We start from the raw sequence: 115,343 nt of genomic DNA on the forward strand, positions 1-115,343 counted from the left end.
ATTAAAGAACGTTAGCGCAACACATCGTGTTGGCTGAGGCTGCGTATATTACACCGCGCTCAATTTAAGTCAACAATTATTTTAAAATTAATTTTCAAAACCCTTGCCACACTTAACTTAAAGCATACTTCCTTATCTTTTTAAGATTGAGACAAGATTTCAGCATTAAGACTACGATTTACCTAACTTAAAAAACACTGTTTAGCTAATTTTTAAATTAGTTTTCTTTATATACCGCTTACCTACACGTTATACACAGGTTGTAAATAACTTACTAACCATCGGTATTCCCTGTCGATGGAGCAGCATTATAGGGATAAGCTTAGAGATAGCAATAACAAACTTGAGAATTCAAACTGAATGACAATAAAAACAACGATAAACCTCAAAAACAACACTTTTCGTACAAAACGATACGTTTTCTTCGGTTTAAAAACAAAAAAAGGCATATGAGGTAACTCATATGCCTTATCGTTATTTAATAAGATTAGTCTTTTATTGAAACAATAAAAGATGGATTCAGTAATTGCTCGCGATGATAGTTTAATGGTTGCCCTTCTAAATCGAGTACTATTGCCCCAGCACTCTCAGCAACACACTGGCCAGCAGCTGTATCCCACATCATTGTCGGTCCCAAACGCGGGTAACGTTGTGCTCGACCTTCAGCGACTAAACAGAACTTTAATGATGAACCGACTTCCGTCATCTTGTGCTCACCGATTTGTTCTAAGTAGTGATCTAACTCAGGGGAAGGATGAGAGCGACTACCAACAATCGTTGGTACTGTTGCTGCTCGTACACGAATAGGCTCACGACCAGCTTTGGTTTCTAACCACGCCTTTTCACCATCACCTAACCATGCTTTTTCCAATGCAGGCGCATACACCACACCTAAAACAGGACGCCCTTCTTTTATTAAAGCAATGTTAACCGTGAACTCGCCATTTTTGCGAATAAACTCTTTAGTGCCATCTAATGGATCCACTAACCAAAATGTGTCCCAATTTTGTCGTTGTTGCCAATCTGTATGTGCGGACTCTTCTGAAAGAATAGGGATCTCTGGTGTTAGCTGTTGTAGTTTGGTAACGATAAGTTCATTAGCGGCAAGATCGGCATCTGTGACAGGACTGCTATCTGATTTTTGCGTGATCTGAACTTGACCATGGTAACGAGCCATAATGGCAGCACCCGCTTCTAACGCGATGCTATATATTTCGTCGAGTAACATTGCCAATCCCTTTCTCCTTCATTTATTAGCTGATGATCTGTTGTGACTTTAAATGTTCAACACATTGTGCCACCAGCTTATCTATTGCATTACTACCTGCCGCTAAATGGAGCTCAGGCGATAACGGCGGTTGGTATTCAGAATCAATACCTGTAAATTGTTTGATTTCACCTGCTCGCGCTTTTTTATACAAGCCTTTCGGATCACGTTTTTCACACTCAGCAAGAGGAGTATCAACAAATACTTCAATAAACTCACCTTCAGGTAGTAAATCTCTCACTAACTGACGCTCTTCTCGATGTGGTGAAATAAAAGCACTAAGTACGATTAACCCGGCATCAGCCATTAATGTCGCGACTTCACCAATACGTCGAATATTTTCACGGCGATCTTCCGCTGAAAAACCAAGATCACGACATAAACCATGTCGAACATTGTCACCATCAAGTAAATAGGTGTGGTACCCCATTTCAGCCAGCTTATTTTCTAATGCGCCAGCTAATGTTGATTTTCCTGCACCGCTTAGGCCTGTAAACCACAACACACTCGCTTTCTGATTCTTTTGTGTTGCACGTAATTCTTTGGTTACGGTATGACGATGCCAAACAATATTCTCGTTATCATCATGCGCTTGTGGCGTGATTGTCATAACACACTCCGTTGTCTATTTATTAAAAAGGGAATAACAGTGGGATCAGGGTTAATACAACGATTGAATACACTATCGATATTGGTAATCCAATCCGAACATAATCTCTCAGCTTATAGTTACCTACGCTATAGACTAATAAGTTAGTTTGATAACCATAGGGTGAGATAAAGCTCGCACTAGCGCCAAACAGTACAGCCATAATAAAAGGCATAGGATCAACGTTATAAGCTAATGCTAGGCTATAACCGATAGGAAAAGACAAAGCCGCAGCAGCATTATTCGTCACTAACTCTGTTAACACGAGTGTCAGTAAGTAAACCGCAATTAATGCCCCATAAATCCCCCAACCATTAAATGCCTCAATCAGAGCTTCACCCATTCGCTCAGATAACCCTGTTGTGATCATCAATTTAGCCAAGGTTAAAGCCGAGCCGACAATCACAACGATATCGATAGGAAAACGTCGACGTAATTCTGCAAATGAGATAATGCCTACTGCTACCATAACGAAAAGATAAATGGCTAACCCTTTAATGATCGGTAATACATCCAATAAAGCGAGACCAATAACAGTCAGAAATCCCATCAGTACAGCTGCACTTTTGGTGTTATCTAAGCGAGCACTTGAATCAAGACCATTCACCAAGACAAATTCACGATCTAAGGTGGCTTTCTTTTGTTGGAATTTTTTACCCGGTACGATAACTAATGTATCACCAGCATGCAGTTCGATATTGCCGAGTCCACCAGCAAGACGTTCATGACCACGACGTATCGCCACAACTACAGCATCAAAATTTTCTCTAAAACGGGTGCTTTTTAAGGTTTTTCCACGAATTCCTGCCGAGTGGCTGATGATGACTTCCATCATCGATTGGCCATTTAGGTGATGCTGACCAAAAAGGTTTAAACCTGGAATTTCTTGGAGTGTGGTTACACTTTCGACATCACCACAAAATAATAAGGTATCGCCTGCCTGCAACTTAGTATCAGGACATACAGGTGCAATGGTTTGACCGTCGCGGATCAATTCAGCTAAAAATAAACGGCGTAGGGCACGCAAACCATTTTCGGCAACGGTTTTTCCTACTAACGGGGATTTAGCTTCTACACGCGCTTCAAGGAAATAAGGCAATTGATCATCGGCATGATCATCATAACTGGGTAATAGGTGACTAAGTGGGATTAGAATAGCTAAACCAACAACCAATACCGCTAAGCCAATCATACTTGGTGCGAAAAAGCCTAAACTAGGCAGACCCGCATCTTCAACGAAACTATTTATGATTAAGTTCGTCGATGTTCCTATTAACGTTAACGTTCCGCCTAAAATAGCGGTATACGACAACGGTAATAATAATTTAGATGGTGCGTGGCGCTGGTTACGCTTAATCGCACCGATTAATGACACGACAACCGCAGTATTATTCGTAAAAGATGATAATAATGCGGTTGATAAGCCGAGTTTTGTAACCACAGCCGTTTGACCACCCTGTGATATTTGACGCCCAACCCAACTAATCAACCGTGTTTTTTCTAACGCAATGGAAACAAGGATCAACAACACTAATGTCAGTAATGACGAATTAGTGAAATTGCCAGCCAATGTTGGTAAATCGATCATTCCCGACTGATAACCAATAAATGCCGCACCTGCAAATAAGTAAGGCGGTTTTATTTTGGTTGCCAGTAAGCAGAGAATAATCACCACCAACATAGCTAAGACAATCGCTTGCTCCCATCCCATAGAATTACCCTAGCAACTTGCTAAGATCTTTAGCATCCCAGTGTGGGAAGTGCTTGCGGATCAGGGCATTTAATTCAACTTCAAATGCTGAGTATTGCGCAGTATTTTGTTTAGCATCTAATGCTTCACGTACCATACCCGCACCAACCGTCACATTCGTTAAGCGATCAATAATGATAAAGCCGCCAGTATCTTTACATGCTTGATAGCTATCAACAGCAATCGCTTCATTTAAGCTCACTTCACATAAGCCAATACCATTAAGCGGTAAAACATCAGTTTCAAACGTTTCAAGGTTATTAATATCAACTTGGTGACGAATAGCATCAACACTACCGACCGTTTTCTTACCCGCTACTTTAATATCGTACTGGCGACCTGTTTCTAACGCTGATTCACCCATCCAAACAATATCAGCAAGTAAATTATTACTCAGTGGCACTGTTTCATCAGCAGCAACTAACGTATCACCACGGCTAATATCAATTTCATCGGCCAAGGTTACTGTTACTGCTAAGCCTGGTGTTGCAACCTCTAAATCACCATCAAATGTTACGATGCGATCAACGGTCGAGGTTTTACCCGATGGTAACGCACGTACTTTTTGCCCCACTCGTAATTCACCTGAGGCTAATGTGCCAGCGAAACCACGAAAATCAAGGTTTGGACGATTCACATATTGCACAGGGAAACGTAGCTCTGTCGACGCCTGACCTTGAGTAAGATCCACTTTTTCAAGCAAGGTCAGTAATGAATCACCGTCATACCAAGGCGTTTGATCGCTAAGGCCAACAACGTTATCCCCTTCTAATGCTGATAACGGCACTAAGCTAATGTTGATATCACTGTTCAGTTTTTTCGAGAACGCTAAATATTCTTCACGGATTGACTCAAAACGCGCTTGGTCAAACCCCACTAAGTCCATTTTGTTAATCGCAACAATAAAGTGACGAATACCCAATAGACTTGCAATGTAAGAGTGACGACGAGTTTGATCCAATACGCCTTTACGCGCATCAATCAAGATCACCGCGACATCACAGGTCGATGCTCCTGTAGCCATGTTACGGGTGTACTGCTCATGTCCTGGGGTATCAGCAATGATGAACTTACGCGCTTTGGTTGAGAAATAACGGTAAGCAACATCAATCGTGATACCTTGCTCACGCTCAGCCTGCAATCCATCAACCAATAACGCTAGGTCAGGCTTATCGCCTGTTGTACCGACTTTTTGACTGTCGGTATGAATTGCCGCTAATTGATCTTCATAAATTTGGTGAGAATCATGCAGTAGTCGACCAATTAAAGTACTTTTACCGTCATCTACTGAGCCACAGGTTAAAAATCGCAGTAGAGATTTATTATGGTGTTGGTCAAGATAAGCTTCGATACCGAGCTCAGCGACCTGTTGTTCAATCACGCTATTCATTATTCTCTCCTTAGAAGTAACCTTGGCGTTTTTTCAATTCCATTGAACCTGACTGATCATGGTCAATCGCTCGACCTTGACGTTCACTCGATGTTGCCACCAGCATTTCTTCAATAATGCCCGGTAGTGTATCGGCTGTAGATTCAATCGCTCCCGTTAGTGGGTAACAACCTAAGGTTCTAAAGCGCACACTCTTTTGTTCGATTTTCTCACCCGGTTGAAGCTCCATACGCTCATCATCAACCATGATCAACATGCCGTCACGATCAACCACAGGGCGTACTTCAGATAGGTACAGTGGAACAATCTCGATACCTTCTAAATAGATGTACTGCCAGATATCAAGCTCAGTCCAGTTTGAAAGTGGGAAAACACGAATACTCTCGCCCTTGTTGATTTGACCGTTGTAAGTCTTCCATAACTCAGGACGCTGATTTTTCGGATCCCAGGTGTGGTTCTTGTCACGGAATGAATAGACACGCTCTTTTGCACGTGATTTTTCTTCATCACGACGTGCGCCACCAAAAGCGGCATCAAAACCATACTTGTCCAGTGCCTGCTTTAGACCCTGAGTTTTCATAATATCGGTGTGCTTTGACGAACCGTGCGTGAATGGGCCAACGCCCATTGCGAGACCTTCAGGGTTCTTATGTACCAATAAATCAAAGCCGTACTTTTCTGCGGTGCGATCACGGAAATCGATCATCTCGCGGAATTTCCAATCGGTATCAACGTGCAGCAATGGGAACGGGATCTTCCCCGGATAAAATGCTTTACGTGCTAGGTGTAACATTACCGATGAATCTTTACCGATAGAGTACATCATTACCGGATTATCAAACTCAGCCGCTACTTCACGGATAATGTGGATACTTTCCGCTTCTAACTGCTTGAGGTGGGTTAAACGTTTCGGGTCCATCTCTCTCTCCATACTATGCCAGCTTAACTACCGCATCTTGCTGCTGTAGCGACTGTTCCTGTTTTGTGAACCAATCTAATTTCGTCGATAGATTAACTACCTCTCCTACTACTATCAGCGATGGAGAAGCAGCATGTTTTGCTAATTCAGCCAGCTCGCTTAGCTGACCTTTTAAAACTTTTTGGGTTTTCTGGGTACCGCGCTCAATAATGGCGATAGGGGTATCAGCACCACGACCGTGCTCTAACAACTGTTGCTGAATATGAGTCGATTTCATCAAGCCCATGTAAATCACTAAGGTTTGTTTTCCACGTGCGAGTGTTGACCAATCCAAAGTATCGCCATCAGGCTTTAGATGCCCCGTAACAAACATGGCGGTTTGGGCGTAATCACGGTGAGTTAATGGAATGCCCGCATAGGCTGTAGCACCAGCTGCTGCTGTAATACCCGGTACTACTTGGAATGGAATATCAGCATCAAATAACACTTCAAGCTCTTCACCACCACGACCAAACACAAATGGGTCGCCACCTTTTAATCGCACCACTCGCTTGCCTTGCTGGGCGTAGTGAACAATTAATCGATTCGTTTCTTCTTGAGGGACACTATGAAAACCGGCTTTTTTACCCACGCATACTAATTCGGCATCACGGCGGACTAAATCCATCACTTCATCAGACACCAAGTAGTCATACAGCACGACATCAGCTTGCTGCATCAGTTGTAATGCACGAAGAGTCAATAACCCTGCATCACCTGGACCTGCGCCAATTAATGCAACTTGTCCTTGCGGTGGTGCTTGTTGGGTTAATGCCACCAGCTCTTGCTCAGCCTCTTGCTCTCGCCCCGATGCCACTAAGTCACCAAAACGTCCGTTAAAGGCTTGCTCCCAGAAATAACGACGAGCAGAAAAAGAAGAGACGGTTTGTGATAAACGCTGACGGAAGTTACCCGCAATCGTTGCCATCCGTCCTAAGTGTTGTGGTAATAAGGCTTCAAGCTTTTCACGTAATAAACGGGCGAGTACCGGCGCCTTACCTGACGACGAGATCGCGACAATGATGGGTGAACGATCAACAATAGAGGGAATAATAAAACTGCAGCGCTGAGTATCATCAACGACATTGACTAATACTTGGCGTTGATTGGCCGATTGATAGACCAGAGCATTAATCGCTTTACGCTCTGTCGCGGCAATGGCTAAGAAAATACCATCAAGATCTGATGGTGAAAAATGTTCTCCGACCAATTTGATCTGTTGAGAAGCTAATGCAGCAGTAAAGTCAGCATTTAAACGTGGTGCAATAACACGAACATCTGCGCCTGCTTTTAATAGCATACGGGTTTTACGCCACGCGCTATCACCACCACCGACAACCAGACATGGTCGACGTTTTAAATCTGCAAAAATTGGCAAGTAATCCATCATTAGCCCTCTTTTTTATCCCTAGATGCACTATAGAGGGGGCTTGATATTACTTGAAATTCTAAAATTTCATTTTTTATTCCAAAAAGTTTAGCTACAACATGCTGACAACACTTAATTACGAGATATAGCGACTTACACTGTAGATGATGCGTTCTATAGTGATAAATCTCATGATTAAAGCGAACGATAGCGAACAACACAGCAACTAAAAGCTTATGTTATGCCTTTTATGTCTAGGTTATGACGAATCACTCTTCTATTTATACGAGAAATAACAGCGTAATTTTCGATCTCGCTAACAATTGGTCAAAAAAAACGAGACCAAGAGCACAATAGTGCGACATAGATAACAGCCTTTCTCAGTACATTTGATACCTTACGCCTGCTTTCTTTGCCTACCCGTTTGGAGATATTCATGAAGTTATCAGCTAAGCCTTTATCAATCGCGATATTAGGTGGTTTACTTACGCTTGCAGGTCCTGCAACAGCAGACACCATCAAACTACGTATTTTAGAAACCACGGATATCCATACTAATGTAATGGATTACGATTACTACAAAGATGCGCCAACCGAGAAAACAGGCTTAGTCCGTACTGCAACATTAGTAGAAAAGGCACGTGGCGAAGTCACCAATAGTGTCTTAGTTGATAACGGTGATTTACTGCAAGGTAGCCCAATGGGTGACTACATGGCAGCAAAAGGGATCAAGCATGGTGAAGTTCACCCTGTTTATAAAGTCATGAACCAACTTGATTACGATGTTGGTAATATTGGTAACCACGAATTCAACTATGGCTTAGATTTCCTTGATACCAGCATTGAAGGTGCTGACTTCCCTTATATCAATGCAAACGTCTACGACTTAAAAACAGGTAAGAACTTATTCTCTCCTTATCTGATCAAGGAATACACATTTAAAGATAACAACGGTAATGACCAACAAGTGAAGATTGGTTATATCGGTTTTGTTCCGCCACAAATCATGGTGTGGGATAAGAAGAACCTAGAGGGTAAGGTAGAAGCCAAAGATATTAAGCAAACTGCTGAGAAATTCATTCCACAAATGAAAGCAGAAGGCGCTGATATTATTGTCGCTATCCCACACTCAGGCGTTTCAACCGATCCACATAAAGTGGGTGCTGAAAACTCGGTATACTATTTAACGCAAGTTGAAGGTATTGACGCGATTGCTTTCGGTCACTCACACTCGGTTTTCCCAAGCAAAGAGTTTGCAAACCTACCAGGTGCTGATATCGAAAAAGGTACTATTAATGGTATTCCTGCAGTAATGCCGGGACGCTGGGGCGATCATGTTGGCATCATGGATTTAGTATTAGATAAAGAGGGTAACAGCTGGAAAGTCACCTCAGCTCAAACTGAAGCTCGCCCTATTTTTGATAAAGCAACGCAAAAACCAATTGTTGATGCTGATCCTAAATTAGTAGCGGCGGTTAAAGTTGATCACAACGCTACCCGTGATTTCGTTAATCAGCCAATTGGTAAAGCAAGTGACGTTATGTACAGCTACTTAGCACTGGTACAAGACGATCCAACCGTACAAATCGTAAACCTTGCACAAAAAGATTATGTTGAACGCTTTATTCAAGGTGATCCCGATCTCGATGGTATTCCAGTACTTTCAGCCGCTGCACCATTTAAAGCTGGCGGTCGTGGTAACGATGCAACTAACTTTACTGAAGTTGAATCAGGTCAACTGACTTTCCGTAACGCGGCTGACTTATACTTGTACCCAAATACCCTTGTGGCAATGAAAGTAACAGGTAAAGAAGTGAAAGAGTGGCTGGAATGTTCTGCTGGCCAATTTAATCAAATTGATGTTAACAGCGACAAGCCACAAGGCTTGATCAACTGGGATGGTTTCCGTACTTATAACTTTGATGTTATTGATGGCGTCACTTACAACATCGATATTTCACAACCAGCGAAATACGACGGTGAATGTAAAGTTATTAACCCAACGGCAAGTCGTATTAAAGATCTTAGCTTTAACGGCAAAGCTGTAAAAGACGATCAGAAATTCATCATCGCAACCAATAACTACCGTGCTTACAGTGGTAAATTTGCCGGTACTGGTGAGAAGTTTGTTGCCTTTGCTGCACCCGATGAAAACCGTACCGTTCTTTCTGACTACATTAGCCATGTAAGTAAAGAAAAAGGGCAAGTTGTACCAAGTGCGGATAACAACTGGCACTTCACGCCACTGAAAAGTGATAAGAAGTTAGATATTCGCTTTGAAACAGCCAATAGTGAAAAAGCGGCGAAGTTCATTAAAGACAAAGGTCAGTACCCAATGACCCAAGTTGAAACAACGCCAACTGGCTTTGCGATTTACCAATTGGATTTACAACACGCGAAATAATCGTCGCAATAAAGTAAGCTAGATACCGCAGCTGGTCTGCGGTATTTTTTTATGATTAAAAAGAGAGTCGTCATGAAGCCTTCCGCACAACTTTCTCAACTCGCCGAATTTCTTCAACAATTTGGCGCCGAGCAAACTACGATTGATGAAGCATTAAGCCAAGCACAAGTATTAGCATTACCCACTCGACATATATTGCTTCATCAAGGGCAACAAGCAGAGCAGTTCTACTTTTTACTCAATGGACTCTGCCATGCTTGCTATCTCACTGAAAGTGGGAAGCAATTCAGTAAAGAGTTCTATTGGGATCAAGATACTTTGATTGGCTTTGAAGCTTTAATCACTCAATCACCTTCACCTTTTCTCTTAGAAACCTTGTCCGCTAGCGAGCTCATTGCCCTACCGATTGAGCTAATTGAAACATGGCGCTCACAAGGGTTAGCGCTATATCAACACTTATTAGAACGTCAGTTAGTATTTAAAGAAAACAAAGAGCGCTTCATGTTGATGTATAGCCCAGAAGAGAGATATCAGCTATTCACTCAAAGCTTTGTAGATCTCAACGTTAAACTCACGGATTATCAAATTGCGTCATACCTTGGGATAACCCCGATCAGCCTCAGCCGAATAAAAAAAAGACAAAACGAACCACAATAATGAAACGATATTAACAATGGTTAATGAGGCAGTGAAAAACGCTGGTTACTATGAGGGTGACTTTAACTATCACAGAAAAAGAGACCACGTGATGATTACTTGGCAATGCCTTTCTTTTGCACAACTGACGACCCACCAGCTTTACGATGCACTAAAGCTACGCGCTGATATTTTTGTGGTAGAGCAAGACTGCGTTTACCCTGATCTTGACGATAACGATCGTGCTGATGATGTTTACCATTTATTAGGCTATCAAGATGGCAAACTGATCGCCTACCTTCGCCTGCTCAGTGCAGGGCTCACCTATGATAATGTCAGTATTGGTCGAGTTGTTACGGCACAAGAAACACGAGGAAGCGGTATAGGTCATCAACTGCTCAAACAAGGACTCGAAAACGCCGCTCGTATTTGGCCCGATGCGACCATCGAGATTGGAGCGCAAGAGCACTTGATCGGCTTTTACTCGCAATACGGTTTTAAACAAACCTCTGATATGTATCTTGAAGACGGCATTCCACATGTTGATATGGTGCTAACACAAGGCGATAACTAATGAAGCAAACTGCTGTGTCATTGGGGATCCTATTACTGATATTCGGTAATTTATCCGCTTCTCTGTCTGATGTCGCAGTTAAATTACTCAATGGCGAAGTCCATCCCTTGCAATACATGTTTCTTCGCCAAGTAATAAGCTTAATTATTATTTTGCCTTTTTGGTTGTCCCAGCCCAAACCGCAACGTGAAGTCGGTAGTTGGAAGATCAATACTATCCGTGCGTATTTAGTATTAGCAGGGAGCTCAATGTTGTTAGTGGCGCTGACATATTTGCCCCTCGCGACGGCCAATGCCTTATTTTATGCCGCCCCCTTATTGATGATCCCACTTTCAATAGTGCTATTAGGTGAATACCCCACAAAAGGGAAAGTTGTTGCGACAGCGATTGGGTTTATCGGAATTTTAATTGTTTTACGCCCAACCCAATTTCACTGGGCTGCGATTGCCGCACTGGGTACTGCAACCACATTGGCACTCTACAATGTATTAGTACGTAAACTGCCACAATCACAAACGGTATCATCAACGCTCTTTTGGACCAGTTTATTGTCACTACCTGTAGCGACCCCTTTGGCATGGTACTTCTGGCAACCAATCTCACTTGAAAACCTTGGGCTTATTGCTGCAAGTGCGCTATTTACCTTAGGCTATCAAGGATGTGTGGTATTGGCATATCGCCAAAGTGAAACCCATAAAATTGGGTTAGCAGAATATTCAGGGCTTATTTTTGTCGCCCTCTTTGGTTGGATTTGGTTTAACGAAAGTTTAGATTCCTTAACGCTTATCGGTATTTTATTGATCGTTCTACCTATGATGCCAAGACCTAAACGCAAAAAATTCACCACTCAGATCGACATACAGTGATGAAATAGTAACGTCTGCGGTAACTCATAAAAAGAAAAAACAAAAAAGCCCACTTAGGTTATAAGTGGGCTTTTTCATATTTATTTCATCAACGGTTATTTACGATAATAACTACCATTACTGCTACGGTAATAAGCTGCTGAAATACCATTACCTTCAATCTTCAAACCATCTATTTGGCCATTGCTGTTTACACGATATTTTAGCGTTTGACCGGCCTGTACATTACTGATCGGCTTACCCGCACCTTCAATATTGGCAATTTTGTATAAATCCGATAACGGTAACGAGCGATCTCTAAACACGTTCGCTAAGGTTTCACCGGCCGGAACTTTATAACTAACCCATTGCCCTGTATCGCTTGGTGCAACCTTAGTCGTGTTTGCTGTCGTTGTTGTATTAGTTGTATTCGTTGTAATCGCTTTATCAGTCGCTTTGGTTACCACCGCCGCTTCTTTTGACAGATCAACGGTGTACGCCTTACCGCCATCTAACGGATAAATTTTCTGAATCATCGGTTTCTTTTCAGGTGCCGGACCAGTATCTTCCGTTCCCCCAACCGCTTTCATCTTACTGTCTTCACGAATATCTGCCGTATCTAAAACAATATCTGTACGCTTACTAACAACAGTATTTGATGATGTCGTTCCAGTTTGTCCTACAGATTGAGTCGTGCTCGTAGAACCGCCAAGGTTAAGAGAGATACTACGACGAACACCACTATCAGCGCTTTGTTCTTGTTCTAATTGATTCGTTGACGGCAACATTAATACAGCAACAAAAATAGGTACAAGGATCATCAGTGCCCAGCGGTGAAAACGTGGAAAATGTGTCCATGTATGACCAATTCCAGCTTTGATCTGACGACATTTGTCAAAGAACCCTGACAAACTAAAATTGACTGATGATCGTTTTGACGCATGTTTTGTTCTCGAACGGCGATTGGCCTGTCCCATATACAGCACTCCAGAGCTTCATATGTCACGCAATTTGCGAATAATGATTACAAATATTTACCCATGAGTTTACCCATGAGGGGCGAAACTGTTATCCTGCTTGCTTTAATTCATTCTACATTAAGAGATGACGATAATGTCTGACGTTAAACTAGATACAGTTGAGACTAAAGCAAGTTACGGTATTGGTCTACAAATGGGCCAACAACTAGCACAAAGCGGTCTTGAAGGCCTAAACGTAGCAGCAATTGCGAAAGGTATCGCAGCTTCTCTTGCTGGCGAAATGCCAGAAATCGAAGTTGATGAAATCAACAATGCACTACGTGAACTTCACACTGCAGCAGACGCTGCACGTCAAGAGCAAGCTAAACTAGCTGCTGCTGAAGGCGAAGCATTCCTAGCTGAAAACGCAAAGCGTGCAGAAGTTACAGTAACTGATTCTGGTCTTCAATACGAAGTACTAGTTGAAGGTAACGGCGAAATCCCAACTTCTGACAAGCAAGTACGTGTTCATTACCACGGTATGCTAACAGACGGCACTGTTTTTGACAGCTCTGTTTCTCGCGGTCAACCTGCTGAATTCCCTGTAACTGGCGTTATCGCTGGTTGGGTTGAAGCACTACAAATGATGCCTGTAGGTTCTAAGTGGAAACTATCTATTCCACAAAACCTAGCATACGGTGAGCGCGGCGCAGGTGCTGCAATTCCTCCATATGCAGCACTAGTATTTGAAGTTGAGCTACTAGATATCCTATAAGATATTGCTCTCTTCTTAAAAACGGCGCTCCGGCGCCGTTTTTTTATGGTCAAAATATACGCTCTATTCTCTCAAACTAATAAATCTTGCTAGTCAAATCATCAGCTATCGTGTTTTATCAATAAAATGTATTACAAAAATAAATATCTACACTAGGATAGATAATAGTTAAATTAAGGAGAACCCCATGGAAAAGCGTCATATCTTAACTACACTTACCGCCGTTGCTTTATTATCATCAAGTGCAATGAGCCATGCATTCAGCCTATCTGATGTCGCGAGTGCTTTTGGGGGAGAAAAGAGTGATCAAGTTGCTACACAGATTGCAGAAAACCCATTAACCAAAGCACTCGTATCTGATCTTGGTGTAAAGCCAGAGCAAGCAGCAGGCGGTGCAGGTGCATTACTGGCAATGGCAACCAGTGAGCTAACAGGCCCACAAGGTAAAGAGTTAACTCAATTAATTCCTGGCGCAGAAAAGCTAACTGACTCATTACCACTCGGTTTAGGCCAGCTATTAGGCAGTAAAGAAAATATCGATAAAGTCTTTTCTTTATTAGGTATGAAACCTGAAATGGTTAACCAATTCGTACCTGTTGTTACGCAATTTTTAGGTGAACAAGGCGCAAGTAATGAACTTCTTGGCGCACTTTCTAACATTTGGTCACCAGCCGCACCTGTTGCCGCAAAATAATTTGTTACTGCTCAAAGCATCGACAAAATAAAAGGGCGAGATCATCGATCTCGCCCTTTTCTATTATACTAGTTCTGATTTGCTATAGATTAAATTCCTGAACCATCCGCTTCTGTGTCGCTGTCTTCGTGTAAACCACACTCACGTTTTAGACCAAAGAATCGCGTTTCTTCTTCTTTCATCCCCGGTTGCCACTTAACTGTTGTATGGACATCACCGACAGAAAGATAGTCTTGCGCTTTTAATGGGTGATAAGGCAAATCATGCTGTTGTAAATACAGATCGATTTGCTCATTACTCCAATCAATTAATGGCAGGAACTTAAAGCGCCCATTTTGGATCGCTAATACTGGTAATGTTGCACGCGAGCTTGATTGTTCTCGACGGAGCCCAGAAAACCATGTTTTCACTTGTAGTTCATCTAATGCTCGGCGCATTGGCTCAACTTTATTAAGCAAATTATATTGCTTAATACCATCAACCCCTTGTAACCACAGTTGACCATAACGTGCTTCTTGCCATGCGGCGCTTTGTTTTGCGCTGTAAACATGAAGATTAAGATCTAATCGTTTGGTTAAGCTATCAATAAACTGATACGTTTCAGGAAATAAATACCCCGTATCGGTTAACACCACAGGAATATCTGGTTTTACTGTTGTGACTAAATGCAACATCACAGCAGATTGAATACCAAAACTTGATGCTAATGCAAACCCACCTTCAAGGTTGTCGATAGCCCAGCTTACTCGCTGCTCTGCCGTCATATCCTCCAGCTCGGCATTGATTTCAGCCAGCTGAATAATTTGACTCACTTTAGGCAGCTCAAGTAACTCAGCCAGTTGAAATTTAGCCATAAAAATCTCTCTTTGATACTTTTACTTCATCAATAATGCCTGCGCGAATAGTGAAATCACCAAAGTCTTCACTCTCTTGACGCTCTGTAGACCAACGACCCACTAAGCTATCAATTTCATCCATGATCTGCGCAACAGTAATATTTTCACGGTACATCTTAGGTACACGTGTTCCGTTACGGTTACCGCCTAAATGTAAGTTATAACGACCCGGCGCTTTACCTACGAGGCCAATTTCCGCCAACATCGCACGACCACAGCCATTTGGACACCCCGTGACACGAAGAATGATGTTTTCATCATCGTCTAAGCCGTGCTTTTCTAAAATACCTTCAACATCGGTAACAAATTCAGGTAAGAAACGCTCTGCTTCCGCCATCGCTAATGGACAGGTTGGCAATGAAACACAAGCCATTGAATTTTTACGCTGCTCGCTAACACCATCATCAATCAAACCATGATCGCGCGCGATCTTTTCGATCTTGTCTTTGTCTTTTGCTAACACACCCGCAACAATTAAGTTTTGGTTAGCCGTCATACGGAAATCACCGCCATGTACCTTAGCAATTTCAGCAACACCGGTTTTTAATGGCTTATTCGGATAATCCAATAAACGTCCATTTTCAATAAATAGTGCTAGGTGATGCTTGCCGTCGATACCTTCAACCCAACCAATGCGATCACCACGATCGGTAAACTCATAAGGTCGGCTGTCTTCAAATTGAATACCCGCGCGTTTTTCAACTTCCGCTTTAAATACATCACTACCTACACGATCTAACGTGTACTTGGTTTTTGCATTCTTACGGTTTGAACGGTTACCCCAATCACGCTGTGTCGTTACAACTGCTGCTGCAACATCTAACGTTTTCTCTAGTGGAATAAAGCCAAAGTCATCGGCACGACGAGGATAGGTGGAGTGATCGCCGTGAGTCATTGCTAAACCGCCGCCCACTAATACGTTGAAGCCTACTAACTTGCCGTTATCTGCAATCGCGATAAAGTTAAGATCATTGGCATGCACATCCACATCATTTTGAGGTGGTATCACAACCGTGGTTTTAAATTTACGCGGTAGGTAATTGCTACCTAAAATTGGCTCTTCATCAGTCGTTTCTACCTTTTCACCATCTAACCAAATTTCCGCATAGGCACGGGTTTTAGGTAGCAAGTGCTCACTGATCTTTTTCGCCCACTCATATGCTTCTTGGTGAAGCTCTGATTCTACTGGGTTGGTCGTACATAGAACGTTTCGGTTAACATCACCCGCTGTAGCAATTGAATCAATACCAATACTATTTAGCGTTTGGTGCATCAACTTGATATTAGGTTTTAGTACACCGTGAAACTGGAACGTCTGACGAGTGGTTAAACGAATACTGCCATAAGAAGTATGCTCATCGGCAAACTTATCAATTTCCAGCCACTGTTTAGGGGTAATAATACCGCCAGGCATACGTGCACGTAGCATCACGTTATGTAGTGGTTCGAGTTTTTGCTTTGCGCGCTCAGCACGGATATCACGATCATCTTGCTGGTACATACCGTGGAAACGGATCAACTGGAAGTTATCTGCAGTAAAACCACCGGTCATACGATCGCCAAGATCCTGCTCAATAGTTCCGCGAAGAAAATTACTCTCGCGCTTTAGACGTTCGTTATCTGATAATTTTTGATCTGTCATTAGTACACATCCCTTTGATAGCGCTTATCCTTACGCAGATCGTTAAGATACTGCTCAGCCTGCTCGCGCGTTTTATTCCCTTGTTGCTCAATCACTGTGATCAGCGCTTGATGAACATCTTTTGCCATTTGGTTAGCATCACCACACACATAAACATGCGCGCCGTCTTGCAGCCACTGCCATACTTGTGCAGCTTGTTCTAAGATGCGGTGCTGAACGTAAACTTTCTCAGCTTGGTCGCGGCTAAATGCCACATCAATCTGATTAACAACCCCATCTTTTAAGTATTTTTGCCACTCAACTTGGTATAAGAAATCTTCTGTGAAGGTACGGTCACCAAAGAATAACCAGTTCTTACCTTGTGCTTCACGGTTATCACGCTCTTGAACAAAGGCACGGAATGGTGCAATACCAGTACCCGGCCCCACCATGATCACAGGGGTATTATCATCAGCTGGTAACTTAAAGTTATTGTTAGTTTCAACAAAGACTTTAACTTCAGCGCCTTCTTCTAAACGCTGAGCTAAGAAGCTTGATGCGCCACCTTGACGTTGTTCTTCACCTTGCGCGTATTCAACCACCCCAACGGTTAAGTGAACTTCTTCACCCACTTCTTCTTGGCTTGAAGCAATAGAATATAAACGTGGTGTTAAACGACGAAGTAGACCGATTAATTGCTCTGCAGTTAATGCTGTTTTCTTTTCAGCTAAGACATCAATAATTTGTGTTTTCGCAGAATACTCACGTAGCTTTTCACGATCTGCCACCAGCTTTTCAAGCTTTTTACTACCTGATAACTCAGCGTATTTGGTCACAAACTGTGGATTTGATGCAGTAATTTCATATTTGCTAATCAACGCATCACGTAGACTTAATGCAGCACCATCAACATCAACAGAGGTGTCCGCGTCTAAGCTAAGCTTCGCTAAAATGGCATCCACTAACTGTGGGTCATTTTCAAACCACACACCGAGAGCATCACCCGCTTGATACGTTAAGCCTGAATCTTCTAAATCGATTTCAATATGGCGAACATCTTTACCTGAATCACGGCCAGTGATTTTTTGACTTACCAATAAACTCGCGGTGTAAGGGTTCTGTTTATTGTATGCAGAAACAGCCGCAGGCTTTTGACCAACAGGAAGTTGAACAACTTCAGCTTCACCCGTTGATAAAGTTTCTTTGGTTTTAGCTAATGCTTGTGCACGCCATTCAGCAGCTGGTGCTTCATAATCAACGTCACAATCTAAACGTTCAAGCATTGGCTGCGCGCCAAGTTTAGCTAAGTAGTTATCAAAGTCTTTCGCGGTTTGACAGAAGAACTCATAGCTTGAATCACCTAAACCAATCACGGCATAGTTAAGATCTGCCAGTTTAGGGGCTTTCTTAGATTGTAAAAATTCATGTAATTCAATAGCATCATCAGGTGCTTCACCTTCGCCATGGGTTGATGCCACGATAATCACGTGGGTTTCCTTAGCGAGGTTTTTACCTTTATAGTCGCCAGCAGAAAACACCTGAACAGCAATATCAGCCGCTTGTGCTTCTTCTTTTAACGCTTCAGCAACACCTTTGGCATTACCGGTTTGCGAGGCATAAATGATGGTGAGTTTACCGGCTGGTTTTGCGGCAGCCAGTACATTATTTTGGACTGCAGGATCTGCAGCTGATTGAGACTGGGTTTGGCTTAATCCCCAAAAGTAGCCACTGATCCACGCAAGCTGTTGTGGCGATGATTCTGCCGCTGCTTGCTTCAGTTGATCTATTTGCTGATCATTAAGTGGACTGGCTAAAGCCGATAATTCCTTCACTAACATGACACGACGATCCCTATTCATTGCGTACTGTTAGATTAGCCATTTCATGTAATAACAAGAAAGAATAGATAAGAATGTTTTATAACCTTTTTAAAGGTTAAGAAGAAAAGTGAATGCGAAATAATCGTTATTTTGCCGTCAAACAATAAGGATTATCTCGCCTTTATTGGCAGGTAATATGATCGGTTTTAGTATTCATCAGCTATTCTAACTTGATGAAATCCTACTTCAAAAGCTTGTTGAGTTGCGCTATCAATATCACTATAGCAACGTTCACTGCCAGCCCCGTCAGTTAAAGGGACTAAGCCGCCTCGACGGTGACGAAATTCAACAATATAACCATCACCAATTGAAGGCTCAACCACAGCCTCAACCAATTCTTGGCTAACATAAAGGTGTTGTAGCTCAGTCAGTGTCATAACCTTACTCCCTATCCTTTGTCACTTTTATTAGCTCAGCATAAAAGATGGAATGTATACACTTAAAAATGGTACAAAAACCTACAAACAGCCAATAAAAAAACCACGACATTGTCGTGGTTTTTATTAATTCGTTAGCTTAAGAAGACTTAGAAGTCGACTTCAACACCTGCGAACCAACCATTTAGATCAACATCGCCAGCATTCTTCGCTTTATCGAAATCGTAATCCATCATGCGATAACCACCACGGATATTTAGATCTGCCGCCACTAAACCGATTGTGTATTTCACACCAGCTTGACCGTCAAATAAACGAGTACCATCATATTTACCCGCGTTTGCTTGAGCAAATACTGTTAATGGTGTTGCTGGAATACCGATTTCCGCATTACCGTAAATAGTTGGCTGCCAATCGCTGAAGCTATCATCGTTTTGAATTTTAACGCCACCGAACTTAGTCATTGTTAAACCAAGATCTAAAGACACTAAATCGTTATCTAGAATTTCGTAGTACGCTGTAAAATCACTTTGTTCAAATGCAACATTATCTGCATCGATATTGTTGTAACGAACCATAAAGTTAGGAACTAAAGGAATAAAGTGTTCAAAAGATGCGTAGTAAGATGCTGATGTATCATCACTTTTATGGCCATCAACTTTCGCATTTGCAAACCATGCATCTGCGCCTACTTTAACACCTAAAAGGGTATCTGCCTGTGCTGGAATAGCAGCAGTCATTGCCACTGCCGCTGCTACTGAAAGCATTACTTTTTTCATGTCGAGTCTCCGCTCTTCATCATTAATAATTTTAAACGGCAAAACTATACCAGAAACCCTAAAAAAACACTGCTCTTATCTATTTTGATGGTGTTTTTTCACTAAATTTGCCAGAAATAACCTACTATTATTTTTATCGATAATGTTTCATTTAAATATATTCTTCAGTGGATTAATAACGACGTGTTCGAGATAGACGATCTTTATATTCTTGTACTTTTTTATTATCTCTCACCAACCAAATCGCAATAGCAATTAACACGATCCATGGTAATAACTTAATCACTAAACCCAACATGCCAACCACAGCCATGATCGCAAAACCAGCCGCAACGGCTATCATCATGCCAATAATACTCACACCCGTAAAAACTAACACGAATGCAAACGTCAGCAAAAATAGAAACTCAAACATAACCCTCTCCTTAACCAAGTATTACCTTTCAACGATAAGCTTTTCTGTCAAGTTCACAACATAAACCGACAAAGCATGTTGAAAGCGATCCTATTCAATATCGTTATTAGATGTAATTGCACAAATCACGCCAAGTGATATAAAAACTAATCACTTAATTTTCAATTAGATACAAAAAAGGCTAATCCATACGGATTAGCCTTTTCTCTCTGTATTAGCCAAATTCACTTATTTATCGTGAATCTCGCCAACAACAATTTAGTAATTAAACATCTAAATGCGCAGGAATTTTATCTAACGCCTGCTGAACGACTTCAATACCAGCACCCGGTTTATGAGCATTCTCACTGATATGTCGACGCCACTGACGTGCACCCGGCATACTTTGGAATAAACCCAGCATATGGCGTGTAATATGTCCCAAGTAAGAACCGTTAGCGAGTTGCTTTTCAATGTATGGATACATAGCTTCAACCACTTCACGACGCTTCATCACAGGGCGTTCACTACCAAATAAACGTTGATCCACTTCCGCCATTAAGTATGGGCTTTGGTACGCTTCGCGACCGACCATCACACCATCCATATGTTTCAGGTGTTCTTCCATTTCTTCAAACGTTTTAATACCACCATTGATTGCCATGGTTAAGTGCGCAAAATCTTGCTTTAGTTGGTAAACACGCGGGTAGTCTAGTGGCGGAATTTCACGGTTCTCTTTCGGACTTAAACCACTTAGCCATGCTTTACGAGCATGGATAGTAAAGTTATCACAACCGCCTTTCTCAGATACCACGTGGATAAAATCTTTTAAAAACTCGTAAGAATCTTGATCATCAATACCAATACGGGTTTTTACCGTCACAGGAATATCAACGACATCGCGCATCGCAGTGACACACTGCGCTACCAACTCGGCTTCACCCATTAGACAAGCACCAAACATACCGTTTTGTACGCGATCAGATGGGCAACCCACGTTTAGGTTAATTTCATCGTAGCCACGCTCTTGCGCTAACTTAGCACAACGCGCCAAATCAATTGGGTTTGAACCACCCAGTTGAAGCGCCAGTGGATGCTCTTCTTCGTTATACGCTAAGAAATCACCTTTACCGTGAATAATCGCGCCTGTTGTAACCATTTCGGTATACAACAATGCTTCTTTACTCATTAAACGGTGAAAGTAACGACAATGACGATCAGTCCAATCCAGCATCGGTGCGACAGAAAAACGCTGCATTGGAAAATCGCCTGTAACACTTTGAGTTGACAAGTTATTTTTCATTGTCTCGTCTACAACATTTGTCATATAAATACCCTATTTGGATTGCTTTACATTTAAATTCAGAATCTTACTCCCCTCATTACGTAGTATCTAAAAGATACGATCGCTAAATGCTTAACTGATGTAGCTTGAGGGATATTCTGAAGAAAACGGATTCTACATTAAAACGTAGTTAAGCCAAAGCAGAAGCAATAAAGTGAAAGCGAGAACTTACTTACACCATTGTCATATACCTTTATTTCAAAGCATTCTAAAAAGAGAAGCTCAGTGCTTTTTAATAAATATTATGTAAAACCCTTCTTTTTCTTGTCCACACAGCACTATCAATAATCTATTTTAACTATATCGACAAAAAAGACTGTACAAAAAGTAAACACCTGTTATTATCCATCTCGCTCTGTTGTTTAGAGAGTTATTAAATGCGGCACCAAGTCACAGTTAAACCTTCAGCTACATCAACGTTTTCGTTTTGTACTTCAGTGTTTCCCTTGTTTTGGCAGTATCATTAATAATTTAACCACTTAGCACATCGCATTTTAGCGGTTAATTAATCACATTTATAAGGGGCATCACATGTCTAACAAAACTACTGGTTTAGTAAAATGGTTTAACGAAGAGAAAGGTTTTGGTTTCATTACTCAAGACAACGGCGGTGCTGACGTATTCGTTCACTTCCGTGCTATCGCTTCTGAAGGTTTCAAAACTCTTGCTGAAGGCCAAAAAGTGTCTTTTGAAGTAGAGCAAGGCCAAAAAGGTCTTCAAGCTGCAAACGTTGTAGCTATCTAATTTATCCTTACGGATAAATAAAAAAATGCTGGCTAAGGCCGGCATTTTTTATACCTGTAATTTACCCTCTCTCATTATCGCCCCCCCTGCCACACCCTAACTTCTGCTGTATCTCTGAATAACTACGCCCAAGTTTTACTATCTTGATGCAGAGATTCATTCACATGGCGCCCACGGTACTTACCTTTCGCTTTTCCTTTCCCTTCTTTTCTTACCTTTATCTTGCACCCGTTACCATTACTACCAAATGGTAATAATCTTTTGTGCTTTTATTGTATTGTTGTTTTTTGTGTAATTATTAATAATACATCCATCGAAACGCACAACGCGTTCACAAACATAAAGACACAAGGTTTTATTACTCATGAAAACAGTTATTAAAGCAACTATCGCAGCCGCTATCATCGCTATGTCTTACAACGCTTCAGCTAAAGATGGTGCGTTCACAGGTAATGTTCAATTTCAAAAAGCAGCGGCAAGCACTATGAATGCAGGCCACTACCAAAAACAAGGTACTGCAGAGCGTTCACACTCAGGTGTGGTATTCACACAATCAGCATCACAACTTACTTTTGCTGAAAAGCTACTGTCTGCTGCTGATAAATAAGCCGCAGATATCGGCAAGTAACATCCCATTTTAATTATTACGTTTACGTAATAGTGGTTAACTTTTCATTTTATTGTTTATTTCCGGTAAGTGAGCTGTTGTTAGCATCAACACCAACAACAACCATAAAGATTTGGCGCCGATAACACTCACTTTGCTATTCACACTCTGTAAAAAATTCCGGCTTATGGCACATGCGGTAAGCCAACATAAATTACTTAATATTATCGGAGCTTTATTATGAGCAATGTCTTCTACATGCCACCTGTAACACTAATGGGTCCTAATGCTATTCAATCTTTAGGTGCTGAACTTGCGTCAAAAGAGCTGAAAAAAGCCCTTATCGTGACAGACAGTGTATTAGTTGAAGTGGGTTTAGTGAGCAAACTAACTGACGAGCTTACTGCGCACGGCCTTGATTACACTATTTACGATGGTGTGCAACCTAACCCAACTGAGAAAAATATTGAAGATGGCCTAGCGCTACTTGCAAGCAGCCATTCTGATTTTGTGATTTCATTCGGTGGTGGTTCATCACACGATACTGCTAAAGGTATTGCACTTGTGGCTGCGAACGGTGGTCACATTCGTGATTACTCAAAAGGTGTACACCTTTCTAAAAAGCCACAACTTCCATTGGTAACCGTGAACACAACAGCAGGTACTGCTTCAGAAATGACAGTGTTTGCAATCATCACTAACCAGGAAGATGAAACCAAATATCCTGTGGTTGATAAGCACTTCACGCCAATTATTGCAGTAAACGATTCAGAGCTAATGGTCGCAATGCCTAAGTTCCTAACTGCTGCAACCGGTATGGATGCATTAACACACGCTGTTGAAGCGTATGTTTCAACAGCTGCAACACCCATCACTGATGCATCTGCCATTAAAGCGATTGAGCTGATTGTAAACAACCTAGAAACCGCAGTGAATGACGGCCAAAACCGCGAAGCACGTGATGCAATGCAATACGGCGAGTACCTTGCTGGGATGGCATTCTCAAATGCTTCTCTAGGTTACGTTCACTCAATGGCACACCAATTAGGTGGTGTTTACGATCTGGCTCACGGCCTATGTAACGCTATTCTATTGGCAGAAGTTTCACGCTTTAACGCCAAACAAGTACCAGAGCGTTTTGTTGATATTGCCAAAGCAATGGGTATCGACACAACAGCAATGACCCAAGAGCAAGCAGTAAATGCAGCCCTTGAAGCGATTGATGCACTCTCTGAAAAAGTAGGTACTAAACAACGCCTAGCTGATTTGGGTGTAACTGAAGATAAGCTAGCATTCATGGCGCAAAACGCCCTAAACGATGCATGTTCTTTAACTAACCCACGCAAAGCGAGCCTAGAAGAAATCGTAGCGATCTTCAAAGCACGCATGTAATTAGCAACAGCTATAAAAAGGCTGGGAGATCCCAGCCTTTTTTATAACGAATAACGACATTAACGAAAAAGCTAACCGCTGAATAACGCTGGCTTTTTGTTAACTCATCTATTTCGAGGGTAAAGAAATGACAGAAAATATTATCGTTGAGATCAGTAATCACAGAAGTTCGCCAAAGAAAGTCTCTGTAAAAGCGTATTGCAATGACAATCAGAAATTACCGAGTGCGGTGATCATTTCATTAGAACAATATGAATCTGCCGGATTAACTCAATCTTTGACGCAGCTTCTTAATAAGAGCAAAAGCCAAAATATTATGGATAAGTGCAAAGCCTTACTTAGCTACATTGCCGATGGTGCAACCATTCGAATGAATTGCTATAGCAGATAAAAAGACCGCCTTGATGAGCGGTCTTTCCGTGTATTCCCGAACAACACACCAACCCTAACCCTCTTTCACTACCCTCGCTATTGTCGCCCTACTACACCCTAACTTCTCTTATTCTCTAAGTAACGACATCAAAATCCAGCGCGAACTCAATTAAATCCAAAGTAACAGATATTTCAGTAGTAATGATTATTGCTTGTATTGGGGTTAGCCATATCACAGGAAGCGGCAGTTTTAGCCCATTCTTTTTCGATTGGGGTGGCTATTACGATGAAGGATTAATTGATGCTGCCGAGTGGAAAGCCAACCGCTTTAAACTGATTTAAGTTACTTAACTTATGCATTTTACATAACTTACGTAAAAAGTATTTAAGATAATGAAAAGTAACGGTTTACCTTACTTTAATTAAGCATTCATATCGCAATGGCAGTACCAAGCTTTAACAGCCTTTTTACCAGCAACGCCACAGCAGCTACGCAACAATTCGCATCGATGAACAAGATGGTAAACCTGATTTTAACAACTGCTTAGCGACAATAGGTTTACGTTCGAGAAAGAAAGCGGCAAAGCCCTAACGATGAAAATGAGTTGGATGGGTCGACTCTATGAATGTGGTGTTGATGGTGAATGGTATGGCTGAGGTGTGTAGTTAAAGTAAAACTAGAAGATTAAGCACCACAAAAAACCGTAACCTATTGATAGCCTGGAAAATTGATCATAATGTTCTGTTCTCATTTCTGCGACAGGACTGTACCAATGTATCAATTCAATCAATTCGATCACACGGACATAGACAATTTAGATACAGTGCTCAAACAGCTCCAAGTACATGGATGTAACATTGCATTAATTAAAGCGTTGCCAAAAAATGCTAATGATAAAAATCAAATTTATATACATTCTGATGCAAGTTTACTGAACTCTATTTTTGCTTTGAACTTTAGAGATAGAGAAGCTAGTACCAGTCAAACTAAAAGAGCCTCTACCCCCGGTAAGAATATTCCTGAAGCTGTATTTGAATCCTTTTCGTGGTTAGATAACAAAGGGCAAACAGCGAAGACTAAAGCTTGTAAAGCGATTGTATATTCACAATATCCCGAAGCCAGATTGTCAGGTTTTTTAACTGTTGACGGGAAAATGCCGCGTTCACTATCAATTGATTACACAAAAAGTAATGAATTACTGCCCCGTTATTTAATAGTCGGAGCTACGAAGACAGGTGAAGCCATTGCAATGATTGCTGTTTCCCCTAAAAAAGCCTTCGTAGAACAATTTAAAAATCTTGATAATTACCATGGTTCTTCTGTATGTAAAGCGATCATTATTGAACAAGAAACGGGGACAGAAAAACTAAAACTTATTCTTAAAAACAAAATATCAAACAAAGTATTACTTGGTTGTCGCTTTAATAAAGAAGGGAATACTATTCCTTTTACTGGTACACAAGTACATGGTTACACACTCGAACATGCTTGCGGAATAAAGCCTAATGCCGATAAACATGGTGATATTTTTGGTATTGAGTTGAAATCTTTTACACGAAAGAAACTTACCCTATTCACGCCAGAACCTGATGGTGGTCTTTACAAAGATGACTTCAATCTTTTTATGACAACTTATGGTTATGAAAAAGACGGGGCATACCGATTAACAGGCTTACACCGTGCATACAAAGAAAATACAAAAACACAATTAACACTAAAAATCATTTGCAAACATGCCATTAAAACCAAAGATCCGATTACAGGTAAGAAGAAAATAGAATATCAGGCCGACGACTATAATCCTGAAATAGCAATAACTAAGCAAATGATGGATATGGCCGTAGTACTCGTCGATAGACAAGATAAAATAGCAGCAAGTTGGTCTTTAGAACGTTTACTTAACTGCTGGGGCGCCAAACATAATGAAGTTGTTTATGTACCTGCAGAGAAGATTTCTAATGACGACCAAGCAACACTAGATGATGGTTACAAATGGAAAGTGAAGTTTTCCAATAAGGTCTTATGGTGTAATAAGACTAATGCAGAGAATCTGTTCCAGGCCATTCATAAAGGGATTATTTACTTAGATCCGGCACCTAAGTATTGCCCCGATAACCCGAAAGAAAACAAACGACGCTCACAATGGCGAATCAATGACATTTACAAAGCAGCTTGCGATTTATATGAGGAAACTGCAATAGTTCAATTATAAAAACAAAAAAGGGAGTTTTGTGTGATAGAATCAAGCACAAAACACCCATCAAGAAGAAGTCATGCGATACAACGAAATACTTAAAGGTGATCTAGAAGATGAGAAGCGCCTACATAGAAATTTAGAAGAAACAAATAAGCTATTAAAACTTCTTATTGAAATTTACGACCAAAAAAACCTAGCTATTAAATTTCAACAACTTGGTGGCAATTATAGTGATATATCACGTGAAAAATTAAGTAAATGGAAAGCTAACCCTAACGCTGGTTTTATTATTTTTCATGAAAAAGCGCTAGAAGATTTAAAAGAAAAACTCTTACCCCAAAAGCCCCCCCATTGGGATACGCCAAGTTTTACGTACATCGATCTCTTTGCTGGCATTGGCGGCTTACGCAAAGGCTTTGAAGATGTCGGTGGAAAATGCGTATTTACCTGTGAATGGGATATGGCCGCACGTAGAACTTATCTAGCTAATCACTATGTTGATGAGCACGAGCTGCCGTATTTTCTAGATGATATAAATGATAATCCAGAGAAGAATACTTCTTATATGGATGTCACTCAAATTACGCAGAGTGGAAATACAGAAGCGACAGAAGAAGACAGACAAGCAAGCATCTTAAAGCATATACCGCATCACGATTTACTTCTTGCAGGCTTTCCTTGCCAGCCATTTTCGCTCGCAGGCGTATCTAAAAAAAATTCATTAGGCCGAGCGCATGGGTTTGAGTGTGACACACAAGGCACCTTGTTCTTCGATGTAGAACAAATTCTAATAACAAGGCAGCCTAAATACTTTGTACTTGAAAATGTTAAGAATTTAAAAAGCCATGATAAAGGGAATACCTTTGCAACAATTATCAGGGCGCTTGATAATGCAGGATATTGGGTTGCTGATATATCGAATGTTGATTCAGATATTGAAGAAGCGATAAAACAAGTACGTAAACGTAAGCCTGAACCAACAATCATTGATGGCGCTCATTTTACACCGCAACACCGTGAACGTATTGTATTAGTTGGTATACGTAAAGATTTAACTCAAGTAAGACCTGAGCTAAAGCAGCTTTCTCTTAACAATATAGAGAAGCCAAAAAATCGTTACACTGTGGATAATATACTTTGCAAACTCAACAAAGCAGAGAAAGAGAAATACACTCTGACACCAAACCTTTGGAACTATTTATACCACTACGCACTAAAGCATCAAACCAAAGGTAATGGTTTTGGATTTGGGTTGGTTGATCCACAAAACCCAAAAGCAATAACACGTACACTTTCAGCACGTTATTACAAAGATGGATCTGAAATATTAATTAACCAAGATGGACTCGAGCCTGAATACTTGATTGATAACAGACCCAACGGTATTAGAAAGAACCTTGAACGAGAGGAAGTAGCAAAAAGCTTCGCTGAGCGCTTCAAAAGTAATAATCCAAACACATCAGAAAAAGAATACAAACTTGCACTTAAAGAGGGTGAAAAGAAATATGATGAGCTGCACGGGCGTTATGCACCTGAGTTTGATTCATTATATAAGACACCACGACGACTTACTCCGCGAGAATGTGCAAGATTAATGGGATTTGAAAAGCCAGAGTTTGATCGAAATGAAACAGATACTGATTTTAGGATTGTTTGCGCAGATACAGCTGCGTACAAACAATTTGGTAACTCAGTTGTTGTACCTGTCTTTCGTTCAGTCGCAGCCTTATTAAAAAGTAAAATGTAATCCAATTACCTGAGTTTATATAAAAAGGCCGCGAACAAAGCGGCCTTTAACATAAACCATTAAAGTTAATCTTTTGATTTTAAATCATATAATTGACTTAGCCACCCTCGCGATTGTCGCCCTGCTACACCCTAACTTTCGCTTTCGCAATGCCTTGTGCTTGGCGTTTATGTCGAGTTTCATAATCATCACAGGCCATGGCTGCACCTAAGTCCAACATAAATTCGGTTAAGGCTAAGGTAATGCTGTTTTGCTCCCCTGAACTGAACACCGCATGCGTCATAGGCTGATCTGCCACCACAATCACCAACCCTTTTTCCATGATTCGGGCTTTTAAGGTTTTCTTTATTAGTTAGAGTATGGTATTTGTTTGTTTTCTCGTAAATTTGATTAAATATTATGCTGATTTTTGCTTTTTTCGTTATATCACTCTACGTCGGTTCGATTGTTTTTATTCGTATCCGAAATAAAGATCGTTTGGGTTTTAAACGCCAGATGTCTGACTTTTCGACCTTTATGGTACCAATGAATATTCCTATCTACTTGCTATCCAAAGTTCCATTGACCCCTTTTTTCGAAAGAAAACATTTTCCTGAACTTGATATTTTGCAAGACAATTGGGAAGTGATCAAAGAGGAAGCATTGGCTCTGTATGAAAGTGGCCATATAGCAATTAAAAATGATCTACCCGCCAGTAGTTTTTACAAAGATAATCGATGGACCAGTTTCTATTTGAAAGTATACGATTGTGACATTCCATCCGCTCGAAAACTCGCACCAAAAACGATGGAGCTTATTGAGCAAGTGCCAGGTATGAACCTCGCGTTATTTGCTTGTTTGAATCCAGGTAAGCGTATAGGTAAACACCACGACCCATTTGCTTTGAGTTTGCGTTATTCTCTTGGATTAAGTACACCTAACTCAGAAGATTGCGCCATTTCAGTTGATGGGCAATGGCACACTTGGAGGGACGGTGAGTCGATTATTTTCGACGAAACTTATGCTCATCATACTCATAACGATAGCGATAAACCTCGAATCATACTGATGTCTGATATTGATCGTCCTTTAAGAAGTAAGTTGATCCAAAAAATGTATTACTACTTTGCTAAAACGTTTAACAGCTTGTTTTTTGTCGACAATATAGATTCAACCAAGACAGGGCTTGGTAACAAAATAACCCCTATTCATAAAAGTTATCGCACAAACATGAAAAAATTTAAAAATTGGAACAAGCCACTTTACGTAACATTCAAGTTTTGTGCTTTGGGGGGAGTTTTATTTATTTTCTATCATACTTTCTAGACGATAAAAGTGTGGTGATAGAATAAGCTTACAGATGAAATCTTTTGTATTCACAAACTCGGTGATTATGTTCATTTTTCTGTTTTCAATTACAAGAAAATAAGCACCAAAAGTATATTTAAGTTATCTCTTTACCAAATAGCAAAAGGGCGTTGAAGTTACCTTCAACGCCCTTTTTTTAATTCTTTAAACACTTATTTGATTTGCGCTTTGTACATAGAAGCGAAAACTGGAGTGTATAGGCTAACAATTTTGTTAATGATACGTGACATTATGAATTCCTTAATAAAGCAAGTTTTATATAATCTACAACCTTGCCTAAACACAGTATTTATAAGGCATTGGTCGCGTTTCGATGGGGGGCATTATAGGAGTTTAATCGGCTTTTAAAAGTGAGAAATAATATTATTTTTGATTAGTTTTTCTAATGCAAAAGTTACATAAAAAAACCAGTAATAACCATTCATTAAAACCGAATAAATCCTCATTAATTGTTCTTGTTTATGGGTGGTTGAGTAACGTCGGCAGAGAACAGAATAATGTCGCCAACTTTAGCAACGCATTTGTTGCCGATATCTACGGCTTATTTATCAGCAGCAGACAGTAGCTTTCCAGCAAAGGTAAGTTGTGATGATGATTGTGTAAATACCACACCTGAGTGTGAGCGCTCTGCGGTACCTTGTTTTTGGTAATGCGCGGCATTTATATTGCTAGCGGCTGCTTTTTGAAATTGAACATTACCTGTAAACGCACCATCTTTAGCTGAAGCGTTATAAGACATAGCGATGATAGCGGCTGCGATAGTTGCTTTAATAACTGTTTTCATGAGTAATAAAACCTTGTGTCTTTATGTTTATAAACGCCTGTGCGTTTCGATGGGTGTATTATCAATAGTTACACCAAAAACAACAATACAATAAAACCACAAAAGATTATTACCAAGTGGTAACTATATAAGAGAGAATCTAATCAGCCCTCCACCTTTCGGCTTAACCCCCCACTATTCCTTGAAGCGTATAAACGATGATTAAAACCTAAAAGGAATGTTTCGAGTCACCGCAAGCATCAATGAAAAAATCAGTACTAACTTATTCTTATTGCTATTATTACGTGATCCTCTACACGAAACACTACAGCTTATTACAGCTTAATTGCTAAGTTACGATATGTTTCAAATAGGCTGTGATAAAATAAAACGGTTATTGTAGTTTTTTGAGGTTTTATGGCGGATCAAGCCCAATTATTAACAAAGGCGCAGCGACTCTGTGAAGAGCGAGGCGTTCGACTTACGCCACAGCGCTTAAAAGTGTTGGCGTTGATTATTGAGCACCATAGCTCAATCAGCGCTTATGAGTTATTGGATCAACTCAAAATTTCAGAACCGCAAGCAAAGCCGCCAACGATTTACCGAGCTTTAGATTTTCTCCTAGCACAAGGTTTTGTTCACAAAGTGGAGTCCACAAATAGCTATATTGCTTGCTGTGTACTAGGACATGCCGATCATTGTTCGCAGTTATTAATTTGTGATGAATGTGGCTGTGTTGAAGAATGCCATGATGATGAGTTAGCCAAACTACTTCGTCAAAAATCAGAAAAACTTGGTTTTAAGATTAATCATCATGTTGTTGAAAGCCATGGTATTTGTGAAAAATGCCAAGGCAATAAACCTATTATTTAACCTACAACGAAAAGTCTTACAATTATGCGCGCAGAATTTATAAACCCTTTTCTTGCATCTCTGATTAATGTGCTCAACACCATGGCATCCATGCCAATGACACCACAAAAGCCAAGACTAAAGAAAGATGAAATTGCGCGTGGTGATGTATCTGGCTTAATAGGTATGATTGGCCCAAAAACCAAAGGGTCGATGTCAATCACGTTTGAGCAAGATTTGGCTCTTGAAATCATGCAACGAATGCTCGGTGAACGTCCAGCAGGCATTAATGAAGATGTTACTGATATGGTAGGTGAAATTACTAATATGGTAACAGGTGGTGCAAAACGTGCGTTGGCTGAAAATGGCTATGACTTTGATATGGCAACACCTGCGGTTGTTTCAGGTAAAGGCCATACCATTACCCATAAATGTGATAATGCAATCATCTTAATGCCATTTGATTCTGACTATGGCAAAGCCTATATCGAAATTTGTTTCGATTGATATCGTCTTTTTCAATGAAACTATAGCGTTAATTACACGATAAATTCTTTGCTTAACTTAACGCTATCTAGTTATTTATTAAGTCTTTTATTAATAAACCCATTCTTAAATAAAAGACTACTCTCCGCTCTTTTTTCGATCTAGACTAGTTTGTGTCATACGCATCATGTTACTTATAACTGCGAGATGACTGTATATTATTTGTCTAAAAGGGAAAGACGTACATGAGTAAACTGACTGGAACCGTAAAATGGTTCAACGATGACAAAGGCTTTGGTTTCATTTCTGGAACGGATGGCAAAGATGTGTTTGTACACTTCAGTGCTATTCAAGCTCAAGGGCGCCGCACCTTACGTGAAGGCCAAAGTGTTGAGTTTATCGTGACGGATGGTCAGAAAGGCCCACAAGCTAGCGAAGTTATTGCACTGTAATAACCATCACTGAAAAGATAAAAAAACGCCGCTATTTAGCGGCGTTTTTATTATACAAACATATAACTTAGTACATTAGCCTAAGATTATGCTCGCCATTGTTTAAATGCATTGATCAAACCATTAGTCGAACTATCGTGGCTTGATACTTCTTCTTTATTGTTTAGCTCTGGCAGGATTTGATTAGCCAGTTGCTTACCAAGCTCTACGCCCCACTGATCGAAGCTAAAGATATTCCAAATAACACCTTGAGTGAAAATCTTGTGCTCATAAAGCGCAATCAATGCACCTAGTGTATAAGGCGTAATTTCTTTCACTAAGATTGAGTTCGTTGGGCGGTTGCCTTCGAATACTTTAAATTCTGCTAGTTCATTCACTTCTTCTTGTGATTTACCCGCAGCAAAGAATTCTGCTTCAACTTTCTCACGGCTCTTACCAAATGCTAGTGCTTCAGTTTGCGCGAAGAAGTTCGCCATTAATTTTGGATGGTGATCGCCTAATGGGTTATGGCTAATCGCAGGAGCAATGAAATCACATGGGATCAATTTCGTGCCTTGGTGGATCAACTGGTAGAAAGCATGTTGACCATTGGTACCAGGTTCACCCCAAATAATTGGGCCTGTTTGGTAATCCACTGGGTTACCGCCACGATCAACGTATTTACCGTTTGATTCCATGTTACCTTGCTGGAAGTACGCTGCAAAACGATGCATGTACTGATCATAAGGAAGAATCGCTTCTGTTTCTGCACCGTGGAAATTGTTGTACCAGATACCGATAAGCGCAAGGATAACCGGTAGCTTTTGCTCTAATGGTGCTTCTGCAAAGTGTTTGTCCATTGCATGACCGCCATCAAGTAGCGCAACAAAGTTATCAAAACCTACTGACAAGCAGATTGATAGACCGATTGCAGACCATAGTGAATAACGGCCGCCAACCCAGTCCCAGAACTCGAACATGTTGTCAGTATCAATACCAAACTCAGCAACGGCTTCACCGTTTGTTGAAAGCGCAGCAAAGTGTTTCGCTACATGTGCTTTATCTTCTGCTTTTGCTAAGAACCAGTCACGTGCAGATAGCGCATTAGTCATGGTTTCTTGAGTCGTGAAGGTTTTTGATGCGATCAAGAACAATGTTGTTTCAGGGTTAAGATCTTTTAGCGTTTCAGCAATGTGTGTGCCATCAACGTTAGAAACAAAGTGCATGTTTAGGCGCGTTTTATAAGCACCTAGCGCTTCAGACACCATGTAAGGGCCAAGATCTGAGCCACCGATACCGATGTTCACGATATCGGTAATTTCTTTACCTGTGTAACCTTTCCATTCACCGCTGATGATGCGATCAGAGAAAGACTTCATCTTCTCAAGTACAGCATTCACAGCAGGCATCACATCTTCGCCATCAACCATAATTGGTGTGTTACTACGGTTACGTAGTGCTACGTGAAGTACTGCACGATCTTCTGTACGGTTAATTTTTTCACCACTGAACATATCTGCAATAGCAGCATCTAGCTCTGTCTCTTTTGCAAGAGCAAACAGCTTAGTTAGTGTTTCTTCAGTGATAAGGTTTTTAGAGTAATCAAGTAGGATATCTGAGCCAAATTGCGCAGAAAACTTAGAGAAGCGAGCGCTATCATTAGCAAATAAGTCGCTTAATTGGAAATCTTGAGCTTGTTCAAAGTGTGCGGTTAGATCTTGCCACGCTTGAGTTTGCGTTGGGTTGATGTTCTTCAACATAAAAATATCCTAATTTTGTTATGTTTATCTTTCGCACCCATACACTGTTTGCGAAAGATCCCCGATTTTGCTCATTAGCCTATGATGGCAGGCTTATTTATAATTTTGATCACTTGTGATGATGCCGCGAAAAGAAAAAGATCGTCATTGCGGTAAATCACGAAAACTTGGAATGCATCATACCTGTATTTCGCATCAATGTAATAATGCGAATAACTAATCAAACTAAAAGGTTAAACCTATAGGTAAATAGCCATGTGGTATCAAAAAACAATTAATCTTACTCCTCAAAAGCGCGGTTTTCACCTTATCACTGAGGAAATAGAGCAACATTTACATGAGATCCGACCTTTAAGCGTTGGATTAGTCCATTGTTTTCTCCAACACACCTCGGCAAGCTTAACCATTAATGAAAATGCCGATCCTACGGTACGTCATGATATGGAGAAACATTTTAATCATTTTGTACCAGAACGTGCGCCATATTATCGACATACCTATGAAGGAGATGATGATATGCCAGCACATATTAAAAGTTCATTGTTAGGTAATAGTATCTCGATCCCTATTTCACAAGGACGTTTAGCATTGGGTATATGGCAAGGTATTTATTTAGGTGAGCACCGTGATCATGGCGGCTCTCGCCAAGTCGTGATCACTATTCAAGGCGAATAGCATATTGAAGATACAAAAAAGCACTTACCTCTAACAATGACGGTTAAGTGCTTTATATTTAATACTAGAACGGCTGGTTAACCATCACTCTAAAGGTGCTTTCCTCACTGCCCCACGCCATTTCGGTTCGGACAACAACACCTTCGACTTGAAAACGTACTGCGCCACCAGCGCTCCATTTCATGTCTGAATGCAACTCAGAGAGATTGTAACTATCCGCAACACGACCAACATCAGCAAATGCTACCCACTGCCACCAAGGCACGTTGTACCAATTAAAGACAGGCCATTCACTCAGAGGTTGCCATTCTGGCATCACGCGATATTCTGCACTGTAGCTGATTGCTGATCGCCCAACATATCGCCCCGTTTGAAAACTCCGTAAGCGATATAAGCCCCCCAGTTTGACTCCTGCATATTCAGGTGGACGATGATAACCATCTTTTGAGTCCGTTGTATTCCAACTTGGGGTATCAGCGGTATACACATTAAACGCCAAGACTTGCTGATCAAATAAGTTATCCAGCTTACCTAAATTCAAATACCAACTTTGGTTTATTTCCCATTTCCACCAGCTTGTTTGCTCTGAGGTATCAGGCGCATATGTCAGTTTAAATTGACTTTTACTGCCTTGGGTTGGATTCGCAGTATTGTTTTGGTTGTTCCATTCAAACCGAGTTTCTAGCCCCCACACACTGTCATTATGTGAAAAATCTGAAGAAGGGATCGGTGTGTTTTTAGCAAACTGACGAGATTGATAGAACGGGCGAAAATCTATTGATGATACGCCGCTTTCCCATGGCGTATGACCTGTTAATTGACGGTTAGGATAAAGTGCAGATTGAATAGGATCATGCTTACCTTGTCCAATCGGCAAAATATAACGCGCACTTAATTGATGCCTTGACTCTTGCGCATCAGCAATGATCCTATCATCGAGGTGGGAATCATTTTGGGTCGCCTTTCCTACATAGTAATTAAAATCTTTATAATCACCACTGTAAAGCTCTGCTCCAAATAGCCAACGGCTGTCGGCAGATAACGCGTAATTATAAGCCCCCAGATACGTCATCCATGTGCCTTTATCTGTCACCAGCCCAGCGACTAATAGTGAAGCTTGTGGTTGCCCTGCTTTTTTGACAACACCTGCGGCACCAATAGACAATCCCATGCTATCGGTAGAAAACATAAAAGGTACTGCAGCAATATCTGAATCGGTATTTTGTACCGCTTCAGAACCATCAATATCAAGTAATTCATTTTCAGCATGAATATCGGCTGAAACCAACAAAGCCGCAGCATACGCCACGGCTTTTAATTTTCTTTCTTCCATTAAAGCTTATCGTCCAATGTTTAATGCATCACGTATATGCCATCGCAACCCGTGGTGTTAATTTAGTGACCAATTCATACGCAATCGTGCCAATGTGCTCAGCCACAATCTCAGAAGGTAATCCTTCGCCCCATAATGTTGCAGTATCGCCGACTTTATCCTGTGCATCTGGCCCTAAATCCACCGTTAGCATGTCCATCGAAACACGCCCTGCCATCGGCACAATACGACCATTAACAAGCACTGGTGTGCCGTTGGGGGCAGTACGTGGATAACCATCGCCATATCCAATCGCAATCACACCGACTTTGGTATCTCGCTCACTCGTCCAAATACCACCGTAACCGACTTGCTCACCTTTTTTGACATCACGTACAGCAATCAGGCTAGAGGTTAATGTCATCACAGGCTTTAAATCATAAGCAGAAGCAAAACGTTCAGACTCATTAAATGGTGAAACACCATACATAATGATCCCCGGGCGAATCCATTCTAGCTGGCTATCAGGCCACGCTAAAATACCCGCAGAGGCGGCTAATGAACGCTCACCTTGATAATCTTGAGTTAAATCCAAAAAGGTATCTAGCTGCTTTAACGTAATATCAGAGCTTAAATCATCAGCATTACCAAAGTGACTAATAAAACGTAATGGCTTTGCGACATTCTCACAGGCATTTAAACGTGCCATAAAATCCGTCAGATCTTCTGGACGTACACCTAAGCGGTGCATACCGGTATCAATTTTCACCCAAACTTGCACAGGGTTATCAAGCTCAGTCTGTTCTAATGCTTCCAATTGCTCAATCGAGTGAACCACAGTATGAATATTATTGGTCACTAATACTGGAAGATCGCTCGGTGCATAAAACCCTTCTAATAATAAAATAGGTTTTACGATCCCACCTGCACGTAAAATTAATGCTTCTTCAATACGAGCAACACCATACGCGTCAACATTCGTAAGCGTTTGAGCAACACGAAGTAAGCCATGCCCATAAGCGTTGGCTTTTACGACCGCCAAAACTTTACTATTTGGTGCGTGTTGACGGATCAACCCCAAATTGTGGGCTAATGCTTCAGTATCTATATGTGCGGTTGCAGCTTTCATCCAAAATCCTAAATAATATTCTTACGCTTACTCTTCATCGTAGGCAGGACCTGCATAATTATCAAAGCGAGAGAACTGGCCTTGGAAGGTTAAACGGACGGTACCGATAGGACCATTACGTTGCTTACCTAAGATGATTTCAGCGATCCCTTTAAGGGCACTATCTTCGTGATAAACCTCATCACGATAAATAAACATAATTAAATCGGCATCCTGCTCGATCGCACCGGATTCACGTAAATCTGAGTTAACAGGGCGTTTATCGGCACGTTGCTCCAACGATCGGTTAAGCTGCGACAAGGCAACAACCGGGACGTTTAATTCTTTTGCCAGCGCTTTTAACGAGCGGGAAATCTCAGCGATCTCTAATGTACGGTTATCTTGCAGACCCGGCACTCGCATTAATTGCAAGTAGTCAATCATGATCATGCTAATACCGCCGTTATCGCGGGCGATACGACGGGCACGTGAACGGACTTCCGTTGGTGTTAAGCCAGAACTATCATCAATGAACATATTCTTCTTTTCCATCAGAATACCCATTGTTGATGAAATACGTGCCCAGTCTTCATCATCGAGTTGACCGGTACGAATTTTAGTTTGGTCAACACGCGAAAGTGACGCCAACATACGCATCATGATCTGTTCGGCTGGCATCTCTAACGAGAAAATAAGTACAGGTTTTTCCTGCTCCATTGCTGCGTTTTCACATAAGTTCATCGCAAAGGTAGTTTTACCCATCGATGGACGTGCCGCAACAATGATTAAGTCAGATCCTTGAAGGCCAGCGGTTTTTTTATTGAGATCGGTAAAGCCTGTCGATACACCGGTCACACCATCTTGTGGTGATTGGTATAGAATCTCGATACGTTCTAAGGTCTTTTCTAAGATCGTATCAACGCTTTGTGGACCTTCTTTATCGTTGGTACGTTGCTCTGCAATCGCAAAGACTTTACTTTCAGCCATATCCAGTAAGTCTTCACTGGTACGGCCCTGTGGATCATAACCGGCATCGGCAATTTCATTTGCCACACCAATCATGTCACGAATAAGTGCACGCTCGCGGACAATATCAGCATACGCTAAGATATTTGCCGCTGACGGTGTATTTTTTGCCAGTTCAGCTAAGTAAGCAAAACCGCCTACATCATCAAGTGTGCTTGATTGCTCAAGGTTTTCAGACAGGGTGATCAAATCTAGCGGCTGACCCGCTTCTAATAGTGCCGCTGTCGCCTGAAAAATAATCCGGTGTGGACGACTGTAGAAATCATTGGCAACGACTTTTTCAGCCACCATGTCCCACTTTTCGTTATCCAGCATCAAACCACCAAGAACAGATTGCTCAGCCTCTAAAGAGTGAGGCGGCATCTTAATGGCGTCCATTTGATTATCTTTTGGTTTTTTCGGTTTACTATTATCTGCCATAGAAATTGCGTATTAGCCAAGAACAAGAATGAAGCATAGTAGTATACCCCATACATTCGGTTCTGAGCAGTCATAAACTTACGACTCGCATCAAACCTGATAGTTATTTAATTATGCGCCTTTTTAAATTATCTGACAGTCAAGGTTAAGGATTCCTAACCAAAAGCTGACAAATTTGAGTTAGAATGCGGACGCATAATACTTATCATCAATAACACTCAATTTACGACACCTGCCGTGGGAGGACCTTTGGCAAGATACCTACTGACATTATTGCTGCTTGCCAATACTGCAGCCCATGCTGCTGACGTTCAAGATATCGAAGAAGATGTCTCGCCATCTCACTTTACCAGTGAGGTGGGACTTGGGTTTACAGCACTTGCTGGTAATTCAGATTCACAGACGCTAAACGCTAATTATGATCTGCAATATATCAAAGGTCGTTATAAAACTAACGCAGATACGAGCCTACTAATGGCGAAGAAAAATGGCGAAGAAGATAAACGTAAGATGTCAGCCAATTTGAAAACACAAATGCTGATCCGTGATGGCTATTACTTATATGGTAGCGGCAGCTATATTGATGATCGCTATGGTCCATATTATGTTGATTCACTCGCTTCTGCTGGTATCGGTTATCGTCTCTTTAGCTATGAAACGTTTCAAGCCTTGGTCGATATTGGTCCTGGTTTTCGTCACCAAGATCCAAACCTAGATGAAATTGATGGTGATATAGTCAAACCAGAAGTAGTGAATGAAGCTGTTTTACAAAGCTCATTAACCATGACATGGAAACCGCTTAAAACACTTTCTGTGGAAAATAAAACCAATATTGTGGCTGGTAATAGTAACACTACGATCCAAAATGATTTATCACTGACCAACTCGATCACCGATAATATCGCATTGAGTATTGGCTTTAACTATACCTATTACACCTGGGTGCCTAACAATATGAAAAACTTCGATTCTAGTACTATTGTTAGCCTGATTTACAGTATGAAGTAAAGCTAAGGATTGACGCTAACGGTTTTCCTTCTCAAATTTCAGACATAAAAAAACCAGCCCGAAGGCTGGTTTTTTCTATTAAAGCTAAAAGCGATTACTCTGCAGCAACAACGTTTAGTTTAACAGTTGCGAATACATCTGAATTTAGCTGAACGCTAACTTCGAATTCGCCAGTAGTACGTAGTGCACCTTCAGGTAGACGTACTTCGCTCTTAACAAGTGCAACGCCAGCAGCAGTTACTGCATCAGCGATGTCACGAGTACCGATAGAACCGAATAGTTTACCTTCGTCACCAGCTTTAGAAGCAATTACTACTGCTTCTAGTGCGTTTAATGCTTCAGCACGAGCTTGAGCAGCAGCTTGTTGCTCAGCAACTTTAGCTTCTAGCTCTGCACGACGTGCTTCGAACATTTCAACGTTAGCTTTAGTTGCCATTACTGCCTTAGCTTGTGGGATAAGGAAGTTACGAGCGTAGCCAGCTTTAACGTTAACTTGGTCGCCAAGGCTACCTAGGTTAGCGATTTTATCAAGTAGAATAACTTGCATTATCTTGTCCTCTATAAAAGTCTAAAAACTACTACCGATTACTGATGCTTGTCAGTGTACGGTAGAAGTGCTAGGTAACGAGAACGCTTGATAGCGCGAGCTAGCTGACGCTGGTATTTAGCGCGAGTACCAGTGATACGGCTAGGTACGATTTTACCAGCTTCAGTGATGTAGTTTTTTAGAGTTGCTACGTCTTTGTAGTCAATCTCTTGTACGCCTTCTGCAGTGAAACGGCAGAATTTACGACGACGGAAGAAACGAGCCATGGGCTATCTCCTGATCTAAATTATGTCAATGTGATCGGCGTGCAATACTAATTTACCAATGCCGTTACGGCCGGTTTGATAAGAGATAAACCCTCCTACCTTAACATTGCTTCCGATAACTAAATCTTGAGTGAGTACTTGTTGACCTTTGCCACTGACTACCACGTTAATATAACAATATACTTGGCGTGGTAGGCCTGCTTCCTGTTGAATCGAACGATGCTCAAGCACAAAGTGACAATGAGGTATGCCCGCAGGAGACTGGCTTCGTTTGGGTTGTTTAGCAATAGTGCCAACTAACTCCAGACGATTGGTCATTTATACAAATTACTCAGCAGCTGCTTCGCCTTCAGATTGTGCAGTTTCTGCACGATCTTCACGCTTAGTGAAACGCTCTTCTTTAGCCTTCATCATTGGAGATGGCTCAGTAACAGCGTTCTTAGTACGCATGATCATGTTACGGATCACTGCGTCGTTGAAGCGGAAGTTTGACTCAAGCTCGTCAACTACAGACTGCTCAGCTTCAACGTTCATTAGAACGTAGTGTGCTTTGTGCAGTTTGTTGATTGGGTAAGCCATTTGACGACGACCCCAATCTTCTAGACGGTGAATCTGACCACCAGAATCTTTGATAGCAGCAGTGTAACGCTCGATCATGCCAGCAACTTGCTCGCTTTGATCAGGGTGCACCATGAATACGATTTCGTAATGACGCATAGGTTGCTCCTTACGGATTATTCAGCTTCCCTTGTCGGCTCGGTTATCCTGGGGAAGCAAGGAACTAAAAAAAGAACCGAGAATTTGGACGATGGATAGTACAGAGAATGATCAATTGAAGCAAGAAAATTCTGTGCTCTACGCCAAGGTTTTTCCTGCCCACTGGCAAGTTATCTTGACTCTTTGTCTATCCCAATAAAAACACCCTTATCCAGTTAAACCGAATAAGGGTGTGGGATTACTGACACCAGGCTAAATGTGCAACATTCTTTACTGTTGTCAGTAACATATTAGCTACGTTGACGTACCGCTTCAAACAAACAGATACCTGTTGCTACTGATACGTTTAAGCTTGATACCGAACCTGCCATTGGAATTTTGATCAAATCATCACAGGTTTCACGGGTTAAACGACGCATACCTTCGCCTTCTGCACCCATCACAATCGCTAATGGACCAGTCAGCTTACTTTGGTAAATATCATGCGTTGCTTCACCAGCCGTACCTACAATCCATACACCTTTATCTTGCAGTGCACGCATAGTACGCGCCAAGTTAGTCACACGTACTAATGGCATGATTTCAGCCGCGCCACAGGCAACTTTACTTGCCGTTGCATTCAGTTGTGCAGAACGATCTTTCGGAACGATAACAGCAACCGCACCCGCAGCATCCGCATTACGTAGACATGCGCCTAAGTTATGCGGATCTGTCACACCATCTAAAATTAATAATAATGGATTTTCTTTACCCACCAATAAATCATCGAGATCGTTCTCATTGTATTGCTTACCCGGACGAACACGCGCAACGATACCTTGGTGAGAAGCACCTTTTACTTTGTCATCAAGTGCTTTACGCCCTGCTTCTTGGATCGTGATACCCAGTGACTGCAGCTCTGTTACTAGCGGCAGTAAGCGATCATCTTCTCGTCCTTTCAGTACAAAGACTTCAATAAAACGAACTGGATCAGATGCCAGCACTGCTTTCACGGCATGGATGCCAAAAATCATATCATTACTCATGGTTTAACTCTTCTTTGCTGCGCGTTCGGCTTTTCCCGCACGTTGCTTTTTCTTTTTGCGAGATTTCGGTTTCTTTTTAATCTCAGCTTTCGGTTTTTCATCCGTTGGCTTACGGCGTTTCTTTGGCTTCGGTTTATTCTTCTCGTCCGCCAGTGGAATTGCGCCTTCTTTTAGCTTTTTACGTACCGAAGAACGTTCGCGTTTTGATTCACTACGCTCTTCTTGTTTTGCCACGCCATCTTCTGATTTGTACACTTTCAGGCTTTGACGACGTAGACCATCGGCTTTACGTAAACGCTGTTTTTTCTCATGACTCTTAGCCGTTTTACCTGCGCCACGTTGCTTGCGCTCAGAGCCAACAATATCAAAGTCAATCTGACGATCGTTTAAGTTAATCGATGCTACTTTCACTTTCACGGTATCGCCTAAACGGTATACCACACCAGAGCTATCACCTACCAAACGTTGACCTACTGGATCAAATTGGTAGTAGTCATTAGCTAGGTTTGAAATATGAACTAAGCCATCAATGTTCAATTCGTTTAAGCGAACAAAGAAGCCAAAACCTGTCACATTGGCAATCACACCGTCGAACTCATCGCCTAAGTGATCTTGCATGTATTCACATTTAAGCCAATCAGAGACATCACGCGTTGCGTCATCAGCACGGCGTTCAGTCATTGAACATTGCTCACCTAATGCATCAATTTCATCAAATGAGTAATGGAAACCACCCGTTGGTGTTGTATTACCACTGTTACCAGCTTGCTTTGCAACTAAATATTTAATCGCGCGGTGCAGCGTTAAATCAGGGTAACGACGAATTGGCGAGGTAAAGTGCGCATATTCAGTTAATGCCAAGCCGAAGTGACCAATATTGTCACCTTGGTATACCGCCTGCTTCATTGAGCGTAGCAGCATGGTTTGGATTAACTCGCGATCTTTTCGAGTTTGAATCGCATTGGCCAGCTCTGCATAATCTTTTGGCGTTGGCTCTAACCCACCGCCAAGATGTAAGCTTAGCTCACCTAAGAAATCACGGAAGCCCTGAAGGCGCTCTTCACCTGGGGTATCGTGAACTCGGTATAGTGCTGGCTCTTTCGCACTTTCAACAAAACGTGCAGAAGCAATGTTAGCTAAAATCATACATTCTTCGATGATCTTATGCGCTTCATTACGCACAGCCGGCACAATACGGTCAATCTTACGATCCACATTGAAAATAAATTGGGTTTCAACCGTTTCAAATTCAATCGCACCACGTTCTTCACGTGCTGCTTTCAGCACTTTGAACATGCTGTAAAGCTCTTCTAAATGCGGAACAAGTGGTTCATAACGCTGACGAAGTTCTTCATCGCCTTCAAGCATTTTACTGACTTTGGTGTAAGTCAAACGAGCGTGAGAATTCATTACCGCTTCGTAATGCTTGTAACCTGTTAACTCACCCGTATCAGAAATGGTCATTTCACACACCATACACAAGCGATCTACTTGCGGGTTTAGTGAACATAAACCATTCGAGAGTACTTCCGGCAACATTGGGATCACTTGTGCAGGGAAGTAAACCGAGTTACCACGCTTAACAGCTTCGTTATCGAGTGCTGATTTATGACGAACGTAATAACTCACATCGGCAATCGCAACCCATAAACGCCAGCCACCTGATGTGGTACGCTCACAGTGAACCGCATCATCAAAGTCACGAGCATCTTCGCCATCAATGGTTACCAGCGGTAATTGACGTAAATCAACGCGGCCTTTTTTCGCTTCTTCCGGCACTTCTTCTGTCAAATGTTGAATTTCTTTATCAACTTCTGACGGCCATACATGCGGAATATCATGGGTGCGTAACGCAATATCAATTTCCATACCCGGCGCCATATTTTCGCCCAGTACTTCTACAATACGGCCAACAGCATTGTGTTGACGCGTCGCTCGTTGGTTAATTTCGACAACAACTACATTCCCCATACGTGCGCCTTGGCGAACGTCTTGTGGGATAATGATATCTTGAGCAATGCGAGAATCGTCTGGCACCACATAGCCCATGCCATCTTCAAGGAAAAAGCGACCAACAATCTGAGCTGTGCTTTCTTTTAACACACGAACAACACGTGCTTCTTTACGACCACGCTTATCTTCACCGCCCGCTTGCGCCAAAATGTAATCACCGTGGATCACACCACGCATTTGGTGATGCGGTAATAACAAATCATTGTCTTTACCCAACGAACCTTCAGGGCGTAAGAAACCAAAGCCGTCACGGTGACCCATAACGTAACCTTTGATCAAATCTAAACGCTCAGGCAATGCATAACATTGACGACGGGTGAAAATTAACTGGCCATCACGCTCCATCGCACGTAAACGACGGCGTAAGCCTTCATAGTGATCATCGCCTTCTAGCTTTAGCTCAGCAAATAACTGGTCACGACTCACCGGGGTACTAAAACCACGAATCACTTCAAGTAAGTGTTCACGGCTTGGGATCGGGTTTTCATAATTAGATGCTTCGCGATCGCGAAAAGGGTCGACCGGTAAATCGGTAGTACCTTTAGACATTATATTTTTCCTGTAGGCCAACCTATACCTGAGGTATATCTGGCTTTTAGGTGATCAGACGGGAGCAGCGCTATAAAGACTGCTGCTCCACTAAATTTTGGGAGGAATATGCTAATTAAACGTATAACCAAATGATGTTTTATAACTTGTTAGGGTTGCTTAATAAATTTAGCAACGGCGCATTATCTTCAACTAAGGTTAACAAGGTATATTTATCTAGCTCAGCCAAAAATGCTTCTCTTGCATCAGCAAGCACACCTTTTAATCGGCAAGCTGGCGTTATATGGCAAAAATCAAGGCTACAATTAACAATCTGTAACGGTTCTATTGCACGTACGACATCGCCAACAATAATAGATTCAGCTGACTTACCTAAACGAATGCCACCATTTTTTCCGCGCACCGTTTCGATATAGCCTAATTGACCTAATTTATTGATTATTTTAACCATATGGTTACGTGACACATTGTATATTTCTGTCACTTTCGTAATACTTGTTAGCTCACCTTCTGGTAGCGACGCAAGATATATCAGAGCTCGTAAGCCGTAATCGGTAAAACTAGTTAACTGCACAATGGCTCCTCCTGTTGTTATTTTAATCTTCTTATTGACTAAAAGATACAGATCAGATACAACTTATAACATACATTATAAATACATGTTTTAGGAAGTGCTCATGCTTAGTCAAAAAACGATCGATATTGTTAAAACAACAGCTCCTGTCATTGCAGAAGCAGGCCCTATGGTTACCCAACATTTCTATCAGCGTATGTTTAGCCACAACCCTGAGTTAAAAGATGTTTTTAACATGAGCCACCAAAAAAATGGGGCAAACAACGGACCTTCTAGCCAACAAGAAGCGTTATTTAATGCCATTTGTGCTTATGCCAATAATATCGAAAATCTTGCTGTGCTTTTACCAGCAGTAGAAAAGATTGCTCACAAACATACCAGTTTTATGATCACCGCAGAGCAATACAATATTGTTGGCTCTCACCTTATCGCAACCATTGATGAATTATTAGCGCCAGGACAAGATGTATTAGACGCTTGGGCTGAAGCTTATGGATTGCTGGCGAATATTTTCATCAATCGTGAAGAAGAAATCTATCAAGAAAATGCAAATAAAGTTGGTGGATGGCGTGGCACTCGTGAGTTTGTCGTAACCAACAAACAACAAGATAGCGAATTTATCACGAGCTTTACCTTTAAGCCTACTGATGGCGGTAAGGTCGCAAGCTATAAACCTGGGCAATATCTGGGGATCTACCTTAATGCTGACGAATTAGAGAACCAAGAAATCCGTCAATATAGCTTATCTTCAGCGCCACAAGATGATCAGTACCGTATTTCAGTAAAACGTGAATCTCACGGTAAAGTTTCAAACTACTTACATAACAATATCAATATTGGCGATAAAGTAATGCTTGCAGCTCCTGCTGGTGACTTCTTCTTAGATGTTGAAGCAAACACACCTGTAACATTACTTTCCGCAGGTGTGGGTTTAACGCCAACGCTTTCAATGCTTGAATCACTGACTGAACACCAAGCACCTGTTAACTGGCTACATGCCACAGAAAATGGCGCACATCATGCCTACAAAAAACAGGTAAAAGCACTCGCGCAGCAACACAATCACATTCAAGATATCACTTGGTATAACGCTCCGCTTGATAGCGATCTTCCTGCCGAAGATTATGACTACCAAGGCTTAATGGATCTCAGCACAATAGCAGCACAGCTAACAGATGAAAACATGCACTTTTACTTCTGTGGCCCTGTTGCCTTCATGCAATATATCGCTAAACAGCTATTAGCATTAGGTGTATCTGAAGATCGTATTCACTACGAATGTTTCGGCCCACACAAAGTCCTATAACTTAACGTAGCTAATACAACAAAGCACAGCGAAATGCTGTGCTTTTTTAATCTGTTTACTGGGTTATTTGGGACAAGTTACCATAAACTTGAACGTTGTTTTGCCCGAGCAATAATATTTTCTGGCATACGTAATTCTAATTTTCGACGTAACGTACTCAGTTGGTTATATAGCGATTTATTCGCCGTCGTAGTTTGATACAGCCAGCGATAAGCATCTTCGTAATCAAGTGGACTACCGTGATCTGACACTAATAGTTCAGCTAACTGAAGACGCGCTTTAATATTACCTAGCGCCGCAGCTTCTCGTAAATACGGGATCGCACGCTCTTTATCTTGTTGCAATAACACTCCGTTCGCATAATAACGCCCTAATTGTTCCAGCGCTACCGGTGATCCTTGCTGCGCAGCCGCTCGCATATAATACAAACCTTGCTCGACATCTTTGTCTACACACACGCCCCAAGCCAACATATCACCATATAAAAACTGATAAGAAGGTGACTCTACTCGTTCAGCACGGGCTTTAATATCTTGTACAAGCTGGCAATCGTCAGCTTTTATTTTTTTTAGATGCTGATTCGTTTCAAAAAGCTGTATCAGTTCATCATCGCTATAAATGGGAACAGCATCTCCCACATTATCCAATGCGTAAGCGGAAGATATAAATAACTGGCTCATCAATAATAAGATCGGAAGCTTCATCATCATTGGATCTCAAACTAGGGATAGTCTTTTATCGACATTAACTCTAAAGACTTTAGCGAACTTTCTCTGACTGAGTGATGATTTGCTTTTAGATGTGTTTATAGATCGAGAATATGGCTGGATTCACTTTATCAAAATATAAAAAAACCAGCCCGAAAGCTGGTTTTTAAATCAATTCGCATCAGCGATAATTATTCACCGTATGGGTGAACTTTGATGATTGTCTCGTTACGGTCAGGGCCAGTAGAGATAATATCAATTGGAACACCAGTTAGCTCTTCGATACGTGCGATGTAATCTAATGCTGCTTGTGGAAGCGCATCTAGTGACTTAGCACCAAATGTAGTTTCGCTCCAACCCGGCATTGTTTCATAAACAAGCTCTAGATCTTCGTACTCGTCAGCAGCCATTGGTGAAACTTCTAAGATTTCACCGCTCTTAGTTTTGTACGCAGTACAGATTTTTAGCTCTTTTAAGCCATCTAGTACGTCTAATTTAGTTAGACAGAAGCCAGAGATAGAGTTGATTTGTACCGCACGACGCATAGCAACGGCATCGAACCAACCTGTACGGCGTAGACGACCTGTTGTCGCACCAAACTCGTGGCCAACATCACCTAAGTGCTTACCTACTGGATCTTGCTTGTCTAGACCATCGTATAGCTCTGTAGGGAAAGGACCTGCACCAACACGCGTACAGTAAGCTTTCGCAATACCAAGAATGTAACCTAGGTGACGAGGACCAAAGCCAGAACCTGCAGCAACACCACCAGCTGTCGTGTTAGAAGAGGTTACGTATGGGTAAGTACCGTGATCGATATCTAATAGCGTACCTTGCGCGCCTTCGAACATGATCTTGTCGCCACGTAGACGAGCGTCATCAAGCTCTTTAGTTACGTCGATAACCATAGACGTTAGGATATCAGCTTGAGAAAGTACTTTTTCTAGCACTTCTTCGTAGTTTACAGGCTCAGCGTTGTAGTAATGCTCAAGCTGGAAGTTGTGGTAAGCCATCACTTCTTTAAGCTTTTCAGCAAATGCTTCTTTATTGAAAAGATCGCCAACGCGTAGACCGCGACGTGCAACTTTATCTTCGTAAGCAGGACCGATACCACGACCAGTCGTACCAATTGCTTTTTTACCACGAGCAGCTTCACGCGCTTGGTCAAGAGCAATGTGGTAAGGAAGAATTAACGGACAAGCTTCTGACAGGAATAAACGCTCACGAACAGGAATGCCACGTGCTTCTAGTGGACCCATTTCATTCATTAACGCATCAGGAGAAAGCACCACACCGTTACCGATGATGCATTTAACATTGTCACGTAGGATACCTGATGGGATCAGGTGAAGAACTGTTTTCTCACCGTCAATAACTAGGGTGTGACCTGCATTGTGACCGCCTTGGTAGCGAACCACATATTTTGCATCTTCGGTCAGTAGGTCAACGATTTTACCTTTACCTTCGTCACCCCATTGGGTGCCAAGAACGACTACATTATTTGCCATCTTTCTTCATCTATCAGTAGTTAAAAAGGGATTCTAGCACCTTAACATTCAGCTTGCAGTCATTTTTTAGCCGTGTAGACCATTTCTGCAAGCTAATTGTCACGATTGTGTGCTTATGTATTTTACATCTGTCTATACATCATATACGCAATAACCGCACCGGCAACAACCAAACAGCCACCAATACGACGCAAATTATTATCATTTTGTTGGCTTAACTGGTTAACCATCTCTCGCCATCCGCGAGGCGCAAGTAATGGCCCTAAGCCTTCAACCACTAATACTAAGCCTAGTGCCATCCAAATTGAATGTGACATTTTTCTTTTCCCCATAAAAAAAGACAAGGCCGAGGCCTTGTCTTTACGATAACAGATGTCTGTTGTGATTGGTTTAGTTTGCTTTAAGTTCTGAATGATTCATGTACTTAAAGAATTCATTGTTAGGATCAACAACCAATACATCATTTTTAGAGTTGAAGCTCTTCTCGTAAGCTTTAAGCGAACGCCAGAAGCTGTAGAACTCTGGGTTTTGGCTATAAGCTTTTGAGTAAATCTCTGCCGCTTTTGCATCCGCGTCACCACGAATAACCTGTGCTTTACGTTTTGCTTCAGACAGAACAGTAGCTACTTCAAGCTCAGAACGTGCACGTAACTCTTCAGCACGTTGACGACCTTGAGAACGGTAACTACGCGCCACTGATTCTCGCTCTGCACGCATACGACGGTAGATAGACTCACTGATTTCATCTGGTAGGTTAATTTTCTTAATTCGGAAATCAACCACTTCAATACCCAAATCTTTCGCACTTTCACGCGTTTCTTCAAGTACATCAGCCATGATTTGATCACGTTGACCTTCAACTTGCTTCACCGGAACCACACCTTCAATTACCGCTAAAGCTGCTTTTGCTGCTTTAGTCTGTGCAATATCAGACGCTGTGGCTGGTGTTGAAATGCTATCTTCTCCAGAGACGATCTGCTTAATTTCTTTCGAACCGATTTCAGCACGTAGGCTATCGACTACTTTACGCTTTAATAGCGCTTCTGCAGTTGATGTATTACCACCACCTGTTGCTAAGTAGTACTTACCAAAATCTTTGATACGCCATTTCACATAGGTATCAATGATTACGTCTTTCTTCTCAGCCGTTAAGAAACGATCAGCCTGATCATCCATAGTTTGAATACGTGCATCTAAATCATGAACACGGTCAAACACTGGTACTTTAAAATGTAGGCCGGGCTCATAAATACGGGCAATTTCAGTATTGTTATCTTTTAAGATACGACCGAAACGCACCACGATACCACGCTCACCTTCTTTTACGACAAACACTGACATCAATAATAGAGCAATAAAAATCACTACTACTGGGATCATTAACTTACGCATAATTAATATCTCCCTTGACGGCCAGTATCAGCACGAGGAGCAGGTGCAACTGGAGTTGGAGTTTCTACTTTTTCTAATTCAATACCGCTTAAACGATCTGAATTATCGGTTTTCTTATCAGCTTGATTTGACTGAGACATCAGCTTATCAAGTGGTAAGTACATCATATTATTACTGCCACCTGATTTAGTATCAATTAACACTTTGCTGGTGTTACTGTACACCTTCTCCATGGTATCTAGATACAAACGCTCACGTGTCACTTCTTTCGCCGCTAGGTATTGTGGCAACAATTTATCAAACTGTGCTACATCACCCAATGCGCCATTAACAACACGCTCAGAGTAACCTTCTGCTTCATTCTTCAGACGCTCAGCACGACCCGTTGCTTTCGGCAAAATGTCATTACTGTAAGCTTCTGCTTCACGAACGTAACGCTCTTCATCTTCTCGCGCTGCGATTGCATCATCAAATGCATCTTTCACCGCTTCAGGTGGACGAGCTGACTGGAAGTTCACATCAACAACACGGATACCCATGTCGTATTTAGCAATAATTTTATCAATTGCCGCTTGAGTATTCGCACGAATAGCCTGACGACCTGTCGTTAATGCCTGATCCATGGTTGAATCACCAATTACAGCACGAAGTGCAGAATCAGTTGCCTGACGCAAACTGTCATCAGCATTCGTTACGCTAAATAGGTACTTCTCAGCGTTATCAACACGGTACTGAACATCCATTTCAACTTTCAGGACGTTTTCATCTTTCGTTAACATCAAGCCAGATGCACGGAGAGAACGGATCGCTTGAATGTTGACAGGAATAACTTCATCAATAAACGTTGGTTTCCAGTTCAGACCAGGTTTTACAACTTGATCGAACTTACCAAAACGTAGCACAACACCTTGCTCTGCTTCGCCAATGGTGTAAAAACCAGAAAAACCCCAAACTGCCGCAGCTAATACGGCAACAGCCCCCAAGCCAACAGCGCTCCCGCTGCCACTCGGCCCTTTTTTATTTCCAAACACACCGCCAACTTTACGACTTAGTTTTGAAAAAACCTCATCGAGATCTGGTGGTCCTTGTTCACGTCCACCGCGATTATTATTACCCCAAGGGTCTTTATCATCACGGCCGCCGTTGTTTCCAGGCTCATTCCACGCCATTATAGAACTCCATCAATATGATATGACGACAGTTTTTATTACTCTAGTAATCCATTAAGCAACGATAAAGTCATCTAACGAAGTACTTTCTCTTTTTTGTAATCGAGACCATTCCGCCAAAGGCAAACGAATATCAATCATCAAATAACCGTCTGATTCGTATTCTTCTTGTAAAATACATCCCAGCTGATAAAACTTGCTACGGATACGCCCAATCATTTCAGGGGGTACACGTAAGGTATGCGCTACCATCGTACCGGAGAGGCGTTCAGTTAGAGCTTGGAATAACAAGTCAATGCCTTGCCCTTCCATCGCTGAAACCCAAACGCGACGAGGAACTCCCTCTTCATCTCGTTCAATGCGAGGTTCTGCATGCTCTAAATTATCAATTTTATTCATGATAATTAAAGTAGGCACTTCACCCGCATCAATTTCTTCTAGTACTGTTTCAACAGCTTCAACGTTTTCACGGAAGCGATCATCACTTGCATCAACCACATGAAGTAAAAGATCAGCTTCTTGTGTTTCTTTAAGGGTAGCTTTAAATGCTGCCACTAGATCGTGGGGAAGATGTCGAATAAATCCAACGGTATCAGCTAAAATAGCGGTACCTACATCAGCCACTGCAATTTTACGTAGTGTAGGGTCTAGAGTTGCAAACAGTTGATCGGCGGCGTAAACCCCCGCATCGGTGATCCGATTAAAGAGTGTGGATTTACCAGCATTGGTATATCCCACTAATGAGATCGTTGGAATTTCTGCACGATTACGCGCGCGTCTTCCTTGATCACGCTGTTTAGCCACTTTATCTAAACGACGTAGAATTGTTTTAATTCGATCGCGCAATAAACGTCTATCTGTTTCAAGCTGCGTTTCACCAGGTCCACGCAGACCGATCCCCCCTTTCTGTCGCTCAAGGTGAGTCCAACCACGAATCAATCGGGTTGAGATATGACGTAACTGTGCAAGCTCGACTTGCAACTTACCTTCATGGGTACGTGCGCGTTGAGCAAATATATCTAAGATCAAACCTGTTCTGTCGAGTACACGACACTGACAAATTTGCTCCAAGTTACGCTCTTGAGCGGGAGACAAGGAGTGGTTAAAGATAACGATATCAGCTTCCGCTGTTCTTACCGCGTCGGCAATTTCTTGTGCCTTACCTTCTCCAACGTAATATTTAGGGTGCGGAGTCTTACGGCTGCCTGTGACAACATGCAGTGTATTTACGCCCGCTGAGGAGACCAGCATTTCAAATTCGCTAAGATCTTCCCATTCCCCATCTTGCGTGAAGTTAATATGAACAAGAATCGCCTGTTCACCGGCTTCATAACGGTCAAACAAGCCACTAACTCCTTAATGGAAGAATAAATTATTCTTCAGTTTTTTCTGGACGTTCAGTACCTGCTGGACGATCACCTGCGTGGTGATGGTTCACTGGACGAGCAGGAACTACCGTTGAAATAGCATGCTTATATACCATTTGGTTTACAGTGTTTTTTAATAGGATCACAAATTGGTCAAAAGACTCAATTTGTCCCTGTAGTTTGATACCGTTTACCAAGTAAATTGAGACCGGAATTCGTTCACGACGCAGCGCATTTAAAAACGGGTCTTGCAGAGATTGCCCCTTAGCCATTATTTCTTTTCCTTATTTGTTTGTAGTTGTATTAGCAACGAACAAAAACTAAAAATACGCAAAGCAGTTCAGAGTATACACGTTAATCAAACATCACATCTAACTGAGTTTGTGACTGTTTGTAACGCGGAATCCACATCACTACTATCCAACCAGGTCAAATCTTTCCAACCGCGAAGCCAGGTGATTTGACGCTTTGCCAATTGACGGGTAGCACAGATACCACGGAAAACCGCTTCATCTAAGTCATAATTCCCGTCCAAATATTCCCACATCTGACGATAACCAACGCAACGAATAGAAGGAAGCTCAAGGTGAAGATCACCACGCTCGTGCAACGCACGTACTTCCTGCTCAAAACCTGCCTCGATCATTTTATTGAACCTAAGCTCAATTCGTTGATGCAGTACAGCCCTATCCATGGGAGTTATTGCAAATTGATGAACCTTGTAAGGTAAAGATTCACCTTGAGTTTTTGTTAACTCAGTTAAAGTTTTACCCGAAATTCGGAAAACTTCCAATGCACGAGATAATCGCTGTGGATCATTGGGATGAATTCTTGCCCCAGCTACGGGATCAATCCTTACTAATTCATCATGCAATGCTTGCCACCCATGTTCAGCAGCATCTCGTTCAATCCCTGCGCGAACCTCAAGATCTGCAGCAGGTAAAGGCGATAAACCTTCCAATAAAGCCTTGTAGTACAACATAGTACCACCAACTAATAAAGGAATTCGCCCTGCTGCAACTATATCAGCCATTTCTTTCAGTGCATCAGCACGAAAGTCTGCAGCCGAATAACTTTGCGCTGGATCACGAATATCGATCAAACGATGCGGTGCTAATGCAAGTTCATGCGCATCAGGCTTTGCTGTACCGATATCCATTCCCTTATAAATAAGGGCAGAATCAACACTAATCAACTCAACAGGCAGTTGCTCTCGTAAACGAATTGCAAGATCGGTTTTACCCGAAGCTGTTGGTCCCATTAAAAAAATGGCTTGAGGTTGTGGCTTAGTTATCATTATTTAAATGCTTCTATTGCTGCTTGCATATCTACCGGACGAAGTAAGTGGCTTTCATGATCTGCCAAGTTCTCTCCCCATAGCTGCTCTAATTCAGAGACTAGCTGAATGGCTTGCGACAAGCTATAACTTGCCACTGTACCAACACATTGTTCAGCTAACCAATATAATAATTTATCCCACCCTTGTGCTTCTGGATCATCACAAGCAGTAAGTAGGTAGGTTAACAAATTCGGGATTAACTGTTGTAAGTTTTGTTGTCTTAATGGCATACATACTGACATGATTATTATGCCATTTCTCCCTTTCGCTTTCAGTTGAATCCCTAATTGTTTAAGTAACATCGCATGTTGTTCAGCACAGGCAATTAAATCGCTCTCTACAGGTACCGATAGTGGAATCAAAAGCGGTTGAGGTTTTAACCCTTCCGTTTGTGCTAAACGCAATTGTCCAACATAGCGCAATAACTCTGCATGATCTAAATTCAGTAAGGCAATATTGGTCTCTTGCTGCATCAATAAGTAACGCTCAGCCACCAAGCATAATGCTTTACCAAGCCCCATAGCTTTACCCGCTATCGCATGTTGTTTAACAACTGCCGTTGAAGGCATTGCTTGCCACTCTCTACGCGGCTCTGCAACACGCTCTATGGGTTGTTCTGCTAAAACATGTTCTGTCGGCGATTCCGTTTGTAACAGCTTTTGGTATGCCTTGATCTCAGCCGCCGTCGGCCCTTCCGGTTTAGGAGAACGTGAGGCGCCAGATGAAGCATCAGAAGTTCTCGTGGTATTTATTTTTTGATCACTGCCTTGTCGCTCACGAGGACTACGATCATAATGATGCTGATCTCTATTATTTGTGCTTGGTGAAGCAGAATAAGAAGATGGTTTACTATGCTCAGACGCTTCACTTACCGCATATTCAGCTGATACTGCTGAGTCACGCATATCAGTATCAATGGGTGAATCTGCTAAATATGACGATGTCGACGCAGACTTATTCCATTCCGATGACGGTGATTTATGAGGATACTCTGGTGTCGCATCTATCGCTTGAGCAACCCTTTGCGTCACAGCGTTTGTTGGTTCAATCACCACACCATCTTCATCGACTTCGATACTGTGAGCACTCGCTCGTATCGGTGATTGATACTGATGCAGCTCTTCTTCTAATGCCCCTTGCTGCAATGCACTTTGTAAGGCTTGGTAGATAAAATCATGTACCAACCGTGCTTGATGAAAACGTACTTCATGTTTTGCTGGGTGAACATTCACATCAACTTGGTGAGGATCAACATCAATATACAGTACGTAAGCTGCATACTGATCGGATCGTAAACTCGACTCATAAGCTTGACGGATCGCATGATTGATCAGCTTATCTTTCATCATCCGTCCATTGACATAACAATACTGAATATCATTTTGTGCACGAGCGCCTTTAGAGCTACATACCCAACCAGATAATTTCAAATCCCCGTGCGCTAATTCAACCACCAATGCATGTTGTAAAAAGCCTGAACCACATGCAGTTGCTAGTCGACGCTCTTTTTGAATCGGCGTTTGTGCCGTTCGGTATTGTCGAATGATCTTACCGTTATGACGCAAAGTAATAGCAACATCAAAGCGGCTTAACGCAATACGTTTGATCAACTCATCAATATGATTAAATTCTGTTTTTTCTGTCCGTAAGAACTTACGACGCGCAGGTGTATTAAAGAAAAGATCAAGCACTTCTAGCGTTGTACCTACCGGATGAGCTGCAGGTTTTAACTGGACGTCCATATCTCGCCCTTCAGCATACGCTGACCACGCTTCTTCTTGCGCTTGGGTGCGGGAGGTTAACGTTAAACGAGAGACGGAACTAATACTGGCAAGCGCTTCACCACGAAAGCCAAGACTGACTATCGCTTCAAGATCATCCAGAGTAGTAATTTTAGAGGTCGCATGACGGCTAAGGGCGAGAGCAAGCTCATCTTTAGGGATCCCTTTTCCATTATCACGAATACGAATGAGCCGGCTGCCACCTTTTTCGATATCAATATCGATTCGAGTAGCACCGGCATCAAGACTATTTTCAACAAGCTCTTTGACTACAGAAGCTGGGCGTTCAACAACTTCACCCGCTGCAATCTGGTTAGCCAGCCGAGCGGGTAAAATCTGAATCGGCATAATTAACTTCTTGGTATGATTAGCGTCTGTCCTACAGCTAGTTTATCAGAACGTAGCTTATTCGTAGCACGAATACTTGCAACTGACACACCATATTTATCAGCAATCTTACTCAAAAACTCGCCTCGCTTTACTTTATGTTGAACATATTTCGGCGCAGGAACGGCAATTTTTAATTTTTGCCCAAGCATCACATTGTCTGATTTTAGGTGGTTAAGTTGACGGATGCTGCTCATGGTAACACCATATTTTGCTGCAATCTTACCTAAATATTCACCACGGACGACTTTATGTACAATCACCTTGGTTGAGGTAACAGGTTTCACTGTAGCACGGCTCGATGTCGTACTCACCGCTTTCGTTGGCGTCGAAGCTGACGCCGTCTTAATGTTACCTGGAATGATCAACACTTGACCGATATTCACTGAGTCTGATTTCAGATTATTCGCTGCTTTGATTGATGCCATCGACACGCCATACTTCTGAGCAATACCGCTTAATGACTGACCCGATGTCACTTTATGCTTACTTCCACGTCCTTTCAAACGAGAGGCAAATAAAGTGCCTTCAGGTGGATTTGCTTCAAAATACTCCAACACCCCTTTGTAAACCGCATTCGCTAATTGGTTTTGGTGTGATGTCGTATTAAGCAATCTCTCTTCTGTTGGGTTGGTAATAAAACCAGTTTCAACCAGTAGCGATGGAATATCAGGTGATTTCAATACAGCTAAACTTGCGTATTGAGGGGCCGTTTTATGCAAACGTGCCACTTTACGTAACTCATGCAATACACGAGTGGCAACATCGTAGCCTTCTTTTTGCGAGTAACTAAATTGAAGGTCTAATACCGCTCGACCAAGATATTTATCATTGGTATTACTTGATAAAACATCACCACCGCCTAATAGCTCAGATTGTTTCTCACTTTGCTCCAACCAACGACCTATTTCAGTATTCGCACGGCGTGTGTTTAACACCCATACAGAAGCACCACGCGGTTGCGGTTTTGTAAAGCCATCAGCATGGATAGAAACTAAAAGAAGGGCTTTATTCTTACGCGCAATTTCTGAACGCTTACCCAATGGAACAAAGTAGTCACCACGGCGAGTTAATACTGCACGCATACCCGTTGTTGCATTGATCTTAGCTGCCAGTTTTTTCGCAACCGCTAGTGTGACATTTTTTTCATATTTACGCGTAGGACCAATAGAGCCAGGATCATCACCACCGTGACCTGCATCCACCGCTACCACGATATCAGCGGTACCAGATGGCATTTTCGCTAAATTATTTGCCGTCGCTTTTTCTTCTGCTTGCTCTTCTTTAGCACCCACTGTTTTAGACGTTCCATTTGGCAAGTCTAGAACTAAACGGTAACCATAACTGCCCGTTGGTGATAAAGAGAATATTGTTGGCGTTACACCACGCTTAACTTCAAAAACCAGTCGTGTTGTACCTTTAGCAGGCGCTGTACTGGTGCGAACTTTGGTTAAAATATCACTTTTCTGAACCGCAATAGGAAGTTTAGTTTTGATCTTAGTATCTTTAAGATCAACCACTAAACGAGAAGGTCCTGCTAATGAGAAGTGAGAATAGTCTGCTTTACTTTGCAGATCTAATACTACGCGAGTTTCATCTGGCGCAGGCCAGATTCTCACTCCTTTGAGTTCATTTGCCCAAGAGGCAGCAGAACTCACCAATCCGGCTCCTACTATCAGGAGCTTTAAATACGTCCGTAACGCCATCCTAATTAACTCAACTCCAAATGATTGATCAATGTTGCACCATATTCCGTATTGGCGCGGATCAATACTTTTCTCTGCTCACCGTGATAACACATTTCTAATTCAAGATCGGGTTGAGGTAATAACCCATCACCTTTCTCTGGCCATTCCACTAAGCAAATAGCATCCTGGGTGAAATAATCACGAATACCCATAAATTCTAATTCTTCAGGATCTGCAAGGCGATAGAGATCGAAATGATATACTTGCCAAGGAGCAAGATCATAAGGTTCAACTAAGGTATAAGTCGGACTCTTAACATTCCCTTGATGGCCTAGCGCACGAATAAAACCACGACTAAACGTTGTTTTTCCGGCTCCCAGATCGCCGTGAAGATAAATCGTTGTTTGTTGCGTGCAGGCTTTAGCTAATTTAAGGCCCAAATCTACTGTTGCCTGCTCATCAGCAAGGAAGGTTTCAAATGTTTGCATGTTTTTATCTTGGATTGACTAATTGACGAATAAACGGAAAGAGATCTGATGCCAGCATACCACGCTCTCCACTTTGCGCACACAAATCTGCGGCTCGGCTATGGATCCAAACTCCCGCATAGGCCGCTTCAATTAACGCTAAGCCTTGGCCGAGTAAAGCACCAATAATACCTGATAATACGTCCCCCATCCCTCCCGTTGCCATTCCAGGATTGCCGCAAGTACAAATCCATAATGTCTTACCATCATAAATTAAACTGCCAGCCCCTTTTAAAACAACAACACCGCCATAGTTTTGCTGTAAGCGCTGAATCGCGGCAAACCGATCTGCTTCAATCTCATCAATAGAGACATTCAACAATCGCGCCGCTTCGCCGGGATGTGGTGTAATGATTCGATTATCTCGGTAGTCAGGTGCTTTTGCCAGTAAATTAAGGCCATCAGCATCAATGACACAAGGTTTATCAATATGATGACACTGCGCAAAGAGAGATTGCCCCCAATCACTGGTTCCAAGCCCAGGCCCTAATACAACCACATCTGACCAAGCAAGCTTATCAACAAGTATGTTTGAAGAGTCCTGCCAACCAATGGCCATTATCTCAGGTCTCATCATCACAATTGACAGTGCATTGTCAGGTCGTGTTATCACCGACGTTAAGCCAGCACCTGCACGGGCACAGGCTTCTGACGATAATCGAATGGCTCCCGCCATTCCCAGATCACCACCAATACAAAGCACTCGCCCAAAACACCCTTTATGAGCAACACGTGAGCGTGGAAAAAGTAATGACTGTACCTGCGCTTCTGTAATGTGTAACGCTGATGGTTTCATAATTTGCGCAAATTGCAGATCAAATCCTAAGGCTGAAAAATAACGTTCTCCACAATATTCTGCTGCTTGCCCTGTTGTCAGCCCTTGTTTAAAACCAATAAAAGAGAGCGTTTGTGAGGCCTTAATAACAGCACCAAAGGTTGCACCAGTATCTGCACATAGTCCTGAAGGCACATCCACTGCAATCACAGGCGTCTTTTGATCATTTATCCAACGAATGCGTTCAGCTATTTCTGTGCGAACTTCACCTTTAACCCCAATCCCTAATAACGCATCAATAATTAACTCATAACTTGTGGTTGGCGTATCAATGATCGTTTTACCATTACATTGCAACCAGTGAGAACGAGCGCATCGGGCATCTATAGGTAAATGTTCAACATTCGGTGATTCCCACACAGTAACATCAATACCCTGATCATGTGCTAAACGAGCCACTACATAGCCATCACCACCATTATTACCTTTACCGCAGCACACTAACAGTTTTTTGCATTGAGGATACCGCAGATCCATAAGATCAAACGTTGCTTTTCCAGCACGTTCCATTAAGTGATAAAGCGTGAGACTATTTTGCTGCTCTGTGAGTAATTGTTCACCTTGCCTTATTTGTTCCGAGGTATAGAGAAATAAGGGGATATCATGAGTGATCATAGGTAAAGGCCCTCAATAAACGTGCAACAACTATAACTAATCAAAATGCACAGTGTTAATTTTATGCGTTTATAATCGCAACGTCAGAGGCCATTATCGCAGCCTATTCTTAGCAATCCACATTCTCACCGCTATGATCAAAACAAGAATATGCTAGAATGCGCCCCCTTTCATTTAGTGCAATATAAAAGAGTTCGGTTATGACTATCGATTATCATCAACTTGCTGAGCAGATCAAAACTTGGGGACAAGAGCTGGGCTTTCAACAAGTGGGTATCACTGATATTGATTTGTCACAACACGAAGCTGAATTGCAACGCTGGCTTGATGCTGGCTATCACGGTGATATGGACTGGATGGCACGTCATGGCATGATGCGTGCGCGCCCTGCTGAACTACTACCTGGCACTATCCGCGTGATCAGCGTAAGAATGAATTACCTTCCGCCTCACGCAGAATTTGCCCAAACACTTAAGCAACCTCAAAAAGCATTTATTAGTCGCTATTCACTCGGTCGTGATTATCACAAACTGATCCGTAATCGGCTTAAACAGTTAGGGCAACGTATTGAGCAAGTCGTCGGGCAGTTTGGCTGCCGACCTTTTGTTGACTCAGCGCCTATCCTAGAGCGTCCTTTGGCACAAAAAGCAGGGCTTGGTTGGACAGGCAAACATTCACTTATCTTAAATGAACAAGCAGGCTCTTGGTTCTTTTTAGGTGAACTATTAGTTGATATTCCACTACCAATTGATAAACCAAGCAGTGATCAATGTGGTAAATGTGTCGCGTGTATAACGAGCTGTCCAACAGGTGCTATTGTTGAGGAAGGAATCGTGGATGCGCGTCGTTGTATTTCATACTTAACGATTGAATTTGATGGTGTGATCCCAGAGCAATACCGCAGTGCTATTGGTAACCGTATCTATGGTTGTGATGACTGCCAATTAGTCTGCCCAATAAACAGACATGGACAATTAACAGAAGAACATGATTACCACTGTCGTGACAGCTTATACCAACAAGATTTGCTGACTCTTTATGCTTGGGATGAAACGACATTCTTAAAAAATACGGAAGGCTCAGCTATTCGCCGGATAGGCCACATTCAATGGCTCAGAAATATCACAATTGCTCTGGGTAATGCTTCTTATCAAATAGAAATTGTTGAAGCACTTCAGCAACGTCAAGGGATCTCTGAATTACTTGATACACATATCGATTGGGCGCTATCGCAACAACAACAAAGAAAAGATCAACTCGCTCTCGAAATTTTACCCACTAAAACAAAACGTTTAGTACGGATTATTGAGAAAGGCTTACCTCGAGATGCATAAGTCACTCGGGGGATATGTGGAAAACTTTTTAAAGATAGGTTTTTTCTTGGGGATAGGTAAAGATTAAACACAGGAGGTGGATAACATAATCAAGATAGTTATCCCGAAGAAGAGCATGACAAAAAAACTGTTGAAAAACAGGTGTAAATTCCAACATTTATATTATAAAACATAAAGTTAAACAAAATAAAAACACCTGTGGATAACGATAATTAAACACCATTCAAATAAAATTTCAAAGTTACTCACATAGCATCAGCACATCTAATCAACCAACTTACCCACAGTACATGTAGTGTGGATAACTCTGTTAATTTCATTGTGATCTAACGGTGAAATACTATTATAAAAATAATGTGTTAGCGCTATCTGCAATGTTATTCGCTCAGATGGCACAGCTTTATGCACTACTGTTGCAATAGATAAACATTACTAAGAAAAGAGCGTACGCGTTAGTTATATCGCGCCAATACAGCAGTATTGATGTTACAACATGAATCCCCTGTATTGCTGAGACAGCAAAAACAACCCTTAAAGGTTGCTTTATACAAAGTGAGTTCTGTTGTCGAAGCCGATCGCTTCTAAGTGGGCTTCGTAGCTAAGCTAGAAACACTTGAAGCAGTACACTGATGATATCGGTAATCGAATACCTCAGGAATACTACATTAGGACTATTACTTCACAGCAATAGTTCATCGATAAGTTCGATGATAACTCTGTTTATCTACAATGAAATAAACAATCAAATTGGAGCGACACACGAGGTTCGAACTCGTGACCTCAACCTTGGCAAGGTTGCGCTCTACCAGCTGAGCTAGTGTCGCATAGCTAGGTCTTTCACCTAACGTTCATCACTTTCGCCATGAACTATCAAATTGGAGCGACACACGAGGTTCGAACTCGTGACCTCAACCTTGGCAAGGTTGCGCTCTACCAGCTGAGCTAGTGTCGCATAGCTAGGTCTTTCACCTAACATTCACCGCTTTCGCCATGAACTATCAAATTGGAGCGACACACGAGGTTCGAACTCGTGACCTCAACCTTGGCAAGGTTGCGCTCTACCAGCTGAGCTAGTGTCGCATAGCTAGGTCTTTCACCTAACGTTCACCGCTTTCGCCATGAACTATCAAATTGGAGCGACACACGAGGTTCGAACTCGTGACCTCAACCTTGGCAAGGTTGCGCTCTACCAGCTGAGCTAGTGTCGCATCACATCTCTTAAAAGAGATTGGTTGCGGGGGCCGGATTTGAACCAACGACCTTCGGGTTATGAGCCCGACGAGCTACCAAGCTGCTCCACCCCGCGTCCGATTTTGCACCTATTTTAAGTTGGGTGACAACTATTTTTATTCACCGCCGTAGCCATGAATATCAATTTGGAGCGACACACGAGGTTCGAACTCGTGACCTCAACCTTGGCAAGGTTGCGCTCTACCAGCTGAGCTAGTGTCGCATCACATCTCTTAAAAGAGATTGGTTGCGGGGGCCGGATTTGAACCAACGACCTTCGGGTTATGAGCCCGACGAGCTACCAAGCTGCTCCACCCCGCGTCCGATTTTGCACCTATTTTAAGTTGGGTGACAACTATTTTTATTCACCGCCGTAGCCATGAATATCAATTTGGAGCGACACACGAGGTTCGAACTCGTGACCTCAACCTTGGCAAGGTTGCGCTCTACCAGCTGAGCTAGTGTCGCATCACATCTCTTTAAAAGAGATTGGTTGCGGGGGCCGGATTTGAACCAACGACCTTCGGGTTATGAGCCCGACGAGCTACCAAGCTGCTCCACCCCGCGTCCGATTTTGCACCTATTTTAAGTTGGGTGACAACTATTTTTATTCACCGCCGTAGCCATGAATATCAATTTGGAGCGACACACGAGGTTCGAACTCGTGACCTCAACCTTGGCAAGGTTGCGCTCTACCAGCTGAGCTAGTGTCGCATCACATCTCTTAAAAGAGATTGGTTGCGGGGGCCGGATTTGAACCAACGACCTTCGGGTTATGAGCCCGACGAGCTACCAAGCTGCTCCACCCCGCGTCCGATTTTGCACCTATTTTAAGTTGGGTGACAACTATTTTTATTCACCGCCGTAGCCATGAATATCAATTTGGAGCGACACACGAGGTTCGAACTCGTGACCTCAACCTTGGCAAGGTTGCGCTCTACCAGCTGAGCTAGTGTCGCATCACATCTCTTTAAAAGAGATTGGTTGCGGGGGCCGGATTTGAACCAACGACCTTCGGGTTATGAGCCCGACGAGCTACCAAGCTGCTCCACCCCGCGTCCGATTTTTCACCTGTTTTAAGTTGGGTGACAACTATTTTTATTCACCGCCGTAGCCATGAATATCAATTTGGAGCGACACACGAGGTTCGAACTCGTGACCTCAACCTTGGCAAGGTTGCGCTCTACCAGCTGAGCTAGTGTCGCATCACATCTCTTAAAAGAGATTGGTTGCGGGGGCCGGATTTGAACCAACGACCTTCGGGTTATGAGCCCGACGAGCTACCAAGCTGCTCCACCCCGCGTCCGATTTTTCACCTGTTTTAAGTTGGGTGACAACTATTTTTATTCACCGCCGTAGCCATGAATATCAATTTGGAGCGACACACGAGGTTCGAACTCGTGACCTCAACCTTGGCAAGGTTGCGCTCTACCAGCTGAGCTAGTGTCGCATCACATCTCTTAAAGAGATTGGTTGCGGGGGCCGGATTTGAACCAACGACCTTCGGGTTATGAGCCCGACGAGCTACCAAGCTGCTCCACCCCGCGTCCGATTTTGCACCTATTTTAAGTTGGGTGACAACTATTTTTATTCACCGCCGTAGCCATGAATATCACTTCTCTACCAAGTAAAAAAGTGGAGCGACACACGAGGTTCGAACTCGTGACCTCAACCTTGGCAAGGTTGCGCTCTACCAGCTGAGCTAGTGTCGCATTACATCTCTTTAAAAGAGATTGGTTGCGGGGGCCGGATTTGAACCAACGACCTTCGGGTTATGAGCCCGACGAGCTACCAAGCTGCTCCACCCCGCGTCCGATTTTTATCGAAAGGAAACAAACACGTTATCTCCTTTCGAGGCTGCGCATTATACGACTAAAATTGACTGATGCAAGGCTTCTGCAAAAAAAAACGAAGAAAGTTTTTTAAGTGCCGATTTAACCATCAAATTGTAAATATATTCTCTCGATAGTAGCGTAATTCATCAATTGAGTCGCGAATATCATCGAGTGCTAAGTGACTACCTTTTTTATTAAGCCCATCTAATAATTCAGGTTTCCATCGACGCGTTAATTCTTTTAGGGTACTGACATCTAAATAACGGTAATGGAAGTATTGCTCAAGATCAGGCATGTGCTTGTATAAGAAACGACGATCCTGACCAATACTGTTACCACAAATAGGTGAAGCTCCTTTAGGAACCCACTGCTCTAAAAATGCAATTGTTTGTGCCACCGCTTGTTGCTCTGTCACGGTACTTTTACGAATACGCTCAACTAGACCACTATTTGTATGCGTATTTGTGCACCAATCATCCATTTTATCCAACTCAGCTTCAGGCTGATGGATCGCAAGTACAGGACCTTCCGCTAAAATATTGAGTTGAGGATCAGTAACAATTGTCGCTATTTCAATGATTTTATGGGTTTCTGGGTCTAATCCTGTCATTTCAAGATCGATCCAAATGAGATTCTTGTCGCTGATTGTCATTCGATATTGCCTATTTTGTGACTAAACCATGTATGATAATACCGAAAGCTAACCAAATTGAATGATATTCTTGTGGCAAAAAAGAAAAAGCTAACTAAAGGTCAGAGCCGACGCGTCCGCTCAAACCAAAATAAACGCCTAACTCGCGAAAAAAATGACGTCCAATGGGATGAGTCATTATTAGAAAATGCGCGAGAAGGGCTTGTGATCACTCGTTTCGGCCAACATGCTGATGTCGAAGATCCCGAAACAGGCATAATTCATCGCTGTAACTTACGTCGCAGCATTCAAAGTCTCGTCTCTGGCGATCGTGTTGTTTGGCGTCCAGGGGTTGAAACCCTACAAGGTATTGCTGGCGTGGTTGAAGCTGTGCATGAGCGCCAATCAATGCTGACTCGTCCTGATTACTATGACGGCGTAAAAGCAGTCGCAGCCAACGTTGACCGTATTGTTATCGTCTCTGCTATTTTACCAGAGCTATCTCTTAACATAATCGATCGCTATATTATTGCCGCAGAAACTATCGGCATTAAGCCGCTTATTGTCGTAAATAAAGTCGATTTATTGAACGCAGACGAGCGTAAAAGTGTTGAACAAAAACTCGCACAATACGAGAAGATTGGTTATCACGTTCGCCTTGTCAGTACCGATACAGGCGAAGGCTTAGATGGCTTAAAGCAAGACTTAAAAGATCATACCAGTATTTTTGCCGGCCAATCGGGTGTGGGCAAATCAAGTATGGTTAATGCCTTAATGCCTGAAGTTGAAGCCGATATCGGTGATGTTTCAAGTAATTCAGGGTTAGGTCAACATACAACGACAGCGGCACGTTTATATCACTTTGAAGAAGGTGGTGATCTGATTGATTCACCAGGAGTGCGTGAGTTTGGCTTATGGCACCTAGAATCAGAGCAAGTAACAGAAGCTTTCGTTGAATTCCGTGATTACCTTGGTGGGTGTAAATTCCGCGATTGTAAACATAAAAACGATCCGGGCTGTATTTTGCGTGAAGCCGTTGAAAAAGGTGAAATTAGCCAAGACCGTTTCAATAGCTATCATAAGATCATTGAAAGCATGTCGGAAAATGTCGCTAACCGCCAATTTTCTCGCAACAAGCCTGACTGATCCCCTTCCCTAAGAGAGTGCCTATACTCTTTTAGGGATGCTCTCCATTTTTGGACTCGACTCTCAAACTCTTAGCCACCCCAGCAGATAACCTGACTTTCCCCTAAGAGTTAGGTATCATTGCCGATTCGGGTTGTTCTTTGTCTCTGACAGAAGCAGCTAGACTATTGATTAAGTGGTATTTTTCGGAAGATTAATTGTGCTAGATAAGATAAAAATCGGCCTGCAATATTGTACGCCAAAGCATGCGCTAACACGTTTAGTGGGCAAACTGGCTTCATTAGAAGGCGGCAAAGTAACCACAGCGATTATTCGTTGGTTCATCAAACAATACAATGTTGATATGGCAGAAGCACGTAATCCCGATCCTACGGCTTACCCGACGTTTAACGCTTTTTTTGTTCGCGAATTAAAAGATGGTGCGCGTCCAATTAATGAAGATACACGTATCATTAGCCACCCAGCAGATGCTTGCGTTAGCCAACTCGGTCCAATCAAAGAAGGTCGTTTATTCCAAGCTAAAGGTCACTACTTTGATGCTTGTGAACTATTAGGTGGCGATAAAAATCTTGCCGATGAATTTATGGGTGGTGATTTCGCAACGCTATACTTATCACCAAGTGATTACCACCGTGTTCACATGCCATGCGATGGTGTGCTGCGCCAAATGATTTATGTACCCGGCGATCTTTTCTCTGTGAACCCATTAACTGCAGAAAATGTCCCTAATCTATTTGCGCGTAATGAGCGTGTTGTGTGTATCTTTGATACCGAGTTTGGTCCATTAGCACAAATACTGGTTGGTGCTACGATTGTGGGCAGTATCGAAACGACGTGGGCAGGAACAGTAACACCGCCAACAGGCCCAGAAGTACGTCGTTGGGATTACCCAGCAACAGGTACTGAAGCAATTAGCCTGAAAAAAGGTGAAGAAATGGGCCGCTTTAAGCTCGGCTCTACGGTGATCAACTTATTCCCTAAAGGTAAGGTACGTTTTGTAGAGGAAATGAAACCGCTCCAAACAACACGTATGGGTCAGCCTTACGCAGAGCAAATCTCCCAAGATCTGTAATAATAGATAAAAGAAAAAAGGGCTATATTAGCCCTTTTTTCTTATCCACAATACGGTAAACACTAAGCTCGAGTTGACGACGCCATGTAATCATCGATCAATCATTGCACTAAAGAATATGACATTTCCTCCACTCTCAATACCGTAAACTCTTAACAAAGATAATCTTATTTTCCTTTCTCTCGTATTCGACTTACCATCATACCTATCTAGAATAAATGCCGTTATGTCAGTCCTTAACCTGACAACACCAACGCGCCGCTTTTTCACTATATAAATGCGATATAACAAAGGTTTTCACATGATAAAAAAAGCATCTTTAGTTCTTCTTTCTCTCCTTGCAGGAGTGTCTCTAACTGCACAAGCCGCTGACTGGGGCTATGGCAAAAGCAACGAACACTGGGCTGAAAGCTATCCAATGTGCGGATTAGGTAAAAATCAAAGCCCACTTAACATCACTTCTGCACTGCAAACAAACCTTGCCCCACTGCGAATTGAGTATGACGGAAAAATCACAGATATCACCAATAATGGACATACAGTGGAAGCACTCGTGAGTGGCGATAATAAGCTGATTGTAGATGGCGATACGTATACCTTGAAGCAAATTCATTTCCATACGCCATCTGAAAACTTAATCAACGGCAAACAATACCCGTTAGAAGCGCATTTTGTGAATGTAGATGATAAAGGCAATATCGCAGTTATTGCTGTGATGTTTGAAAACGGCTTACGTGAGAATGATGCTCTTAGCTCTTTACTCAAAAACATCCCAACTAAAGGTAATACCATCGATTTCACCGATGATCTGAGCCCGAATAATCTTCTTCCTCGCGAGCGAGAGTACTATCAATTCAATGGCTCACTAACGACACCACCATGTACTGAAGGTGTTCGCTGGTTTGTTTTAGAAACACCGCAATACAGCTCAAAAGATCAAACCGAGAAATTGCATCAAATCATGGGCAATAACAACCGACCAGTACAACCCATTAACGCTCGAATTATCGTTGAATAACCACGTAATGAGAATCACTTGCATTTAAGGTATAGATTCTCTATATTAAACCATCAAAGATAAGACGCCTTGAAATCCGACTTGCGGACTATCTAAATGAATTTAAGCTGTTTTAGGTAAATTTGCGGTCGCCCTGATACCGTCCTCTGTTGATGTTTATGTGCATCTTGGACGTATCAGTTAAATTTATCTTACGTAATAAAAAAGCACGGTAATAATGATAATTACCGTGCTTTTTTACGTTTATAGCAAACCTAACGTCTCAACAATGTTATAGATTATGCTCGATCAATAGGAAAGGCCGTCACTTTTTCTATGTGATCAAGCCCTAATGCCAACATGATCAATCGGTCAATACCTAAAGCGACACCCGCACAGTCAGGGAAACCTGCACGTAGTGCGTTTACTAAGTTCATATCTATCGGTTGAGGCTTTAATCCCATCTCTAAACGCTTTTGATTATCTTGCTCAAAACGTTGTAATTGCTCATTACCATTCGCTAACTCATGAAAGCCATTCGCCAATTCAATGCCTTTAAAATACACCTCAAAGCGCTCTGCCACACGAGGGTCCGTTGGGTTAATTTGCGCTAATGCCGCTTGCGAAGCAGGAAAATCATAAACAAAAGCCGGTACATGCTGACCAATTTTACCTTCAACTCCAATGCTAAATAGCAACTGTAATAAGGTATCGCGATCGTCTTCAGGTTCCACAATATCAGACAGTCCAAGATTTGCAGCCGCCGCTTTAAGTTCCGTCATTGTGCCAGTTAAAGGACATACACCAAGTTGGTTAATAAAGGCTTGTTGGTAGGTCATCTTCTCAGCGGTCCCACAACCTAAAACTAACTGCAGTAAGTCATTCATTTCATCCATGAGCAAATGGTGATCAAAGTTAGGACGGTACCACTCTAACATGGTGAATTCGGGGTTATGGTAACGACCAGACTCTTCATTACGAAAAGATTTGCAGATCTGATAAATCGCCCCACTGCCCGCAGAAAGTAATCGTTTCATGTGAAATTCGGGGCTGGTCATTAAAAATAACGTTTGCCCATCAGCATACCCAGGCCCTACAAACTCCGTTTGAAAAGTATGTAGGTGTACATCCGTCACCGTTGCTTGACTCATGGCAGGAGTATCGACCTCCATCACATCACGAGCGGCGAAAAACTGACGAATAACCGCTAACAGATGAGCACGTTTTTTGAGTTGCTCGATAGATGCAGTAGGTTGCCAAGTAGACATAAACTTTCTTCTTTGATGAAATTGAGTAATGCTCACATTTTATCAGAGCTCAGCAATAAACGTCGCTGATTCCCACAAGAGATCGCAACAAAGTCTCTATACCGGATAGAGATATGAATAAATTATGAAAAATAGCTTATCTTTTTTCTCGCTGATGAAAACTTAATATCAAATCGTTAACTTTCAACGCCCAGATCCCTCCACACTAACCACCACTTTATTTATCTTCCCTATCATTAGGTTAGAAGAACCTCCCAATAAAGAACCAAATAACCGACACGCATTAATTAACATTTTATAAACATAAAACCCAATAAATACAAAGAGATAACAATTTAAAAACATGAACGATTGTGACAAATCTCACAGGTTTTGTAATCTTCTTACATTTTTTGACTATTTCGGCAAAAACATGCGTCTAAATCAATTTATCTAATCACAGGGTTTCATAGAATGCGCTCAGGATTTCAAGGATAGGTGCGCCTCGCGCGCCTTTTCAATTTTTACCGTCTTACCTTCGGAGGATAGCTGTGAAGACTATTACCACAGATATCGCTGTAATCGGCGCAGGTGGTGCAGGCCTACGTTCTGCCATCGCTGCTGCAGAAGCTAACCCAGAACTAGAAATTGCACTGATCTCAAAAGTGTATCCAATGCGTTCGCACACTGTTGCGGCTGAAGGTGGCTCTGCTGCCGTGATCAAGGACGAAGATAGCTTAGATAACCACTTCAACGATACCGTTGGCGGTGGTGATTGGCTATGTGAACAGGATGTTGTTGAATATTTTGTAGAAAACGCCACTCGTGAAATGATCCAGATGGAACAGTGGGGATGCCCATGGAGCCGTAAAGAAAACGGTGAAGTGAACGTTCGTCGTTTTGGTGGTATGAAAGTAGAACGTACATGGTTTGCTGCTGATAAGACTGGCTTCCACATGCTACACACCTTATTCCAAACCTCAATTAAGTACTCTCAAATCAAACGTTTTGATGAATATTTTGTGGTTGATCTTTTAGTTGAAGATGGTGAAGTACAAGGTCTAATTGCTATCCACATGTCTGAAGGTGAGTTGATTTGTATTAAAGCAAAATCAGTGATCCTGGCAACGGGCGGCGCTGGCCGTGTTTACCACTGTAATACTAACGGTGGTATCGTCACTGGTGATGGTATGGCAATGGCGTACCGTCACGGTATTCCACTACGTGATATGGAATTCGTACAATACCACCCAACAGGTCTTCCAGGCACAGGAATCCTGATGACTGAAGGCTGTCGTGGTGAAGGCGGTATCATTGTAAATAAAAACGGTTACCGTTACTTGCAAGACTACGGCATGGGCCCTGAAACACCGGTGGGCCAACCAAAGAACAAATACATGGAATTAGGCCCTCGTGACAAAGTGTCACAGGCTTTCTGGCATGAACAACAAAAAGGTAACACCATCAAGCACCCACTTGGTGATGTGGTACACCTAGATCTCCGCCATCTTGGTGAAGAATACTTACATGAACGTCTACCGTTTATCTGTGAATTAGCAAAAGCCTACGTCAACGTGGATCCAGCGAAAGAGCCGATCCCAATTCGCCCTACCGTTCACTACACCATGGGTGGTATTGAAACAAATGGCGAATGTGAAACTCGCATTAAAGGTTTATTTGCTGTGGGTGAATGTGCTTCTGTCGGTCTTCACGGAGCCAACCGTTTAGGTTCTAACTCATTAGCAGAGTTCGTGGTATTTGGTCGTGTTGCTGGTGAGCATGCAGTTAAACGTGCTGAGGAATTCAAAGGTTGGAATGACGCATCGATCAATGCACAAATTGATGCTGTTCAAGCACGTATTGATGCCCTAATGGCACAAGAAGGTGATGAAAACTGGGCAGAGATCCGCACTGAAATGGGTCACACCATGGAAGCGGGTTGTGGTATCTACCGTCAAGAAGATTTAATGCAGGCAACGATTGATAAGTTGGCTGAGCTAAAAGAGCGTTACAAGCACATCTCAATTCAAGATAAAGGCAAAGTCTTTAACACCGATCTGCTATACGCAATTGAAATTGGTTACGGCCTAGAAGTGGCTGAAGCGATGGCACACTCAGCAATTAATCGTAGAGAATCTCGTGGTGCACACCAACGCTTAGATGATGGTTGTACTGAACGTGATGATGTGAACTACCTAAAACACACGTTGGCGTTTTACAACAACGGCGCAGCACCAATTATCGATTACAGCCATGTAACGATCACCAAATCTCAACCAAAAGCACGTCTATATGGTGCTGCCGCTGACGAAGCTGCAGCAAAAGACTCTGCTGAAAAACTAGCAGCCACAGAGCAACAAGAGGAAAAGGCATAATGTCAGCGACTCGCATTCAATCAGTTGAAATTCTGCGTTATGACCCAGCAAAAGACGCAGAACCGTACCTAGAAAAATTCAAAGTACCGTTCAATGAAACCATGTCTGTTCTTGATGCGCTTGGTTACATTAAAGACCACCTAGATAAGGATTTATCCTACCGTTGGTCTTGTCGTATGGCTATCTGTGGCTCTTGCGGCATGATGGTAAATGGCGTGCCAAAGCTTGCTTGTAAGAGCTTTTTACGTGACTACCCTAACGGTGTGAAAATTGAGCCATTAGCAAATTTTGCGATTGAAAAAGATTTAATTGTCGATATGACGCCATTTATTGAGCGCCTTGAAGCGATTAAGCCATACATCATTGGTAACGACCGCACGCCTGAAGATGGTACAAACCTACAAACGCCAGAGCAAATGGCGAAATACAAGCAATTTGCAGGCTGTATTAACTGTGGTTTGTGTTACGCCGCGTGTCCTCAGTTTGGTTTAAACCCTGAGTTTATTGGCCCTGCGGCATTGACTCTGGCTCATCGTTACAACCTTGATAGCCGTGATAACGGTCAACATGAGCGTATGGAGCTTATCAATGGCGAAAACGGTGCGTGGGGCTGTACATTTGTAGGTTATTGCTCGGAAGTCTGTCCTAAGCATGTTGATCCAGCTGCGGCTGTTAACCAAGGCAAAGTGGAATCTTCTAAAGATTTCGTTATTGCGATGATCAAACCGATGGAGGCATAAGGATGAGCAATCGTAAACCTTACATTCGTGAAATGAAGCGTACTTGGTGGAAAGACAGCTCTTTCTATCGCTTCTACATGATCCGCGAAGCAACAGTACTCCCTTTGATCTTTTTTACAATCTGCTTAACCTTTGGTTTAGGTAGCCTAGTAAAAGGTCCAGAAGCATGGAAAGGCTGGTTAGATTTCATGGCTAACCCTATTGTGATTATTTTAAATATTCTTGCCCTAGCAGGTAGCCTATTCCACGCATTCACCTACTTCAATATGATGCCGCAAGTTGTGCCTATTCGTATTAAAGGCAAATTGCTTGATAAGAAAATTATCATTCTTGCTCAGTGGGCTGTTGTTGCTGTTATTACCTTGTTTGTTCTTGCGATAGTTTAAGGAGTCCGTCGTGGTTAATTTACATCCTAAACGTTCTGACGAGCCAGTATGGTGGAGTCTGTTCGGAGCTGGCGGTACTTGGTTTGCAATGATCACACCGGTTACGATTTTAGTACTCGGTGTTCTTGTTCCTCTTGGCATTATTAGCCCTGAAGCAATGACTTACGATCGCGCAGCAGATTTCGCAACAAGCTTTATTGGCGCACTCTTTGTTATCGCAACTCTGTCGCTACCAATGTGGCATGCGATGCACCGTTTGCACCACGGTATGCATGATTTAAAAATCCATGCAGGTGTGGTCGGTAAGATTGTTTGTTACGCATTTGCGTTTTTGATCACCGCTCTATCCATTATTTTTGTATTCATGATTTAAGCTGTATACAAAAACACAAAAAGCACCGCTTGCGGTGCTTTTTTATTATCTAAATTTTATGATGGAGACATTTTCTAACTGACCTTTATTCCATCAACATCAAAAAAATAGAAACAAAAAAGGCCGCTTACGCGACCTTTTCATCGTTAATGATATAACGACCTTATAAACCGATTAATTACTTAACGCGGCTTACGTATTCGCCAGAGCGAGTATCAACTTTGATCACTTCGCCGATAGCGATAAATAGAGGTACACGAACAACAGCACCAGTACTTAGTGTTGCTGGCTTACCGCCAGTACCTTGTGTATCACCTTTAAGACCAGGATCTGTCTCAGTCACTTCTAGCTCAACGAAGTTTGGTGGAGTAACAGCAATTGGGTTACCGTTCCAAAGTGTTAGCGTACAAGTGTTGTTTTCAACTAACCACTTAGCATTATCACCAACAGCTTTAACGTCAGCAGCAATTTGCTCAAACGTTTCGTTGTTCATGAAGTGGTAGAATTCACCATCGTTGTATAGGTAATCAAGATCAGTATCGATTACGTCCGCAGCTTCAACTGATTCACCTGATTTAAAAGTCTTCTCTAAAACTTTACCAGAAATAAGTTTACGGATTCGTACGCGGTTGAACGCTTGACCTTTACCAGGCTTAACAAATTCATTTTCGATAATGACACATGGTTCATTATCTAGCATAATTTTCATTCCGCCGCGGAATTCATTGGTGCTGAAAGACGCCATTCTAATCCTCTTAACATCTTCGAGTTGTATTTAATGTCGCATATCATACCCCTAAACGTGCCATCTGTTGAGCAAAACTGGCTTAATGATCTATCGAATGCGATATCTGATCCCTTTCAGTTACTCAAATTGCTCAAAATTGATCCCACACCATGGGAAAATGGCCTCGCCGCAAGGAAACTGTTTGCGCTACGTGTTCCATTGAGCTTTGTTGATAAAATGGAAATCGGCAACCCACATGACCCACTTTTACGTCAAATTTTACCCTTAGAGCAAGAATTCGAAGTTCACCAAGGTTACTCTGTCGATCCCCTTGAAGAACAGCAGAACGATATTCCAGGGTTACTTCATAAATACCACAATCGTGTATTGCTGATAGTCAAAGGTGGCTGTGCGGTAAACTGCCGTTATTGTTTCCGTCGTCATTTTCCATATAGCGACAATAAAGGTAACAAACATCAATGGCAGCAAAGCCTTGCGTACATCGCCACCCATCCTGAAATCAATGAAGTGATTTTATCCGGTGGCGATCCTTTAATGGCGAAAGATCATGAGCTCCAATGGCTTGTTGAGCATATTGCAGCAATACCTCATATCAAGCGCCTACGCATCCACAGCAGGCTACCTGTAGTGATCCCTAACCGTATTACCGATAATTTGTGTCAAATACTGGCAGAGGCACGTTTACAAACGATTTTGGTGACTCATATTAATCATGCAAACGAAATAGATGATGCGCTAACCACTGCAATGCAGAAGCTAAAACAAGCCAATGTTACCTTACTTAACCAAGGCGTACTGCTAAAAGGCATTAATGACTCTGTAAATACATTAACAGACCTTAGCGAAGCATTATTTGATGCAGGCATTCAGCCTTATTACCTCCACGTTTTAGACCGCGTGCAAGGCGCTGCGCATTATATGGTAGATGATGAAACGGCTCGTCAATTAATGGCAGGATTAATCACCCAAGTCTCGGGGTATCTAGTCCCTAAACTCACCAGAGAAATCGGTGGACGAGCAAGTAAAACGCCGCTGGACTTACTGCTTGAATAGGCCATAAACCCAACAGCAACACGAAAAAAGACGATTTAATCGTCTTTTTTTACACCCAAAATAAAACGATCACCTTTTTATGGAAATTACACCAAAAAGATGAACGCACAATTACAATCACTTAAAGAAACATAGCAACCCAAATGCAAGGCATTGATTAATAATAATTAAAATAGTATGTACAGCTTTCCAAGCAAAATAACAACTGAGCATAAGTAATATGATGTTATTTATACTTACATTAAAAAGAACATCATGTTACTTATACCTCTTCGATAAATAAAATTATCCAAGACAATCAAAAAAAATCATCATTAAGGCTATCGATTTTTTATTGTTTTAAGCGCATAGTCGCGATTCATACAGCAGCATATCTTTAACAAGTTCGCCAAACTTAACGCTGTTGACTATCACCTCTTATTTGTCGCGAGTAACGCAATGAAAATTGGCATTTTGTCGCAAAACGCTAACCTATACTCCACCCGTCGCCTTGTTGAAGCTTGTGAGCAACGAGGACATGAAGCTGTGATTATTAATGCACTGCGTTGTTATATGAACATCAACTCCGTGCAGCCTTCAATTCACTTTGAGGGCAATGATTTAACAGGTTTTGATGCCATTATTCCGCGTATTGGCTCAGACATTACCTTTTATGGCTGCTCTGTATTACGTCAGTTTGAAATGATGGGTGTCTTCCCAGTCAATCAATCCATTGCTATTTCCCGTTCACGCGACAAACTACGTTCATTACAGTTATTAAGCCGCAAAGGTGTTGGTATGCCTGTTACTGGCTTTGCGAGTAAACCAGATGACGTGCCTGATTTAATTAAAATGGTCGGTGGTGCACCTTTAGTTATTAAGTTATTAGAAGGTACTCAAGGAATTGGCGTAGTATTAGCTGAAACTCAAAAGGCAGCAGAGAGTGTGATTGAGGCTTTTATGGGCCTAAAAGCCAATATTATGGTTCAGGAATATATTAAAGAAGCCGGTGGTGCCGACATCCGTTGTTTTGTTATTGGCGATAAAGTCATTGCTTCAATGAAGCGCCAAGCAGCTGAAGGTGAGTTCCGCTCAAACCTACACCGTGGTGGGAGTGCATCACTGATCCGTATTACACCAGAAGAGCGTAAAACGGCGATTGCAGCAGCGAAAGCAATGGGATTAAGCGTGGCAGGTGTAGATTTACTGCGTTCTAACCGTGGTCCATTAATCATGGAAGTCAACTCATCACCAGGCCTTGAAGGCATTGAAGCCGCAACAGGTAAAGATATTGCTGGTATGATCATCGAATATATTGAAAAAAATGCCAACAAGAGCAAAAGGTTTCAATTAAATCAATAAGTTGAACTCGCCGTTGTTATATTTCATAACAACGGCAACTATGAACTAAAATTAAGATCAGCTTTTTACTTAAAATACAGCAAAAAGCAGAACAAAAACACCCACAAGTAAAAACCTCAGAATACCATCCTAACTTATTGATTATAAACAAATTAATCCTGTACAGCTTTTTAAGCTTTTTCCTCAGCAAAATAAAGCTTTAATACCGCTAGGTTCTTTATGCCTTATTTATTATTAATATAGTTAGTAAGTAACAGCTTACCTCTTCACTGAAAAAAGCAAAGTTTGGAACAATATATCATCACATTCCTATAAATGTGATCGTTAAAACATCCACTAATCACTGATGAGATTAACACTATCAGACAGTTCAAAATTACGTTAACGTAGTACGTTATATAATAATGATGATATTAAAAATCAAAGGATTAACGATGACAGACTTTACCTATAACGTTGCTATGATTGAAGATGAAAAGCCTTTTGACATGGGACAGGTAAATACTAAAGATGTACCGGAAGAAGCCCTAGAGACTTATACAGAGATGCTTTCTCAGCTATTACAACAAGAAGATCCAAGTAAGCATTACGCAGGCTTTGGCTTTGAAGGGGCTGAAAAGTTAGCGTTTAGCGCTTTACCTATCACTGAACACGATCAAATTGGCGCAGGTATGGTTTACAACCCAGACGATAATGGTGAGAACTTAGTACTGGTTGGTCGTGTATTCTTCAGCATAAAGGATCGTACCGTTTCTTTTAACATGGAAACTAACGCCGATGATGTATTAGTTCAAGGTGATATCGATTTACGTGGTTTCATCCAGTCCTTCATTGTTTGCTTTATGGCTGCGTGGGTCTCATTAAATCAGGATAACCTACCTAGCGAGAGCTAATAGATTCCCTTTTTGATATTCACTACGCCTCTGTCAATACAGGGGCGTTTTTATAACTAAACACCATCGTTTCCAGCCCTATCAGACATCAAAATCTCCTCCCTGAACCAGCCCGTACAGCTAAATACAAAAATTACAGCTTTTTTATGTTCAAATTCGACCACGTTTATGGTGCCTTTTTATTTCAACGTAACCAATTGAAATAAAACAACAAAAATACCGTACAGCTTTTTTGGCTTTTTTCTAGGTGAGCGATGGTTCGTGGTGATCACTATACAGGGGGAATCATATTTATCGACCACGTCAAAGTCGATGGTTTGATTAAATATTATTAAAGGAACATTATTGAACATATTTTTAATCTTATTTCACAAAAAATATGATCTAATATATTAATGGTAATTAAATAGCTTAGTTAAGTTAAAATGCAATAAAAATACAAAACCACAATTTGCTTAAAAAGCTAGAAATAGAAACCTTTATATGTTTATGAATTAAGAGGTGGCTATTGGTGTTTTTTAGATATAATACTGTAGATAACTTTTTCTGATTACATGTTTGATTATAACAATCACGTCTTATTTTTATCTGAGTCTATTAGAGAGAACAACAGGACAAAACGAACACCTTTATGAAAAAATAACAGCAAATAGGTGTACATCTTTGACGTTATAAGCGAACACATCGCAATACTTACATAACTCATTGTTTTAAAATGACTTTATTTTTGTGCAGCTTTTTGAGGAATATTCCCGACAAACTATGTACAACAATAAAATAATGTTACGCATCTTGCGTTCTATATTTATCAAGCATAAAAAAGCCGAGCATCATGCTCGGCTTTTCAAATAACAAAGAGACAAATCTCTACTGTTATTAATGGATTACATCATACCGCCCATGCCACCCATACCACCCATGCCGCCCATATCAGGCATTGCAGGAGTATCAGTCGCTTTGTCAGTAATCATTGCTTCTGTCGTGATCATAAGACCAGCAACAGATGCTGCGAACTGAAGTGCTGAACGAGTTACTTTTGTTGGGTCTAGGATACCCATTTCAATCATATCACCGTACTCGCCAGTTGCTGCGTTATAACCGTAGTTCGCTTCACCTGCACGTACATTATTAGCAACAACAGATTCTTCATCACCAGCGTTCTTCGTGATTTGACGGATAGGTGCTTCCATTGCACGAAGTGCTACACGGATACCCACGTTTTGCTCTTCGTTGTCGCCAGTAAGGCCTGCAACTTTAGATGCTGCGCGGATAAGTGCAACACCACCACCTGCAACAACGCCTTCTTCAACCGCTGCGCGAGTTGCGTGTAGTGCATCTTCTACGCGGTCTTTCTTCTCTTTCATTTCAACTTCAGTTGCTGCGCCAACTTTAATAACCGCTACGCCGCCAGCAAGTTTAGCTACACGCTCTTGAAGTTTTTCTTTGTCGTAGTCAGATGTTGCATCTTCAATTTGTTGACGAATTTGTGCAACACGACCTTGAATCATCGCTTCTTCACCAGAACCGTCGATGATTGTTGTGTTTTCTTTAGTGATAGTTACACGCTTAGCTTGACCAAGATCTTCTAGCTGAACTTTTTCTAGCTCAAGACCGATCTCTTCAGAAATCACGGTACCTGCTGTTAGCACTGCGATATCTTGAAGCATTGCTTTACGACGGTCACCGAAACCAGGTGCTTTAACAGCAGCCACTTTCACGATGCCACGCATGTTGTTCACAACTAATGTTGCTAGCGCTTCACCTTCAACGTCTTCTGCGATGATAAGTAGAGGACGAGATGCTTTAGCAACGCCTTCTAATGCAGGAAGAAGTTCACGGATATTTGATACTTTCTTATCAACCAATAGGATGAATGGGCTTTCTAAATCAACAGAACCCGCTTCTTGGTTGTTGATGAAGTATGGAGATAGGTAGCCACGGTCAAACTGCATACCCTCAACAACGTCTAGTTCGTCTTGAAGTGCTTGGCCTTCTTCAACTGTGATAACGCCATCACGGCCTACTTTTTCCATCGCTTCAGCAATTAGGTTACCCACAGTTGCATCAGAGTTTGCAGAGATCGTACCTACTTGTGCGATAGCTTTTGTATCAGCACATGGAACAGATAGTGCTTTTAGCTCTTCAACCGCAGCAATAACCGCTTTGTCGATACCGCGCTTAAGATCCATAGGGTTCATACCCGCAGCGACTGCTTTTAGACCTTCAGCGATGATCGCTTGTGCAAGTACTGTTGCTGTTGTTGTGCCGTCACCCGCCGCATCGTTAGCTTGTGATGCAACTTCTTTCACCATTTGTGCGCCCATGTTCTGGAATTTATCTTCCAGTTCAATTTCACGCGCAACAGAAACACCATCTTTAGTGATAGTTGGTGCACCAAATGATTTGTCTAGTACAACGTTACGGCCTTTAGGACCTAATGTTACTTTTACTGCGTCAGCTAGAATGTTGACACCTTCTAGCATTTTAATTCGTGCGTCGTTACCAAATTTAACGTCTTTAGCAGCCATCTTGCGTTTCCTTTCTTAATTTTTAATTCGATGTGATCGGATTATTCAACGATTGCCATGATGTCATTTTCAGACATGATTAGAACTTCTTTGCCATCGATCTTTTCAGTCTTAGTGCCGTAGCCTTCAGCAAAGATAACAGTGTCGCCAACTTTAACGTCAAGTGGCTGAACAGAACCGTTTTCTAAAATACGACCTTTGCCTACTGCAAGTACTTTGCCGCGTGTTGATTTTTCAGCCGCAGAACCTGTTAATACAATGCCGCCAGCAGACTTAGATTCAACTTCTTGGCGCTCAACGATAACACGGTCGTGTAAAGGACGAATATTCATCGGTCGTCTCTCCTGATAATTGGTAATTTCCATACATGAATGTACACACAAACTGATGTTTGGCGACTTTTCTATTATCTAATCATGTTGGGTCTAATTAGAGAGAACCCAAGGTTTAGACCGATTTTTTTTCATTATTTATTTGAGAACTTTTGCCCGATCACATTCTTTGCATTAGGGTATGCAAGCATCCTTACAATGAGACCGCCATGGAAACCAACAACAAGCCTGATAAATACGGCTTATTATCCGATCCGATCCCAGATGCATTACGCCGTTTAGCTGTACCAATGGTCTTCGGTATGATTGCTATCTTAATGTTTAATCTGGTTGATACATTTTTTATCTCACTGCTTGGCACCAAGGCATTAGCCGCAGTCAGTTTTACTTTTCCCGTTACCTTTGGTCTGAACTGTATCACCATGGGAATGAGTGTTGGGATCTCCACCAGCATTGGACGTTTGCTCGGAAGTGGTGATACCAAAAGTGCAGCAAGGCTTACCACGCATGGTTTACTGCTTGCCGTTATTTTAATGGTGTTAGGCTCAACCGTTGGTTGGCTAACAATCGATCCACTCTTTTCCTTAATGGGCGCCAGTGCGGATTTACTGCCAATCATCCACGAATATATGACTGTGTGGTACATCGCTATCCCCTTATTGGTGATCCCAATGACGGGTAACAGTGCAATACGCGCAACAGGCGATGCCAAAAGCCCAGCTAAAATTATGATCATGGCGGGTTTAATTAACGGTATCCTCGACCCTTTATTGATCTTTGGTTACGGGCCGTTTCCAGAATTAGGAGTGAAAGGCGCTGCAATCTCAAGCGGGATCAGTTGGGCAGTAGCATTAACCGCTTCTCTGTATTTGCTCCATCGCCGTGAAAAGTTACTCACAATGCCGGTACTCCTAAAATTAAAATCCGATTGGCAGCAGATATTACATATTGGCGCACCTGCTGGGTTATCAAACGCACTCAATCCATTATCGAGCGCCCTATTAATGTCATTGCTTGCCGCACAAGGTACCGCATCAGTTGCCGCATTCGGTGCCGCGATGCGTATTGAATCAATTTTGGTGATAGGAATGATGGCATTAGGCTCAGCATTAATGCCGTTTATGGCGCAAAACCTTGGCGCCAATAAACCTGAACGTGCATTTGAAGCGCTTTTTACTGCCATGCATTTTGCGATTTTATTCCAACTGTTGATTTTTATCGCCATGGTGCCACTCAGTGTGCCATTAGCTTCACTGTTTTCTCGTGATGCAACGGTACAACATCAACTTTGGCATTATTTATTAGTTGTACCTGCCAGTTATGGTTTACAAGCAGTATGTATGCTACTCATTAGCGCGCTCAATGCATTACATAAAACCGTCAACGCACTGATTTGGAATCTGTTACGTTTATTTGGTTTTCTGCTTCCAAGCGCTTGGGTAGGTAGCTTGTACTATGGTACGGAAGGGTTATTTATCGGTATCTCTATTGCCAATGTTATTGGCGGTATTTGTGCTTATTTGTATGCGCGGCGATTACGAAAAACGACCTTATCTTCGTTCGTTACACCCTCCTAAAATATGAATAGCGTAAATATAAAAAAGGCAGCTAACGCTGCCTTTTTCATTAATAATTTTTTATATGCTACGTTTAAATACCTACTTTAAACGTGGGTTTTGATGGTTGTCATTTTGATCATCTTTACGTTCAAATTCACCATCGAAAACATCACCATTATCATTTTTATGACCAAACGGTCCTGCTGATTGCCCATCAAACCCCGAGCTAAAACCACCACCAAACTGATTAAAATTACTCTGTACTTTTACTCTCTGCATTAATTGCTGTGCAATCTTGGCGCGAATAGGTGGCAGTAAAATACACATGCCTAAGGCATCTGTCATAAATCCAGGCGTGAGCAATAACACCCCAGCAACGGCTAACAGTACACCTTCAACAATTTCTTGTGCTGGCATTTGCCCTTGCTGCATCTTAGTTTGTACAGACATTAATGTCGCTAAACCTTGGCTACGTACCAAAGAAGCCCCAACGACGGCAGTAATAAACACTAACATCATGGTTGGCCAAAAACCTAAAAAGCCACCAACCTGAATAAATAAGCCAATTTCAATCATTGGAACGGCGATAAAAAGCAGCATTAATATTGCGAACACACCTAACCTCTTTTTTATAACGTATTGGTTATTCAAAACACTGAATGACTCAATATAGTATTACATGTTTAAACGCTAAATACCGTGTCGCCTAAGATAAAAAATCGTTAACAAATAATTCAACAGTGATATTTGAACTGGGTCTTAAAAACACATTTCCCCTCCAAACAACTTGTTCATATTTTGTTATTTATTTTCATTTTTAGATAAATAAGCCGCCCAGCTGTTAACAACTTTTGTGAGTATGATCGCGTTTCTGTGCAAATATTTTCAGGCTAACGTAAAAAGTGATCTGGGTTATGTTTTTAGCCAATCAGGGGAGTATCATCAGCATCAATTAAGATGTCAGGTACGATCATCTTGCTTCAACTTAGCGAAACGGATTCTTTGCTTGGATAGTTGGCTTAACCATTGATTTTATTAAAAGATTCCCAAAGGGCTATATTATGTCTCAGATGATTGATCTTGAAAAAAATAACGAAGCAGCACTGAATGTTGCAACTAGAATCGAAGAAGATCTTCTTGGTGAGCGTCACGTTCCAGCAGACGCGTATTGGGGTATTCACACTCTACGTGCAATCGAAAACTTTAATATCTCTAATACCACCATTTCAGACGTACCTGAGTTTGTTCGCGGCATGGTTTTCACCAAAAAAGCAGCAGCGATGGCGAACAAAGAACTTGGTGCGATCCCTTCAGAAGTCGGTAACTACATCGAGCAAGCTTGTGATCTTATTTTAGAAACAGGCCGTTGTATGGATCAATTCCCTTCTGATGTATACCAAGGTGGCGCAGGCACATCGGTAAATATGAACACCAATGAAGTGATTGCAAACCTTGCTCTTGAGCTTATGGGCAAAGAGAAAGGCGAATATGACATCATTAACCCAAACGATCACGTAAACAAGTCACAATCGACTAACTGTGCTTACCCTACTGGTTTCCGCGTTGCGGTATATAACAGCATCATTAACATGCTTGAAGCACTAGAGTACCTAAAGACAGCCTTCGATGTGAAAGCAACAGAGTTTGCTAGCATCTTAAAAATGGGTCGTACTCAGCTACAAGACGCAGTACCTATGACGGTAGGCCAAGAGTTCCATGCATATAGTGTATTACTAAAAGAAGAAATCAAAAGTCTACATTACACGGCGCAATTACTGCTTGAAGTCAACCTAGGTGCGACGGCTATCGGTACTGGTTTGAATGCAGCTACAGGTTACCAACACCTAGCGGTTCAACGTCTAGCTGAAATTACAGGTCTACCTGTTACACCTGCAGAAGATTTGATTGAAGCAACATCCGACTGTGGCGCTTATGTTATGGTTCACGGCGCGCTAAAACGTACTGCGGTGAAACTATCTAAGATCTGTAACGATCTACGCCTACTCTCTTCTGGCCCTCGTGCTGGTATTAACGAAATTAACCTTCCTGAAATGCAGGCTGGCTCTTCTATCATGCCAGCAAAAGTAAACCCTGTTATCCCTGAAGTGGTTAACCAAGTTTGCTTTAAAGTAATTGGGAACGATACAACCATTACTTTTGCTGCAGAAGCAGGTCAGCTTCAACTTAACGTAATGGAGCCAGTAATTGGTCAAGCGTTATTTGAGTCAATCAGCTTGCTTAAAAATGCGTGTGTTAATTTGCGTGAGAAATGTATCGAAGGCATCACAGTGAATAAAGATGTTTGTGAGAGCTACGTATTTAACTCTATCGGTATCGTAACTTACTTAAACCCATTCATTGGTCACCATGAAGGCGATATCGTAGGTAAAATCTGTGCTGAAACGGGTAAGAGTGTCCGTGAAGTTGTTCTAGAGCGCGGTCTTCTTACTGAAGAGCAATTAGATGATATCTTCTCTATCGAAAACTTGATGCACCCTCAATACAAAGCACAGAGATACAGCTAAGCAATTGAAAAAATGTAAAAAAGCGGGTTTTCATATGAAAACCCGCTTTTTTTTTGAGCTTTTTTGTTTTGACTCAATTCATGCCAAATATGACCCTGTTAAAATATCTGCAACAATAATAGATCTCAGATCTTTTCGTTTATTTAAAAACATTGTTACTTAACAAGAACGGATTAAACTTGTGTGAAATTGTATAAAAACAGGCGTATGAGCGTTATCACGATAAGAATAATTAATTCAAAAAAATGAATTTTATTCATCGTAAAAACTGTGACTTTATTTTTATTTTTACCTCAAACTTTTTATTTTTAACTTCTATTTTTTAAACTTTTAAACAGGAAAAATTCTATGATTGGAATAGAGCTCTTTGTTGTCCTTGCCTTTATCTTTTTAGGGGCAAGGATTGGTGGGATCGGGATTGGTTTTGCCGGTGGTGCAGGTGTTATTGTTTTATCGCTAGTGTTAGGTGTGCCTACTAGCCAATCATTTATCCCTGTCGATGTTATCTTGATCATTATGTCAGTGATCACCGCAATTGCGGCCATGCAAGTTGCGGGTGGTATGGACTGGCTGGTACAACTTGCAGAAGATTTTCTGCGAAAAAACCCAAAGCGCATTACTTTCTATGCGCCGATCGTGACCTACTTAATGACGGTAATGGCAGGTACAGGACATACCGCATTTTCAACCTTACCGGTTATTGCTGAAGTGGCTAAAGGCCAAGGTATTCGTCCCTCTCGCCCTCTTTCTATTGCCGTTATTGCCTCACAAATTGCAATTACTGCATCCCCAATATCTGCGGCCGTTGTTGCTTTTTCCGGTATTCTAGAACCTATCGGCGTAAGCTACGTAACACTACTGGCAATCTGTATTCCTACAACATTCATTGCTTGTATGGTTGGCGCTTTTGTTGCCAATTTTATGGGATGTGAGCTAAAAGATGATCCTATTTATCAGGAACGCCTAGCAAAAGGTCTAGTAACGGCAGAGAATACAAGCCGTCGCGAAATTAAACCTGAAGCAAAACGTGCAACTTACATCTTTTTAGTCGCGATTATCTTTGTCGTTTGCTACGCCGCTGCTATCTCGCACTCTATTGGTTTAATTGACAACCCAACTCTAGGTCGTAACGAAGCTATCATGTCGGTAATGTTAACAGCAGCCGCAGCAACAGTTTGGTTATGTAAAATTGATGCATCAAAAATTGCTTCTGCGCCAACGTTCCGCTCAGGTATGACAGCCTGTATCTGTGTATTAGGTGTGGCATGGTTAGGTTCAACGTTTGTTAACGCCCACGTTGACGGCATTAAAGAAGTTGCTGGCTCTCTATTAGGTGACTACCCATGGATGCTCGCACTTATTTTATTCTTTGCATCAATGCTGCTTTACTCTCAAGGTGCAACAACAGTAGCACTGATGCCAGCAGCATTAGCGATTGGCGTCGCACCGCTAACTATGATTGCTTCATTTGCAGCTGTGAGCGCGCTGTTCGTTCTACCAACTTACCCAACACTATTGGCTGCCGTTGAGATGGATGACACAGGTTCTACTCGTATTGGTAACCTTGTCTTTAACCACCCATTCTTTGTCCCTGGTGTCGTTACAATAGCGACTTCCGTAGCACTTGGTTTTGTTGTTGGTGGCTTCTTACTTTAAGGAGAAAGCCCCTCACTGATTAAAAAAGATTGCTCTTGAGCAATCTTTTTTTTGTCTTAACTTTGACATCCATTAACACAAATTTAAGAAATTATTGCTAAGATAATAACACCCTAAAATATAAGAGTTATCACTATGATGTTATTAACGAATTACCCGATTATCATGGCGATAGCGATTATATGTATCCTACTATCTTGCGGAACACTCTGGTTTATCTGCCGCAACCCTATTCCATATAAAGGGTTATATAGTATTGGGCTTGGAATCATTATTGGTCTGTGCTCTATTTTCCTCTTTACCACAATTAAACATTTAGAGCGTCAAGCGAACCTGACTTCTAAACCAACATTTATCGCTATCCAATCGATTGATGATTTAGATATCGCATTAGCAGAAGCTGCCAGCCAAAATAAGCCCGTGCTGCTAGATGTAACAGCAGATTGGTGTACACCTTGTATTGCCTATAAGAAAGAAGTTTTTCCCTCTCCATATGTAGCTAAGCAGCTAGCAAAATATACCTTACTCGAAGCGAATGTGACCGCTAATACCCCACAAGATCTAGCGTTGATGCAGCAGCTAAATGTCATAGGTTTCCCAACATTATTGTTCTGGGATAATAATGGTAACCAAGCAACGAAAGCCCGAGTAACAGGGTTTATGGATGCCAGTAAATTTAGTGAACACCTGCACCAACAAGCACTGCATCTCCAGTAACGATTTGCAGAAAAACAGTCACATTTAACAAAATAGAAGTGTTGAGTTACAACTAAAATGAATGATTAAGGATCAACTTCAGATCTTTATGGTATGAAAATTGCGCAGTAATCAGTGAAGTGTTAGCGTTAGTTTATTAATAATAAAAATAAGCACTGCCATGGAAGCTCAGCACACTATTGTTATTGCCGATGATCATCCTCTGTTTCGTAATGCCCTGTTCCAATCAGTCCATATGGCGATTAGCGGTGCAAACCTGCTCGAGGCAGACTCCCTTGATTCTTTATTTGCGTTGTTAGAAAAAGAGCCTGATGTCGATTTGCTCTTACTCGATCTCAAAATGCCTGGTGCAAATGGCATGTCTGGATTAATCCAACTCCGTCAGCAATACCCCGAATTACCGACTGTTGTGATCTCTGCCAGCGAAGAAGAAAAAGTCATTCGTCAGGTTCATAGTCATGGCGCGTTTGGATTTATTCCAAAATCAAGTGATATGCGTGCGTTGATCTCAGCACTAAATCAAGTCCTCGATGGCGAACCTTTCTTTCCTGAAGACATCGCAGATAACAATAACGCTTATCGAGATCTAGCAGATAAAATTGCTACCCTAACGCCACAGCAATATAAAGTATTAGGCATGTTGTCAGATGGCTTACTCAACAAACAGATTGCTTACGAGCTAACTGTTTCTGAAGCAACAATCAAAGCACACATGACCGCGATATTTCGCAAGCTTGAAGTCAAAAATAGAACCCAAGCCGTTATATTGTTGCAGCAGCTGGATCTATAACAACCATTTCACTATCGGCCTGATAATATTTTGTTACGTTATCATGCCTTAAATAAAATGTGACTAAACATCACAAGTGAATATTTTGATACACTCGTAAGTGGCTACTCACACTATTTCGTTGCCTTAGCTTATGGAGGGTCGTTTGCTTACTGCCTTAGTTACTCAATTTGTTCTTATTTGGGCTGTTATTGATCCTATCGGTTCAGTCCCCGTTTACCTTTCTCAAACCCAACGATTAACTGCACAGCAACAACGTATTGTTGCTTTAAAAGCCGTTGCTATTGCAACAGGTGTATTATTGTTTTTTGTTATTGTCGGTCAGGTATTATTAGAAGCGATGCAAATTCCATTGCCCGCTTTTCAAGCTGCTGGCGGACTCGTTCTACTACTTTTTGCCTTGACCATGATTTTTGGTGAGGGGAAAGTCGATCATGAATGTAAAATTAGCAAAGAAGAGGTCGCTCATTCAGAGTTGGGCAGCTTAGCTGTCTATCCACTTGCTATTCCCTCCATTGCATCTCCTGGCGCCATGATGGCTATCGTGATGCTGACAGATAACAACCGCTACGCCTTAAGTGAACAAATCATTACGACACTTGTGATGATATCAGTGTTAATGATTACCCTATTACTCTTACTTGGTGCCAACAAAATCCAACGATACATTGGTAATGTAGGCGCTGCGATCATCAGCCGTGTCATGGGATTGATATTGGCCGCTGTTGCCGTTAATAATCTTTTAATGGGAATAAAAGATTTCTACCTATTAACTTAGACTTTTGGCTAATCATAATCGTCCCTCCATTATTAAAAGCGATTTACAGCTCACAAAAACGCCCTCATCTGGGCGTTTTTTCTTTTTTCCCCCTCGACTAAAGTTGCACAGATAGAATCTACTTTCATTGCTATTGTTTCTTTCGTAACAATTTATTAACAACGAATATCGTATTTTTAATTGTGAAGGAGATAACAATGGCGTTCGCATCCAAGGAGCAAGCACAAGCCTATTGGAAAGAAAATCTCAGTATCATGGGATCGCTACTCGCAATCTGGTTTGGTGTTTCGTATGGCGCAGGGATCTTATTTGTTGATGCTCTCAATACCATTCAAATTGGTGGCTTCAAGTTAGGTTTTTGGTTCTCGCAGCAAGGGGCGATTTATACCTTTGTCATTCTGATCTTTGTTTATGTTAATCGCATGAATGCACTCGATCGTAAATTCAACGTTCAGGAAGATTAAGGAAGCGTCACATGGATATTCAAACTTGGACATTTATTCTAGTCGGCATTACATTCGCGATTTATATCGGTATTGCCATTTGGGCTCGTGCGGGATCAACCAGTGAGTTCTATGTTGCTGGCGGTGGTGTCCATCCTGTCGCTAACGGCATGGCAACAGCAGCAGACTGGATGTCAGCCGCCTCATTTATTTCAATGGCAGGGATCATCTCATTTATTGGTTACGATGGTGGTGTCTACTTAATGGGGTGGACTGGCGGCTACGTATTATTAGCACTATGTCTGGCACCTTACTTACGTAAATTCGGTAAATTTACGGTACCTGATTTTATCGGCGATCGTTATTATTCTAAAACTGCACGTATGGTGGCTGTGTTCTGTGCCATTTTTGTTTCATTCACTTATGTAGCAGGCCAAATGCGTGGGGTCGGGGTGGTATTCGCTCGTTTCTTAGAAGTGGATATCAACATGGGGATCATTATCGGTATGGGGATAGTCTTCTTCTACGCGGTAATGGGTGGTATGAAAGGGATTACCTATACCCAAGTCGCGCAATATTGTGTGTTAATTTTTGCCTTCATGGTTCCCGCTATTTTTACTTCTTTAATGATGACAGGATCCCCTATTCCACAATTTGGTTTAGGCTCAACGGTTAATGGTTCTGAAACGTATCTACTTGAAAAACTCGATGGTTTAACCACCGAGCTTGGCTTCACTGCTTACACCGATGGTTCAAAAAGTATGGTCGATGTGTTCTTCATCTGTGCCGCTCTTATGGTAGGAACTGCAGGTCTACCTCACGTAATCATCCGTTTCTTCACTGTGCCCAAAGTAAAAGATGCACGCGTATCAGCGGGCTGGGCATTAGTCTTTATTGCCATTTTATACACTACCGCACCAGCTGTTGCCGCATTTGCCCGTGTAAACATGATTGATACGATCAATGGCCCAGACATGAAAGGGGTTCCTGCCGAGCAAGCACCTGGTTGGGTGAAAAACTGGGAAAAAACGGGCCTTGTAGCGTGGGAAGATAAAAATAATGACGGCAAGATGTTCTACTCTGGCGATGATCGTAATGAAATGAAGATCAACCGTGACATCATTGTATTAGCGAGCCCTGAACTTGCTAAGTTACCTAACTGGGTTGTCGCACTGCTTGCCGCCGGTGGTTTAGCTGCCGCACTATCAACCGCAGCGGGATTACTACTGGTGATCTCCACCTCTATTTCACATGATTTACTGAAAAAAGGCTTTAAACCGAACATGACCGACAAACAAGAGTTACTCGCCGCCCGTATTGGTGCCGCCGTAGCGATTGTGGGTGCGGGCTACTTAGGAATTAATCCACCTGGCTTTGTTGCTCAAGTGGTTGCTTTCTCATTCGGCTTAGCCGCCGCGTCTTTCTTCCCTGCCATTATTCTTGGGATCTTCTATAAGAAGATGAATAAATCAGGGGCGATAGCAGGCATGATTTCGGGTATTACTTTCACTGCAGCCTACATTATTTACTTCAAATTTATTAACCCTGCAGCAAGTACACCTGACAACTGGTTCTTTGGTATTAGCCCAGAAGGGATCGGTACGCTTGGTATGTGTCTAAACTTTGTTGTCGCGATTGTGGTGAATAAGTTTACTGCCGAAGTACCTGATGATGTCCAAGAGATGGTGGAATCTATCCGCTTCCCTCAAGGCTCTGGCGCTGCCCAAGATCACTAAGCAACACCTCACTTCTCCTTAGCTATACTTCCCTAGCTTTTGCGGAGTCCATTGGACTCCGCCTTTTTCTTTGTACTAACTCGTAACAGGCAGACATTGATTCAGTACCGCGCGAAGCTTTAATGGCTTAACTGGTTTACTGATAAATCCAAAACCATGACCTCGGATCGCGGCCTGATTTTCGGTCATTCTATCTGCGCTAATCACCACCCCTTTAAAACTATCACCTAACCTTGAACGGCATTGCAACAATACTTCTAATCCTGTTTGTTGATGGGATAAATGGTAATCACTAAAGATCACATCGGGTTGCCACTGTTGTTCGAGAGCACACATAGCTTCATCAAGATTTTCAGCTAATTTAACCTCACAGCCCCAGCGAGTGAGTAAGGTTTCCATTCCTAATAAAATGTCACTTTCATTATCGACACACAGCACTTTCAATCCAGCTAATGGCGCTTTGATCTCGGTAGTGGATACCTGCGTACAAGCAGCTAGCATAGACGCATTACCTAATGGTACTGATAACGAAAATACCGTGCCTTTTCCCTGCCATGAGCGTAAATCTAATGGGTGATCCAATACCCGTGAGATCCCACGCGCAATCGCCAGCCCTAACCCCAAACCATGCTCGCTCCCTGTTTGTTCTATACGGGTAAATTCATCAAAGATATTGGTCTGCTTTTCTATCGGGATCCCCGGTCCATTGTCCCAAACCTCAATCTGCAAACGCAGGCCTCGACGCCTCACACCTAACAACACTTTACCGCTAGGGTTATAACGAAAAGCATTGGTTAAGAAATTTTGCAAAGCACGGCGTAAGAGCTTGGCATCTGAGATGATCACCGCATCACTGCATACCACATCAAAGGTGATCTGTTGTTGTTGCGCTAAAGCACCAAATTCAGCCGATAATGTATTGAGTACATCACTGACTTTAAACGGCACAATATGCGTTTGTAATTTACCTGCCTCTAAACGAGAAACATCCAACAGATCTCCAATCAGATCTTCTGCTGCTCCTAATGCACTTTCGATATGAGTGGCTAAACGCGCACTTTCTTTGCCCTCAGCGACTTCTGTTAACGAAGAAGAAAAGAGGCGCGCGGCATTGAGCGGTTGCATCAAATCATGACTCACCGCCGCTAAAAAGCGACTTTTGGATTGCGCTTGTTGCTCCGCTTGCTGAGTGGCTATCATTAATTGATGATTCAATTGTTCAAGCTGTTGGGTCCGTTCTTTAACTCGCGCTTCAAGGTTTTCATTGGCTTCTTTTAATGCCATTTCAACCTGACGAAACGCGGTAATATCACTAAAACTCATCACAAAGCCACCACCAGGCATTGGGTTACCTTGCACTTCTATCACTTGTCCATCAGGGCGAATTCGCGATGACGTATGTGCCGTTCCCCGCTGTAAATGCTCAACTCGTTTAGCAACATGTGCTTCAGGATCGCCGGGGCCACATAATCCTTGCTCAGCGTTATACCGAATCACATCAGTAATTGGGCGACCCACTTGGATCAAGCCCGGAGGAAAAGAAAACTGCTCTAAATACCGTTGGTTCCATGCCACCAGCCGAAGCTGTTTATCAACCACAGCAATACCTTGGCTAATATGTTCAATCGCTCCTTGTAATAACCCTCGGCTAAAATCAAACAACTCAGAAGCTTCATCAACAATCGTTGCGACTTCTTCTAATTGCATGTTTCTTCCTTGCAAAGCAGAAGTAAGCACTAACCTTGCTGAAGATGCACCAAAAACGCCAGCCAATACTCTTTCGGTATGGCGGATCATGCTGGCAGAAGCTTGTTGTTGAGGATCTAAACGATTGTCTTGCTGCTCGGCAAACTGAGCAAATGCATGTCTAACGCGTTTACGGCCAACAAAACGAGAAGCCAACATTTCTAATTCTGCAACCGTCACACGGGTTTGATATAAGCTCCCATCTTCTGTTTCTGCAGGAGAAGCACCAACAAAAGAAGCCGCTTGTAAACGTTCAGTGAGCGACGAGCGCGTTATTAATGAAATCCCGACAAACAAACTGACATTGACGCATAAACTCAACAACATGCCCCAATCAACAGAAGATAAACTTCGTAAAATAGGCAGTTGCGGTGGGCTTAATATCCACAGTAGAAAATTACTACCAGCATCCCCTGCCAACATACTGGTTTGGCTCATCATGGTAATAAGCCAAATCGTCATCCCACCAACTAAACCGGTATACACGCCTTTTTTATTACCAAAGCGCCAGTAAATACCGCCGAGCAACGCTGGGGCAAATTGTGCAATCGCAGCAAATGACAATAAACCTATAGCCGACAGTGAATGGACATTATCTAGCACATGGTAAAAGCCCCATGCCGCAAGTAATAACACCGCAATTAACACCCGACGGACATTTAATAATAAACCTGAAAAGGCAGAAAAATTACGCGGTCCAATGCGTACTCGACGTAGCATTAATGGCATCACTAAATCATTCGATACCATAATTGCCAAAGCGATAGTTGATACAATGACCATCCCTGTCGCCGCTGAAGCACCACCGATAAAAGCGAGTAGCGCAATGCCGTTCGCACCTTGCTGTAAGGGCAAATTAATTACGTAAGTGTCGGCTAACACATTCGGCAGTAATTGCTGGCCAATCAAAGCAAGAGGGATAACAAAAATCCCCATTAAGAACAGGTAACAAGGAAAAATCCAACGGGCTTTATGTAAATCAGCTTGGCTATGGTTTTCCACTACAATGGTATGGAATTGACGAGGCAAACAGATAATTGCCGCCATGGTAAGTAACATATGAATAAATAAGCTACCGACATTAGGCGATGTATAAGTAAGTGATTGCCAACTTAGTGCGTTGAGCTGAGGAGCGGTTTTAAATAAACTCAGCGCAAAAATTCCGACCGCGAGAAACGCAGCAAGCTTGATCAATGATTCAAACGCTATCGCCATCATCATACCGCGGTGATGCTCGGTAGAATCAATATGCCGAGTACCAAACAAAATAGAGAAGACTGCGAGTACACCAGATACTATCCACGCAGTATCTAATCCTTCGAGATTGAACATCTCGCCTAAATTCGGCGTGATCTGTTCAAGCCCCAGCGTAATGCCACGCAACTGCAACGCGATATAAGGCAAAATACCGATCACCGCAATCACGGTGACGAGCATTGCTAACCCTTGCGACTTTCCGTAACGGGCTGCGATAAAATCTGCTATCGATGTAATGTGTTCTCGCTTAGCAATAAAGATCAGCCGCGCTAAGACTTTCCAGCCTAAGGTAAATACGATAATTGGTGCGAGATAAATGGGGAGGAAAGACCACAGCTCACGGCTAGCTTGTCCCACCGTGCCAAAGAAACTCCATGAGGTACAATACACCGCAATGGATAAACTATATATCCACGGTCGCCACCCTGCTAACCATTGGCTTTTTTTATCGCCATACCATGCAATCGCGAACAGTACGCCGAGATATACCAGTGATACGGTTATAACAATCCATCCCTGTACCATCACACATCATCCTTTTTAAACTGATTTACCACTGTAACTAAGTTCTCACAGCTTACTCAATCCTGTCTGATCACAGTTCTCTCAGTAAGATAGTGAGCCTTCTCTTTTCTTCGTCGCAATAAAAAAGCGCAGCCATCAAGACTGCGCTTTAAATTGAAAGTTAGTAATCACTACGCTTTACTGGTTTTATATTCCGTCGTCGCGATCTGTTGGGGCGGTGTTAAACGAATAAAAAACACAGGAAAAGCCATCGCAGCCATGATCCAAAAGACATTCGCGCCCCAATTGCCATACATCCATCCACTCATCGACGTTAATATTGCCATTACCGCCCCAAGAGGAATCGCATTATATAGCGATTGCAGCGCGACAGAATGGTTACTCGGCTGTTGTTGAATATAACGAATCGCCGCTAAGTGAGCAGCAGCAAAAGTTACGCCATGTAGAGCTTGAACGGGAAACATCAGCCATTGATCTGTCAAAGTGGCGGTTAATCCCCATCGCACCAAGACACCGAATGCTGCTAAGCGAAACATATTATTTACCGACCAACCAGAAAATAAGCGCTTACTAACTAGAAATACCATAACTTCTGCAACAACACTGAAACTCCATAGGTAACCAATCATTGATTCACTAAAACCAATTTTCTGCCAGTAGATAGAACTAAAACCATAATAAGCCGCATGGCTACCTTGCAGTAATGCCGCAATCACAATCAACTTAATCACCGCACCATTACGTAAAATCCCCCACAATGCAGGGCGAACTTGCTCAGAGCTCCCTTCATCAAATGGCATAATCGCAGGGTTTCTTGCCGCCATTAATTGTGAGAAAGCTAATCCAGATAATGCCACCCACGGAATGATATCGGCACCATAGTGATTAGCCAGCATCCCTACTACCGTTGAACCCGCAATAAAGGCAATCGATCCCCATAAACGGGTGCGACCATAATCAAGATGCCCATCTTTTGCATAATGGTTCACGATAGCATCAGAAATTGGCACGATAGGCCCTGCTGATAAATTAAATAAGATAGTGACAGCAGCAAGTACCCATAATCCCCCACCACCGACAATATAAAAAATACAAGCAAGCAGACCGAGCAGAGTAAAACCTCGTAAAGCAGGGATAAGATGCTCTACTTTATGGATACGCGGGGTTAAGACTAAATTAGCTAAGCAACGAACGGCAAAACCTAAACCCAACAGCAACCCAATATCAGAATCATCCACTCCAATATGCTTAAACCAAATAGCCCAAAATGGCAGGTAAACACCGTAAGAGAAGAAGAAGCCCCACAAGTATTGTGAGCTCCAGCTGTAAGGCGAACGTGTAAACATAGTGATCTCGCATAATGTGGTGAATAAAAAAGCAACATATTATGACTTAGTTTTCTTCTCAAACTAATGTCAGTGCGCAATTTAACCCCACCAATAACACATAATTACTCTAATAGTGCGACGGAGATCTCCTTTCAATTTTTATTCGCCTCACACTATCACTCAAGTTCAGATATCCCTCTACAAATTGTCATGAAAAATCCATGTAACTTGCATTTACGCCCTTTGATCCAGCTCTCTCATCCTAAAGTCTAATTGTAGACACACACAAAATGGCACAACGTATACGCAGCACAAAACAACTATAAAAAGTCAGTTTGCTCACCCTTATTACATCGGCTAAGGATGCAGGGCGCATAAAGTATAAGAACTCAAGGAGAATAGGATGAGTGAGGTTCACGTTTATCCGGTCAATGAGACCATCGCAAAAACAGCTCATATCAATGAAGAGCAATACCGTGAGATGTATCAGCAATCAGTGATTAACCCTGAAGGTTTTTGGCGTGAACATGGCCAAATCGTTGATTGGATGACACCATTTACTAAAGTTAAAAACACCTCATTTGATACCGGCCACGTCAGCATTAAATGGTTTGAAGACGGTGAGCTTAATGTCTCTGCTAACTGTATTGATCGCCACCTCGCGACCAAAGGCGATCAAGCAGCAATTATTTGGGAAGGTGATGATCCTAATGATGATGCCACCCTAACCTACAATGAATTACATCAAGAAGTCTGTCAGTTTGCTAACGCCCTGAAGAGCCAAGGTGTACGTAAAGGTGACGTGGTATGTCTTTACATGCCAATGGTTGCAGAAGCGGCAATTGCAATGCTCGCTTGTACCCGTATTGGCGCGGTGCACACTATCGTCTTTGGTGGTTTCTCTCCAGAAGCCTTGGCTGGACGTATTATCGATTCAAATGCAAAAGTGGTTGTTACTGCTGATGAAGGCGTACGTGGTGGTCGTGCCGTTCCCCTTAAGAAAAATGTCGATGACGCGCTAGTCAACCCTGAAGTAACGACAGTTGAAAAAGTGGTTGTCTTTAAACGTACAGGCGGTGAAGTTGCTTGGAATGATGAGCGCGATGTATGGTGGCATGAAGCAACAGCTGTGGCTTCAGCTCACTGTGCTCCTGAGCCAATGAACGCTGAAGATCCTCTATTTATTCTTTACACGTCAGGCTCAACGGGTAAGCCTAAAGGTGTACTTCACACCACAGGTGGCTATCTGGTATACGCCACGATGACGTTTAAATATGTATTTGATTACCAAGAAGGTGATGTGTACTGGTGTACCGCAGATGTCGGTTGGATCACAGGTCACAGCTACTTGGTATACGGACCACTTGCTAATGGCGCAACCACGGTATTATTTGAAGGTGTACCAACCTACCCATCAACCAGTCGCATGAGTGAAGTGGTGGATAAGCACCAAGTCAGCATTTTATACACAGCACCTACCGCTATTCGTGCTCTGATGGCGAAAGGTGATGAAGCAATTCAAGGTACTAACCGTTCATCATTGCGTATCATGGGCTCTGTCGGCGAACCCATTAACCCTGAAGCATGGGAATGGTATCACCGCACAATTGGCGACAAACGTTGCCCAATCGTGGATACATGGTGGCAAACAGAAACAGGCGGGATCTTAATTACGCCACTACCGGGTGCAACCGCACTAAAACCAGGCTCTGCAACACGTCCATTCTTTGGTGTACAACCAGCACTGGTTGATAACGTCGGTAATATCCTTGAAGGCGCCACTGACGGTAACTTAGTCATGACCGATTCATGGCCTGGTCAAATGCGTACGCTTTGGGGCGATCACGAACGTTTTGAGCAAACCTATTTCTCTACCTTTAAGGGGATGTACTTCACCGGTGACGGTGCGCGCCGTGATGAAGACGGTTATTACTGGATCACAGGTCGTGTCGATGACGTGTTAAATATTTCAGGTCACCGCATGGGGACGGCTGAAATTGAATCTGCACTCGTTGCTTTCGATAAGATTGCAGAAGCGGCAATTGTGGGTGTACCACATGAGATAAAAGGCCAAGCAATTTACGCTTACATCACCCTAAACGATGGTGAAATTCCAAGTGCAGAGCTGCATAAAGAAGTGAAAAACTGGGTACGTAAGGAAATCGGTCCTATCGCCACACCAGACTTCTTACATTGGACGGACGCATTACCAAAAACACGTTCAGGTAAGATCATGCGCCGAATTCTTCGTAAGATAGCAACTGGAGATACCTCAACCTTAGGTGATACTTCAACCCTTGCTGATCCAACAGTCGTTGATCGACTTATTGAAGAAAAACAAAAAGTGATGTAATCCAACTTTTTTATCAATATACAAAGGCCGCTCAATTGCGGTCTTTTTTATTTTCTCGCCATCATTATCTTCATTCAATTCAGCTAAATACCAGCATTCTCAGCCTAAAATACGCCACTTTGATCGCAATGCTGAATAAATCAACAGCTTGATTGTTGATTTATTCGTCAAATATTATCTACTGAACTTTACCGTTTTTCATCTTGTGGGAATGGTTCGAATTTAGTCATAATTATTACTAAATTCTTACACTTAGTAGAGTGAACTTGTCGTAAGATAAAACCTCTAATAGTAACGACACTCCTCACTAAGGCTTACACGTGTTCGCACAAAAAAGTGGTGATTAGACCAGTATTTTGCTGCGATTTGCGGTGAATTCACTATAATTGCTCAACAATGAACGTTTAGCAGTAAAAAAACGGACACACGGAAACAAAATTGCATAAGTCTGCAAGTTGTTAGAGTTTAACCTCATAAACAAGTGAAAATACGTCAAGATGTCGACCGTTAAACGAATTTTATTAATAAATGGACCTAACCTTAACTTATTAGGTCTACGAGAGCCGGGCCATTATGGCCATCAAACATTAACTCAAGTGGTTGATGGGCTTACTGCTAAAGCTACCCAATTAGGTGTGGCATTAGAACATATTCAATCCAACGCGGAACATGTGTTAATTGATGCAATCCATCAAGCTTATGGCAAGGTCGATTTCATCATTATCAATCCTGCAGCTTTTACTCATACGAGTGTAGCCCTTCGTGATGCCTTACTCGGCGTCGCCATTCCGTTTATTGAAGTGCATTTATCTAATGTCCACGCTCGTGAACCTTTCCGTCATCATTCTTACTTATCCGATAAAGCAGTAGGCGTGATTTGTGGCTTAGGCCCTGACGGCTATGAATTCGCCCTGAATGCAGCGGTACGTCGTCTGCATGCAGATAGCTAACTGAACAATATAAAAAGAGAAATATAAATGGATATTCGTAAAATCAAGAAGCTAATTGAGCTTGTAGAAGAATCAGGCATCGCTGAGCTAGAAATCTCTGAAGGTGAAGAATCAGTACGCATCAGCCGTAGCGTTCCAGCAACAGCAATGCCACAACAATACATGGCAGCGCCAATGGCACAACATCCTATGCCAACTGCACCTGTAGAAGCGCCAGCACCTGTAGCTGCAACTGTAGCTGCAACTGAAGCACCAGCACCTGTTGCATCAGGTCACTCTGTGCTTTCACCTATGGTTGGTACTTTCTACCGCTCTCCAAGCCCTGAAGCAAAATCATTTGTTGAAGTTGGTCAATCGGTGAATATCGGCGACACACTATGTATCGTTGAAGCGATGAAAATGATGAACCAAATCCAAGCTGACAAAGCCGGTAAAGTTGTCGCTATTCTTGCAGAAGACGGCGATGCGATTGAATTCGATCAGCCTCTTATCATCATCGAGTAATCGAGGCTCTGGCTATGTTAGATAAATTAGTAATTGCAAACCGAGGTGAAATTGCACTTCGTATCTTGCGCGCTTGTAAAGAGCTAGGGATTAAAACGGTTGCGGTTCACTCAACCGCTGACCGCGATCTTAAGCACGTTCTACTTGCTGACGAGTCAGTATGTATTGGTCCTGCACGCGGTATCGATAGTTACTTAAATATTCCTCGTATTATCAGTGCAGCTGAAATTACAGGGGCAGTCGCTATCCACCCAGGCTACGGTTTCCTTTCTGAAAATGCTGACTTCGCAGAACAAGTTGAGCGTTCAGGCTTTATTTTCGTAGGTCCAAAAGCTGACACTATTCGTCTAATGGGCGATAAAGTTTCTGCTATTACGGCAATGAAAAAAGCTGGTGTACCTTGTGTACCTGGCTCTGACGGCCCACTTGATGACGATGAAGCAAAGAACAAATCTTTTGCTAAACGTATCGGTTATCCTGTGATCATCAAAGCATCTGGTGGCGGCGGTGGTCGTGGTATGCGTGTTGTTCGTTCAGAAAATGAATTGACTGAAGCGATCGCAATGACCCGTGCTGAAGCAAAATCTTGTTTCAATAACGACATGGTTTACATGGAGAAATACCTTGAAAACCCACGTCACATTGAAGTTCAAGTCTTAGCTGATGGTCAAGGTGGCGCGATTCACTTAGGTGAGCGTGACTGTTCGATGCAGCGTCGTCACCAGAAAGTGGTTGAAGAAGCACCAGCACCGGGCATTACCGAAGAAATGCGTAAGTACATCGGTGAGCGTTGTACACGTGCATGTTTAGAGATCAATTACCGTGGCGCAGGTACATTCGAATTCCTTTACGAAAACGGTGAGTTCTACTTCATTGAAATGAACACCCGTATTCAGGTTGAGCACCCAGTAACCGAAATGGTAACAGGCGTTGACTTGATCAAAGAGCAACTACGTATTGCAGCAGGTCAACCGCTGTCATTTAGCCAAAGTGATATTCAAATTCGTGGCCATGCTATCGAATGTCGTATTAATGCTGAAGATCCAGAGCGTTTCCTACCTTGTCCAGGTACTATCGAGCGTTTCCATGCGCCAGGTGGTATGGGTATCCGTTGGGAATCACACATCTATTCAGGTTACACAGTACCGCCTTACTACGATTCAATGATCGGTAAGTTAATTGCGTACGGTGAAAATCGTGATGTAGCTATTTCTCGTATGCGTAATGCATTGAGCGAAATGATCATCGACGGCATTAAAACCAACGTTCCGCTTCAGCAAGATATTATGGCTGACGAGAACTTCCAAAAAGGTGGTGCAAACATCCACTACCTTGAGAAGAAACTCGGTCTGCAATAAGCGCACTTGCTTGACGATAAAAGGCTACCTTAGGGTAGTCTTTTTTGTTTATACACAATCTCAATTCACCTCGATTGATCGGTTCACATGGCATAACACAGTATCTTTTGCCACAATAGCCCACCTTTTTGACCAACCCTACTAGTTACTACACTGTATTTAGTAGGAAAACACTTGATAACAACTGGAGATACAGCATGAAAACGCTCTCAGCACGCTATCGCCAAGCCCATAAAGAGGCACTTTGGGCGATAGGACTAGCGTTAGCTTATTTTCTTTGGTGGTACCTATCCGCCTACGGCTTAGCGCCCGCCATCGGTGATCTAAGCATGCCAACCCTATATTTTGGCTTTCCACTCTGGTTCTTGATGTCATGCATTGTCGGCCCGATCATTTTTACCGTTATGTGCGGTGTCATGGTCAAAGTCGTCTACCGAGATCTTCCTTTAGATATTAACCACGAAGACCCCCATGAATAGCCAACTCATTATTCCTATCGTACTGTACCTTGCCGCAGTCTTTGCGATGGCACTTTATACCCGACGCTTTCAAAGCAAAGGAAACTTTCTTACCGAGTACCTAGTCGGTGGCCGTAGCATGGGCGGTTTTGTTCTTGCGATGACCCTTGCAGCCACTTACGCCAGCGCCAGCACCTTTATTGGTGGCCCAGGGGCTGCCTATAAAATGGGCTTAGGTTGGGTATTACTTGCGATGATCCAGTTACCCGCAGCATGGCTGACCCTTGGTGTACTCGGTAAGAAATTTGCCATCGAAGCGAGACGTCATAACGCATTAACCCTTAATGACATCCTTTATGCTCGCTATAAAAACCGTGGTGTCGTCATTTTTGCTTCACTGTCATTACTGATCGCCTTCTTTGGCACCATGGTCGTACAGTTTGTCGGTGGTGCGCGTCTGCTCCAAACCGTAACAGGCCTATCGTATATGCATGGCTTAATGATCTTTGCGATCACCGTAGGCCTATACACTACAATTGGTGGCTTTCGTGCTGTTGTGATGACTGATACCTTACAGGGCTTGATGATGATCATCGGTACCATTGCGTTACTGATTGGGATCGTGCATGCGGGCGGGAGTATCGGCGCATTAGTCACCAAACTTCACGATATTGATCCGGCGTTAATTACCCCTTACGGTCCAAATCACTTCCTGAGCCAGCCCTTTATGTTGAGTTTTTGGATTTTGGTCTGTTTTGGTGTTATCGGTCTGCCACATGCTGCGGTACGTTGTATGTCTTATAAAGACAGTAATTCACTGCATAAAGGCATGGTACTCAGTACTATCATGGTTGCGCTACTGATGTTTGGGATGCACTTAGCAGGCGCGTTAGGGCGTGCTATCGTGCCTGATATCGCCAGCCCCGATCAGATCATGCCAACCCTTATGGTAACCGTATTACCGCCTGTTGTAGCAGGTGTGTTCTTGGCAGGCCCAATGGCGGCCATTATGTCGACTATCGACTCACAACTCATTCAAGCTTCAGCAACACTGCTCAAAGATTTATATATCAACTATATCAATCCAAGCATTGCCAATAATGAACACGCTGAAAAGCGCCTGCCTAAATTGTCACTATGGGTAACAGGGATTTTCTCAGGTTTAGTGTTTATCGCTGCGATGAATCCGCCCGACATGATCATTTGGCTTAACTTATTAGCCTTTGGTAGCTTACAAGCCGTATTTTTATGGCCTCTTGTACTCGGCTTATATTGGAAAAAAGCTTCTGCAACTGGTGCTTTTGCTTCCATGATTGTTGGTTTGAGTAGCTACATTATTTTGTCATTTAGTAAGCCCGATATGAATGGCGTTCATGCGATTGTGCCAACACTTTTATTAGGTTTGATCGCCTTTGTCATTGGTAGCTATGCAAAACCAACAAAAGTAGAAACACCGCAATTAAGCGACTAAAATCGGCTATATCACGCTAAATAATCAACTACATTAAAGATAGTACCAGTCGGTACTATCTTTTTTTTATCTCTAGAATGGCATCTGATAATGGGGATTGGTGAAATTTCATGCTAGACTTCGCCCCCTATGTTCAAGTAGTCACAAAATAAGCGAATAAACCATGCCTTGGATTCAAATTAAACTGAACGCAACTGCAGAGAGCGCAGAAGCAATTGGCGACATGCTAATGGAAGAGACTGGTGCTCTGTCTGTCACCTTCCTAGACGCACAAGACACGCCAGTTTTCGAGCCTATGCCAGGTGAAACCCGCCTATGGGGTGATACCGATGTAATTGGTTTGTATGATGCTGAAGCCGACATGGATTTCGTGCTGAACATGCTTAAAAACAGCCCATTAATTGCTGATGATTTTGCTTATAAAATCGAGCAGTTAGAGGATAAAGACTGGGAACGTGAGTGGATGGACAACTTCCACCCAATGCGTTTCGGTCGTCGCCTATGGATCTGCCCAAGCTGGCGTGAAGCGCCAGAACCAGATGCGGTAAACGTACTATTAGATCCCGGTCTAGCATTTGGTACAGGTACTCACCCAACGACATCACTTTGTCTTGAGTGGTTAGACAGCCAAGACCTAACGGGTAAAACAGTTATCGATTTTGGTTGTGGTTCAGGCATCTTAGCTATCGCAGCACTAAAACTTGGCGCTGCAAAAGTTATTGGTATTGATATCGACCCACAAGCTATCTTAGCGTCACGTGATAACGCAGAGCGTAACGGTGTATCTGACAATCTAGAACTATACCTACCACAAGACCAGCCTCAAGGTATTCAAGCAGACGTTGTGGTTGCTAACATCCTTGCAGGTCCACTGCGTGAACTATCACCAGTGATCAAGAGCCTTGTTAAAGACGGTGGCGACTTAGCGATCTCAGGTGTACTAGAAAGCCAAGCGGCTGATGTGTCAACCTACTACGGTGATGAACTGGCTTTAGACCCAGTAATGGCACGTGAAGAGTGGTGTCGCATCTCGGGCCGTAAGGCATAATCACACTAAGTTTTGGGTGCTATTGCTGATTTTTATTTATAAATTTAATCGGTCAATTGATTGAAAATCATACGATTTTGGCAAACAAAATCATCATGCTCAATTATTGGCCTTTTCAGCAGAGCAAAAAATGCGTAAAATGCGCGCCCTTACTGGCACAGTCAGGTAGAGACATTTTGCAAATCGGTCCTTATCAACTTAAAAACCAGCTGATAGTCGCGCCTATGGCGGGTGTGACCGATCGGCCATTTCGTGAGTTATGCCTTCGCTACGGTGCAGGTATGGCTGTTAGCGAGATGATGTCGTCGAACCCAGATCTCTGGAAGACGTCTAAATCGCTCAATCGTATGGTTCACGAAGGTGAATCAGGTATTCGTTCGGTTCAGATAGCAGGGGCTGATCCAAAGTTGATGGCTGAAGCTGCACAGTTCAGTGTTGAAAACGGTGCGCAAATCATCGATATCAACATGGGATGCCCAGCAAAGAAAGTAAACAAACGATTAGCCGGTTCTGCACTACTGCAATATCCCAACCTTATCGAAGACATTCTTCGTACAGTGGTGGATGCGGTAGATGTTCCAGTTACGCTTAAAACCCGTACTGGTTGGGATCTGGAAAATAGAAACTGTGTCGACATAGCCAAACTCGCCGAACAATGCGGCATACAAGCCCTCGCCCTTCACGGACGTACCAGGGCATGTATGTACAAAGGTGAAGCGGAATATGACTACATTAGAGCGGTGAAACAAGCCATCTCGATCCCAGTTATCGCTAACGGTGATATCGATAGCCCGGAGAAAGCACGCTTTGTACTCGATTATACGGGTGCCGATGCTCTAATGATTGGCCGACCTGCACAAGGGAAGCCGTGGATTTTTAGAGAAATCCACCATTACTTAACAACTGGTGAACACCTCGCTGCCCCATCAATTGATGAGATCAGTGAAATCATGTTGGGACATGTTCAAGAACTCCACCAGTTCTACGGTGAATACCTAGGACTGCGCATTGCACGTAAACACGTGTCTTGGTACTTGAAGGAACATGCACCAGCCGGTGATTTCCGCCAGACCTTCAACGCACTCGAGGATGCTCAACAGCAACTTGATGCGCTGCAAGGCTACTTCGAAAACGTTGCATAAATACTAGAAGAGCTTACAGAATTATGTTCGAACAAAATCTGACTTCCGAAGCGTTAACAGTAACAACTGTAACTTCACAAGACCAAATCACACAGAAACCATTACGTGATTCAGTGAAGGCATCCCTTAAAAACTACCTTGCTCAATTAAATGGTCAGGAAGTCGACGATCTGTACGAGCTTGTGCTTGCAGAAGTTGAACAACCACTATTAGACACTATCATGCAGTACACTCGCGGTAACCAAACTCGCGCTGCAACCATGATGGGTATCAACCGTGGTACGCTACGTAAGAAGCTTAAAAAATACGGCATGAACTAATACATTTAGTTTAAGTTGTTGATAAAAAAGCCATCCCTGTATTTCAGGCATGGCTTTTTTATTGGTTGCTATTCGGTACTGTCATGCTAAATAAAACACAATAGCCCTATTTTAATGCAGTTTAAAACGCTGAATCGTCACCATCAGATCTTCCGAAATTTGATTGAGCTCTTCACTCGATGACGACATCTGATTGGATTCAGTCGACAATGATATCGAGCTATCATTCAAACTTGCCACATTTTGATTAATACTATTAACGGTTAAAGATTGCTGCTCTGTTGCGGCTGAGATCTGTTGATTCATCCCTTGTATCGCATGAACCTCTTCAACAATTAAATTCAGAGCTTCCCCTGCTGATTCAGAAATCTTTGACGCATTTTGTGCTTTTTCAGCCCCCTGATTCATGACACCAACCGCTTGCTCCGCACCTTGTTGTAATTTTTCAATAATAGTTTGAATTTCAATCGTCGACTCTTGTGTGCGCTGTGATAACGTGCGAACTTCATCAGCAACAACTGCAAAGCCTCGCCCAGCATCGCCTGCTCTTGCAGCTTCTATCGCAGCATTTAACGCTAATAAGTTAGTCTGCTCTGCAATACCACGTATCACTTCCAATACGGTATCGACATTGCGGCTATCTGTTGCAAGTTGGGTGATCACTTTACTAGCTTCACCAATATCTAATGCGAGCAATTGTGACTCTTCAATATTACGCTGAATAATCACTTTACTGGCTTCTGTTTGTTTCGCTGCTTTAATACTAAAATCAGTGGCATCAACGGTTCTGCCTGCAATTTCTTCAACCGCAGTAAGCATTTCCCCCATTGACCCTACGAGTTGATCGGTGTCTTCTTTTTGTTGGTTTAAATTACTATCCATCGATAACACTGACTGTGATAAACAACGCGAAGAGTTAGTCAGTTGTGAGCCTGCATCACTAATATTGTGGATAATGGTCTGAATAGAAATAACAAAACGATTAAAATGTTTCGCAAGTGCCGTTAATTCAGGCCCGCCTTCTTCTTTAAGGCGCTGAGTTAAGTCACCTTCACCTGTTGATAGATCGCGCATCGCAGCAACAGTTTTTTTAATTGGCAAAGTAATGCTACGAATAAAATACGCCATCAATAATGATAGTATTGCCAAAATAACAGCAACGTTCACAAACGATAGCCATTGGCTGGCTTGAATATCTTGGTTTAAGGCTTTGATATTCATTCCCGCGCCAATCATCCAGCCCCAAGGATGAAAATAATCGGCATAGCTCGTTTTTAAAATCAGTTGATTAGGATCTGACGATGACTTCCACATATAATCAACAAAACCACCGCCTTGCTTACCGACACTGTAAAGCTCTTCGACAAATCGTCGTCCATTACCGTCTTTTAATGACAGAATGTCAGTCCCCATCATTTCGTCAAAACGGGTCGCTATTTGATAGCCTTCTTTATTTCCCGCAAAAATATAATTTCCGCCATCAAAACGCATTGCGTTAATTGCGGCCAGTGCCTGTTTTTGCGCTTCTTCTTCGCTCAATGTGCCATTGGAGCTAAGTGCATGATAGTAATTAACAACTCCTACCGCCCCTTCTACTATCTGCTTAATACCTCTCTCATAATTAGCTCGCATATGTTGATTAGTTGAGGAAATATTTAATACAGCAATAGAAATAAGACCGATGGCAAATAACAGCCATATGATCCAAGCTTTGGTACTAATTGATGCATGTGTTAACGATAGATTCATAGAACCTCCCTATCCTACTTATTACGTTTAGTCATGAAATAGTTTCGCTATAACGACAAGATCAATTAGGCTCTAAGTATCTAAAGCAACACGTTAGGCGTGATTAACCAGAACTCAACCTTGCTAAATACTGTTACTATAATGCTTTCTCTCCAGATAATTTTTATAAATCCAACATATGCGTTACATATCATATAAAGACGCAATTGATAAAACGATTGATCTCTAAAAGTGAGCGGCAATAACAGATACAAAAAAGCTCCGCCGATGCGAAGCTTTTCTTAGTTAGAAAACAAGAAATATTCTATTGATGTTTTAGATCATGCAATGCACTCACCAATGCCTTGAGACCTATTTCTACTTTGCTACGAGAACAACCGACATTTAAACGAACATAACCTTGCCCTTCTTGTCCATAGGTATCACCGCGCATAATGGCGACTTTGTAATGACCAATTAAACGTTGTTGTAGGGCGTTCATATCCACGCTCAATGGCGTTAAATCAATCCACGCTAAATATGTCCCCTCCGGCACTTGATAATTCAACTCTGGAAAGGCCTGATTTAACTGCTCAGCGACATAACGGAGGTTAGCTTGAAGGTAGTCTTTTAAACTATCGAGCCATATTTCACCTTGGTTATAAGCGGCAATATGTCCTATTACGCCTAAAATCGACGGTGACGATAAGCCATGTGCCGCTTTTAACTGAGTAAGGTACCGTTCACGCACAGTTTGATCTGCAATAAACGCATATGCACCCGTTAATGCAGGAATATTAAATGACTTTGATCCTGAAGAAACCAACGCCCAATTATCATCTAATGCCACTTCAGGCCAAGGAATATAATCATTAAATGCCATATCCATATGGATATCATCGGAGATCACTTTCACCTGATATTGCAAACAGATCTGTGCCATACGGCTTAGCTCATCACGTGTCCATACTCGTCCGGTTGGATTTTGTGGGCTACATAGTAACAACACTTTACACTCTGGTTTTGCCGCTTGTGCTTCAAATTGTGCCCAATCAATCTCATAACTGCCACCAGCCGTTTTTAACAACGGGCTTGTTAGCATGAGACGATCATTAGCCGCTAACATATTACCAAACGCATCATAGGCTGGAGTATGAATGAGGACTCCTTCCCCCTGCTTTGTCCACTGCATCACTAATTGCGAAATGATGTAAATCACCGATGGACCATACACAATATGCTCGGGATTGATTGGACTATGATAGCGGCGTGAAAACCATCCTGTGATCGCAGATTTAAAATCATCATGATTCCATCGACTATAGCCAAATACACCGTGTGCTAATCGCTCAGATAACGCTTTCTCAATACATGGCGCAACGGCGAAATCCATATCAGAAATAGTAAACGGCAATAAATCCGCTTCGCCAAACCGATCTTCAACATAATCCCACTGGGTACAATAGGTACCATAACGGTTAACTGGGGTAGAGAAATCAAACATATCAACCTCTTGCAACAAGCAAAAACAGTTATCCAAAACAAAAAAGCGGAGCACTAGGCTCCGCAATCATATTATGCCGTCGTTGGCATTAAGCCCTGCATTTCATTTTTGACCATATGCACCTGAGGCCCAATCACGACTTGTAAGTTATAATCGTCAAGCTTAACGACCCCCAACGCACCGTTAGCTTTGAGTACGGCGTCATTCACTAAACTCATATCATTAACCGATAAACGTAAACGAGTAATACAGTTATCCAGTGACGTAATGTTTGCAGCACCACCCAGTGCTTCTAGAATAATATCTCCTTTGTAACCGTCGTTTTCTCACCCGTTTCCGCAAAGGCTAACTCATCTTTTACATCAGCCACTTCACGACCAGGGGTTTTTAAATTAAAGCGAGTGATCACAAAGCGGAATACGCTGTAATACATCACAAACCATACAGCAGCAACAAGAGGTACTAAGTACCATTTCGTTGCCGTACCTTGAAGTACACCGAAAATCAAAAAGTCGATAATATTGCCATCAGTATTACCAATCGTTACGCCTAATAGGTGCATCGCCATAAAACCAACACCCGTTAAAATAGCATGAACAAAGTACAGTGCTGGTGCTACGAACAGGAATAAGAACTCTAATGGCTCTGTGATACCACCAATCACACACGCAACCACACCTGATAACAATAACGCTTTTACCTTGCTGCGATTTTCAACGCGAGCACAGTGGTACATCGCAAGAGCAGCGCCAGGTAATCCACCAAGGAAAGCAGGCATTTTACCTTGCGACAAGAATGATGTTGCCGAGTTAGAGAAGCCGTTAGTTGTTGAGCAAGAAAGCTCTGCATAGAAAATATTTAATGCGCCACTTACCGTGTTACCACACACATCCATCGTGCCACCAGCTTCCGTAAAACGCACCAATGCAACAAGAATGTGGTGTAAGCCAAATGGCAATAACAAACGCTCACCGGTACCGAAAAGGAATGGACCAAATGGGCCTGAGTGAGAGATTAAGCTACCAATACCATTAATACCCATAGCAAAGTAAGGCCATACTAGCGGTACTAATAGGCCAACCACACCTAGCGTTAAGGTTGAGATGATCGGAACAAAACGCGCGCCACCAAAGAAAGCTAATGCATCAGGCATTTTGTAGGTATAGAAACGTGCATGCAGTTTCGCCACAATAATACCGACGATCACCGCGCCTAAAATGCCGGTATCAATCGACTCTATGCCCAAAACCGACTTCACACCGTAGGCTTTTTCTTCGGTCGCATTGCCTAATACGCCAGCCACTGTTAGGTAAAAATTAATCGATAAGTTAAGTGCTGCGTAACCAACAAAACCTGCAAATGCGGCAACGCCTTTTTCTTCACGAGCAAGGCCGAGTGGAATGGCTACGGCAAACATGATAGGTAAATAGATAAATGCGACCAAACCAACTTTGGTCATCCACATGAACAGCAATTGCAGTACGGTATTATCAAGAAAAGGCATACTTTCTTTTACTGCAGCACTTGATAACGAGCTACCAATACCCAGTAAAATACCGGAAAACGCTAAAAGTGCCACTGGCAACATAAACGTTTTACCTAAGCTTTGGAAAAACTCCCATAGCGTTGTTTTATTTGCAGATTTAGACATCATTGTCACCTAATCACTGTTTTATCTTCGTCAAAAACAAAGTGATAAAACGTTTTATCAACTTTTATCGGCATCGAGATCACGGAACATATCTCGCGCCATAACACATATTAAAAACTGTGATCCTGTTAATATTCAGATCATAGATATAACGTTTTATATTGATAGATAAATACAGGGTAATTAACTATCTAATGGCTAAATCAAGCAAAGTAAAGATCACCGATGTTGCCGACTATGCCGGCGTCTCCGTTTCCACTGTTTCTTTGGTACTTGGCAATAAAGGCCGTATATCAAAAGCGACAATTGATAAGGTCAATCAAGCAGTTGAAGCCTTAGGCTATGTTCGCAATAACGCCGCAGCGAATTTACGATCCAATCACTCAAATTTGATCGGCTGGATCTTAGCGGATATTACAGATCCCTTTTATACCGAAGTCACGGCAGGGTTAAGCGACGAGCTTGAACAACATGACCATATGTTATTTCTTGCCCAGTCCAACCATCAAGCAGACAAATTAATCCAATGTGTCCAATCGATGATCCAACAAGGTGTCGCAGGTATTGCGTTTAGCCCGGTAAGAGAAGCAACCAATCAAGTACTCGAAATGGCAAAAAAAGCCAATATTCCTGCGGTTTGCTTGGCCCGCTCCGCCGTGAATAATGAGGTCGATTATATTGGACCTGATAATCATCAAGCCGCAATCCTTGCAACTCAGCACTTAATCCAACAAGGTCATCGTCATATTGCGTATATTGGTGGAAGCAGTGACTCACTCACCCGTGCAGAGCGTATTGGCGGCTACGGCACGACATTAATGCAATATGGTTTACCGTTTAAAAATGAATGGATAATTGAAGCTCAGAATAACCAGTGCCAAGCCGCGGATCATGTTCAACAACTGCTAACTCAGCATCCTAAAATTACCGCGCTATTATGCCACCGACCCGCCATTGCATTAGGGGCGATGTATGGTATTCAACGGGTAGGGAAAAGTGTCGGAAAAGATAACTATATTGGTCAACAAATCGGCTTAATTGGGTTTGATGATACCCCTGAAGCGGCTTTAACTCAGCCAAGCCTAACTATGATCAGCTCTCCTACCCGACAAATGGGTCAACTTGCAGGACAACGCTTACTCGCAAAAATGAAAGCTCATAATGAAACGGCACAACAGTTTATTTTACCACCACAATTAATTGAGCGAGGTTCAGCATAGAGATACCAAACAGCGACAAACAAAAAAGCTCCACCGAAGTGAAGCTTTTAGATAATCACGATAACTTAAAATTATAAGTAATCACAAAGATAAGCAGTAGTAACCAATACTTTCACATTAAATGAACTGTCACCAGGAACTTCAAAGTTATCGCCTGCGTTGTAAGTTTCCCAGTCAACATGGCCAGGTAGTTTTACAGTTAATGCACCTTTAACCACAGTCATACGTTCAGGCGCTACAGTACCAAAGGTATATTCGCCAGGTGCCATCACGCCAACACTGACATGATCGCCCGAAGATTCAAAGCCAATTGATTTTACTTGGCTATCAAAATATTCATTTACTTTTAACATCGATTTTCCTTATCTTTAATTCGTATTAGCAATACGCTATTGACTGAAAATTATCACAAAATTTCACAATGCCCTAATGAAATATAATGATGCTAATCACGATATTCATGACATGAATTTAACTTGGTTCATGATAAAAAAACGCTACACTAGTCTTCGAAATTTTATCGAGGGATCTCAGATGTTAAATAAGCATGTTTTAGCGGTACTACTGATCGCTTCGTTACCATTAGTTGGTTGTAGCAGTAGCGATAAACAAAATATTAAAGATGGCTTCACTGAGATTGGTCACGCAACCCGTGATGCAACCAAAGCAACGGGACACTTTTTCCGTGATACCACAAAAGATGCGATCCAAAATGCAAAAGAAGCCACCAGCGATTAATTTACACGTTCTATTTCTTGTGCCTTGAACAACATGACTTGGTGCCACCGATAGGATCTGGCGTGTCACAACTATCGTTCAAGGCCTCAAGGATTGAGCAATGACTCGCATCATCATCCACATGTCCACAACACGCATCATTGATCTTTTTCAACGCGCGTCGAATACGCGTGAGTTCCTTTATTTTCATGTCCACTTCATCAAGCTTCGCTTGGGTGATCGCTTTTACTTCCGCACAACTATGTTGACTTGCTTCCAGTCGGATATCTAATAGCTCACGAATTTCTTCCAAACTTAAACCAATAGCTTTAGCCCGTAAGATAAATTTAACTCGCGATAGATTATCCTCACTATATAAACGATAACCACTGTCGCTTCGGCCTGCTGGCTGGAGCAAATGATTTTTTTCGTAAAACCGTAATGTATCGCTACTGACCTGACATAACTTTGCTAATTGACCAATTAAATACATCGCCATCTTGCTTATTTCTCCTAAAGACAACCCAGAAGCAAACGTTTGCGTAATATTCCTATTCATGTAAAATAATGGTCACATTACGCACGAATGACCATTACTGATAAATCACTATTGTCATCACCTACGCTTTGTTGATGTGATGAGAATCAGGATATTTCCCAAAACCAATTCACACCAAATGGGCTTGGTCTTGGGAAATATTCTATTCACCGTGTAATTAAAAGAGATAGTAGCCATGGAAAACGCTCGTCCTATTCGCCGTGCACTGATCAGCGTATCAGACAAAACAGGTATTGTGGAATTCGCACAGGCTCTTGCCAATCGCGGCGTAGAAATCTTATCGACTGGCGGTACCGCTCGTTTACTTGCCGAGAAAAACATTCAAGTCACTGAAGTTTCTGATTACACCGGTTTCCCAGAAATGATGGATGGTCGTGTAAAAACCCTTCACCCAAAAGTTCACGGTGGCGTACTAGGCCGTCGTGGTACTGACGACGAAGTAATGGAAAAGCACGGCATTAACCCTATCGATATGGTTGTTGTTAACCTTTACCCTTTCGCTGAAACTGTTGCCAAAGCCGGTTGTACGCTAGCCGATGCAGTTGAGAACATCGATATCGGTGGACCAACAATGGTACGCTCTGCTGCGAAAAATCATAAAGATGTAGCGATTGTCGTTAATGCGCACGATTACGACCGTGTACTAACAGAAATTAGCACGAACAATGGCTCACTAACTCAGGCAACACGTTTCGATTTAGCTATCTCGGCTTTTGAACATACTGCAGCTTACGACGGCATGATCGCCAACTACTTCGGTACTATGGTGCCATCTTACGGCGACAACAAAGAAGGTGATGAAGAATCGAAGTTCCCACGCACTTTCAATCAGCAGTTCGAGAAAAAACAAGACATGCGCTACGGTGAAAACAGCCACCAAGCAGCAGCATTCTATGTTGAAGCAAACCCACAAGAAGCTTCTGTCGCAACGGCAACACAACTTCAAGGTAAGGCGCTATCATACAACAACATCGCAGATACTGATGCTGCACTTGAGTGTGTGAAAGAATTCGATTTACCTGCTTGTGTGATTGTAAAGCATGCTAACCCATGTGGCGTAGCACTCGGTGACAATTTACTTGAAGCCTACGATCGCGCTTACAAAACTGACCCAACCTCAGCATTTGGCGGCATTATTGCGTTCAACGGTGAATTAGATGCAGCAACCGCACAAGCGATTGTTGATCGTCAATTTGTCGAAGTTATTATCGCGCCGAAAGTATCAGCAGAAGCGACAGCCGTTATAGCGACCAAGAAAAACTTACGTCTACTTGAGTGTGGCGAATGGACAACCAAAACCACTGGCTTTGACGTTAAACGTGTAAATGGTGGTTTATTGGTTCAAGACCGTGACCAAGGCATGGTATCACTAAGCGATTTAACCGTAGTTACCAAGCGTCAACCAACAGATGAAGAGCTACGTGATGCGCTATTCTGCTGGAAAGTAGCAAAATACGTGAAATCAAACGCGATTGTGTATGCAAAAGGCAATATGACTATCGGTGTCGGCGCTGGCCAAATGAGCCGCGTTTATTCTGCCAAAATTGCAGGTATTAAAGCTGCAGACGAAAACCTAGAAGTCGCGGGCAGCGTAATGGCATCAGATGCATTCTTCCCGTTCCGTGATGGTATTGATGCAGCAGCAGAAGCAGGCATTACTTGTGTTATCCAACCAGGTGGTTCAATGCGTGATGACGAAGTCATTGCTGCCGCTGACGAGCATGGCATGGCGATGGTATTTACCGGTATGCGCCACTTCCGCCACTAAGTTGTCATCACAAACTTAAGTGAATAAACAATAACGATTTAGTCTCTGCTCTTTTTTAAAGAGCAGAGATTTTTAAGTATTTAGCGCGAAGCAATAAGGATTAACGATGAAAGTACTGATCATTGGTAACGGCGGCCGTGAACACGCATTAGGCTGGAAAGTTGCACAAAACCCACAAGTAGAAACCGTATTTATTGCTCCTGGTAATGCCGGTACAGCACTTGAACCAAAACTGGAAAATGTTGAGATTGGTGTTGAAGACATCGCAGCATTAGTCGAATTTGCGCAAAATAATCAAATTGGTTTAACCATTGTCGGCCCAGAAGCGCCACTGGTTATTGGTGTGGTTGATGCCTTCCGCGCCGCTAAACTGCCCATCTTTGGTCCAACAGAAGCCGCAGCGCAACTTGAAGGTTCTAAAGCTTTCACTAAAGACTTCCTTGCTCGCCATAATATTCCAACGGCGGAATATCAAAACTTTACTGAAATCGAACCCGCTCTTGCTTACTTAAAGCAAAAAGGCGCACCGATTGTAGTAAAAGCGGATGGCTTAGCGGCAGGTAAAGGTGTGATTGTCGCAATGACAGAGCAAGAAGCCGAAGATGCCGTACGCGACATGCTCGCTGGCAATGCGTTTGGTGAAGCCGGTCACCGCGTAGTTATCGAAGAGTTCTTAGATGGTGAAGAAGCCAGTTTCATCGTAATGGTCGATGGTAAAAACGTCCTACCTATGGCCACCAGCCAAGATCATAAACGTGTCGGTAATGGCGATACTGGCCCTAACACGGGTGGCATGGGTGCTTATTCTCCTGCTCCTGTTGTTACGCAAGAGATCCATGACCGCGTGATGAAAGAAGTGATCTACCCAACGGTTGAAGGAATGGCTGCAGAAGGCGCACCTTACACAGGTTTCCTTTATGCAGGCTTGATGATCATGAGCGATGGTACACCTAAAGTGATCGAATATAACTGTCGTTTTGGTGATCCAGAAACCCAACCTATCATGCTACGTATGCAGTCGGATTTAGTTGAACTTTGTTTAGCAGCAATTGATGAAAAACTCGATACTGTAGAATCTAAGTGGGATCCTCGCGCTTCTATCGGTGTTGTTTTAGCAGCTGGCGGCTATCCTGCAAGCTACAACAAAGG

The 115,343-nt window shown here is 42.4% G+C and carries 102 protein-coding genes, 19 tRNA genes and 2 pseudogenes (1 of these 123 running past the window's edge); 52 read left to right on the forward strand and 71 right to left on the reverse strand.

The annotated features are described in order from the left end of the window. Window positions 1–487: 487 nt before the first annotated feature. Genes cysQ through cysG form a run of 6 tightly spaced genes read right to left on the reverse strand, consistent with a single transcriptional unit; the run spans window position 488 to window position 7,401 of the window. The gene (cysQ, locus tag BTO08_RS13590; protein ID WP_198038476.1) at window positions 488–1,228 is read right to left on the reverse strand and encodes a 3'(2'),5'-bisphosphate nucleotidase CysQ; all 741 of its coding nucleotides are present in this window, start codon (window positions 1,226–1,228) and stop codon (window positions 488–490) included. Window positions 1,229–1,253: 25 nt separating this feature from the next. Next, the gene (gene cysC / locus BTO08_RS13595) at window positions 1,254–1,877 is read right to left on the reverse strand and encodes an adenylyl-sulfate kinase (RefSeq protein ID WP_105061351.1); all 624 of its coding nucleotides are present in this window, start codon (window positions 1,875–1,877) and stop codon (window positions 1,254–1,256) included. Window positions 1,878–1,899: 22 nt separating this feature from the next. Next, complete coding sequence (locus BTO08_RS13600) at window positions 1,900–3,627, reverse strand: SLC13 family permease (protein WP_105061352.1); 1,728 nt, start codon at window positions 3,625–3,627, stop codon at window positions 1,900–1,902. A 4-nt stretch (window positions 3,628–3,631) separates the two neighbouring features. Continuing rightward, entirely contained in the window at window positions 3,632–5,056 is a 1,425-nt protein-coding gene (cysN, locus tag BTO08_RS13605; protein WP_105061353.1) for a sulfate adenylyltransferase subunit CysN, read from the reverse strand. Window positions 5,057–5,066: 10 nt separating this feature from the next. Next, window positions 5,067–5,975 carry a sulfate adenylyltransferase subunit CysD gene (gene cysD, locus BTO08_RS13610; protein ID WP_005372727.1) on the reverse strand — a complete coding sequence of 303 codons (909 nt, stop codon included), beginning with the start codon at window positions 5,973–5,975 and terminating at the stop codon, window positions 5,067–5,069. A gap of 13 nt (window positions 5,976–5,988) precedes the next feature. Then, window positions 5,989–7,401 carry a siroheme synthase CysG gene (gene cysG, locus BTO08_RS13615; RefSeq protein ID WP_105061485.1) on the reverse strand — a complete coding sequence of 471 codons (1,413 nt, stop codon included), beginning with the start codon at window positions 7,399–7,401 and terminating at the stop codon, window positions 5,989–5,991. Window positions 7,402–7,819: 418 nt separating this feature from the next. On the opposite strand from cysG, the gene BTO08_RS13620 reads away from it, so the two are divergent. The 4 genes from BTO08_RS13620 to BTO08_RS13635 all read left to right on the forward strand — a co-directional run bounded on the left by BTO08_RS13620 (window position 7,820) and on the right by BTO08_RS13635 (window position 11,863). Further along, window positions 7,820–9,787 carry a bifunctional 2',3'-cyclic-nucleotide 2'-phosphodiesterase/3'-nucleotidase gene (locus BTO08_RS13620; RefSeq protein ID WP_105061354.1) on the forward strand — a complete coding sequence of 656 codons (1,968 nt, stop codon included), beginning with the start codon at window positions 7,820–7,822 and terminating at the stop codon, window positions 9,785–9,787. 72 nt (window positions 9,788–9,859) lie between these two features. After that, window positions 9,860–10,444 carry a Crp/Fnr family transcriptional regulator gene (locus BTO08_RS13625; RefSeq protein ID WP_105061355.1) on the forward strand — a complete coding sequence of 195 codons (585 nt, stop codon included), beginning with the start codon at window positions 9,860–9,862 and terminating at the stop codon, window positions 10,442–10,444. 91 nt (window positions 10,445–10,535) lie between these two features. Beyond that, on the forward strand, window positions 10,536–10,997 hold the full coding sequence (locus BTO08_RS13630; protein ID WP_105061486.1) for a GNAT family N-acetyltransferase: 462 nt from the start codon (window positions 10,536–10,538) through the stop codon (window positions 10,995–10,997). Then, window positions 10,997–11,863, forward strand: a complete 867-nt coding sequence (locus BTO08_RS13635; RefSeq protein ID WP_105061356.1) for a DMT family transporter — start codon at window positions 10,997–10,999, stop codon at window positions 11,861–11,863. Before BTO08_RS13630 ends, BTO08_RS13635 begins: the two co-directional genes overlap by 1 nt. Before the next feature lie 95 nt (window positions 11,864–11,958). On the opposite strand, the gene BTO08_RS13640 is transcribed toward BTO08_RS13635, so the two are convergent. Beyond that, complete coding sequence (locus BTO08_RS13640; RefSeq protein ID WP_242446269.1) at window positions 11,959–12,819, reverse strand: LysM-like peptidoglycan-binding domain-containing protein; 861 nt, start codon at window positions 12,817–12,819, stop codon at window positions 11,959–11,961. Between the two features lie 136 nt (window positions 12,820–12,955). Between BTO08_RS13640 and BTO08_RS13645 the strand changes: the two genes are divergently transcribed. Together BTO08_RS13645 and BTO08_RS13650 are read left to right on the forward strand one after the other, a co-directional pair. After that, window positions 12,956–13,576 carry an FKBP-type peptidyl-prolyl cis-trans isomerase gene (locus BTO08_RS13645; RefSeq protein WP_005372738.1) on the forward strand — a complete coding sequence of 207 codons (621 nt, stop codon included), beginning with the start codon at window positions 12,956–12,958 and terminating at the stop codon, window positions 13,574–13,576. A 187-nt stretch (window positions 13,577–13,763) separates the two neighbouring features. Continuing rightward, a complete protein-coding gene (locus BTO08_RS13650; protein WP_045082523.1) occupies window positions 13,764–14,270 on the forward strand; it encodes a DUF2780 domain-containing protein in 507 nt (168 codons plus the stop codon). 89 nt (window positions 14,271–14,359) lie between these two features. Here the strand turns inward: BTO08_RS13650 and BTO08_RS13655 are convergent, their stop codons facing one another. The 7 genes from BTO08_RS13655 to dusA all read right to left on the reverse strand — a co-directional run bounded on the left by BTO08_RS13655 (window position 14,360) and on the right by dusA (window position 21,520). Beyond that, the gene (locus BTO08_RS13655) at window positions 14,360–15,124 is read right to left on the reverse strand and encodes a phosphoadenylyl-sulfate reductase (RefSeq protein ID WP_105061357.1); all 765 of its coding nucleotides are present in this window, start codon (window positions 15,122–15,124) and stop codon (window positions 14,360–14,362) included. Further along, the gene (gene cysI / locus BTO08_RS13660) at window positions 15,117–16,808 is read right to left on the reverse strand and encodes an assimilatory sulfite reductase (NADPH) hemoprotein subunit (protein WP_105061358.1); all 1,692 of its coding nucleotides are present in this window, start codon (window positions 16,806–16,808) and stop codon (window positions 15,117–15,119) included. Before cysI ends, BTO08_RS13655 begins: the two co-directional genes overlap by 8 nt. Then, window positions 16,808–18,625, reverse strand: a complete 1,818-nt coding sequence (locus tag BTO08_RS13665) for an assimilatory sulfite reductase (NADPH) flavoprotein subunit (protein WP_105061359.1) — start codon at window positions 18,623–18,625, stop codon at window positions 16,808–16,810. Before BTO08_RS13665 ends, cysI begins: the two co-directional genes overlap by 1 nt. A gap of 188 nt (window positions 18,626–18,813) precedes the next feature. Continuing rightward, a complete protein-coding gene (locus tag BTO08_RS13670; protein ID WP_005372743.1) occupies window positions 18,814–19,044 on the reverse strand; it encodes a hypothetical protein in 231 nt (76 codons plus the stop codon). Window positions 19,045–19,193: 149 nt separating this feature from the next. Beyond that, on the reverse strand, window positions 19,194–19,823 hold the full coding sequence (locus BTO08_RS13675; protein ID WP_105061360.1) for a TIGR04219 family outer membrane beta-barrel protein: 630 nt from the start codon (window positions 19,821–19,823) through the stop codon (window positions 19,194–19,196). 172 nt (window positions 19,824–19,995) lie between these two features. Beyond that, the gene (gene pspG, locus BTO08_RS13680) at window positions 19,996–20,238 is read right to left on the reverse strand and encodes an envelope stress response protein PspG (protein ID WP_045129268.1); all 243 of its coding nucleotides are present in this window, start codon (window positions 20,236–20,238) and stop codon (window positions 19,996–19,998) included. A gap of 265 nt (window positions 20,239–20,503) precedes the next feature. After that, complete coding sequence (dusA, locus tag BTO08_RS13685) at window positions 20,504–21,520, reverse strand: tRNA dihydrouridine(20/20a) synthase DusA (RefSeq protein ID WP_086000659.1); 1,017 nt, start codon at window positions 21,518–21,520, stop codon at window positions 20,504–20,506. 573 nt (window positions 21,521–22,093) lie between these two features. Here dusA and cspE point away from each other — a divergent pair. The 7 genes from cspE to dcm all read left to right on the forward strand — a co-directional run bounded on the left by cspE (window position 22,094) and on the right by dcm (window position 28,622). Next, window positions 22,094–22,306 (forward strand): transcription antiterminator/RNA stability regulator CspE, encoded by a 213-nt coding sequence (cspE, locus tag BTO08_RS13690; RefSeq protein ID WP_006647715.1) that lies wholly within the window; start codon window positions 22,094–22,096, stop codon window positions 22,304–22,306. Window positions 22,307–22,670: 364 nt separating this feature from the next. Continuing rightward, a complete protein-coding gene (locus BTO08_RS13695) occupies window positions 22,671–22,913 on the forward strand; it encodes a hypothetical protein (protein ID WP_045154030.1) in 243 nt (80 codons plus the stop codon). A gap of 240 nt (window positions 22,914–23,153) precedes the next feature. Further along, window positions 23,154–24,305 carry an iron-containing alcohol dehydrogenase gene (locus BTO08_RS13700; protein ID WP_105061361.1) on the forward strand — a complete coding sequence of 384 codons (1,152 nt, stop codon included), beginning with the start codon at window positions 23,154–23,156 and terminating at the stop codon, window positions 24,303–24,305. Between the two features lie 127 nt (window positions 24,306–24,432). Next, the gene (locus tag BTO08_RS13705; protein WP_045084868.1) at window positions 24,433–24,696 is read left to right on the forward strand and encodes a hypothetical protein; all 264 of its coding nucleotides are present in this window, start codon (window positions 24,433–24,435) and stop codon (window positions 24,694–24,696) included. Between the two features lie 182 nt (window positions 24,697–24,878). Continuing rightward, window positions 24,879–25,019: a hypothetical protein gene (locus tag BTO08_RS22345; protein WP_198038469.1), complete on the forward strand. Its 141-nt coding sequence runs from the start codon at window positions 24,879–24,881 to the stop codon at window positions 25,017–25,019. Between the two features lie 431 nt (window positions 25,020–25,450). Next, window positions 25,451–26,890 carry an MvaI/BcnI family restriction endonuclease gene (locus tag BTO08_RS13710; RefSeq protein WP_105061362.1) on the forward strand — a complete coding sequence of 480 codons (1,440 nt, stop codon included), beginning with the start codon at window positions 25,451–25,453 and terminating at the stop codon, window positions 26,888–26,890. Window positions 26,891–26,951: 61 nt separating this feature from the next. Further along, entirely contained in the window at window positions 26,952–28,622 is a 1,671-nt protein-coding gene (gene dcm / locus BTO08_RS13715; protein WP_105061363.1) for a DNA (cytosine-5-)-methyltransferase, read from the forward strand. A gap of 136 nt (window positions 28,623–28,758) precedes the next feature. On the opposite strand, the pseudogene BTO08_RS13720 reads toward dcm, so the two are convergent. Further along, window positions 28,759–28,965, reverse strand: a pseudogene (locus BTO08_RS13720) (recombinase family protein); the annotation flags it as partial. A 56-nt stretch (window positions 28,966–29,021) separates the two neighbouring features. On the opposite strand from BTO08_RS13720, the gene BTO08_RS13725 reads away from it, so the two are divergent. Further along, on the forward strand, window positions 29,022–29,927 hold the full coding sequence (locus BTO08_RS13725; protein ID WP_105061364.1) for an aspartyl/asparaginyl beta-hydroxylase domain-containing protein: 906 nt from the start codon (window positions 29,022–29,024) through the stop codon (window positions 29,925–29,927). A gap of 583 nt (window positions 29,928–30,510) precedes the next feature. Here the strand turns inward: BTO08_RS13725 and BTO08_RS13730 are convergent. Next, a complete protein-coding gene (locus BTO08_RS13730) occupies window positions 30,511–30,753 on the reverse strand; it encodes a hypothetical protein (RefSeq protein ID WP_105061365.1) in 243 nt (80 codons plus the stop codon). 396 nt (window positions 30,754–31,149) lie between these two features. Here BTO08_RS13730 and zur point away from each other — a divergent pair, with 396 nt between their 5' ends. The 3 genes from zur (at window position 31,150) to BTO08_RS13745 (ending at window position 32,522) form a co-directional block, all read left to right on the forward strand. Beyond that, window positions 31,150–31,605: a zinc uptake transcriptional repressor Zur gene (gene zur / locus BTO08_RS13735; RefSeq protein WP_006647721.1), complete on the forward strand. Its 456-nt coding sequence runs from the start codon at window positions 31,150–31,152 to the stop codon at window positions 31,603–31,605. Between the two features lie 24 nt (window positions 31,606–31,629). Then, on the forward strand, window positions 31,630–32,091 hold the full coding sequence (locus BTO08_RS13740) for a chemotaxis protein CheX (protein ID WP_005372777.1): 462 nt from the start codon (window positions 31,630–31,632) through the stop codon (window positions 32,089–32,091). Between the two features lie 224 nt (window positions 32,092–32,315). Then, complete coding sequence (locus BTO08_RS13745; RefSeq protein WP_005372779.1) at window positions 32,316–32,522, forward strand: cold-shock protein; 207 nt, start codon at window positions 32,316–32,318, stop codon at window positions 32,520–32,522. An 86-nt stretch (window positions 32,523–32,608) separates the two neighbouring features. Here BTO08_RS13745 and pgi read toward each other — a convergent pair whose 3' ends face one another. Further along, window positions 32,609–34,261 (reverse strand): glucose-6-phosphate isomerase, encoded by a 1,653-nt coding sequence (gene pgi, locus BTO08_RS13750; protein WP_105061366.1) that lies wholly within the window; start codon window positions 34,259–34,261, stop codon window positions 32,609–32,611. Window positions 34,262–34,516: 255 nt separating this feature from the next. Between pgi and BTO08_RS13755 the strand changes: the two genes are divergently transcribed. Beyond that, window positions 34,517–34,936, forward strand: coding sequence for a secondary thiamine-phosphate synthase enzyme YjbQ (locus BTO08_RS13755; RefSeq protein ID WP_105061367.1), 420 nt, complete (start codon window positions 34,517–34,519; stop codon window positions 34,934–34,936). Window positions 34,937–35,000: 64 nt separating this feature from the next. Here the strand turns inward: BTO08_RS13755 and BTO08_RS13760 are convergent, their stop codons facing one another. The 3 genes from BTO08_RS13760 to BTO08_RS13770 are packed head-to-tail and all read right to left on the reverse strand — an operon-like array spanning window position 35,001 to window position 38,802. After that, window positions 35,001–36,269, reverse strand: a complete 1,269-nt coding sequence (locus BTO08_RS13760) for a BamA/TamA family outer membrane protein (protein WP_105061368.1) — start codon at window positions 36,267–36,269, stop codon at window positions 35,001–35,003. 28 nt (window positions 36,270–36,297) lie between these two features. Further along, window positions 36,298–37,377, reverse strand: a complete 1,080-nt coding sequence (alr, locus tag BTO08_RS13765) for an alanine racemase (RefSeq protein WP_105061369.1) — start codon at window positions 37,375–37,377, stop codon at window positions 36,298–36,300. 27 nt (window positions 37,378–37,404) lie between these two features. Beyond that, window positions 37,405–38,802 carry a replicative DNA helicase gene (locus BTO08_RS13770; protein WP_105061370.1) on the reverse strand — a complete coding sequence of 466 codons (1,398 nt, stop codon included), beginning with the start codon at window positions 38,800–38,802 and terminating at the stop codon, window positions 37,405–37,407. A 249-nt stretch (window positions 38,803–39,051) separates the two neighbouring features. Between BTO08_RS13770 and BTO08_RS13775 the strand changes: the two genes are divergently transcribed. Further along, the gene (locus tag BTO08_RS13775) at window positions 39,052–39,810 is read left to right on the forward strand and encodes a DUF481 domain-containing protein (RefSeq protein ID WP_005372793.1); all 759 of its coding nucleotides are present in this window, start codon (window positions 39,052–39,054) and stop codon (window positions 39,808–39,810) included. 94 nt (window positions 39,811–39,904) lie between these two features. Here BTO08_RS13775 and rplI read toward each other — a convergent pair whose 3' ends face one another. From rplI to nsrR, 7 genes are all read right to left on the reverse strand, one after another. Further along, window positions 39,905–40,357 carry a 50S ribosomal protein L9 gene (gene rplI, locus BTO08_RS13780; protein WP_005372794.1) on the reverse strand — a complete coding sequence of 151 codons (453 nt, stop codon included), beginning with the start codon at window positions 40,355–40,357 and terminating at the stop codon, window positions 39,905–39,907. 38 nt (window positions 40,358–40,395) lie between these two features. Then, on the reverse strand, window positions 40,396–40,623 hold the full coding sequence (rpsR, locus tag BTO08_RS13785; protein WP_002539422.1) for a 30S ribosomal protein S18: 228 nt from the start codon (window positions 40,621–40,623) through the stop codon (window positions 40,396–40,398). 15 nt (window positions 40,624–40,638) lie between these two features. Continuing rightward, window positions 40,639–40,941 (reverse strand): primosomal replication protein N, encoded by a 303-nt coding sequence (gene priB / locus BTO08_RS13790; RefSeq protein ID WP_005372796.1) that lies wholly within the window; start codon window positions 40,939–40,941, stop codon window positions 40,639–40,641. Between the two features lie 9 nt (window positions 40,942–40,950). Continuing rightward, window positions 40,951–41,340, reverse strand: coding sequence for a 30S ribosomal protein S6 (gene rpsF, locus BTO08_RS13795; protein WP_005372798.1), 390 nt, complete (start codon window positions 41,338–41,340; stop codon window positions 40,951–40,953). 290 nt (window positions 41,341–41,630) lie between these two features. Next, complete coding sequence (gene rlmB, locus BTO08_RS13800) at window positions 41,631–42,365, reverse strand: 23S rRNA (guanosine(2251)-2'-O)-methyltransferase RlmB (protein ID WP_005372799.1); 735 nt, start codon at window positions 42,363–42,365, stop codon at window positions 41,631–41,633. A gap of 3 nt (window positions 42,366–42,368) precedes the next feature. Beyond that, window positions 42,369–44,927: a ribonuclease R gene (rnr, locus tag BTO08_RS13805; protein WP_105061371.1), complete on the reverse strand. Its 2,559-nt coding sequence runs from the start codon at window positions 44,925–44,927 to the stop codon at window positions 42,369–42,371. 139 nt (window positions 44,928–45,066) lie between these two features. Next, a complete protein-coding gene (gene nsrR / locus BTO08_RS13810) occupies window positions 45,067–45,501 on the reverse strand; it encodes a nitric oxide-sensing transcriptional repressor NsrR (protein WP_005372804.1) in 435 nt (144 codons plus the stop codon). 103 nt (window positions 45,502–45,604) lie between these two features. Here nsrR and hmpA point away from each other — a divergent pair, with 103 nt between their 5' ends. After that, window positions 45,605–46,807, forward strand: coding sequence for an NO-inducible flavohemoprotein (hmpA, locus tag BTO08_RS13815; RefSeq protein ID WP_105061372.1), 1,203 nt, complete (start codon window positions 45,605–45,607; stop codon window positions 46,805–46,807). A gap of 77 nt (window positions 46,808–46,884) precedes the next feature. Here hmpA and motX read toward each other — a convergent pair whose 3' ends face one another. The 12 genes from motX to BTO08_RS13875 form a co-directional block, all read right to left on the reverse strand. Then, entirely contained in the window at window positions 46,885–47,511 is a 627-nt protein-coding gene (gene motX, locus BTO08_RS13820) for a flagellar protein MotX (RefSeq protein ID WP_198038478.1), read from the reverse strand. 194 nt (window positions 47,512–47,705) lie between these two features. After that, window positions 47,706–49,022: an adenylosuccinate synthase gene (locus BTO08_RS13825; RefSeq protein WP_005372810.1), complete on the reverse strand. Its 1,317-nt coding sequence runs from the start codon at window positions 49,020–49,022 to the stop codon at window positions 47,706–47,708. A 122-nt stretch (window positions 49,023–49,144) separates the two neighbouring features. Beyond that, the gene (locus BTO08_RS13830; RefSeq protein ID WP_105061373.1) at window positions 49,145–49,339 is read right to left on the reverse strand and encodes a DUF2065 domain-containing protein; all 195 of its coding nucleotides are present in this window, start codon (window positions 49,337–49,339) and stop codon (window positions 49,145–49,147) included. A gap of 73 nt (window positions 49,340–49,412) precedes the next feature. Beyond that, on the reverse strand, window positions 49,413–50,414 hold the full coding sequence (hflC, locus tag BTO08_RS13835) for a protease modulator HflC (RefSeq protein ID WP_105061374.1): 1,002 nt from the start codon (window positions 50,412–50,414) through the stop codon (window positions 49,413–49,415). A 2-nt stretch (window positions 50,415–50,416) separates the two neighbouring features. Then, a complete protein-coding gene (hflK, locus tag BTO08_RS13840; RefSeq protein ID WP_005372815.1) occupies window positions 50,417–51,583 on the reverse strand; it encodes an FtsH protease activity modulator HflK in 1,167 nt (388 codons plus the stop codon). Window positions 51,584–51,637: 54 nt separating this feature from the next. Further along, on the reverse strand, window positions 51,638–52,927 hold the full coding sequence (gene hflX / locus BTO08_RS13845) for a ribosome rescue GTPase HflX (protein WP_105061375.1): 1,290 nt from the start codon (window positions 52,925–52,927) through the stop codon (window positions 51,638–51,640). A gap of 28 nt (window positions 52,928–52,955) precedes the next feature. Then, complete coding sequence (hfq, locus tag BTO08_RS13850; protein ID WP_005372819.1) at window positions 52,956–53,222, reverse strand: RNA chaperone Hfq; 267 nt, start codon at window positions 53,220–53,222, stop codon at window positions 52,956–52,958. A gap of 86 nt (window positions 53,223–53,308) precedes the next feature. Continuing rightward, complete coding sequence (gene miaA / locus BTO08_RS13855) at window positions 53,309–54,244, reverse strand: tRNA (adenosine(37)-N6)-dimethylallyltransferase MiaA (RefSeq protein WP_045129185.1); 936 nt, start codon at window positions 54,242–54,244, stop codon at window positions 53,309–53,311. A 2-nt stretch (window positions 54,245–54,246) separates the two neighbouring features. Continuing rightward, a complete protein-coding gene (gene mutL, locus BTO08_RS13860; protein WP_105061376.1) occupies window positions 54,247–56,418 on the reverse strand; it encodes a DNA mismatch repair endonuclease MutL in 2,172 nt (723 codons plus the stop codon). Window positions 56,419–56,420: 2 nt separating this feature from the next. Then, the gene (locus BTO08_RS13865) at window positions 56,421–58,163 is read right to left on the reverse strand and encodes a LysM peptidoglycan-binding domain-containing protein (RefSeq protein ID WP_198038471.1); all 1,743 of its coding nucleotides are present in this window, start codon (window positions 58,161–58,163) and stop codon (window positions 56,421–56,423) included. A gap of 5 nt (window positions 58,164–58,168) precedes the next feature. Next, window positions 58,169–58,633, reverse strand: a complete 465-nt coding sequence (tsaE, locus tag BTO08_RS13870) for a tRNA (adenosine(37)-N6)-threonylcarbamoyltransferase complex ATPase subunit type 1 TsaE (RefSeq protein ID WP_005372826.1) — start codon at window positions 58,631–58,633, stop codon at window positions 58,169–58,171. A gap of 4 nt (window positions 58,634–58,637) precedes the next feature. Beyond that, window positions 58,638–60,122 carry an NAD(P)H-hydrate dehydratase gene (locus BTO08_RS13875; RefSeq protein ID WP_105061378.1) on the reverse strand — a complete coding sequence of 495 codons (1,485 nt, stop codon included), beginning with the start codon at window positions 60,120–60,122 and terminating at the stop codon, window positions 58,638–58,640. Window positions 60,123–60,322: 200 nt separating this feature from the next. Here BTO08_RS13875 and queG point away from each other — a divergent pair, with 200 nt between their 5' ends. Next, window positions 60,323–61,456 (forward strand): tRNA epoxyqueuosine(34) reductase QueG, encoded by a 1,134-nt coding sequence (gene queG / locus BTO08_RS13880; RefSeq protein WP_105061379.1) that lies wholly within the window; start codon window positions 60,323–60,325, stop codon window positions 61,454–61,456. A gap of 748 nt (window positions 61,457–62,204) precedes the next feature. Here queG and BTO08_RS13885 read toward each other — a convergent pair. The 20 genes from BTO08_RS13885 to orn all read right to left on the reverse strand — a co-directional run bounded on the left by BTO08_RS13885 (window position 62,205) and on the right by orn (window position 65,173). Then, window positions 62,205–62,280 (reverse strand) — tRNA-Gly (locus BTO08_RS13885). A gap of 52 nt (window positions 62,281–62,332) precedes the next feature. Further along, window positions 62,333–62,408 (reverse strand) — tRNA-Gly (locus BTO08_RS13890). Between the two features lie 52 nt (window positions 62,409–62,460). After that, a tRNA-Gly gene (locus BTO08_RS13895) sits at window positions 62,461–62,536 on the reverse strand. 52 nt (window positions 62,537–62,588) lie between these two features. Then, window positions 62,589–62,664 (reverse strand) — tRNA-Gly (locus BTO08_RS13900). 21 nt (window positions 62,665–62,685) lie between these two features. Next, window positions 62,686–62,762, reverse strand: a tRNA-Met gene (locus BTO08_RS13905). 71 nt (window positions 62,763–62,833) lie between these two features. Continuing rightward, window positions 62,834–62,909 (reverse strand) — tRNA-Gly (locus tag BTO08_RS13910). Window positions 62,910–62,930: 21 nt separating this feature from the next. After that, window positions 62,931–63,007: transfer RNA gene (locus BTO08_RS13915), tRNA-Met, on the reverse strand. Window positions 63,008–63,078: 71 nt separating this feature from the next. After that, window positions 63,079–63,154 (reverse strand) — tRNA-Gly (locus BTO08_RS22350). Window positions 63,155–63,176: 22 nt separating this feature from the next. After that, a tRNA-Met gene (locus BTO08_RS13925) sits at window positions 63,177–63,253 on the reverse strand. 71 nt (window positions 63,254–63,324) lie between these two features. Then, window positions 63,325–63,400, reverse strand: a tRNA-Gly gene (locus tag BTO08_RS13930). A gap of 21 nt (window positions 63,401–63,421) precedes the next feature. Beyond that, window positions 63,422–63,498 (reverse strand) — tRNA-Met (locus BTO08_RS13935). 71 nt (window positions 63,499–63,569) lie between these two features. Next, a tRNA-Gly gene (locus BTO08_RS13940) sits at window positions 63,570–63,645 on the reverse strand. Window positions 63,646–63,667: 22 nt separating this feature from the next. Beyond that, window positions 63,668–63,744, reverse strand: a tRNA-Met gene (locus BTO08_RS13945). A 71-nt stretch (window positions 63,745–63,815) separates the two neighbouring features. Then, window positions 63,816–63,891: transfer RNA gene (locus tag BTO08_RS13950), tRNA-Gly, on the reverse strand. A gap of 21 nt (window positions 63,892–63,912) precedes the next feature. Then, window positions 63,913–63,989: transfer RNA gene (locus BTO08_RS13955), tRNA-Met, on the reverse strand. A 71-nt stretch (window positions 63,990–64,060) separates the two neighbouring features. Continuing rightward, window positions 64,061–64,136: transfer RNA gene (locus BTO08_RS13960), tRNA-Gly, on the reverse strand. Between the two features lie 20 nt (window positions 64,137–64,156). Then, window positions 64,157–64,233: transfer RNA gene (locus BTO08_RS13965), tRNA-Met, on the reverse strand. Window positions 64,234–64,322: 89 nt separating this feature from the next. Further along, window positions 64,323–64,398 (reverse strand) — tRNA-Gly (locus BTO08_RS13970). A gap of 22 nt (window positions 64,399–64,420) precedes the next feature. After that, a tRNA-Met gene (locus BTO08_RS13975) sits at window positions 64,421–64,497 on the reverse strand. Between the two features lie 130 nt (window positions 64,498–64,627). Next, window positions 64,628–65,173, reverse strand: coding sequence for an oligoribonuclease (orn, locus tag BTO08_RS13980; protein ID WP_105061380.1), 546 nt, complete (start codon window positions 65,171–65,173; stop codon window positions 64,628–64,630). Between the two features lie 72 nt (window positions 65,174–65,245). On the opposite strand from orn, the gene rsgA reads away from it, so the two are divergent. From rsgA to BTO08_RS13995, 3 genes are all read left to right on the forward strand, one after another. Then, window positions 65,246–66,298 (forward strand): small ribosomal subunit biogenesis GTPase RsgA, encoded by a 1,053-nt coding sequence (gene rsgA / locus BTO08_RS13985; protein ID WP_105061489.1) that lies wholly within the window; start codon window positions 65,246–65,248, stop codon window positions 66,296–66,298. A gap of 199 nt (window positions 66,299–66,497) precedes the next feature. After that, the gene (gene asd, locus BTO08_RS13990) at window positions 66,498–67,370 is read left to right on the forward strand and encodes an archaetidylserine decarboxylase (protein ID WP_105061381.1); all 873 of its coding nucleotides are present in this window, start codon (window positions 66,498–66,500) and stop codon (window positions 67,368–67,370) included. Between the two features lie 301 nt (window positions 67,371–67,671). Further along, window positions 67,672–68,388: a carbonic anhydrase gene (locus BTO08_RS13995; protein ID WP_105061382.1), complete on the forward strand. Its 717-nt coding sequence runs from the start codon at window positions 67,672–67,674 to the stop codon at window positions 68,386–68,388. 278 nt (window positions 68,389–68,666) lie between these two features. Here the strand turns inward: BTO08_RS13995 and epmA are convergent, their stop codons facing one another. Further along, entirely contained in the window at window positions 68,667–69,635 is a 969-nt protein-coding gene (epmA, locus tag BTO08_RS14000) for an elongation factor P--(R)-beta-lysine ligase (RefSeq protein WP_105061383.1), read from the reverse strand. 530 nt (window positions 69,636–70,165) lie between these two features. Between epmA and frdA the strand changes: the two genes are divergently transcribed. The 4 genes from frdA to frdD are packed head-to-tail and all read left to right on the forward strand — an operon-like array spanning window position 70,166 to window position 73,488. Beyond that, the gene (gene frdA, locus BTO08_RS14005; RefSeq protein ID WP_005372590.1) at window positions 70,166–71,989 is read left to right on the forward strand and encodes a fumarate reductase (quinol) flavoprotein subunit; all 1,824 of its coding nucleotides are present in this window, start codon (window positions 70,166–70,168) and stop codon (window positions 71,987–71,989) included. Then, window positions 71,989–72,729, forward strand: coding sequence for a succinate dehydrogenase/fumarate reductase iron-sulfur subunit (locus tag BTO08_RS14010; RefSeq protein WP_105061384.1), 741 nt, complete (start codon window positions 71,989–71,991; stop codon window positions 72,727–72,729). Before frdA ends, BTO08_RS14010 begins: the two co-directional genes overlap by 1 nt. Before the next feature lie 2 nt (window positions 72,730–72,731). Beyond that, on the forward strand, window positions 72,732–73,115 hold the full coding sequence (gene frdC, locus BTO08_RS14015; protein WP_105061385.1) for a fumarate reductase subunit FrdC: 384 nt from the start codon (window positions 72,732–72,734) through the stop codon (window positions 73,113–73,115). Window positions 73,116–73,125: 10 nt separating this feature from the next. Then, entirely contained in the window at window positions 73,126–73,488 is a 363-nt protein-coding gene (gene frdD, locus BTO08_RS14020) for a fumarate reductase subunit FrdD (RefSeq protein WP_105061386.1), read from the forward strand. Between the two features lie 178 nt (window positions 73,489–73,666). Here frdD and efp read toward each other — a convergent pair whose 3' ends face one another. Further along, a complete protein-coding gene (gene efp / locus BTO08_RS14025) occupies window positions 73,667–74,233 on the reverse strand; it encodes an elongation factor P (protein WP_005372599.1) in 567 nt (188 codons plus the stop codon). Between the two features lie 33 nt (window positions 74,234–74,266). Here efp and epmB point away from each other — a divergent pair, with 33 nt between their 5' ends. The 3 genes from epmB (at window position 74,267) to BTO08_RS14040 (ending at window position 77,523) form a co-directional block, all read left to right on the forward strand. Beyond that, a complete protein-coding gene (gene epmB, locus BTO08_RS14030) occupies window positions 74,267–75,289 on the forward strand; it encodes an EF-P beta-lysylation protein EpmB (protein WP_105061387.1) in 1,023 nt (340 codons plus the stop codon). Between the two features lie 438 nt (window positions 75,290–75,727). Continuing rightward, window positions 75,728–76,630 (forward strand): 30S ribosomal protein S6--L-glutamate ligase, encoded by a 903-nt coding sequence (rimK, locus tag BTO08_RS14035; protein WP_045137470.1) that lies wholly within the window; start codon window positions 75,728–75,730, stop codon window positions 76,628–76,630. A 434-nt stretch (window positions 76,631–77,064) separates the two neighbouring features. Beyond that, window positions 77,065–77,523, forward strand: coding sequence for a hypothetical protein (locus BTO08_RS14040; RefSeq protein WP_005372602.1), 459 nt, complete (start codon window positions 77,065–77,067; stop codon window positions 77,521–77,523). A gap of 884 nt (window positions 77,524–78,407) precedes the next feature. On the opposite strand, the gene groL is transcribed toward BTO08_RS14040, so the two are convergent. Continuing rightward, the gene (gene groL / locus BTO08_RS14045; RefSeq protein WP_105061388.1) at window positions 78,408–80,051 is read right to left on the reverse strand and encodes a chaperonin GroEL; all 1,644 of its coding nucleotides are present in this window, start codon (window positions 80,049–80,051) and stop codon (window positions 78,408–78,410) included. 41 nt (window positions 80,052–80,092) lie between these two features. Beyond that, window positions 80,093–80,383 carry a co-chaperone GroES gene (locus BTO08_RS14050; RefSeq protein WP_005372610.1) on the reverse strand — a complete coding sequence of 97 codons (291 nt, stop codon included), beginning with the start codon at window positions 80,381–80,383 and terminating at the stop codon, window positions 80,093–80,095. A gap of 209 nt (window positions 80,384–80,592) precedes the next feature. Here BTO08_RS14050 and BTO08_RS14055 point away from each other — a divergent pair, with 209 nt between their 5' ends. Continuing rightward, window positions 80,593–81,960 carry an MATE family efflux transporter gene (locus BTO08_RS14055; RefSeq protein WP_105061389.1) on the forward strand — a complete coding sequence of 456 codons (1,368 nt, stop codon included), beginning with the start codon at window positions 80,593–80,595 and terminating at the stop codon, window positions 81,958–81,960. Window positions 81,961–82,041: 81 nt separating this feature from the next. Here BTO08_RS14055 and BTO08_RS14060 read toward each other — a convergent pair whose 3' ends face one another. Beyond that, window positions 82,042–82,557, reverse strand: a complete 516-nt coding sequence (locus BTO08_RS14060; RefSeq protein ID WP_045150150.1) for an FxsA family protein — start codon at window positions 82,555–82,557, stop codon at window positions 82,042–82,044. A 446-nt stretch (window positions 82,558–83,003) separates the two neighbouring features. On the opposite strand from BTO08_RS14060, the gene aspA reads away from it, so the two are divergent. From aspA to BTO08_RS14095, 7 genes are all read left to right on the forward strand, one after another. Beyond that, a complete protein-coding gene (gene aspA, locus BTO08_RS14065; RefSeq protein WP_105061390.1) occupies window positions 83,004–84,467 on the forward strand; it encodes an aspartate ammonia-lyase in 1,464 nt (487 codons plus the stop codon). Window positions 84,468–84,815: 348 nt separating this feature from the next. Then, a complete protein-coding gene (locus BTO08_RS14070) occupies window positions 84,816–86,123 on the forward strand; it encodes an anaerobic C4-dicarboxylate transporter (RefSeq protein ID WP_045153803.1) in 1,308 nt (435 codons plus the stop codon). A gap of 135 nt (window positions 86,124–86,258) precedes the next feature. Then, the gene (locus BTO08_RS14075; RefSeq protein ID WP_105061391.1) at window positions 86,259–86,840 is read left to right on the forward strand and encodes a thioredoxin family protein; all 582 of its coding nucleotides are present in this window, start codon (window positions 86,259–86,261) and stop codon (window positions 86,838–86,840) included. A gap of 160 nt (window positions 86,841–87,000) precedes the next feature. Continuing rightward, complete coding sequence (locus tag BTO08_RS14080; protein WP_005372631.1) at window positions 87,001–87,630, forward strand: response regulator transcription factor; 630 nt, start codon at window positions 87,001–87,003, stop codon at window positions 87,628–87,630. 145 nt (window positions 87,631–87,775) lie between these two features. After that, complete coding sequence (locus BTO08_RS14085) at window positions 87,776–88,408, forward strand: MarC family protein (protein ID WP_039872906.1); 633 nt, start codon at window positions 87,776–87,778, stop codon at window positions 88,406–88,408. Between the two features lie 197 nt (window positions 88,409–88,605). Next, a complete protein-coding gene (locus BTO08_RS14090; RefSeq protein ID WP_005372635.1) occupies window positions 88,606–88,872 on the forward strand; it encodes a DUF4212 domain-containing protein in 267 nt (88 codons plus the stop codon). An 11-nt stretch (window positions 88,873–88,883) separates the two neighbouring features. Then, window positions 88,884–90,587: a sodium:solute symporter family protein gene (locus BTO08_RS14095; RefSeq protein ID WP_005372636.1), complete on the forward strand. Its 1,704-nt coding sequence runs from the start codon at window positions 88,884–88,886 to the stop codon at window positions 90,585–90,587. Window positions 90,588–90,662: 75 nt separating this feature from the next. Here BTO08_RS14095 and BTO08_RS14100 read toward each other — a convergent pair whose 3' ends face one another. Continuing rightward, window positions 90,663–94,115: a hybrid sensor histidine kinase/response regulator gene (locus BTO08_RS14100; protein ID WP_105061392.1), complete on the reverse strand. Its 3,453-nt coding sequence runs from the start codon at window positions 94,113–94,115 to the stop codon at window positions 90,663–90,665. A 170-nt stretch (window positions 94,116–94,285) separates the two neighbouring features. Then, a complete protein-coding gene (locus BTO08_RS14105; protein ID WP_105061393.1) occupies window positions 94,286–95,461 on the reverse strand; it encodes a 3-phenylpropionate MFS transporter in 1,176 nt (391 codons plus the stop codon). A gap of 385 nt (window positions 95,462–95,846) precedes the next feature. Here BTO08_RS14105 and acs point away from each other — a divergent pair, with 385 nt between their 5' ends. From acs to fis, 9 genes are all read left to right on the forward strand, one after another. Beyond that, a complete protein-coding gene (gene acs / locus BTO08_RS14110) occupies window positions 95,847–97,796 on the forward strand; it encodes an acetate--CoA ligase (protein ID WP_105061394.1) in 1,950 nt (649 codons plus the stop codon). 497 nt (window positions 97,797–98,293) lie between these two features. Next, window positions 98,294–98,746, forward strand: a complete 453-nt coding sequence (aroQ, locus tag BTO08_RS14115; protein WP_105061395.1) for a type II 3-dehydroquinate dehydratase — start codon at window positions 98,294–98,296, stop codon at window positions 98,744–98,746. A 27-nt stretch (window positions 98,747–98,773) separates the two neighbouring features. After that, complete coding sequence (gene accB / locus BTO08_RS14120) at window positions 98,774–99,250, forward strand: acetyl-CoA carboxylase biotin carboxyl carrier protein (RefSeq protein ID WP_105061396.1); 477 nt, start codon at window positions 98,774–98,776, stop codon at window positions 99,248–99,250. A gap of 14 nt (window positions 99,251–99,264) precedes the next feature. Beyond that, window positions 99,265–100,608: an acetyl-CoA carboxylase biotin carboxylase subunit gene (gene accC, locus BTO08_RS14125; RefSeq protein WP_105061397.1), complete on the forward strand. Its 1,344-nt coding sequence runs from the start codon at window positions 99,265–99,267 to the stop codon at window positions 100,606–100,608. Between the two features lie 197 nt (window positions 100,609–100,805). Next, on the forward strand, window positions 100,806–101,087 hold the full coding sequence (locus BTO08_RS14130) for a YhdT family protein (RefSeq protein WP_045084725.1): 282 nt from the start codon (window positions 100,806–100,808) through the stop codon (window positions 101,085–101,087). Further along, the gene (panF, locus tag BTO08_RS14135; protein ID WP_105061398.1) at window positions 101,080–102,537 is read left to right on the forward strand and encodes a sodium/pantothenate symporter; all 1,458 of its coding nucleotides are present in this window, start codon (window positions 101,080–101,082) and stop codon (window positions 102,535–102,537) included. The genes BTO08_RS14130 and panF overlap by 8 nt, the downstream gene beginning before the upstream one ends. Before the next feature lie 163 nt (window positions 102,538–102,700). Next, window positions 102,701–103,585, forward strand: a complete 885-nt coding sequence (gene prmA, locus BTO08_RS14140; RefSeq protein ID WP_045130902.1) for a 50S ribosomal protein L11 methyltransferase — start codon at window positions 102,701–102,703, stop codon at window positions 103,583–103,585. A 176-nt stretch (window positions 103,586–103,761) separates the two neighbouring features. Then, window positions 103,762–104,727, forward strand: a complete 966-nt coding sequence (gene dusB / locus BTO08_RS14145; RefSeq protein ID WP_198038472.1) for a tRNA dihydrouridine synthase DusB — start codon at window positions 103,762–103,764, stop codon at window positions 104,725–104,727. A gap of 23 nt (window positions 104,728–104,750) precedes the next feature. Then, the gene (gene fis, locus BTO08_RS14150) at window positions 104,751–105,047 is read left to right on the forward strand and encodes a DNA-binding transcriptional regulator Fis (RefSeq protein ID WP_005372656.1); all 297 of its coding nucleotides are present in this window, start codon (window positions 104,751–104,753) and stop codon (window positions 105,045–105,047) included. 111 nt (window positions 105,048–105,158) lie between these two features. On the opposite strand, the gene BTO08_RS14155 is transcribed toward fis, so the two are convergent. The 3 genes and pseudogenes from BTO08_RS14155 to malX all read right to left on the reverse strand — a co-directional run bounded on the left by BTO08_RS14155 (window position 105,159) and on the right by malX (window position 109,930). Beyond that, window positions 105,159–106,796: a methyl-accepting chemotaxis protein gene (locus BTO08_RS14155; protein WP_105061400.1), complete on the reverse strand. Its 1,638-nt coding sequence runs from the start codon at window positions 106,794–106,796 to the stop codon at window positions 105,159–105,161. Between the two features lie 304 nt (window positions 106,797–107,100). After that, window positions 107,101–108,279, reverse strand: coding sequence for a MalY/PatB family protein (locus BTO08_RS14160; RefSeq protein ID WP_105061401.1), 1,179 nt, complete (start codon window positions 108,277–108,279; stop codon window positions 107,101–107,103). Window positions 108,280–108,350: 71 nt separating this feature from the next. After that, window positions 108,351–109,930 (reverse strand): annotated as a pseudogene (gene malX / locus BTO08_RS14165) (maltose/glucose-specific PTS transporter subunit IIBC). A gap of 194 nt (window positions 109,931–110,124) precedes the next feature. Here malX and malI point away from each other — a divergent pair. Next, on the forward strand, window positions 110,125–111,150 hold the full coding sequence (gene malI / locus BTO08_RS14170; protein ID WP_105061402.1) for a Mal regulon transcriptional regulator MalI: 1,026 nt from the start codon (window positions 110,125–110,127) through the stop codon (window positions 111,148–111,150). A gap of 71 nt (window positions 111,151–111,221) precedes the next feature. Here the strand turns inward: malI and BTO08_RS14175 are convergent, their stop codons facing one another. Further along, complete coding sequence (locus BTO08_RS14175; RefSeq protein ID WP_006647687.1) at window positions 111,222–111,503, reverse strand: pyrimidine/purine nucleoside phosphorylase; 282 nt, start codon at window positions 111,501–111,503, stop codon at window positions 111,222–111,224. 181 nt (window positions 111,504–111,684) lie between these two features. Between BTO08_RS14175 and BTO08_RS14180 the strand changes: the two genes are divergently transcribed. Continuing rightward, window positions 111,685–111,888, forward strand: a complete 204-nt coding sequence (locus BTO08_RS14180) for a hypothetical protein (protein ID WP_105061403.1) — start codon at window positions 111,685–111,687, stop codon at window positions 111,886–111,888. Between the two features lie 10 nt (window positions 111,889–111,898). Here the strand turns inward: BTO08_RS14180 and zntR are convergent, their stop codons facing one another. After that, a complete protein-coding gene (gene zntR / locus BTO08_RS14185) occupies window positions 111,899–112,366 on the reverse strand; it encodes a Zn(2+)-responsive transcriptional regulator (protein WP_105061404.1) in 468 nt (155 codons plus the stop codon). Between the two features lie 235 nt (window positions 112,367–112,601). On the opposite strand from zntR, the gene purH reads away from it, so the two are divergent. Beyond that, entirely contained in the window at window positions 112,602–114,194 is a 1,593-nt protein-coding gene (purH, locus tag BTO08_RS14190) for a bifunctional phosphoribosylaminoimidazolecarboxamide formyltransferase/IMP cyclohydrolase (RefSeq protein WP_105061405.1), read from the forward strand. A 106-nt stretch (window positions 114,195–114,300) separates the two neighbouring features. Continuing rightward, window positions 114,301–115,343, forward strand: the 5' portion of a protein-coding gene (gene purD / locus BTO08_RS14195) for a phosphoribosylamine--glycine ligase (protein ID WP_105061406.1). Its footprint extends 244 nt past the window's final position; only the first 1,043 of its 1,287 coding nucleotides appear in the window; the start codon lies at window positions 114,301–114,303; the stop codon falls past the right edge of the window.

The sequence above is a fragment of the Photobacterium angustum genome, assembly GCF_002954615.1.
Lineage (GTDB): Bacteria > Pseudomonadota > Gammaproteobacteria > Enterobacterales > Vibrionaceae > Photobacterium > Photobacterium angustum_A.

Bases quoted from the DNA above. Each gene is read 5' to 3' on its own strand.
- cysQ (WP_198038476.1), bottom strand. From the start codon at position 1,228: ATGTTACTCGACGAAATATATAGCATCGCGTTAGAAGCGGGTGCTGCC.
- cysC (WP_105061351.1), bottom strand. From the start codon at position 1,877: ATGACAATCACGCCACAAGCGCATGATGATAACGAGAATATTGTTTGG.
- BTO08_RS13600 (WP_105061352.1), bottom strand. From the start codon at position 3,627: ATGGGATGGGAGCAAGCGATTGTCTTAGCTATGTTGGTGGTGATTATT.
- cysN (WP_105061353.1), bottom strand. From the start codon at position 5,056: ATGAATAGCGTGATTGAACAACAGGTCGCTGAGCTCGGTATCGAAGCT.
- cysD (WP_005372727.1), bottom strand. From the start codon at position 5,975: ATGGACCCGAAACGTTTAACCCACCTCAAGCAGTTAGAAGCGGAAAGT.
- cysG (WP_105061485.1), bottom strand. From the start codon at position 7,401: ATGGATTACTTGCCAATTTTTGCAGATTTAAAACGTCGACCATGTCTG.
- BTO08_RS13620 (WP_105061354.1), top strand. From the start codon at position 7,820: ATGAAGTTATCAGCTAAGCCTTTATCAATCGCGATATTAGGTGGTTTA.
- BTO08_RS13625 (WP_105061355.1), top strand. From the start codon at position 9,860: ATGAAGCCTTCCGCACAACTTTCTCAACTCGCCGAATTTCTTCAACAA.
- BTO08_RS13630 (WP_105061486.1), top strand. From the start codon at position 10,536: ATGATTACTTGGCAATGCCTTTCTTTTGCACAACTGACGACCCACCAG.
- BTO08_RS13635 (WP_105061356.1), top strand. From the start codon at position 10,997: ATGAAGCAAACTGCTGTGTCATTGGGGATCCTATTACTGATATTCGGT.
- BTO08_RS13640 (WP_242446269.1), bottom strand. From the start codon at position 12,819: ATGGGACAGGCCAATCGCCGTTCGAGAACAAAACATGCGTCAAAACGA.
- BTO08_RS13645 (WP_005372738.1), top strand. From the start codon at position 12,956: ATGTCTGACGTTAAACTAGATACAGTTGAGACTAAAGCAAGTTACGGT.
- BTO08_RS13650 (WP_045082523.1), top strand. From the start codon at position 13,764: ATGGAAAAGCGTCATATCTTAACTACACTTACCGCCGTTGCTTTATTA.
- BTO08_RS13655 (WP_105061357.1), bottom strand. From the start codon at position 15,124: ATGGCTAAATTTCAACTGGCTGAGTTACTTGAGCTGCCTAAAGTGAGT.
- cysI (WP_105061358.1), bottom strand. From the start codon at position 16,808: ATGACAGATCAAAAATTATCAGATAACGAACGTCTAAAGCGCGAGAGT.
- BTO08_RS13665 (WP_105061359.1), bottom strand. From the start codon at position 18,625: ATGTTAGTGAAGGAATTATCGGCTTTAGCCAGTCCACTTAATGATCAG.
- BTO08_RS13670 (WP_005372743.1), bottom strand. From the start codon at position 19,044: ATGACACTGACTGAGCTACAACACCTTTATGTTAGCCAAGAATTGGTT.
- BTO08_RS13675 (WP_105061360.1), bottom strand. From the start codon at position 19,823: ATGAAAAAAGTAATGCTTTCAGTAGCAGCGGCAGTGGCAATGACTGCT.
- pspG (WP_045129268.1), bottom strand. From the start codon at position 20,238: ATGTTTGAGTTTCTATTTTTGCTGACGTTTGCATTCGTGTTAGTTTTT.
- dusA (WP_086000659.1), bottom strand. From the start codon at position 21,520: ATGAAAAATAACTTGTCAACTCAAAGTGTTACAGGCGATTTTCCAATG.
- cspE (WP_006647715.1), top strand. From the start codon at position 22,094: ATGTCTAACAAAACTACTGGTTTAGTAAAATGGTTTAACGAAGAGAAA.
- BTO08_RS13695 (WP_045154030.1), top strand. From the start codon at position 22,671: ATGAAAACAGTTATTAAAGCAACTATCGCAGCCGCTATCATCGCTATG.
- BTO08_RS13700 (WP_105061361.1), top strand. From the start codon at position 23,154: ATGAGCAATGTCTTCTACATGCCACCTGTAACACTAATGGGTCCTAAT.
- BTO08_RS13705 (WP_045084868.1), top strand. From the start codon at position 24,433: ATGACAGAAAATATTATCGTTGAGATCAGTAATCACAGAAGTTCGCCA.
- BTO08_RS22345 (WP_198038469.1), top strand. From the start codon at position 24,879: ATGATTATTGCTTGTATTGGGGTTAGCCATATCACAGGAAGCGGCAGT.
- BTO08_RS13710 (WP_105061362.1), top strand. From the start codon at position 25,451: ATGTATCAATTCAATCAATTCGATCACACGGACATAGACAATTTAGAT.
- dcm (WP_105061363.1), top strand. From the start codon at position 26,952: ATGCGATACAACGAAATACTTAAAGGTGATCTAGAAGATGAGAAGCGC.
- BTO08_RS13725 (WP_105061364.1), top strand. From the start codon at position 29,022: ATGCTGATTTTTGCTTTTTTCGTTATATCACTCTACGTCGGTTCGATT.
- BTO08_RS13730 (WP_105061365.1), bottom strand. From the start codon at position 30,753: ATGAAAACAGTTATTAAAGCAACTATCGCAGCCGCTATCATCGCTATG.
- zur (WP_006647721.1), top strand. From the start codon at position 31,150: ATGGCGGATCAAGCCCAATTATTAACAAAGGCGCAGCGACTCTGTGAA.
- BTO08_RS13740 (WP_005372777.1), top strand. From the start codon at position 31,630: ATGCGCGCAGAATTTATAAACCCTTTTCTTGCATCTCTGATTAATGTG.
- BTO08_RS13745 (WP_005372779.1), top strand. From the start codon at position 32,316: ATGAGTAAACTGACTGGAACCGTAAAATGGTTCAACGATGACAAAGGC.
- pgi (WP_105061366.1), bottom strand. From the start codon at position 34,261: ATGTTGAAGAACATCAACCCAACGCAAACTCAAGCGTGGCAAGATCTA.
- BTO08_RS13755 (WP_105061367.1), top strand. From the start codon at position 34,517: ATGTGGTATCAAAAAACAATTAATCTTACTCCTCAAAAGCGCGGTTTT.
- BTO08_RS13760 (WP_105061368.1), bottom strand. From the start codon at position 36,269: ATGGAAGAAAGAAAATTAAAAGCCGTGGCGTATGCTGCGGCTTTGTTG.
- alr (WP_105061369.1), bottom strand. From the start codon at position 37,377: ATGAAAGCTGCAACCGCACATATAGATACTGAAGCATTAGCCCACAAT.
- BTO08_RS13770 (WP_105061370.1), bottom strand. From the start codon at position 38,802: ATGGCAGATAATAGTAAACCGAAAAAACCAAAAGATAATCAAATGGAC.
- rplI (WP_005372794.1), bottom strand. From the start codon at position 40,357: ATGCAAGTTATTCTACTTGATAAAATCGCTAACCTAGGTAGCCTTGGC.
- rpsR (WP_002539422.1), bottom strand. From the start codon at position 40,623: ATGGCTCGTTTCTTCCGTCGTCGTAAATTCTGCCGTTTCACTGCAGAA.
- priB (WP_005372796.1), bottom strand. From the start codon at position 40,941: ATGACCAATCGTCTGGAGTTAGTTGGCACTATTGCTAAACAACCCAAA.
- rpsF (WP_005372798.1), bottom strand. From the start codon at position 41,340: ATGCGTCATTACGAAATCGTATTCATGGTGCACCCTGATCAAAGCGAG.
- rlmB (WP_005372799.1), bottom strand. From the start codon at position 42,365: ATGAGTAATGATATGATTTTTGGCATCCATGCCGTGAAAGCAGTGCTG.
- rnr (WP_105061371.1), bottom strand. From the start codon at position 44,927: ATGTCTAAAGGTACTACCGATTTACCGGTCGACCCTTTTCGCGATCGC.
- hmpA (WP_105061372.1), top strand. From the start codon at position 45,605: ATGCTTAGTCAAAAAACGATCGATATTGTTAAAACAACAGCTCCTGTC.
- motX (WP_198038478.1), bottom strand. From the start codon at position 47,511: ATGAAGCTTCCGATCTTATTATTGATGAGCCAGTTATTTATATCTTCC.
- BTO08_RS13825 (WP_005372810.1), bottom strand. From the start codon at position 49,022: ATGGCAAATAATGTAGTCGTTCTTGGCACCCAATGGGGTGACGAAGGT.
- BTO08_RS13830 (WP_105061373.1), bottom strand. From the start codon at position 49,339: ATGTCACATTCAATTTGGATGGCACTAGGCTTAGTATTAGTGGTTGAA.
- hflC (WP_105061374.1), bottom strand. From the start codon at position 50,414: ATGCGTAAGTTAATGATCCCAGTAGTAGTGATTTTTATTGCTCTATTA.
- hflK (WP_005372815.1), bottom strand. From the start codon at position 51,583: ATGGCGTGGAATGAGCCTGGAAACAACGGCGGCCGTGATGATAAAGAC.
- hfq (WP_005372819.1), bottom strand. From the start codon at position 53,222: ATGGCTAAGGGGCAATCTCTGCAAGACCCGTTTTTAAATGCGCTGCGT.
- mutL (WP_105061376.1), bottom strand. From the start codon at position 56,418: ATGCCGATTCAGATTTTACCCGCTCGGCTGGCTAACCAGATTGCAGCG.
- BTO08_RS13865 (WP_198038471.1), bottom strand. From the start codon at position 58,163: ATGGCGTTACGGACGTATTTAAAGCTCCTGATAGTAGGAGCCGGATTG.
- tsaE (WP_005372826.1), bottom strand. From the start codon at position 58,633: ATGCAAACATTTGAAACCTTCCTTGCTGATGAGCAGGCAACAGTAGAT.
- BTO08_RS13875 (WP_105061378.1), bottom strand. From the start codon at position 60,122: ATGATCACTCATGATATCCCCTTATTTCTCTATACCTCGGAACAAATA.
- queG (WP_105061379.1), top strand. From the start codon at position 60,323: ATGACTATCGATTATCATCAACTTGCTGAGCAGATCAAAACTTGGGGA.
- orn (WP_105061380.1), bottom strand. From the start codon at position 65,173: ATGACAATCAGCGACAAGAATCTCATTTGGATCGATCTTGAAATGACA.
- BTO08_RS13995 (WP_105061382.1), top strand. From the start codon at position 67,672: ATGATAAAAAAAGCATCTTTAGTTCTTCTTTCTCTCCTTGCAGGAGTG.
- epmA (WP_105061383.1), bottom strand. From the start codon at position 69,635: ATGTCTACTTGGCAACCTACTGCATCTATCGAGCAACTCAAAAAACGT.
- BTO08_RS14010 (WP_105061384.1), top strand. From the start codon at position 71,989: ATGTCAGCGACTCGCATTCAATCAGTTGAAATTCTGCGTTATGACCCA.
- frdC (WP_105061385.1), top strand. From the start codon at position 72,732: ATGAGCAATCGTAAACCTTACATTCGTGAAATGAAGCGTACTTGGTGG.
- efp (WP_005372599.1), bottom strand. From the start codon at position 74,233: ATGGCGTCTTTCAGCACCAATGAATTCCGCGGCGGAATGAAAATTATG.
- epmB (WP_105061387.1), top strand. From the start codon at position 74,267: ATGTCGCATATCATACCCCTAAACGTGCCATCTGTTGAGCAAAACTGG.
- rimK (WP_045137470.1), top strand. From the start codon at position 75,728: ATGAAAATTGGCATTTTGTCGCAAAACGCTAACCTATACTCCACCCGT.
- BTO08_RS14040 (WP_005372602.1), top strand. From the start codon at position 77,065: ATGACAGACTTTACCTATAACGTTGCTATGATTGAAGATGAAAAGCCT.
- groL (WP_105061388.1), bottom strand. From the start codon at position 80,051: ATGGCTGCTAAAGACGTTAAATTTGGTAACGACGCACGAATTAAAATG.
- BTO08_RS14050 (WP_005372610.1), bottom strand. From the start codon at position 80,383: ATGAATATTCGTCCTTTACACGACCGTGTTATCGTTGAGCGCCAAGAA.
- BTO08_RS14055 (WP_105061389.1), top strand. From the start codon at position 80,593: ATGGAAACCAACAACAAGCCTGATAAATACGGCTTATTATCCGATCCG.
- aspA (WP_105061390.1), top strand. From the start codon at position 83,004: ATGTCTCAGATGATTGATCTTGAAAAAAATAACGAAGCAGCACTGAAT.
- BTO08_RS14070 (WP_045153803.1), top strand. From the start codon at position 84,816: ATGATTGGAATAGAGCTCTTTGTTGTCCTTGCCTTTATCTTTTTAGGG.
- BTO08_RS14075 (WP_105061391.1), top strand. From the start codon at position 86,259: ATGATGTTATTAACGAATTACCCGATTATCATGGCGATAGCGATTATA.
- BTO08_RS14080 (WP_005372631.1), top strand. From the start codon at position 87,001: ATGGAAGCTCAGCACACTATTGTTATTGCCGATGATCATCCTCTGTTT.
- BTO08_RS14090 (WP_005372635.1), top strand. From the start codon at position 88,606: ATGGCGTTCGCATCCAAGGAGCAAGCACAAGCCTATTGGAAAGAAAAT.
- BTO08_RS14095 (WP_005372636.1), top strand. From the start codon at position 88,884: ATGGATATTCAAACTTGGACATTTATTCTAGTCGGCATTACATTCGCG.
- BTO08_RS14100 (WP_105061392.1), bottom strand. From the start codon at position 94,115: ATGGTACAGGGATGGATTGTTATAACCGTATCACTGGTATATCTCGGC.
- BTO08_RS14105 (WP_105061393.1), bottom strand. From the start codon at position 95,461: ATGTTTACACGTTCGCCTTACAGCTGGAGCTCACAATACTTGTGGGGC.
- acs (WP_105061394.1), top strand. From the start codon at position 95,847: ATGAGTGAGGTTCACGTTTATCCGGTCAATGAGACCATCGCAAAAACA.
- aroQ (WP_105061395.1), top strand. From the start codon at position 98,294: ATGTCGACCGTTAAACGAATTTTATTAATAAATGGACCTAACCTTAAC.
- accB (WP_105061396.1), top strand. From the start codon at position 98,774: ATGGATATTCGTAAAATCAAGAAGCTAATTGAGCTTGTAGAAGAATCA.
- accC (WP_105061397.1), top strand. From the start codon at position 99,265: ATGTTAGATAAATTAGTAATTGCAAACCGAGGTGAAATTGCACTTCGT.
- BTO08_RS14130 (WP_045084725.1), top strand. From the start codon at position 100,806: ATGAAAACGCTCTCAGCACGCTATCGCCAAGCCCATAAAGAGGCACTT.
- panF (WP_105061398.1), top strand. From the start codon at position 101,080: ATGAATAGCCAACTCATTATTCCTATCGTACTGTACCTTGCCGCAGTC.
- prmA (WP_045130902.1), top strand. From the start codon at position 102,701: ATGCCTTGGATTCAAATTAAACTGAACGCAACTGCAGAGAGCGCAGAA.
- fis (WP_005372656.1), top strand. From the start codon at position 104,751: ATGTTCGAACAAAATCTGACTTCCGAAGCGTTAACAGTAACAACTGTA.
- BTO08_RS14155 (WP_105061400.1), bottom strand. From the start codon at position 106,796: ATGAATCTATCGTTAACACATGCATCAATTAGTACCAAAGCTTGGATC.
- BTO08_RS14160 (WP_105061401.1), bottom strand. From the start codon at position 108,279: ATGTTTGATTTCTCTACCCCAGTTAACCGTTATGGTACCTATTGTACC.
- malI (WP_105061402.1), top strand. From the start codon at position 110,125: ATGGCTAAATCAAGCAAAGTAAAGATCACCGATGTTGCCGACTATGCC.
- BTO08_RS14175 (WP_006647687.1), bottom strand. From the start codon at position 111,503: ATGTTAAAAGTAAATGAATATTTTGATAGCCAAGTAAAATCAATTGGC.
- BTO08_RS14180 (WP_105061403.1), top strand. From the start codon at position 111,685: ATGTTAAATAAGCATGTTTTAGCGGTACTACTGATCGCTTCGTTACCA.
- zntR (WP_105061404.1), bottom strand. From the start codon at position 112,366: ATGGCGATGTATTTAATTGGTCAATTAGCAAAGTTATGTCAGGTCAGT.
- purH (WP_105061405.1), top strand. From the start codon at position 112,602: ATGGAAAACGCTCGTCCTATTCGCCGTGCACTGATCAGCGTATCAGAC.